Raw genomic sequence first — 115,343 nt, forward strand, 5'->3', positions numbered from 1 at the left:
AGGCTTTGCGATACTATGGGATACGGTGTTCCCTATCCGGGTGCGTCCATGCCCAGGAGCGTAGCCAAGATTGTCCGGACCTTCACCCACGAAGCCCAGGTTCCGGCCAAGTGGCTTGAATGGCATGGACACAATGATTTTCACAAGGCCCTTATCAATGCTACTACAGCCTGGCTGTACGGATGTTCCGGGGTTAATGCGACCCTTTTCGGGTTTGGGGAAAGAACCGGCAACGCTCCTCTGGAAGCTTTGATCATTGAATATATTTCCCTTACCGGCAATGATGACGCTGCTTACACTCCGGCCATAACCGAGCTGGCCAAGTATTTTGAAAAGCATCTTAATGTTGAAATTCCTTCCAATTATCCCTTTGCCGGCCGGGACTTTAACGCCACCAGTGCCGGGATTCACGTTGACGGCCTGCTCAAGAATGAGGAAATTTACAATATTTTCAACACTAAGCACATCCTGCACAGAACTATCCCCATTATTATCACTGATAAGACCGGCAGGGCTGGGGTGGCTTACTGGATCAATCACAACCTGAACCTTTCTGATGAACAGAAAGTGGACAAGCGTCACCCTGCTGTGGGCAAGATTTACGACAAAATCATGCGCTCCTACGCCAAGGGCAGGACAACCAACTATTCCCATGAGGAAATGCAGAAGCTGGTACGCAGGTACCTGCCTGATCTGTTTTCTTCTTCTTTTGATCAGCTCAAGATCCTGGCTCACAAAGTCCTTGCCAATATCATGCGCGACCTGGCTGCCAAGCCTGAGCTGTCAACCATGGACAAGGACAGGATCGATCTGGTCATGGACGATTTTCTGAGGGAATTTCCCTTTATCCAGTACATGTACATTACTGACGTTAATGGATGCCTGTTGACCTGGAACGTCAGCGATATTGGAGATCTGTCCAAGTACCGTCAGGTGCCGGAGCGGGCTGACCTGTCTGATCGGGAATGGTTTCACCGTCCTGTCAAGACTGGAAAACTTCACATAACCGACTTTTATAAATCCTTTTTCACTGGAAAGCTTTGTTTGACAGCCTCCATTCCAATATTTACAAAAGATGATGAAATTGTCGGCATACTTGGTGCTGACATTCGATTTGATGAGTTGGTCAAAATCCAGGAAAGTCTAGCTGATGATCAGGAATTGTTCCTTGATTATTAGGAGGAAAAAATGTTCAGGAAATTTTCAGTATTGATTTTGGTCTTGCTGGTGGCTGGATGTGCCAATATGCGCGGTTCTGGACCTGAGCCCTCAGCAGAGCGCTTTGATCCCCCTCCGGCAGAGGAATCTGTATCCCATAGATATTATGACTTTGACGACATTCCCATTCCCAATGAGATGAAGATCAGTCCCAGAGATTCCATTTTGTTTGAGTCACAGAATATTCGGGCCGGCATGCTTACTTTTACCGGCAGAGTGGACAGTGACTCCCTGTTCAACTACTTCCAGGTAAGCATGCAAAACGAGGGGTGGAGACTTCTGAGCTATATCAAGTACGGGAACTACATTCTTACCTTTGATAAACCTGAAAAGATCTGCATTGTCCGGATTACCGAAAGGCAGTTCAGCTCTGAGCTTCAGATTTGGATTTCACCCAAGATATCCAAAAATTTATAGTCCAGAGCAAAAGTTATGCTTCCTGATCATTACCCGCTATTTAGTCTCTTTTCAGGAAAAAGAGTCCACCTGGGACTGACCGGTAGTATAGCTGCTTACAAGGCTCTGGAGCTCCTGCGCCTGCTGGACAAATCGTCCATTGGTTTCGGTGCAACCCTGACCAGAGCAGGTTCTGAATTCATCAAGCCTTTGAGCCTTTCAGCCCTTGGCGCAGACCCGGTTCACTCTGGTCAGGATCTGGATCATTACGATCCCTTTTCTCACCTTGCTCCTATGATGTCGGCCCATTGTTTTGTAATAGCTCCGGCCACAGCTAATATCCTGGCCAAGGCATCCTGCGGCCTGGCTGACGACCTTTTAAGCACCCAGATCCTGGCCTTTGATAAACCTGTTCTTTTTTGTCCGGCCATGAATCCGGCCATGTGGAGCAACCAGGCTACTGTTGATAATATAACCAGGCTGATCTCCCGGGGCCATGTCATCATCCAGCCTCACCAGGGCGTAGTTGCCTGCAAGAGCACTGGACAGGGCAAACTGGCTCCGGTCCCAGTCCTATACTATCAGATCCTCAAATCCCTGGCTGCCCAGGATCTTGCCGGACACAAGGTCCTGGTAACAGCCGGCCCTACCTGCGAATATTTTGACCGGGTCCGTTTCTTCAGCAACCCGTCAACTGGAAGAATGGGCCTGGCTGTGGCCCTGGCCTGCTGGATCCGGGGGGCAGAGGTTGATTTCATCCACGGCCCCATGCAGCAGGTTTTTGAACTGCCTGGCTTTCGGGTTCACCAGGTTACCACTGCCAGACAGATGCTGGATACATGCACTCCTGTCTGGAAAGACAGCTCCATAGGAATATTCACAGCTGCAGTTTCAGACTTTGCTCCCAGACCCTCTAAAGAGCCAAAATTCAAGAAGCAGGGCCGCAAGACCCTGACCATGGAAATGGAGGCCACCCCCGATGTTCTGGCTTCCCTTTCTGTTCAGAAAACCGGCCGCCAGATCCTGGTTGGTTTTGCGGCTGAGGCTGAGGAGCTATTAGCCAATGCCCGTCAAAAACTGGGTGCTAAAAATCTGGATATCATCGTGGCCAATCAAGTGGGGGCCTTTTCCACGCCTTTTGGCAGCAGCACCAACCAGGTTACTGTGCTTGATTGCCATGGCCGAAACGAGACCTGGCCAGACATGCCAAAGGCCGATGTAGCTTGGAGGTTGGTGGATTGGATCGTCATGATTTAAATCTGCAGCAGTTATTGCTGCACCAGATGGGCATTCACCGCATTCTTGCTCTGAAATCTCCGGACAACGACCAGGTCCGACCTGCTATTGAAGATGCTGCCTGTTCTGATTTTTCCAGTGCAGCTGATGTCCGGAGTACTCCCCAGATCCAGATCCCGCCTCAGCTGTTCAGATTTCGCAAGCCTGCATATTCAGTCTGGTCGTACCATCAGCTCTCTTTGGACATCTGCAGGGGATTTACAAATCCCAGGTCCGAATTAATAAATGAAATGATCAGAGCTTTAAGGTGGGATCCTGGAAAATACACTTTCTGGCCCATGACAAGCATGGACCCAGACTGCTTTGATTCAAATATCGAGCTTTTCAATCTGGGGCTGCAGAGCATTTGCCCTGTGTATGTGTTTATTTTCGGGCCCAAGGCTTTCCAAACCATGTTTCCAGGCCAGGAGTATGTTTACGGCCCTAAAACTTATAAAGATTTCCAGGTCATTGTTCTTCCGGACCTTGATACTCTGCTTCCTGATAATCGCATTTTGAAAAACCTGATCTGGTTCCATTTAAAAAGAGTTTCGCCTACAACATATTAATAGAGCTGAATCGTTATGAAAAAATACTACATTTTTATCCTGCTTTCTTTTTTTATATTAGCTGCCCAGTCCCAGTCTGCTGTGGACAGTGGATCCAGGATTCTTTTTGTTGATATCCAGGGACCCATTACTCCTGCTCAGGAGGAACTGCTGCAGGAGTCTCTGACCGAGGCTGAGCAAGGCAGTTACATCAGCCTGGTTATCAGGCTGGACACCCCGGGAGGACTGGCAGAATCCATGCGCAATATGGTCAAGCTGATGCTTAATGCAGAAGTGCCAGTTACTGTGTGGGTAGCGCCCTCAGGAGCCAGGGCTGCTTCAGCCGGAGTATTTCTGGTGGCAGCTGCTGATCTTGCTGTCATGAGCCCCCAGACCACGATAGGCTCTGCATCACCTGTTGATATATCCGGACAGGATCCTGACGAAACCATTTCCAAAAAAATCGTTAATGAGCTGCTCAGCCTGATCCGTTCAGTTGCTCAGGAAAGAGGTCGCAATGTTGACTGGTACGAAGCAGCTGTTCTTGAAAGTGCCAATCTTGATGCAGAGGAAGCACTCCAGCTTCGGGTGATCGATCTTATTGCTGGATCGCAGGAAGACCTTCTGTCTCAAATGGGCAAGCGGGGACTGACTGTTGACGGTCAGGAGTTTTTTTTCGATCCGGCTGAGATAGAGGTAGTTACTTTTGAGCCTGGACTTAAGTATAAAATTCTTTCCTGGCTGTTGCACCCTCAGATAGCCTACCTGCTCTTTCTGGCTGGCATGGCTGGTTTGTTTTTTGAATTTTCCAATCCAGGGGCTATTTTCCCTGGCGTGGTAGGAGCTTTTTGCCTTATTCTGGGTCTCTATTCCCTGTCAGTGTTGCCCACATCTGTCACTGGAATTTTATTGCTCATTTTGGGCTTTATTTTTATTATAATAGAAATTAACATACCGACATTCGGGCTGCTTACCCTTGCCGCCCTGATTAGTTTTTTCTTTGGATCGCTTTTTTTGTTTGACCCCAGTTACCCATATTTTCAGCTTCAGCCCATGACCATACTTCCAGTAATTACCATACTTACCCTTGTCCTCCTTGCTCTGGCTTTTCTCATAGGCAAGTCCCAGCTGGCTCCCAAGTCTGATGACGCAGGCGTAGTATCCCGGACAGCCAGAATCATTGAGTGGAACGGAACTCATGGCCAGATTAAGGTTCGCGGAGAAATCTGGAACGCAGCAACTGACCAGGAGTATGATATGCAGCCAGGCCAGGAAGTGACCGTTGACAAAGTTGAAGGTATGACTGTTTATATCAAGCCGTAACTTTTTTCAGGAGGTTCTCATGCTTACTTATGCCCTTCCCATTGTCATTCTAGTAGTCCTTTTTTTGATGAACGCCATTCGTATTTTGAACGAGTACGAGCGGGCAGTTGTTTTCCGACTGGGAAGATTTTTAAGTGTCAAAGGTCCCGGACTCATCATTCTGATCCCTGTTCTTGATAAGATGGTCCGCACCCAGCTCAGAATCGTCACCCTTGATGTTCCCCACCAGGAGGTCATTACCCAGGATAACGTAAGCATTAAGGTTAGCGCTGTTGTTTATTACAGAATTGTTGAGCCCAGAAGTTCCATCCTTGAAGTGGAAGACTTTCATTATGCAACTTCTCAGCTGTCTCAGACTACGTTGAGAAGCGTTTGCGGTGCTGCTGAACTTGATGAAATTCTTTCTCAGCGTGACAAGCTGAACGCCAAAATTCAATCTATTATCGACGACCAGACTGATGCCTGGGGTGTTAAGGTAACTTCAGTGGAAATCAAGTACATCGATCTACCTCAGGAAATGCAGAGGGCCATGGCCAGACAGGCTGAGGCAGAAAGGGAAAGAAGGGCCAAGGTAATCGCTGCTGAAGGTGAATACCAGGCTGCTGCCAAGCTGGCTGATGCTGCCAAGATCATCTCAGATTATCCAGCAGCATTACAGCTCAGATATCTTCAGACCATGCTCCAAATGACTTCTCAGGCCAGCAATTCCACTGTGATTCCCATACCCATTGACATGTTTAACTCACTTAAATCAGTTATGACCGCTGCTCCTGCCTATGAAACTCAGGCTGCTGACAGGGAAAGCTGAATCCGGCTAGAGGCCTGCTGATTGTGTTTTCATTTTTTCGGATGGTAATGAAATGGAATTCAAACAACTCAAAGCAGAACTAGAAATCATTTTTGCCAAAATTACATCAGAACTCGACAACAACAACGTACCGGACATTGTCACACTTCAAGAATTTGTCCGCCTGGCCAGAATAATGCCCATGCTGGCGGATGATTCCTGGATTGGTGAGTCAGAGGATTTTTCCCACTTGGCCACTCAGCTGCTGCAGTCTGCCAGAAACAAGGATTTTCGCACTGCAATTCTTCTGGCAGATGCGCTAAATGATGCTCAGCTGTTCTGCCACAAGTCCTTTCGAAATTAAAATATGGCGGCACTAAGGTGCCGCCATATTTCTCATCTCAGACTTCCTTGCTTGTCTTTTTTCCTTTTTTCCCTTAAAAACGACCAACACTTCATGTTTCACGTGAAACATTTCTTGGCAGTGCAGGAGGGAAGATTGGAAAACATCATAGCCATAGCTAACCAGAAGGGTGGGGTGGGCAAGACAACCACAGCTGTAAATCTGGCAGCATCTCTGGCCATCATGGAAAAAAAAGTCCTGCTTATTGATTGTGATCCTCAGGCCAATGCCACCAGCGGGCTGGGGTTTTCAAGAAATGAAGTTGTCCACGGACTCTACGAAGGGATGTGCGGCCAGACAAAGCTGGCTGATCTGATTCACGAGACAGAGCTGAAGTACCTTAAATTAATACCTTCATCCCAGAATCTGGTTGGCGCTGAGATAGAGCTTATCAGCAGAGAGAACAGGGAGTACTTCCTGTACAACCTGCTCAAAAAGAACCTGGACGGATATGACTATGTAGTCCTGGACTGCCCGCCTTCACTTGGGATTGTTACCATCAACGCCCTTTGTGCGGCAAGAAAGCTGCTTATTCCCATGCAGTGCGAATACTACGCTCTGGAGGGTATCGCCCACCTCTATCAGACATATGAACTGGTGAAAAAAAGATTGAACAGCGATCTTGAATTGATGGGTGTTGTTCTGACCATGTTTGATAAAAGAAATAAGCTATGTCATCAGGTGGCAGGAGAGGTTAAAAAGCACTTTCAGAAAAAAGTCCTTAAAACCATCATTCCCAGAAACGTCAGACTTTCCGAAGCCCCAAGCCATGGAAGGCCGGTCATAACCTATGACATCAGGTCCACTGGATCACATGCCTACCTGGCCCTGGCCAGAGAAGTCATCAGGGGAAACGCCTGAACATATTACCTACACTCGGCAGGTAAATGGAGTGCATTCATAAACAACGTGATCTTTAAAATGCTTCTTGGTCACCCGGTATTGACACTCAAGGCACAGAAAGGAGACCATCCCGCCAAGGCTGGCTGCTTTAAGAAGAAATCTCTTGGGATCGTCAGCAGTCCAGTCAGGAGTGGAGCATCCGCAATGATCACACTTGACGCCTTTTTCAACAGGGTAGTTGAAATCCCAAAAAGACAAAAACTGTTTCCAGTCATTGATGGGCTCAGCAGGGATTTCTGGCTGGGACACTGCTTCAGGAAAAAGAATTTTTTCTAGATTGTTTTCATGCTTGAACCAAATTTCCGCCGGAATAAACACGCCCTGAAGCTGACCGGCCTGATTATATAGGGGCTGTACCTGTTTGGTAGTCATAGTTCCTCCTTAAAGTGATCTGTATTATTAAGAACTGGCTGGGAAAAGTCAAAAATAAAAAGGATCCATATTAATGAAAATCAATAATAAAGGCCTGGGAAAAGGTCTGGATGCGCTGATCAAGCCGGACTTCTACGAAGAAAAGGACCAAAAATCCGAAGTAACCAATCTCAGCATCAATAAAATTCATCCGAATCCGCACCAGCCCAGAACTATATTCAATGATGACGGACTCAAGGATCTGAGCGAATCAATAAAGAAACAAGGTGTTCTCCAGCCAATTCTGGTCAGGAAAAATGATCAGGGAGAATACCAGATAATTGCTGGTGAGCGGCGTTGGAGGGCCAGTATTGATGCCGGCCTGAAAACAATACCAGCCCTGATTCGAGACTACAATGACGCAGAAACATTAGCCATTGCCCTAATTGAGAATTTACAGCGCGAAGACCTGAACATCATGGAACAGGCCAGGGCCCTGGATCGACTGAAAAATGAGCTGGCCATCAAACAGGAGGAGCTGGCCGAAAAAATCGGTAAAAGCAGATCACAGCTGGCCAACATCCTCAGGTTGATGAATCTTCCAGAAAAAATTCAGGATATGCTCCAGGATGAGCAGCTGTCTGCAGGACACGCCAGGGCCTTGCTGGGTCTCAAGGACAAGCAGGACATGCTGAGGGCAGCAGCCAAAGTGGCCCAAAAAAATCTATCCGTTCGAGCCACAGAAAACCTTGTCCGTCAGATGGGAAGTGAAAAGAACAAAGCAGACCAGAGACTAGCACCAAATAAAGTCCTGACAGAAAAGGTGGAGCGAATCATTCAGACCGGGCTGGATACCAGAGTAAAAGTAAAAATCAGAGGAAGTATGGAAAAAGGTGAGCTGGTCATAAAATACACTGACAACAACCAGCTGGATAAGGTGCTCAAGGCTTTTTCTCAAAATCAGCTGCAGGATCAGGACCTATGAAGGAAGAACTGAAAAAAAAGCTGAACAGGATAAACAATCAGCCTCTGGTTATCTGGGGGGATGTAATCCTGGATCACTACCAGTGGGGAGAGGTATCCAGGATCTCACCTGAAGCCCCGGTACCTGTGGTTCGGGTTGAAAGTGAAACCTACCGCCTGGGCGGTGCAGCCAATGTAGCTAGAAACATAAAGTCTGTTGGAGGAAAGCCAAGTCTAATCGGACTGATTGGCAGGGACAAGTTCGGTGACCAGGTTCAAGAAATGCTTTCTGGGGAAGGAATCCTGAACAATCTGCACAGCTCCCTTAAGAGAAACACCACCCTGAAAACCAGGGTCATGGGCAACAACCAGCAAATAGTCAGAGTAGACACAGAAAGCAGGACCAGGCCGGACAAGAACGAGATATCCGGTCTGGCCGAAGCTTACAAAAAATCACTCAAATCAGGATATGCTGTTATTTCGGATTATGGCAAAGGGGTGATCAACCCGCAAACCCTGCACCTTGCCTCGGACAAAAAACTGATAATAGATCCCAAGAACAATAATTTCAAAAATTATAAGCAAGCATTCATCATGACTCCCAACAAAAAGGAGGCCCAGGAAGGAAGTGGCATCAGGCTGGATTCAAAAGAGGAAATAATAAAGGCCGGAAAAAAGATCATTGCTGCAAACGAACTGGAAAACCTGCTCATCACCATGGGACCGGATGGAATGGTCCTGTTTCAGAAGAACGGGTCAATAACCCACATTTCAACGAGCGCCAGAAAGGTGTTTGACGTTACCGGGGCAGGTGACACGGTGATCGGAGTGCTGGCAATCTGCCTTGAAGCAGAAATTGACCTTCTGGCTTCATGTATTCTGGCCAATTATGCCGCAGGAATAGTTGTAGGAGAAATTGGAACCGTAGCCACCACCAAGGATGATATCATCAAGTCGATCCAGGAACTGGAAACACCTGCCATCAATCAGTGGGTTTAGGACACTTTGCTGTACAGCATCCGTCGCTCAGGGCGAACATGGCATAAACAACCCTTTTTTCCTTTTCCAGCCTTTCCTCAGGCAAAGTATAGTAAACATCATCCTCAGATAATGATTCCAAATCCTCCCAGGCAGGTATGCAGCGAAATCCTCTGCACAGATCTTTTTTATCCCTGGTTCTGATCAGGGCAGCATCCTTGCTGTCTGTGACCAGAGTATAAGGGACAGGGCCCTGGGGAAAGACCCTGCAAAGACTGACATACTGGGTAATATAGGTTGACACCGCTCCAGGGCAAAAGCCAAGGACAATCAAAGGCTTCTGGTTGTAATATATTACAAAATCAAGAATCACCTGGTATGATTCATTGCCAAGGTCCAGATCAAGGCAGTATTTGGACTCAATTGCTGAAACCGGATAACCTTTTTCCTCCACCAGTATCCTGGCCAGGGCCTGCCGGATATCTTCATATGTGGTCAGGGTTATTTCCTGGCCTGTCAGGTAATCAGTGATAACCTGGTTCAAACTCACTTCATGCATGTCTGCTCCTAATTTTTCAACCGATCCCAATTTATGGGCCAGTCATTGATCATCGATCATAAAAACCGGTAATGAGTTCAAAAGGGCTGTATTGAACATCATAAGGATAAAGCCCGAGTTCTTTCATTTTAATCAGAAAATCATCAGCCAGCAAGTCAAAGGCCTGCTTCTGGCTGTCTGCCACTTGCAGCAGGTACCTGCCTGTATCCGGAAATCTGAGCCTGAATCCAGACAGACATTTCTGCAGCAGAAAGTCTTCAGCCAGACCCAGTTTTATGGTTAAAGCAGAATCCAGGGGTGTATCGTAGGAAAACCGGGTCAACAAGCAGGACCTTGGAAAATAATTTACTGTATCTAGTCCCAGGTCTGCAGCAAGTCCTAAAATGTCTCCTTTGCCCATCCCGGCCAGAGCAAAGGGTGATGCAACACCAAGTTCAGCCAGGGCAGCCATGCCTGGTCGATATGAATCAGCATCACTGGCATTACTTCCGTCTGCGAGATTAAAGCCCGCAGAAAAAAATTGTCCTGCATGGCTGAATATGTTTTTTTTGCAATAATAACATCTTTGGCGGGTGTTCTGGCTGATTAAGGGAAACCGGCGGTAGTCAAAATAAAAAAAAAGGTGATCCAAACTGAAGATCCGCCGAAAATTGATCACCTGGCGTATTTCCGTAAAAGTGACGTGCGGTCCTGTAACAGTGAAAGATTTATGAACAATTTCCTGTTTCTGACAAAAAAGGACCAGGGTCCTGCTGTCCATCCCGCCGGACAGAGCTATTGCCAGGGGCTGCAGAGGTTTAAGTATGGAGATTAATTTATCAGTTTGACTCAATTTTTTCCTGATGCTCTGTAAGCAGAAACTCGCCTTGCTCTATCCATTCTTTAAGCATGTCTGCAATCTCCAGGGACATGGAATAGCTGGTCAGAGGGACAGTAGGTATTTTCTTGTCAAAGAGTTCCACTTCACCTGATTTAAGTTCAGAAAATTTAAGATATTTTAAAATGTTGGACTTGCCTGCCCCATAGTCATGGCCATAATCAATAACAGGCATATCAATGTCCGCATCGGACACCCCGGTATACCAGGCAATATCCTCATTCAAAACAGGTATGGGAATGCCGAGTCCAACAGATATTGAACATCCGTATCCGGCATAACTGATGCCCCGCAAAAACCTTGGGTTCATCTGTTTGAGATCGCCCTTGACCATGAGCGTGCCTGCGGGCATCTTGGGTATTCCCCTCTCATTTCTGGGTGGAGATGGATTGTGCTGAGTTCCCGAGCCCAGGACATAGCCTACCCCACCTCCCAGAAAAATTTTGGTCCCAAGCCCGATGGTCATGAAATAAGGATCATTGAAAAGGGGACTTAGCTCACCTGCAGTGGCGAAGTTAATATTCCCCATATTGGCTCTGAGTGGTCCCATGTACGTGTATTTTATCTTATTAGTAAGATTAATAGCACAATTATAATTCTGATAGGCGTTTCTAGGGTTAAACAGCCAGGCATTTCTGAGCTCGGCCAGGGTAATGTCTTTTTCCAGGGAAGTCCGGGGATAGCAGTCGGTCTGGTAAGCTGTGGCCTTCAACCGGACAGACCTGCCCCTGACCAGATCCTCAATGACATGGCCTCCTCCATATTTAAACTTACCTGGATAGACCTTATTCAAAGGATCGTCTTCGGCAGGCTCGGTGGCTCCAATCAAAGCATCAACTGCAGCCAGTCCTGAATAACAGGGCACACCATTGAGCCATAATTTATGCGTTTTGATCATAGGAGGCTGCTGGCCGATATTGAACAAGGCTGCTGAAGAGCACATGGGGGAAAAAGTACCGGTTGTAACTACATCCACTTCTGAGGCAGCCTTGACCTTACCCCTGGAACGTACTAAATTCGACATTTCCCGGGCATTGAGCACAACTGCCTTCTTGGCCCTGATCCTCTCATTAATCTGATTAATGGTTTTGTTGACTGCATACTTTTTTGACATCAGGCCTCCGTTAACCGATAATGAGCAAGTTATTCGACCATCCGATTCCACTGAATCTGAATTTAAAAGACTAGACCAGTCTAGTCAATCTCAAGGTTTTTACATCATCATGAGCAATAGAACGGAAGATCTAACTGAAATCCTGCTCAACCAGGGGATCGAAACCAAAAAATTCAGCCACATCATCAGTCAAATTCAATTGCGTCAGGAGCATGACCATGTCGAGCTGAACTTTCCCCACAGATATCTCTATGAGTTATACAAAGAAAACTTGCAATGCTTGGTGGAAAAGGCTGTAAATAAAAAAATAAAATATCTGGTCAACGGATCCAAAGCCAAGTTTGAAAAAAAATCAGCCATATGCAATAAATGCATAAATAACCTGGAATATACATTTAAAAATTTCATACCCGGAAAAAAAAATCAGATACCATTAAAAATATGTAAAGAAATATCCCGCCTGACAGAAGTAAAATACAATCCAGTAATCATTTACGGTGAAAGCTCATCAGGAAAAACCCACCTTGCCTGGTCAATTGTTAATTCAAGCTTTAATAAAAGAATATACTTTACTGATGTATTCGAAGTAAATCACCATATTAATGAAAACAAGACTGCTCCTTTTTTTGAAAATATTAAGGATAATGACGTAGCTATTGTTGAAGATGTACATGAGTTAAAAAAAGAAGATAAAACATCAAAATTAATTCAAAGGATGATTGACTATTTTTATGAAAATAAAAAACAGCTCATCCTTACCTACAACGGTAAAAAAATTAATAACAATAAGTTTAGCGAAGAACTTAAAAACAGAATTAATTCAGGACTTATTTTAAAAATAATCAAACCGGATTTAAAAGTCCGAACTATTTATGCTAAGCAGTTCTGCGCTGAAAATAAGATAAAGCTGTCAAGCGATAATATTTTTACAATAGCCAGGAATTGTGATAACATCAGATCAATTAAAGGTGTACTTCTTAAACTAACAACATTTGCCAATAGAGAAGGAAATACTCCAGAAGCTTTGCTGGACAAAATGCTCCTGGAAAACAGGACTACACCAGTCATAGATTTCAATACAATCATCAACGAGGTCTGCTCCTCACTCAATGTTTCTCCAGAAGATATCCAGGATTTTAAAAAGGGCAAAAAAATATGCCAGGCCAGGCAGATATCAATGTACTTCTGCAGATCAGTTCTAAACTGGTCATATCCTAAGATCGGGAGCAGATTCGGAGGAAGAGATCACAGCACAGCCATATACAGTATTAAAAAAATTAAAAAATTAAAGGATGTTGATCCCAATATGAACATATTGCTCTCAGAAATGTTCCAAAGGATCAAAAAAAGCCATTAAGAGAATCTGAAATAAAAAGGCAGCATCCCGATGCTGGAAGGTTCATTGAAGTTCATTTCAAAACATTTCTAATTTCAATATGTTATCCAAATTAGAAACAAAGCTACACCCCATATAACAACAAGGAGATATATATGTATTTAAGAGTATTTAAAGAAGATATATTTGAAGGTGTCATGAAAGCCTCAAGCATTGTATCCCAGAAAACCGGGGCCTCCTATCTGAGAACAGTCTGGCTAAAGGCTGAAGAGGAAACGCTCTCAATCATGAGCACTGACAGCAATATGGAATTTACTGGTGTCTATAAAGCCAGTGTCCTGGAGAACGGAATTGTCGGAGTGGGGGGGAAAAAATTCAATGAACTCATTAAAAAGCTCAAGCCCGGAGAAATAATCTTCAAGGCTGATATGGAGCAGAATGTTTTGATTATTCAGCAGGAAAAGAGAAGGTACAAGGTACCAACCACAGACAGTTCCTGGTTTCCGGAAATGGAGTCCTTTCCAGGTGAGAACAATGTTCTATGGTCCGGAGAAATCATCAAAGAGATTATTGAAAAAAGTTTTTTCTGCATCAGTGACGATGATACCATGGGCGGAATGACCTGCCTGAAGATGGTCCCGGTCAGTGGGGATCAGGTGGAGAACTGCGGTTTCAATGGACACAATATGAGTCTTTACACCTTCAGAAATGACAGTGTGTACGAAATTCTTCCGGCCCAGGGTCTGCTTATTCCCAAAAAGTACCTGGTGGAACTGCGAAAGTGGCTCATCCTTGGGGAGGTTGAACTGAGTGTTTCCCCGGAAAGATTCTTTATCCGGACTGAAGACATGAAAGAATGTATAAGCCTGCCTCTGAGCTTTGATGACTATCCAGATTACCATGAAATAATCGACAAGTACAAGGACAGCCTGAGTTCGGTTCTGAAGATCAACCGAGTGGAGCTGATGGAATCGCTGGAACGGATCCTGATTTTCAGCACTGAGCTCAATAAGTCGGCACTGTTCAGGCTGAGTCCGGAAGAAGTGGAGATGGTCAGCACAGCCGTGGAAGCAGGAGAGGCCAACGAGGTTTTGAACTGCAGCTTTCAGGGAGATTTGGAAGAAATAGTGTTCAACGTGAAAAGCCTTCTGGAAATTCTGGGACACTTCAACTCAAAAGAAGTTGAACTGCATTTTTCAGGTCAGGTAGGTCCCTGCAAAGTCATCGGCCTGGATGATCCAGACTATTTTGTAGTGACTATGCCTGTGGAGATTGAAGAAGATACTTACTATACTGAAGAAGAGGAATAATAGTCCCTATGGAAAATTTAAAACAAAATCAGGATTATACAGCTCAAAACATTCAGGTCCTGGAAGGACTCTCTGCAGTCAGGAAACGTCCTGCCATGTATATCGGGAGTACCGATGTCAGAGGCCTGCATCATCTGGTTTACGAGGTTATTGACAACAGCATAGATGAGGCCATGGCCGGGTACTGCAAACACATCCGGATTACAGTGCACCTGGACAACAGTGTTACTGTTACCGATGATGGCCGCGGGATTCCAGTAGACATCCATCAGAAAGAAAAAAGGCCGGCTCTGGAAGTGGTCATGACAGTCCTTCATGCCGGCGGGAAATTTGATAACGACAGCTACAAGGTATCAGGCGGTTTGCACGGAGTCGGAGTATCTGTGGTCAATGCCCTGGCCGAGTATCTGGAAGTCACGGTCAGGCGGGATGGCAACAAGTATTTTCAGAAATTTGAAAGAGGCATACCTGTCTGTTCCCTTCAGGATCAGGGACCATCTACTGGACGCGGAACAACTATCAAGTTCAAGCCGGATGAGGAAATATTCAGCGAAGTAAACTTTGATTATGAAGTCCTGGCCAAAAGATTTGAAGAGCTTGCTTATCTGAACAGCGGGGTCCAGATAGAGTTTTTTGACGAGAGAAGTCAGAAAAAAGATGTTTTCAAGTACGATGGTGGACTGATTTCATTCATCAAAAACGTGAACAGGGACAACGGACTGCATAAGATTATTTATGGCGAGGGAGAAGTCAGCAACGTCAGCATCCAGTTCGTTCTGCAATACAAGACCGGATACAAGGAAAATGTGTATTCATTCGCCAACAACATAAGGACTGTTGAGGGCGGGACTCATCTGTTCGGATTCAGATCAGCTCTGACCAGGGCCATAAACAACTATATCCAGAATGCTCCGGATCTGCCCAAAAAGCTCAAGCAAAAGCTGACCGGAGATGATGTCCGGGAAGGCCTTACAACCATCCTTAGTGTTAAAGTTCCTAATCCTCAATTTGAGGGACAGACCAAGACCAAGCTTGGGAACAGCGAGATCAGCGGATACGTGTCAGGTGTTGTATATGAAAGACTGATGGTCTTTCTGGGAGAGAACCCAAAAGACGCCAAAATGATTGTGGAAAAGGTGGTTGACGCTGCCAGGGCCAGGGAGGCAGCCAGAAAAGCCAAAGATCTGGTCCGCAGAAAGGGTGCTTTATCGGATTACTCACTGCCTGGAAAACTGGCTGACTGCCAGAGCAAAAATCCTAAGGAATCAGAAGTGTTCATTGTTGAGGGTGATTCAGCCGGAGGGTCGGCAAAACAGGGCAGGAATCCCAAGTACCAGGCCATTTTACCCCTGCGGGGCAAGATCCTGAATGTGGAAAAAACCAGGTTCGACAAGATCCTTGAGAATAACGAAATCAAGGCCCTGATCACAGCCATGGGGGCAGGGGTGGGCCATGACGGTATTGACCTTGAAAAACTAAGGTATCACAAGATAGTTATAATGACCGACGCTGACGTGGATGGAGCACATATCCGGACCCTTTTGCTGACATTTTTCTTCAGACAGTACAAAGAGCTCATTGACAATGGCTATCTTTATATTGCTCAGCCCCCTCTGTACCGGGTCCATAAGGGCAATTTTGAAAAATACATAAGCGATGAACAGGAAATGAATGATTTCCTGCTGTCCAGGATATCCGATGAAATAACCATCAAAACCCAGGATAAGACCGAGTTCTCTGGTCAGGAAATGATTGATCTGATCAGAAAAATGCTCTCAATCCAGGATTACTCCATGGACGCTTCAAACATGGGGATCAACAGGGAACTTTTCCTTTCGATTTTGAAATTCAGGAATAAGCTTCATCCAGTGACTTTCGTGTATGAAGACTATTCAGGGTTTGTGGACTTTGTCCAACAGGCCGGATTTAACATGGAAATGGAAAAAGAGGAAACCGAGGCGGAAAAGCGATATTATCTGACCTTTACAGACCGAAACGAACATTCAGTAAAAATCGGCATAGAGTTTTTCAATTCCAGGATTTATAAGAAGTCTTTTGATTATTATCAGGAGCTTAAATTACAGGAACCTGATCTCAAGTACCAGGTCCATAACAAGGACGAAGTCACAACTGTCCAGGGTGTGTTTGAGCTTCTGGAAAAGGTGTTCGAGGTAGCCCACAAGGGTATCAATATCCAGAGATATAAAGGTCTGGGGGAGATGAACCCGGAACAGCTCTGGTCCACCACCATGGATCCTGACAAAAGAACTCTGCTCCAGGTGCGCATCGAGGATGCAGAAGAAGCGGACGACCTCTTTTCCAGGCTGATGGGGGATAAGGTGGAACCAAGAAGAGAATTTATTGAGAGAAATGCCCTTGAGGTGGCTGAACTGGATATTTAGGTTCCGGCCGGTGGCAGAAATTGATTAAACTAGACAAATAAATAATCGTCGGAGATACCTGCCTGTGAATAATAATATTTCCATTGAACAAGAAATAAAGAAATCATACCTGGAGTATTCCCTGAGCGTGATCATCGGTCGGGCCATACCGGATGTCCGTGACGGACTCAAGCCGGTTCACCGCCGGATACTCTACGCCATGCACGAGCTGGGAAATTCCTATAACCGTCCATACAAAAAATCGGCCAGAGTGGTGGGTGACGTTATTGGTAAATACCACCCTCATGGTGATTCAGCCGTTTATGACGCCCTGGTCCGCATGGCCCAGGACTTTAATATGCGCGATCCCCTTGTGGATGGACAGGGAAACTTCGGCTCAATAGACGGTGACGCACCAGCTGCCATGAGATACACTGAAGCCAGGATGTCCAGGCTGGCAGGTGAATTTCTTGGTGACATTGAAAAAAAGACCGTCAACTTCAGGCCCAACTACGACAACACTCTGTATGAGCCTGAAGTCCTTCCCACCAAGGTTCCAAATATTCTCATCAACGGCAGTTCAGGGATAGCAGTGGGCATGGCCACCAATATTCCGCCTCACAACCTGGGGGAGGTGGTGGACGGTCTTCTGCACCTTTTGGATAAGCCCCAGTCCAGTGTCCAGGATCTGATGTCTCTGATTAAAGCCCCAGATCTTCCCACCGGGGCCTATATCTACAATATGAAGGGAATCAGGGAGGCCTATGAAACCGGGAGAGGGAGTTTCAAGATCAGGTCCAGGGTTGATGTTGAATCCAAAAACAAGAACCAGGATTCCATAATAATATCCGAGATACCCTTTGCCCTGAACAAGTCCAACCTGGTGGAGAAAATAGCCGGGCTGGTCAATGAAAAGAAGATCGAGGGCATTTCAGACCTCAGGGATGAATCCGACCGGACCGGCATAAGGATAGTTATTGACCTGAAAAAGGGATCAATCCCTGATGTAATCATCAATAAGCTTTATAAGCTGACCGCTCTGGAAACAAGCTTCGGCATCAATATGATGGCTGTGGTCAACAACAGACCCCAGCTCCTTAATCTCAAGGATGTTCTTGAACACTTTCTGGAGCACCGCAAAGAGGTCATCATCCGGAGGTCGAGGTATGATCTGGAAAAGGCCGAGCACAGAGCGCATATTCTTGAAGGCCTGCAGATAGCCCTGGACAATATCGATGAAGTGGTCAGACTGATCCGCTCTTCCACTACCCCTGCCCAGGCCAAGGAAAAGCTTATTTCCGCCTTTAAACTCAGCTCTGTCCAGGCCCAGGCCATTCTGGACATGAGACTGCAGAGGCTGACTAACCTGGAACGGGAAAAGCTTTTAGAAGAATACCGGGAGCTGCTCAAAAAGATAGAGTATCTTAAAAGCATTCTGGAAAATATTCAGGTTCTTAAAACCGTTATCAGGGACGAGCTGACTGAACTGAAAAAAGTCTATGCCAGTCCGAGAAAATCCATCATTCTGGAGAAAAATCCCGACGACATCGATATCATGGACATGATTCCTGATCAGGACGTGGTCCTGACCATGTCCAGAAAGGGCTACATCAAGAGAACCCTTTTGGAATTTTATCACCAGCAGAAAAGAGGCGGCAAGGGAATTGCCGGAGCCAACGTCTCAGAGAAGGATTTTATTTCAACTCTGATCACCACCAGCAACCACCAGGATATCTATCTTTTTTCCAACAAAGGCAAGGCCTATAAGCTCAAGGCATACGAAATACCCGAAGGCAGCAGGACCGCCAGGGGAGTGCACATCAATAATCTTCTGCCCCTGTCCGGGGATGAATACATTGCCACCGCCCTTTCTGAACGGACCATGAACAAAGATGATTTTTTCCTGTTTGTCACCAAGAGGGGAATAGTCAAAAAGTCTGCTGTGGAGCTGTATAAAAATCTTAGATCCTTAGGGCTTATTGCTGTCAATCTCAGGGAGGGAGACGAACTCATCGGAGTCAGGGTCATAACCCAGGACGCCAGAATAGTCTTGTCCACCAGGGATGGATTTGCCATTCATTTTGCCTGTAATGAAATAAGATCCATGGGCAGAGTAGCTTCTGGGGTTAAAGGCATTTCTCTGAGAAAATCCGACCAGGTGGTTTCAGTGGTTATTACCAACGGCGAGGACAGAACCGATCTGTTTACCATTTCCGAAAAGGGTTTCGGCAAAAAGACCAGTCTGGACATGTACAGAATTCAGTCCAGAGGGGGCAAAGGCCTGATCAATATGAAGGTCACCTCCAAGACTGGTCCGGTAGTGGGTTCCATGCTTTTGTCGGACAATGATGAACTGATCATATTTACTTCGGCCAATAAGATCATCCGGGTCAGCGCGGCTGACATTAGGCAGGTGGGACGATCCACCCAGGGGGTGAAAATGGTCAACCTTGAAGATGGTCAGAAGGTGATCTGCTTTGATATGATCATCCAGGAAAACCAGCTGGGATCTCCGTCAAGGTCAGAGGCTGAAGAGCACGGATATGATTGATTTTTTCCGCATTAAGCTGACAGATTAATTTCCTGATAAGGGGACAGGACATGATCACAGGCCAGATTATCAAAGCTAAAATGTCCATCCCCTTTGTCCTGGCAGTTCTGATTGTGCCGGCTCTGATTTCCTGTTTCAACGGGCAGGGCCGCAGCGATTACTTTAATCAGGCTGAACATGCCTTTGCCTCGGGCAGGCTGAATGAGGCTGTGCATGGTTACGAACTGTTCCTGGAAAAAGAGCAGAATTCTGAGAAAAGAATCTTGGCCTGGGAAAGGCTTCTTCAGATTCAGCTTGACATTGGAGGAGACCTGGAACGAGGACTCAGTATTCTGAGGTCCATGAGCGTTGAATACCAGGACAATCAGGATAAGTTATGGTCTGTGTTGATCAGGATGGGGGAACTCTATTCCCGTCAGAAAAGATTTGAAGCCAGCGTTGAAGTCCTGGAAAGATCTCTGGAAATAGCAGGAAGCGAAAAAAAGAACCTTATCTCTCACGAACGTCTAGCTGCGGTATACTCTGCCCAGCGGGACTTTAGAAAGGCCAGGGATATTCTTTACCAGGCCAGGGAGACTTTCCTGGATTGCCAGGATGGTGGTTGCGGACTAATAGAATACTATCTTGGCAGATCCTACTTTCACCTTGGTGATCTGAAACAGGCAACCCATTATCTCCAGAATGCCTTTTATTCCGATTCAGAACAGAATCTGCGGGTCAAAGCCGGAATGCTCCTGTATGATTCCCTGCTCATCCTTGAAGATCACCAAAACGCATCAGCAGTGCTTGATAAACTTGAGCTGGTTCATCCCAACCCCATGGTCATCAGAATGAGGGCCCCAGACATTCCCTGAAATCCGCAGCAGTTGTTTTGACTGCTCTTATCTGGAATCCATGAAGTGCTTCCGGGCTGCTTCAATGGACTTGATAACTTCTTCCAGGTAATGACGATCCTGGTCAGTGGAGGCACTTTCCATGAGCTGTGAAAGTCCTGAGGAATACTCTCCAAGCACCAGCAGGGTCAGATAGTTTATGGTCTGTCCAGGAAGGTCATGGAGTTTGGCCAGTTCCTGTTCCTGCTTCTCAGCCTGACTGGCCAGAAGAGACAGCTGTTCTCTGAGTTCAGCATTTTCGCGGTCAAGATCGACAATTCTTTGTTTTGCATCATCTGCCTGGGTGACTGCCTGATCAAAACCATCCTGAAATCCGGCAATTTTCTGATCCACATAAAAATAGAACACTGAGAGTAAAACAAAAATCGCAACTACTCCGGCAAGAGCTGCCTTTCCAGCAGTGTTTCCGGATTTTGGAGGTGGGCTGGAGATTTCTGATGAAACAGGTTCATCCCTGGTCTGTTCAGCTTGAATGTCTTCTTCCTGGTTTTCTTTGGATACTTCTTCCTGAATGTCTTCTTTTTTCTGCATTTCTTTGATCTCCCTGGTCAGATTTCTGATCCTGTCTTTAGACTCTTTGAGTTTAATCCTGGCCTCTCTGTTTCCCGGGCTGAAGGTCATGACCCCGAAAATAATCCCTGCTAACAGACACAGAAAGACAAAGATATAAATGGCTGTTTCAGGGGAAATCAGCCTGACCCATCCCAGATCAAGGAATATTTCAGCCCTGCTTCCCAGGACCTGGCTGTTCTGAACCAGAAAAAGCATGCACAGGGCAAATACAAGGGTCAGAAAGATGACTCGAAAGGCGTTCACCCGGACTCTCCTTGGCTGTTGTTTGCTCTTCCGTAGATGTAGGTAAATCTTTGCAGATATTCTTCTATATCCTGATTCATCAGATCAGGCAACATCCGCCATTCCCAGTTTCCGTCGGCTGTTGAGGGCCTGTTCATCCGGGATTCCGGTCCAAGATCCAGGACATCCTGTATGGGTATGACGCAGAATCTGGCTGGTGAAGCCATGGCTGCCCGGATCATCTCCCTGGATATGTTTTCCAGAGTGATGTCTTTGCCCAGATACTCCTGAAGGCGGGCCAGGGCAGGGTCATCCAGTTCGTTCATGAACCAGCCTTTGACGGTATTGTTGTCATGGGTCCCTGGATAGACCACACAATTATGGACATGATTATGGGGAATATATGGATTGGCAGGCATGTCCGGGCCAAAGGCAAACTGGAGGATCTTCATGCCCGGCAGATTGAAAGAGTCCCTGAGCTCAAGGACATCAGAGGTGATGTGTCCAAGATCCTCGGCAACAAACTGGGCCGGTGAAAAATAGTCCATGATCCTGGACAGAAATTCTGCTCCTGGACCGGTTTTCCATTGGCCGTTGATTGCGGTTTTTTCCTTGGCATCAATGCTCCAATAGGCGGCAAATCCCCGGAAATGATCAAACCGGAGCAGGTCGAACATGACCAGGTTCTGCTCAATTCTTTTCCGCCACCAATGGTAGTCCTGCTCAGCGCAGGCCTCCCAGTCATAAAGGGGGTTTCCCCATAACTGCCCTGTCTTACTGAAATAATCAGGTGGGGCTCCAGCCACTTGGGTGGGCAGGTTGGCTTGATCCAGCATAAACAGGTCAGGATGGGCCCAGATGTCACAGCTGTCCAGGCTGACGTATATGGGTAGATCTCCGAAGATAATGATGCTGGCATTGTTGGCATAGGTCTTTAATCTGGCCCATTGGGAAAAGAAAAGATACTGCCAGTATTTTTTCTTGAGCACCAGTTCTTCAAAATTATTATTGATGAATCTGATCTGATCCTGGTTCTTGAATCTGGCATTTTCCGGCCACGCATACCAGGGAGCACCATTGAACCGTGTTTTCAGAGCACTGAAAACAGCAAAATCATCCAGCCAGAACTGGTTGTTTTGACAGAAAAGAATGAATCCCGGGTCGCTTTCAATGTGCTCCATATTTCGGAAAAATGCTTTGTCCAGAACTTCTTTTTTGTACTTCCAGGCCAGGTCATAGTTTGCCCTTTCTCTGGGAAAGGCGGGTATCTGACCAAGATCGCCGGCAGGAATGACTCCTGTTTCCACCAGAGATAAGGGATCGATGAACAGGGGATTTCCGGCAAAGGCACTGTAGCTGGAATAAGGAGAATTACCCGTGCCTGGTGTTGTAGGATTCAAGGGCAGGATTTGCCAGATTTTTTGTCCGGTCCTGTTCAGAAAGTCGATAAAATTGTATGCCTCGGGCCCAAAATCACCGATGCCGAACCTGGAAGGCAGGGAGGATATATGCAGGAGGATACCGCTGCACCGGCCCATCAGCTGGTCTCCAGGTAGACTATGCTCAGCGGGGGCAGGCACAGACACAGGGAATGGCTGTAACCGTGAAAAGAAATATTTTCAGCTGGAAGCGGATCACTGTTGGCTACTCCAGAACCTCCAAACTCAAGCCAGTCACTGTTCAGGACTTCTTTCCATGGCCCGGGTCCTGGAACCCCAAGCCGGTATTCTGGCCTGGGAACCGGGGTGAAGTTGGCCAGGACCAGAATTGGATTTGCTTTTGAACTATAGCGTAAAAAGGACAAAACACTGTTGTCGGCATCATGGCAGTCAATCCAGGCAAAACCTTCCTGGGAGAAGTCCAGTTCATGAAACTGGGAATTGTTCCGGTAAAAATGGTTGAGCCTCTTCATCCATTGCATCAGCTGCTGATGGGGCTCAATGTCCAGAAGGTGCCAGTCCAGGCTCTGGTCATGATCCCATTCTGACCATTGCCCGAATTCAGTGCCCATGAAGGTGAGTTTTTTGCCGGGATGGGCATACATGTATCCCAGCAGCAGCCGGAGATTGGCGAATTTCTGCCAGCTGTCCCCGGGCATTTTGTTCAGCAGGGATCCTTTGCCGTGAACCACTTCATCATGGGACAGGGGCAGAATAAAGTTTTCCGAGTAGGCGTACCAGATGCTGAAGGTCATCTGGTTATGGTGGAATCTGCGGTGGATGGGGTCATTCTCCATGTAGCTCAACGTATCGTTCATCCAGCCCATGTTCCACTTGTACCCGAAGCCCAGGCCTCCGACATAGGTTGGCTTGGAAACCATGGGCCAGGATGTTGATTCCTCGGCAAAGGTCTGGGTATCGGGAAAATTCCGGTAAACAGCACTGTTCAGGAGCTTGAGAAACTCGATTGCCTCCAGGTTCTCCCTTCCGCTGAATTCATTGGGGATCCATTCCCCGTCTTCCCGGGAATAATCCAGATAAAGCATGGAGGCCACGGCATCCAGCCTGAGCCCGTCGATATGGTATTTGTCCAGCCAGAACAGGGCGCTGCTGATGAGAAAATTGACCACCTCATTCCGGCCGTAATTAAAAATGAAACTTTTCCAGTCAGGATGAAATCCCTTGCGCGGGTCCATATGCTCATAAAGATGGGTCCCGTCAAAATAGCCCAGCCCGTATTCATCTGTGGGAAAGTGGGATGGAACCCAGTCCAGGATGACCCCGATATCGTGCTGATGCAGCCGGTCAATAAGCTGCATAAAGTCCTGGGGTGTGCCGTAACGACTGGATGGAGCAAAAAAACCCAGAGCCTGATAGCCCCAGGAACCGTAAAAGGGATGCTCACAGATGGGCAGAAATTCAACATGGGTATATCCCATTTGACTGAGATAAGCCGGAAGAGTGTCGGCCAGTTCCAGATAGGTCAAAAAGCGGGAGGGGTCGCCCGGGTCCCTTTTCCATGATCCAAGATGCATTTCATAGATGGCCAGGGGTCTGTCCAGCCGGTTTATTTCCCCTCTTTTTTCCATCCACTGATCATCCTTCCAGGTGTAGTCCATCTTCCAGATCTTGGATGCAGTTTTAGGGGATGTTTCCCAGAAAAAGGCAAAGGGATCGCCCTTGTCCACCTGGTAGTTATTGAATCTGGATCTGATGTGGAATTTATAGTTCTGCCCGGGCATGGCCCTGGACACATAGCCTTCCCAGATTCCGGATCCGTCGCTTCTGGGGTTTAGTTCATGGGTTCTGTGGTTCCAGTAGTTGAAGTCCCCCATGACCGCCACGGATTGGGCATTGGGAGCCCAGACTCCGAAATATGTTCCCCGGACTCCGCCGTGAGTTATGACCTGGGCTCCGAGATGACGGTACAGATTGAAATGCCTTCCTTCCTTGAACAGGTAAATATCTTGTTCAGTAAACATCATCTTTCCCCTGACGACATGGTTTTCCACAGGTTTACGGCCAGCCACTCCACTACCAGGTCCGGCCTGACTTTGAAGTTAAGGGACTGTTCAGCCCTTTGCAGTATTCTGGAAATACTGTGCCGTTCAGGAGCAGATAACAGGGAAAAGGGATTATCCCGGTCCTGGTTAAGGGCGCCGGAAATGATTTCCTGTCTGCACCTGGAAAGGATGATGCCGGCCTGGCCAGAGCTGAAGCTGCCTTTGCCCGCAGAACTGCTGATGAACCCCTGCCCGGTTCGAATGAAATGCATCAGTGCCAAAAAGGATTCCTTAGCTTCCTGGTCCAGCCGGACCTGAGGCTGACAACTCAAACTCAAAGTAAAACTCCTGGAGACCAGGGTAGGAAAAAGGCTTTGGCGCTGGGGGGTGAGCAGGACAAAACTGTTGCCAGGACATGGTTCTTCAAGGGACTTCAAAAGAGCGTTGGCTGATTCGGCATTTAAAAGCTGGGCCTCAGCAATGATGATTATCCGCCATTTGATATGTGGCTTCTGGGAAAAAATCGGGCGAAGCTCCCGGATTTGATCAATCCCCAGTTTTTCCTCTGGATCAAGATAAATCAGATCTCTGAAAACTTCCTGCCCGGTCTGAATGCAGGTTTTGCATTCCAGACAGGGTCCATTGACCAGGGAGCAGTTCAGGGACATGGCCCAGTAAAGGGCCAGGTTCTTTCTTTCCAGGGATGATCCGCCTTCCAGGAGCAGACAGCCGGGAGGGGAGGACTTAAGTCTGCCCAGCAAAGAAACGATGCGGGGCTGTTGCTCTATTACCTGACTTGGCTGCATGCACTGGTTAATATACCAAACCCGGGGCTGGGTAAACCTGTTCCTGATCATTTAAATCAGGACGGTCCAATTCTGCCGGACCGGGCCGGAAAAGCTTATTCAATCAGATCAGGCGGATTAACTGATCCGGATGGTCTGATCCCGGTCAGGACCAACAGAAATCAGAGAAACCCTGATATTTAAATGTTTCTCAATGGCCTTGACATAGTTTTTTGCGTTTTCAGGCATATCTTTCCAGGACTTGATGGAGCTGATGTCCGTATCCCATCCTGGCAGGTCTTCATAGACGGGAGTTACCCCAGCCATGGAGTTTTCCTCCTGGGGTGGATAAAGGATGGTCCGATCCTGGTATTTGTATCCGGTGCAGACCCGGATGGTCTTCAGACCGCTTAAGACATCAAGCTTGGTCAGGGCTATTTCAGTGGGACCGCACAGCCTGACCGCCTCCCGGAGGATGACCAGATCCAGCCAGCCGCACCGTCTCCTGCGTCCTGTGGTGGAGCCGAACTCTGCTCCTTTTTCCTGCATATGACTGCCAAATTCATTATCCTGTTCACAGGGGAAAGGGCCCTGTCCCACCCGGGTGGTGTAGGCCTTGACCACACCTATGACCCGGCTCATGCTGTAGAGATATCCTGCTCCGGCTGAAGCATTGCCGGTAACCGTGTTGGAGGAGGTCACAAAAGGGTAGGTACCATGATCAATATCCAGCTGAACCCCCTGGGCTCCTTCAAAGAGCACGGATTTTCCGTTTTCTGCGGCCTGCTGAATTTTTTCGGACACATCAGCCAGAAAAGGGACCAGCCTGGCAGCCAGACCCTGAATGTGTTCAAAAACCTGCTGATGGTCCACGGGTTCTTGTCCGTAAAGGGTCTTTAGAAGAGAATTCTTCTCCACCAGGGCCTTGCTGATCTTTTCCCTTACAAGTTCCAGATCCTGGAGATCCCCGGCCCTGATCCCAATGCGGGCCATTTTGTCCTCATAGCATGGTCCGATCCCCCTGCCTGTGGTGCCGATCTTGTCTTGTCCGGATTTGGCTGCCTCCCTGGCCTGGTCCAGGGCTTTGTGATAAGGCATGATCAGGTGGGTTTTTTTGCTGATGGCCAGCCGTTCAGGGGTGATGGATATACCGGAGGCACCCAGCTTGTCGATTTCCTGACAAAAGACTTCAGGATCCAGGACTACCCCGTTTCCAATGAGACAGATTTTATCTGGATGGAGAATTCCTGAAGGGATCAGGTGCAGGATGAATGTTTTTCCATGGGTGACCAGGGTGTGCCCGGCATTGTTCCCCCCCTGGTATCGGACGATCATGTGCGCGTCTTCTGTAAGAATATCAACTATTTTTCCTTTTCCCTCGTCCCCCCACTGGGTTCCGAAAACAATCATGTTGGACATGAGTTCCTCCAAAAAAGCCGGCTGATTTTTTTGCAAATAGCCTTATTTTCTAAAATACGCCGAATCCAAAGTCAATTAAACAGCCAAATAAAAGTTTGCCATCCAGGGTCAAAGACAATATATATTATGCTGGCTTTTTTTGGTCCGGATCTGTCCGGGCCCTTGAAAAGGCAGTGGCTTCAGGACATCTGATACTGCCAGTGATTGCAAATTATCATGCAGAGATGGCCAGCTTTGGACAATCATCAGAAAAAAGACGGAACCAAGAGACAGAAAAGACTTCTGGCTGTGCTTGTGCTTATCCAGGTGTGTCTGGTCGTTGGGTATTTATATTTCCAGGCCAACTACTGGTCCCGGGATACCCTGTATGTAATTTATCAGGATTCTGACCGGGTCATGGGAAGTCTGAGTCCTTACGGGCCAGGCTTTGAAAAGGAGCTGGTGGCCCGTTTTTGTGCTCAGAACGGATTCAAGGCCAGATGGATCAGGGTGGAGAGCTTTAATGAGGGACTGGGCATGCTCCAGTCAGGCCGGGGACAGCTTTTTATATCCGAAGCCATTAACCAGGATGCCGGATGGGACAGAGTGACCAGGGGGCCGGGATATCTGAGCAACCAGTTCATGGTGACTCATCACCAGTGGCGGTTTCCTTTGAGAAGCATTGCTGATCTGTGTTCAAACCGGGTGGTTATCCCGCCTAAACAGGTTCTCTCCAGTAAAATCAGCAGGCTGGAGAGTGAGCTTGGTTGCGAGATATCCCTGACGCCCTCACCTGGTTCAGGTCAGAATCTTTTTGCCCTCCTGGCAGACCGGGAAAACCGTTTCGGACTGGTGGACAAGCTTAATTTTAAGCTCTGGCATGGTTTTTTCCCTGAAGTACATCGCACCTACTCCTTTGACACGGATTACCATTACGCCTGGCTCTGGAGCGCAAAATACCGGGATCTGGACAAGCTTTTTGTCCGGTTCTGGGAGGACATGGAGGATAATCCGGATTTTCTGGATTTAAAGGACAGGTACTTTGGCTTTTTTCCTTCTGAGCAGGACAGTTATCAGATCCGTCATTTTGTCAGGGCCATTGAAAGCCGCCTTCCCCTTTATGCCGAGACCATACTGGAAGCCTCCAGGATTTATGGCATTGACCCTCTGCTCCTGGTGGCCCTTATTTATCAGGAATCCCACTTTGATCCCGAGGCTGAGAGCAGGACCGGGGTCCGGGGGCTGCTGCAGCTGACCCTGGATACGGCAGATTTTCTGGGTGTTCAGAACAGGCTTGATCCGGAACAGAGCATAATGGGCGGAGCCATGTACCTGGATTTTCTCCTGGAACGGGTTGAAGACATGGGAGTCACATCCTGGGACAAGTGGTTTTTTACCCTGGCTGCCTATAATCAGGGGTTGGGCCATCTTTATGATGCCATGGAACTGGCCAGACGGGAGAATAAAAGCAGCCGGAGCTGGACTGGGCTCAAAGAGGTATATCCCCTGCTGAGCTACCGAAGGTATTTTGAAACTCTGCCCAGGGGATACGCCAGAGGATTTGAAGCGGTTACCTTTGTGGAAAATATCAGGTTTTATTATTATCTGCTTTATGGAATGATTTCAATTTCTCGGCCTGAAGTCGAGCACCTTGGCGGATTTCTTGGTTTTGTCCCGGACAACTGGCCGGACTGATTTTTCTTCCTCAGGCTTTTCCTGTTGAGACTGGCGGGCAAGGCAATGGTTGAAAAGCTGATTTTTCCAGCGGACCGACTGGATAAGTGACAAAACCAGGATGTCTTCTTCCCATTTTTTGCTGGGAGTGAACTTCTGGACCTTTTCATAGTATTTGTCCCAGAGATTGATGAGTGAGGCTTCATCCAGGCTGCCCAGCTGCTCAGCCATTTTTTTGAGAATTTTTTCCATGTGCTCTATTTCCTCTTTTTACAGGCAGGGTTAAAATATGGTCCGGCAGTTCGTTCCTCTCTGGAGCCGGAGTAACTGCCGGGCAGTGCCCAGGCAGTCAGCCCGGAACAGGGGGCAAAGTATTTGCCCCCTGAACGGGCCTGTGTTAAGCCTGATCCCGGGCTGGTGAAGGCGAATTCTTTGAATTTTCATACAATCCATCACAGGAGATCGATAGGTGAAAGATCTGAAAAACATGTACAAGGATATCCATAAAGACTCATTTCCGCAAGAAATGAGTGTCAGGATCGGGGACCAGGAATTGAAATTCAGGAAAAGGACCTGGATCATTGACGGACAGGAAAAAGGACTCAGGTACGGAGAGAACCCTGATCAGCCTGCAGCCCTTTATGAGCCTGTAGAGGGCTCCCTGGAGCTGGGCGGGGTAAGGTTGAGATCCGGAGAGTTCAAGCTTGTTTCATCTCTAAAAGAAGATAATATGATCCAGGCTGGAAAACATCCGGGCAAGACCAATCTGACTGATGTGGATAACGGCCTCAACATTCTTCAATACCTGACCGCCAAGCCGGCTGCAGTGATCCTCAAGCACAACAACCCCTGCGGAGCTGCCTGGTCCGACCAGGGACTGTTCCAGGCAGTTGAAAACGCCTTTTTTTCCGACAGAATTGCCGCCTTTGGCGGGGCCATTGTCATGAACAGACCTGTGGACAAGGATTCAGCCGAATTTATGGCTGGAAACTATCTGGAAGTGGTGGCTGCACCGGACTTTGAGTCCGGTGCCCTGGAAATACTCCAGAAAAAGAAGAATCTGCGGATTTTAAAAATGCCTGGGCTGGGCCGTCTTGAAGAGTTCCTGGGCCGTCCGTTTCTGGATATCAAGTCCCTGACCGATGGGGGAATGATTGTCCAGCTGTCTTTTTCCAACAGGATCCTTGCCCCGGAGGATTTCCTGCCGGCCACAGCAGTGCGGGATGGCCAGGAAGTGACCGCCAGAACTCCTGACCAGCGGGAAATGGAGGACCTTGTTTTTGCCTGGGCAGTTGAAGCCGGAGTAACCTCCAACTCGGTTATTTTTGCCAAAAATGGACGGACCGTGTCCATCGGTACCGGGGAGCAGGACCGGGTTGGCTGCGTTGATCTGACCATCAGCAAGGCCTATACAAAATATTCTGATCTTTTGGCTTTTGAGAAAAACCAGGAGTCAATTTACCAGCTTAGACAAAGGGCTCTGAATGACTCTGCAGCCAAAGATGATCTGGAAGAAATTACAGCCAGTACCAGTCAGGCCAGGGGCGGTCTGCCGGGTTCAGTGCTGGTTTCCGACGGTTTTTTTCCCTTCAGGGACGGGGTGGATCTGGCTGTGGACCAGGGCATCACTGCCATTGCCCAGCCCGGTGGATCCATCAGGGATATTGAGGTGATCCAGGCGGTTAATGAGGCTGTTCCCCAGGTGGCCATGGTCTTTACCGGCCAGAGATCCTTCAGGCATTAAGCGGTTTTCATAAGCCTGTCCTGCATCCGGTCTTCTCGGGCTGAATCAAGCCTGGCACAAGTGGTCCGGATGCCTGCCAGAGGCTGCCTGCTTGCATTACTTGACCAATTACTTCAAAGAAAAGACAGTCAGTGAGTAAAACAGAATCAGTCAGGGAGGAAGTCAGACCAGGTCTGATCATAGAATACCTGCAGAACAATCAGCCCATCCCGGCCTGGATCCTGGAAGTCCAGGGTTCCAGGGTCAGGACCCTGAACATTAATCAGCGCGAGGTCAAACTTCCGGTTTCCAGGATCCTGCCATGGATGGGTCCATGCTATGGGGCCAATATGTCCAGAGAGGACATACTGGGACTGTTAAAAGAGCATAACCGGAAAAGATCAGTTGAGCAGGAAGGGATAGATATTCTTGAGGTCTGGGAAATGGCTCAGGGAGAAATCAGCCAGGCCGGGGTCAGCTGGTTTGCCAGTCTCATCTGGAGTGAACCTGCTTCGGACCAGGTGGCCGCCCTGGGCAGAACCATGCTTCAGACCAGGGCTCATTTCAAGTTCAGTCCGCCGGAATTTGAAATATACCCCCAGGAAGTGGTGCAGGTCCGCCTTGAGCAGGAAAGGATTGCCAGGGAAAAGGAAAGGCTGGTCAGCATTGGCCGGGATTTTTTCAAGTCCCTGTGGGATGCTGGAGTAAAAAAAGGCCCTTTGCCCGGGCTTGATGATCCTGATGCCAGGGACAGCCTGAAAAACCTTATTGTCACCAGGATTAAAAATCCGGATGACTCAGAGACCCAGGAGGTCTGGACCAAGGTGACCACAGGGCTTCCCCAGGATCCGAACCTGGCTTTTCTGCTGGGCAGGATCTGGGGAATTTACTCCCCCCATCATAATTATCTTCTGGATCAGGTCGGCTACACCTGGGACGACTCCTGGGAAAAAGAGCATTCAGAGGCCATAAAGAGGATCAAAACGGACTTTGAAGACCAGGCCCGGGCACCTGCAGTGACTGGTCTGGTCAGCATAGATTCCGGGTCCACCAGGGATATTGACGATGCCTTTCAGCTCTGCCCAGGACAGGATGGATTCAACCTGACCCTGGCCCTGGCCTGTCCGGCCCTGTTTTGGGAGCCAGGTTCAGAACTGGACAGGGCGGTGGCCGGCCGGACCACCAGCCTGTACCTGCCTGAGGGTACCAGCAACATGCTCCCCAGGGTACTGGCTGAAGATCTTTTCAGCCTGGTTCAGGACAAGCCAAGACCTGCCATGATTTTGAAGTTCTGCATTGACCGTGATGGGCAGGTCAGGGATTTTAAGGTGACCATGGACTGGGTCCAAGTGGATTCCAACCTGACCTATGAGCATGTGGAAGAAGAACTTTCCCGGAATTCCGGACAAATGGCTGAGGCCCATGTCCTGGCTGATATCCTGAGGTCCAAAAGGATTGAACATGGAGCTGTCATAATTGAGCAGAATGACCCCGGGATATATCTTGAAAAGGATGGCAGCCGGACCAGGGTCAGGGTGGAGGAAAAACCAGCCTGCCCGGGTGCCCAGCTGATTGTTTCCGAGTTTATGATCCTGGCCAACACCAGGCTGGCGGCCTGGGCTGCAGAAAGGGGTATTCCCCTGTACTACCGGACCCAGGACATAGCCCTGCCCAAAGACTTCTGCGGAGTGTGGTCCAGGCCAGAGGATATCTACCAGATAATCAGGTCCATGGGTGCCACCCTGACCGAAACAGCGCCCAGGCAGCACCGGTCTCTGGGAGCAGCCTGCTATGCACCGGTAACATCTCCCTTGAGAAGGTACACCGACCTGGTCAATCAGCTCCAGCTCCTGGGATATCTGGACAAATCCAGCCCGGTCCTGACCGGGGAGGAAATGAATGCCTCCCTGGCCGGATTCAACGCCAGGATGGCCCAGGTTTCCCAGATTCAGAGGTTCAGGCCCAGATACTGGAAGCTGGTGTATTTCAAGCAGAACTGCAAGACCATGACCTGGCCTGCAGTGGTGGTGGACAACAGCGGCCCTTTTGTTGTTCTTTCCCTGCCCAGGGAACTGATCATGGTCCGGGCTGGCCACGATCTGTTCGGAGGCAAGACCAGAATCGGCCAGACTTTCAGGCTGAGACTGGGCAGGATTGACCCGTTGAATAATGAAATAAGTGTGCTGGAGGCCTGGGAGGAATAAGTGGCCAGGACCTGGACCGAAAAAGCCATAAGTGGATAAATTGAGAAAAAGGAAGAGCAATGTTTGGAATAGTAAAAAAAATTTTTGGCAGCAAGAATGAGAGGTACCTCAAGAAGCTGGAGCCCATGGTGGAGCGGATCAACTCTCTGGAAAGCGAAATCAAGGCCCTGAGCGATGACGAACTGCGCCAGAGAATAGCTGCCTGGAAGGAAGAGGTGGGTAATGGAGCCAAGCTGGATGACCTTCTGCCCCACGTTTTTGCCGTGGTCAGGGAAGGTTCGGTCCGGGCCCTTGGCCTGCGCCATTTTGACGTGCAGCTGATGGGTGGAATTGCTCTGCACGAGGGCCGGATCGCAGAGATGAAGACCGGTGAAGGCAAGACCCTGGTGGCCACCCTGCCGGCGGTGCTCAACGCCCTGTCCGGTAAAGGGGTGCACATTATCACGGTCAATGACTACCTGGCTGGGCGCGATGCCCAGTGGATGGGCAATCTGTACAATTTTCTGGGGCTTGAAGTCGGGGTCATTGTTCATGGTTTAAGTGATGAGGAACGAAGAAAGTCCTACTCAGCAGACGTGACCTACGGAACCAATAATGAGTTCGGATTTGATTATCTCAGGGATAATATGAAGTTCTATTCCCACCAGCTGGTTCAGGGAGAGCTGAACTACGCCATTGTGGATGAAGTGGACTCCATTCTCATTGATGAAGCCAGAACTCCTCTGATCATCTCGGGTCCGGCCGAGGATTCCACATCCCTTTACAACCGGATCAACTCCATAGTTCCCCGACTGAAGAAGGACAGGGATTTTACTGTTGATGAAAAGGCCAAGACCGTGGCCCTGACCGATGAGGGGGTGCAGAAAGTTGAAGAAATCCTGGACATTGAGAATCTCTTTGATCCGGAAAACATCACTTTTCAGCATCATGTGCTCCAGGCCCTCAAGGCCCATAATATCTTTGCCCTGGATGTGGATTATATAGTCAAGGAAGGTCAGGTAATAATCGTTGACGAGTTTACCGGTCGGCTTATGCCGGGCAGGCGTTTCAGCGACGGCCTTCACCAGGCCCTGGAAGCCAAGGAAGGGGTCAAGGTGGCGGCTGAGAACCAGACCCTGGCTTCCATTACCTTTCAGAACTATTTCCGCATGTATGACAAGCTGGCAGGCATGACCGGAACAGCCGATACCGAGGCTGTGGAGTTCAAGGAGATATATGGCCTGGATGTCATAGTGATCCCGCCCCACAAGCCCATGGTCAGAAAAGACTTTCCGGACATGGTTTACAAGACCCAGGAGGAAAAGTTCAGGGCCATTGCCCTTGAGATTCAGCACCTGCATGAAAAAGGTCAGCCGGTGCTGGTGGGTACCACTTCCATTGAACGGTCTGAACTTATTTCCAGGATGCTCAAAAAGGCCCGGGTTCCCCATGATGTGCTCAATGCCAAACACCATGAAAAGGAAGCCGAGATAATCGCTCATGCCGGTGAAAAGGGCCGGGTCACCCTGGCCACCAACATGGCCGGACGTGGAACAGACATCGTCCTTGGTGAGGGAGTGCGCGAACTGGGCGGACTGCATATCCTGGGGACTGAACGGCACGAGAGCAGACGTATTGACAATCAGCTCCGGGGAAGGGCCGGCCGCCAGGGTGATCCTGGTTCATCCAGGTTCTACCTGGCCCTGGACGACACCCTGCTCAGGCTTTTCGGGTCTGAACGTATATCCGGGCTGATGGACAAACTCGGCATGGAGGATGGTCAGGCCATTGAAAACAAGATGATCTCCAGGGCCATTGAAAACGCTCAGACCAGGGTAGAGGCCCATAACTTTGAGATCCGCAAGCAGCTCCTTGATTTTGACAATGTCATGAACCAGCAGCGGGAAGTTATCTATGCCCAGCGCAGGGAGATCATGAGTTCAGAGGATGTCCGCGATCTCATGGATCAGGTGGTGGAAGAGATCATGGAGGACGTTTACACTCCTGTGGGTGAGGGTGCCCCGGTTAATCTCGACCAGGAAACAAAAGACATGCTCAAGGGCAGGCTTGAGGAGGTCTTCAACCTTGCCCGGCTTATGGAGGACGAACACATCCCCACCAGGGAGGAGAGTCTTAAAGCGGTCAATGATCACCTGGACAAGCTGAAAGAGGATGCAGGGGATCATTATCAGGAAGTTTTGCGTTTCTTTCTGCTGGAAAGTCTGGACCGCAACTGGAAAGAGCATCTCTTAAACATGGATCATCTCAAGCAGGGTATTGGTCTCAGGGGGTATGGCCAGCGGGACCCAAAACGGGAATACAAGAGAGAAGGCTTTGAAATGTTTGAGGATCTTCTCTACAGAATCAAAGAGAACACCCTCAAGGCCGTGACCAGGCTGAGGATCCAGAAAGCGGTCAAGGAAGACGAGTTTAAGCATAAAGAGCAGCAGAACCTTAAATTCGGCGGTCCCTCAGATACAGGCAAGGCAGCCAAGCCAGAAACTGTCAAGAGGACCGAGCCCAAAGTCGGTAGAAACGATCCCTGCCCATGCGGGAGCGGAAAAAAACATAAAAAGTGCTGCGGTTGAAATATTCCATTTCAGCTGGGCAAAAGACCTGGGCTCAGCTCCTGACCGCAGCAGAAACTGAACCCGGATGGATCTGGTCTGCTGCAGCTGACCGGCTGGTCGGCAACTGCCGGAACACCGGGCCGGTTTTGCGATGATTGTTTCCAATGGTCTGGTTTTAGCGGCGATAACCATACTCAATTGCTCTTTTCAGGCAAAAGGTTGAATCATGAGTCTTCAAGAAGAACTGCCCAGGGGTTTTTCCCTGGCGACCGCCAGGGCTGGATTCAAGTACCAGGACCGGGACGACCTGGCTTTAATCATGAGTACCCGCCCGGCTGTTTGTGCAGCCCTTTTTACCACCAACAGATTTCAGGCCGCACCGGTGGTGGTGGCCCGAGAGAACCTGGAATCGGTTCACAGGGTCAAAGGAGTGCTCATTAACGCAGGACAGGCCAATGCCTGTACAGGGGACAAGGGGATGGACAACTGCAGAAGAACCCTTGAAATCCTGGCCGGACTGGTGGGAACAGATCCGCAGGAGATCCTTCCGGCCTCTACCGGAGTTATTGGAGATCACCTGAAAATGGATCTGTTTGAAAAGTCCATTCCGGTCCTGGTTCAGAACCTTGGCCTGGCCAGCGGACTGGATGCAGCCGGGGCCATCATGACCACAGATACTTTTCCCAAGACTTCCCGGACCGAGGTCCGGCTTGATCAGGGCATTGTCCGGTTCTGGGGAATGACCAAGGGGGCCGGCATGATCTGCCCCAATATGGCCACAATGCTCGGCTTTATCCTGACGGATCTTGATATTGATCCTGAGTCATGGTCTGAGATTGTTTCAGGGGTTGTGGACCGGACCTTTAACGCCCTGACCATAGACGGGGACACCAGCACCAATGACTGCGTGTTTGCCCTGGCCGGAGGTGAAAGCAATGCAGCCATTTCCGGGCCAGGGGACAGAGATCTGGTGATCAGGGCTCTGGAAAGGGTCTGTCAGGATTTGGCCTATCAGATAGTCAGGGATGCCGAGGGAGGGACCAAGGTCCTGAATATTGAGGTAAGAGGGGCAAAAGACAATGTCCAGGCCAGAATGGCCGCGGAAGCTGTGGGTAATTCCCCCCTGGTCAAGACAGCCATGTACGGCCGTGATCCCAATTGGGGACGGATCGTTGCAGCCCTGGGCCGGAGCAGGGCAGAGTTTGATCCAGGGGATGTCCGGGTAAGTCTGGCCGGGGTGGAGATATTCGCCCGGGGCAGACCAACTGATATTGACCGGGACCGGGTTTTTGAACCCCTGCTAAAGAGTCCTGACATAAAAATCAGCATTGACCTGGGGGCGGGTGAAGGTTGTTTTAACCTTTTGGCTTCGGATCTGACCGAGAAATATGTCCAGATCAATGCCCACTACAGAACCTGAGTAAACGCAAATAGCGCAAACAAAAGAACAGGCTGATGAATACCATGAATATCGAACGCTTAGCCCATTTTCTGCATGAGGTGGGCATGCTCAAAAGAACACCCAGGAGCGGATATCAGTTTTTGGGAACAGGCCAGGAAAATGTTGCAGAGCATTCATTCCGGACTGCTGTTATCGGGTACGTACTGGCCGGGCTGGCTGGGGCGGATCAGGCCAGAACGGTCTTTATGTGTCTTTTTCATGACCTGCATGAATCAAGGGTGGGGGACATGAATTATGTCAATCGGATGTACAACAGCACCGATGACCGCCAAGCTCTGTCTGATGCCCTGCAGGGAACCGGCCTGGAGAAAGAGGTGCTGGGTCTTTTTGATGACCTGGAAGAAGTGGAAAGTCTGGAAGCAGCCCTGGCCCAGGATGCGGATCAGCTGGATCTGATCCTGAACCTCAAGGAGCAGCAGGATCTGGGCAATAAGTACGCCAGCAAGTGGCTGGAATGCGCCAAGGAACGCTTGCGAACCAGCCAGGGCCGTGATCTGGGAGATAAAATCCTTGAGGCCGACCATACGGACTGGTGGTTCAATGGTCCGGATAAGTCATGGTGGGTCAGAAGAAACGGGAAAGAATAAAAGATGGCTAAACCCAGTGTCCAGGGTATAAAGATAATCGCCCAGAACAAAAAGGTCCGAAGATTTTACGAAATCATGGAGACCATTGAAGCCGGGATCTCCCTGACCGGTTCAGAGGTGAAGTCCCTTCGAGCCGGACAGGTGAGCTTTAAGGACGGGTACGTCAAATTTGAAAAGGGTGAGGCGTTTTTGGTGGACGTTCATGTGGCCCCCTATGAAAATGCAGGCTATGCCCAGCATAATCCGGAAAGAATCCGTAAACTTCTGCTCCATAAAAGGGAGATTGCCAGACTGATGGGCAAGGTTGAGCAAAAAGGGCTGACTGTTGTTCCCCTGAAAATGTACTTTAAAAAAGGCATGGTCAAGGTGGAACTGGCCCTGGCCAGGGGGCTCAAGCTGTTTGACCAGAGGGAGGAACTCAAGAGGAGAGCGGTTAAACGGGACATGGACCGGGAAATGGCCAGGCATAAATAGCCCCTGGTCCAGGAGGATGGTCAAGTGTGCTGAAAAGACTTCTTTTGCCGGGGTTAATGCATCTGGCAGTCATCTGTCCGGCTTATTTTTTTCCGGTCCAGGAAGCCGGAGCAGGAGAAGTCCCAGGGGAAACAGCTGGAGCATACTACAGCCTGAGTGTGGAAAATGATCTTTTTGCCAACCGGGACCGCAGATATACCAGCGGGGTGAGGATCTCCACCTTAAGGGCTGAAGAACGCCTGCCAAAAGTGTTCAGCCGGAACCTGGACAAGATTCCCTTTTTCCCGGAGCACGGCAAAAAACGCTTTGGCTTTCAGCTGGGCCAGAGCATGTTCACTTCTGACGACATCACCCAGAGCAGTCCCCCAGAGAATGAACGACCATACGCAGGCTGGCTGTATACCACCATGGAAGTCAGCTCTGATACCGGACAGCAGCTGGACCAGTTCCAGATAACCCTGGGGGTGATCGGAAGACACTCCCTGGCCGAAGAATCTCAGAGAAGGGTCCATAAAATTACTGGATCGCCCGATCCCAAAGGCTGGCATACTCAGCTCAAGTCCGAACCGGGCATTGTATTCTCTTATCAGCGCAAGTGGAAACAGGGCCGGGAGTTTTTGGAGCTGGCCGGGATGGGGCTGGATTTTTCACCCCATGTGGGGGTTGCTGCCGGCAACGTCTTCACCCACCTGGCAGCTGGTGGGATTGTCAGGGCTGGTTTTGACCTTCCAGATGATTACGGACCGCCTCTTATCAGCCCCAGCATGGCTGGCAGCAATTTTTTCGTACCCACCAACCGGTTCGGCTGGTACGTATTTGCCGGATTTGAAGGCAGGGCTGTGGCCAGAAACATCTTTCTGGACGGAAACACATTCAGAAGCAGCCGCAGTGTGGATAAAAAGTATTTTGTGGGTGATATCATGGGTGGTGCTGTCCTGACCTTCAGCCGGATGAGGCTGGCCTACACCCACGTACTCCGAACCAGGGAATTTGACGGTCAGGACGGCAAGGACACTTACGGTGCCCTGACCCTTACGGCCAGGTTTTAAAAATGAACACTGCAAAGGTTTTATCCAGATCCAGCTTGAAAGCCCTGGCTTCAATCTTTCCCGGCGACGCCCTGAGCCTAAGGCCAGAGGAAATGCTCATTTACGGGACTGATGCTGGAAAAAAATTTTCCATGCCCTGGGCAGTTGTCCGTCCGGAAAGAACCGAACAGGTCCAGGAGCTTATGGCCCTGGCTCAGAAAGAAAGGATACCAGTCATTCCCAGGGCCAGGGGAACCAATGTTGTTTCAGCCTGTGTTCCGGATCAGGGAGGGGTTGTCCTTTCCTGCCTCAGGATGAACAAGGTGCTGTCCATTGACCCCAGGAGCTTTACCGCCTGTGTTCAGCCCGGGGTGATCACCCATGATTTGCAGAAAAAAGTCAGATCCCTGGGCCTGTACTATCCTCCTGATCCGGCCAGCATGAAGGTTTCCACCATAGGGGGCAATATAGCCACCAATGCCGGAGGTATGAGTGCGGTCAAGTATGGAGTGACCAGGGACTATGTCCTTGGTCTGGAAGCAGTGCTGCCTGGAGGGGAAATAATCAGGACTGGAGGCCGGGTTCACAAGAATGTGGTTGGGCTGGATCTGACCAGGCTTTTTACAGGTTCTGAGGGAGGATTGGGAATTATTGTCAAGGCCTGGCTGAAACTCCTGCCTGCCCCGGAATATTCCGCCTCAATCCTGGCCTGCTTTGAAGATGAAGTCATGGCCCTAGAGGGTGTATCCCGGATATTTGAGTCTGGAATCCTGCCCTGTGCCATGGAATTTTTGCCGGGGGAGATCATGAAATGCCTGGCCGGTTACGGCCCGGTTCCCTGGCCTGAGGATGCCGGAGCCTGTCTGATCATCCGGGTGGACGGCTCTGTTGATGGAACAAGACATCAAACAGAACGGATCAGGCAATCTTTACAGAACACCCTTTATCTGGATGTGGCCGGCCAGGAGGATGAAGAACGAATCTGGGAAATGAGACGCCTTATTAATCCGGCCTCTTTCAGTCTGGGCCCGGACAAGGTCAGCGACGATGTGGTGGTGCCCAGGGGGGTTGTCCTGGATGCTGTCCAGGGCATCAGAGCGATAGCCCGGAAATACGCTTTGAACATTCTGGCCTTTGGACATATTGGTGACGGCAATATTCATGTCAATTACATGCATGATGCTTCACAGCCTGGATCCGGCCAAAGGGTGGATCAGGCCAGGCAGGAGGTGCTGAGCCTTGTGCTTGAACTGGAAGGAAGCATTTCCGGGGAGCACGGGGTGGGATTGAGCAAAAAGCCTTTTCTGACCCGTCAGGTGGGACCCAGGGAACTGGAGATCATGCGCAGTATCAAAAAGGTGTTTGATCCCTATAACATCCTCAACCCGGGAAAAGGGATCTGACCAGTCATCGCTTCAACACATACACCCCCAGCTTTCCGGTCCTGCCCTCAAGGGACTGATCACCGGAAAACTCAAGATTTGCAGGCAGTGATTCGATCTGTCCGGCGGTTTCCTGGCTGACGGCCAGGCGGGTATTCATGGCCCGGGTCTTGGCTTCCAGCCGGGCTGCAGTATTCACCGCATCCCCCATAATGGTATATTCCATGCGTTCTGGAGAGCCGATGTTGCCGGCCAGGACCTGGCCGGTATGAATGCCGATGCTGTTCTCCAGGCGGAGGTTGTCTCCAAGTCCCAGTTTGCTGTTCAGCTCATCGCACCTGTTGATCATTTCCAGCCCTGCGTTCAGGGCGTTCAGTTGATCCCTGCCGGAAGAGGACGGATGGCCGAAAACAGCCATGATCTTGTCTCCGATGAATTTGTCCACAATGCCGGAATGTTTTTCCACTACTTCCACCATGGCCGTGAAATAGTCGTTTAACAGGCTGACAATTATCTTGGGCGGCAGTTTTTCGCTCATGGCAGTGAATCGCCGCAGGTCGCAGAAAAGGATGGTCACTCTTACGGTTTCTCCGCCAAGCCTGAGATTGTTGGACAGGATACTGGATACAGCCTCTTTGGGGAGCATCTTGCCCAGGGAAGTCTTGAGAATTTGTTTTTCCCTCAACTCCCGGACCATCTGGTTGAACTGTCTGGTCAACTGGGCCAGTTCATCGTTACCTCTGGGCTCCAGGCTGGTTTCCAGATCTCCCCTGGCCACCCGGTCAAACCCCTGCTGGAGTGACTTGACCGGTCTGGTGACGGTCCTGGTCAAAAGCCAGGTAAAGGACCCGGCCATCAGGGCGGCCATGCCCAGGGAGAGAAAGCCCGCCCTTCTGATGGCAGACAGCTTTTCATCAAAGCGGTCAGCACACATGTCGATGCCCAGAAGACCGACGTTTCTGCCCTGGGAGTTTTTAATGGGCGCATATCCGGAAATGGTCCATCCCCACTGGTCCTGGTGGGGGTGGTCATCAGTTGCGGGCCTGACAAAGCCCTGAAGCAGGGAAGATGGAGGATGGGCATAGACGGCTCCAATGGGCTCAGGCATTTCTGCTTCGGATATTGTGCCGTCTCCAGTGTCGTCACTGGGGGGTGAATCAACAACAAAAACTACTTCACCGTCCTGAAGGCGCATGGTGTAGGCAAAGAGAAAGTCCTGGTTGGTCTGGGTGATATGGTGGAGAATCCGCTGAATCTTCAGATACTCCGGGTAGTCCATGTGTTCGGGATGGGTCAGAATCTCCAGATCGTCTCCGGCAATGGTCCCGGAAAAGGCTTTAGCCGCAGTCAGAAGCTGTTCCTGCACGGCCTCAAGCATGGCCTGCCTGGACTGGATATAAAAGTATGATCCCGTGGCCCCTGAAATGGTAAATGCCACAGCAAACATCAGAATGAAGATTCTCAGGCTAAGCTTCATAAAAGCCCCCTTGCCAGTTTTCCAAAGCTGATTTTCTGGCCGGGTACCACCTGGGGATATGAATGGGCCTGAAAAACCGGCTGGTGAGGTGAGAGATGTATTTACCAGCTATCAGATAACCAGGGGCTTTTCAAGAAAGTTTGAAAATATTTTATCTGGAATGTTGACAATATAACCTTTGATCTATAATTAATTTTTCTTCGTTGGATAAACGGGGCTGTAGCTCAGTTGGGAGAGCGCTTGAATGGCATTCAAGAGGTCGGGAGTTCAATTCTCCCCAGCTCCACCAGAAATTTCAAGGGGTTAGGCGTTAAGCTTAACCCCTTTTTTTGTGATTCACAGTGGTTGTGTCCGCTATGTGTCCGCTGGTCATCCAGACCGGTCAACTGTTAAAAGAGGGCCCGGCTTTACCCTTAAGCAGGAAAAGCACAAGGTTTGCCAGGCTGACCAGCAGCCCCCAAGGTCAGGTTATGTAAGGCAAAGTCTGGGAGATTCAGGGCTGAACAGCACTGGCTGGATTTTTCGGATGGTGGAGGTGGTGGGACTTGAACCCACTGCCTCAGCCTTGCGAAGGCTGCGCTCTCCCAGCTGAGCTACACCCCCCCCAGTCTATAGGTATGACATCTGCAGGAAGCGAATCTAAGCAAGCAATCTATCCCCTGTCCCAGCTCATGGCAAGGCTTTGTCATCTGCGGTGCAAGACCCCTTTTGCCTGAAGCAGGGAACAGACATGATTCCACTAGTTATGCTGGCGGTCCTGTCTGAAAAATACCGGCTGTTCTGGTCTGAATCCTGACCGTCCTGGTCTGATTAAGACGATCCTGGTTTGATGCCTGCAATTTTCAATATATCCTGGACCCGGTTTTTATAGGTATGTTTTTCTGTAACCAGTTTGCGGAATTCATTTTTTATTCTGACTTTGAGTTCCGGACTGCTGTCCAGGCGGGCAATCAGGTCAGGTATTTCCTCAGGAGTTGAAAAGCTTGTTTCCCTGACCAGCCAGGAGGGAAATATCTCCAGGCCGCAGGTAAAATCAGTCAGGAGAAAGCCTCCTGCTGCCCAGACGTCAAAATGACGCTGGGTCAGTCCGCAGGGCAAGAGCATGTTGGTCAGGTTCAGTACATATCGGGCAGAAGCATAAATTGAGCCCAGAGGTCCGTAAAAGTCCACTTCCGGGCGCAGCTCAATGCCCTGGGACAGGTGATTCCGCCAGTCCTGATCTCCGTGGATTACCAGAGAACCTTGACGTGCCAAGTGTTCAAGGCACATCTTTTTCCAGACCAAACCGGTTTCATCCGCCCCCAGTCCCGGATCCCTGATCTGATTGCCTGGCCAGTACTGAGGGTCAAGCTGTTTTGTCCACCAGGAAAAGTCGGCCCGGAAACCTTTTTTCAACAGCTCCCTGGCCATGTCCTGGAGCCTGGGATGTCTGCGGGCCGCAGCAAAAAAGGAGTTTTTGCCGGGAAACCCGCTCCGGCCAATAAAGACCACCTTGTCCCTAAGATCAGAATCCGGATTTTGGGGGGCATTGAAAAATCCCGGGGCAGCTGCCAGGGGAAGATGGTGGACGCTACTGGCTCCCAGCTCTTTCAGGGCCGGCCTGAACCAGTGGTCTGTGATCAGGATATGGGTTTTGGTCCAGTATCCGGCCTTGAGCTTGGTCAGGAGCAGAAAGGGATTGTCCACCATCCACAAAGCCACTGGAACATCCATTTCGGCAAAAAGGGCATGGTTTTCCCCCAGGGGATCCAGACCCTGGAGGTTGATGCTCAGGGCCAGGCAGGGACTGTACCTGGCCAGCATGGAGCTGATCTGGTCCGGACCGGCATCAGGGGCGGCCAGGACCGGTTTGAAGCCCAGCCTGTCCAGCTCCCAGCAGATCTCCGGGACAAGCAGAGAGCGTTCAGTTCCGAAGACCATAACCCGGTCTGATTTTTCAAGGCCTGTTCGAACCTTGAGCCTTTTCAGCCGGATTCTGGCCAGGATCCGGGTCCAGAATCCGGGAAAGTACTTGTAACCCGGAAGATAGAGGACTATCCTGAGATCATTAAGGGGCAGAGTGCCTATCTCTTCAGGGTTGATCCTGGTCAGGCTGGAAGGGATTGTTTTTTTCCAGGCAGGACCGAGTTGGTTTTCCAGTTCCGGGCATTCCAGGTAAAAACCTCTGCCAGGAGGAAAGATGCTGGAAACAAGCAGGGGGTCAGGACCCAGACCCAGAAAGAGAGGTATTGATCCGTTCTGAATGGTCCGGAAGTAAGACGCTCCCCGGCCAAGGGTTCCCGTCCGGCAGATCTCGGTTTTTATCTTTACAGCTGAGGGCCTGTCGGGCATAATCCTTTGTCCATGACTCCCGGTTTCAGCCTGTTTCCAGGCGTTCATACAAATATGTCTACATGAAAAAAATCCAGGATCACTATTTTAACAGGGCCAAAAGGGACAACTACCCTGCCAGGTCGGTTTATAAGCTCAAGGAGATGGACAAAAAATTCAAGCTTCTCGGGCCGGGCCGCAAAGTCCTGGATCTGGGGGCAGCACCGGGCTCCTGGAGTCTTTTTGCTGCTCATAAGGTTGGAGACCGGGGTCTGGTCCTGGCAGTTGACCTGAATGAGCCTGGTGTTTCTTTTCCAGAACAGGTCAGTTTTGTCCAGGGGGATATTTTTGAGGACAGTTCCGAGGTGGCCAGGAGGATCAGGGAAAATGCCCCGTATGATCTGGTCATGAGCGATATGGCTCCCAAGACCACAGGGGTCAAGTTTACTGACCAGGCCAGGTCCTTCAGCCTGGCCATGCAGGCTCTGGAAGTGGCCGGCTCCCGGCTGAGGCCCGGAGGTGGTTTTGTTGTTAAAATCCTGGAAGGCCCGGACATCAGGGAGCTGCAGGATAATATGAGGACCATGTTTAAAAGGGTCAAACATTTCAAGCCCAAAAGCTCCAGGGCTGAAAGCAAGGAGATCTTCCTGGTGGGGCTTGATCTGACAGGACCAAAGCAGTCTTGATAACTTCATGAAGGAGAAAATATAATGGCAGGGCACAGTAAATGGCACAATATTCAGCACAGAAAAGGCAGGCAGGATGCCAAAAGAGGTAAAATATTCACCAAGGTCACCAAGGAGATTTTTCTGGCCGCCCGCACCGGCGGAGGTGATCCCAATGTGAACAACCGCCTGAGAAGCGCCATTGATGCGGCCAAGGCAGTCAATCTTCCCAAAGACAAAATTGAAACAGCCATCAGAAAAGGGACAGGAGAACTGGCTGCCGAAAACATTGATGAAGTATTCTACGAAGGATACGGTCCTGGTGGGGCGGCCATGCTCATTGAAGCTGCAACTGACAACAAGAACAGAACTGTGGCCGAAATCAGGCATCTGCTCAGCAAGGGGGGCGGTTCCATGGGTGAGTCCGGCTGCGTGGCCTGGATGTTTGACAACAAAGGGGTCCTGTCCTTTGAAAAAGACAAATATGGGGAGGAAGACATTCTGGAAGCCGGACTGGAGGCCGGGGTGGAGGACATAGTGGATGACGGCGATGTCTGGCAGGTCAGGTGTGCGCCGGAAGACTTCACAGGGGTGAAAAAGGCCTATGAGGACGCCGGGATCAGCTTTGTGGAGGCCGAGATGACCATGGTCCCCAAGAATACCGTGGATGTGGACGCGGAAACCGGACGCAAACTTTTAAAACTTTACGAAAACCTGGATGATCATGACGACGTCCAGAATGTGTATTCAAACTTTGAATTGCCGGAAGAGCTTATCAAGGAGCTCGAAGGCTAGGCTGAAGGATGTGGCCTGCATATACTGAGGATGGATCAGGTTAGCAGACCGGGCATGCTTTTTGTCTGCCATGGACGGTCAAAACAGTAATTCAGGAAGGTCTGGGTGACTTCAACCGGAGAAAGTATAATCCTGGGCATTGATCCAGGCTCGAGATGCACCGGGTATGGGATTGTAAAAGAGGTCTCCGGAAGGCTGTCCCTGGTCAAGGCCGGGACCATAAGGCCCGATCAGACCGGAGACATGAGTGTGCGGCTGGCTGGAATTTTTGCCGGCATTTCCAGCCTTGTCCAGGAGTTCAGACCTGCTGAGGCGGCTGTGGAGGAGGTTTTCACCGCCAGGAATGCTTCATCCGCCCTGAAGCTTGGCCAGGCCAGGGGGGCAGCTGTTGTGGCCTGCTCCCATCTGGGTATTCCGGTTTTTTCCTATGAGCCGACCATGATCAAGAAGTCTGTAGTTGGGGTTGGCCGGGCGGATAAGGACCAGGTTGCCTTTATGGTGGCCAGGCTGCTGGGTGCCAGGGACAGTCTGGCCAGAGACGCCACCGACGCCCTGGCCGTTGCCGTGACCCATCTGAACCATCGTCGGTTAACCAGACTCAAGGGGTGGAAATGATAGCCTTTATCCAGGGGACTGTATTGAGCCTGGCTGAAAAGTCCTGTATCCTGCTGACTGCTTCAGGCCTTGGCTATGAAGTGCATGTTTCAGCCCGGGACCTGCAGGAACTTCCCGGGATCGGGCAGGATGCTCAGCTGTACATCAGCACCGTTGTCCGGGAGGATGCTCTGGACCTGTATGGTTTTTTTTCTCTGGAAGAAAGGGAAACCTTCAATGTCCTGCTGAATACTCCTAAGCTCGGCCCCAAGACAGCTCTGGCTATTCTGGGTATTTTCAGTCCGGAAAAACTGCAGAATATAGTTTCCAGCGAGGATGAAAGAATGCTTTCCCAGGTCCCGGGTATTGGGACTAAATCAGCCAGAAGGATCCTCATTGATCTGAAGGACAGACTAAAAAGCGTTGCACCTGGAAAGCCAGGACCGGCTTCCAGCCGAAAAAAGCCTTCAGTAAGAGAGGATGTGCTGGCTGGCCTGGTCAGCCTGGGCTATGCCCCGGTGGAAGTGGCCCACATCCTTGACAGTCTCCTGGAGAACGAGCCTGATCTGGATGTCAGCTCAGCCATCAGGGCTGTGCTCAAGGAAAAGGCAAAGGAAAAATTATAGCAGGGCATATGTCTTTAACCAGCACTGACGACCACATCAGGCCCCAGAGCCTGGATCAGTTTATCGGACAGGACGATTTGAGGGCCAACCTGCGGGTGTATCTGGAAGCTGCCAAGAGCAGGGGGCAGCACCTGGATCACGCCCTTTTGTACGGAAATCCCGGCCTGGGCAAAACAACCCTGGCTCAGATCATGGCTTCGGAGCTGGGGGTGAATATTGTCTCCACATCCGGACCGGTGCTGGAGAGAAGCGCTGATCTGGCTGCCATCCTGACCAATCTGAGCCGGAACGATCTTCTTTTTATTGACGAGATCCACAGGATGCCTGCCAGTGTGGAGGAGATACTCTATCCGGCCATGGAAGACTTCAGTCTGGACCTGATCATCGGCCAGGGGCCGGGGGCCAGAACAGTCAAGATAGAACTGGAGCCGTTCACCCTGGTGGGAGCCACCACCCGTATCGGTCTTCTGACTTCGCCCTTGCGGGACAGGTTCGGAGTCATCTGCAGGCTGGAGTTTTACGACCCTGATGATCTGGCCAGGATTGTGCTTCGTTCAGCCAGGGTGTTCAAGGTCAATATTTCCAGGGATGGTGCTCTGGAAATAGGAAAAAGGTCCAGGGGAACCCCCCGGATTGCCAACAGACTTCTGCGCAGGGTCCGGGACTTTGCCCAGATGGACGGAAAAAAGACCATAGATGCTAAACTGGCTGCCAGGGCTCTGGACCGGATGGATGTGGACTCCCTGGGGCTGGACCAGATGGACCGGAAAATCCTTGAGTGCATCATCAACCAGTTTTCCGGCGGCCCGGTGGGAGTGAAAACTGTTGCCGTGGCCTGCTCTGAAGAAGTGCGTACCCTGGAAGAGATTTATGAGCCCTATCTCATCCAGTGCGGATTTCTCAAGCGGACTCCCAGGGGCAGGGTAGTCACGGCCCGGGCTTATCAGCACCTCAAGGTGCTCAAGCAGGGCATGCTGCCTTTTTCTTCCCAGGATTAACCAGAACAAAGGATCTCAGATCAGATGCCTGAATCAAAACTCCAGGTCAAACTTCTCACCGGTACTCCCAACCCTGTTTCCCTGATCTATGCTGCATTCAGGCAGTGCTACAGTCCCGGCTTTGCAGGCGATCTGTGGCCCAGGCTGGTCAATGGGGATGTTTCCAGGGATGAGCAGGCCGGGTTCATTGCCAAGGTCCTTGAATCCGGCCATGACAGTCCCATAGAGCATGTCAGTTACAGCTTTGCGGTTCAGGGTGTTTCCAGGGCCCTGACCCACCAGCTGGTCAGGCACAGGATTGCGTCTTATTCCCAGCAGAGTCAGCGCTATGTTGATGAGAGTGGCTTTGAATATGTTCTTCCGCCGGCCATTGCCAGAATTCCCGAGGCCAGGAAAAGGTATGAGGATTTCATGAGCATGACCGGCCAGGCTTACAGGGATCTCAAGGCCATACTCCAGGAACATGGACGGGGAAAAAAAGCCAATGAAGACGCCAGATTTGTACTTCCCCAGGCAGCAGAATCCAAGATTGTCATAACCATGAACTGCCGCAGCCTGATTCATTTTTTTGAACTCCGGTGCTGTGAACGGGCTCAGTGGGAGATAAGGAAAATGGCCTGGAAGATGCTGAAGCTTTTAAGTACAGAGCTGCCGGTTATTTTTCAGCTGGCCGGTCCCAGATGCCGGCGCCTGGGATACTGCCCGGAGGGAGAGAAGTTCACCTGCGGGAAAATGCCCCTACAGCCCTAGTACAGGCTGGGCCAGTCCCTGACAAAGGTCTGAATTAGAGGTTCGTCCGAAGTCATGGCCGCAAATTCCAGATAGGAGACCATCCGGAAGACGAACACAGTCCAGATGATTACCGGACAGATGACAATGGCCGCCTTGTTCCTTAAAGGCTGGGGGCTCCGGACAATCCGCCACAGAACCAGAGAGGAAAGTACCAGGCATCCGGCATAGACTGCCCCGGGCAGGGCGGTATAGGTGTAGTCAAAGCTGAAGGGCATGACCAGGAAAAGCCAGGCACAGGTCAAGGGGGACAGGACCAGGAAGAAAATACCCCACCTGGCTCCAAAGCCCAGGGCAAAACGGTAGTAATCCCGACCGTAATCGTCCCTGTTTCTGCGTACCAGAAGATAGACCAGGCCGAGGGAGGCTCCGGCCCCTGCAGACAGGATAAAAACCTGAGTCAGAATGGGCAGGAAGATGGAGTCAAGGCCGGGAACAACCTCGGGTATGACCAGGAGCTCCCGGAAAACCCCCCAGAACAGCAGGGCCAGAAGCATCTTCATGGCAGACAGCCCCACAAGCCCGATGACAATATGAATGGTCTTGTGTTTTTTGAGCCGATTCCACAGAAAATAGTACAGGCTGAAGAAAAGGGAAGCAATAAAGCTCAGATAGATGCCGGTTTTCCAGAAAATATCGTATGTTACCCAGACTCCGGCACTCTGAAAGTAAGAAGATGACAAGACCCAGAGTCCAACCACGACAAGACTTACCGAATATACGAACACAAGCCCCAGCCTGGCGGCCTGGGCTGCAAACTTGTCCATGAACACCTTTTTGCGGACAATTCCTGTCAGTTCGCTCAAAAGGGCAATGGCTGGAAGTCCTGTTGAGCATCCCATGAGCATGACAGCCAGTCCTGTGGACATGGCATCGTATATCGAGTATTCCAAAACCATAGGTTCCTCCGGAAGTTCTGAGCAGGACAGCCCAGTGATCTTAAGGCCAGAATCTTGCCTTAAAACCATCTGCCAGGCAAGGATATTATGGTTCTGCAAAATCATATTTCTTGAAAATTTTCAAATGATAACTTACATATCCATCAATGAATCCCTATCTTTTGCTAAACCCGGACTGACAATCCACACCCCAGGGAGCCGAGCATGTTCTTAAGAAAAGCAGTTTTAACGGTCTGCCTGGCACTGCTTGCCGGCTGTGCCTATGGCCCACACCCAGGCAGTCTGCAAAGTCAGGAAAGAACCATTGGTGAGCTTGAAAGAAAAATACAGGACCATGAGCGCAGACTGGACCTGATCCGGGCTGATCTTGACCAGACCCGGACAAGTCTCGATCTTCTGCGTCAGGAAACAGCCCAGCGGATTATGGATCTGGAGCTGAACCTGGAGCCGGTCGGGGACGTGGCCGGACCACCCCCGGACACTTTGCAGCCAGAGTCTGGAAAGCAGGTCAGGACTGAGACGGTTCCGGCCCTTCAGGACTCTTTGAGGCAACCCCAGCCAAGGGGCACTCCTGAGCCGGCTCCGGCCCCTGTGCTTCAGGGCCGGTCCGATTATGACCGGGCTTTGGAGATGTACTTTGCTGAAGATGCTGAAGGGGCCAGACAGGGATTCAGGGATTTCATGGAGCGATATCCGGACAGTCCTCTTCTTCCCAATGCCTGGTACTGGCTGGCTGAAACATACTACATGGAAAAGGATTATCCCAGGGCCATTCTGACCTTCAGGCAGGTTCTGGACAGGTTTCCGGAAGATCCCAAGGCGCCCGATGCCCTGCTTAAGATCGGTTATTCATATGAAAGGCTGGGTGATCTCAGAAATGCTCTGTTTTATTTAGACGTCCTGACCAGGGATTACCCCGGGTCAGGCTCTGCAGCCAGGGCTGCGGACAGGAGCAGGGAGATCAGACAGAGACAGTAGTTGATCATGGCTGAGTATTCCAGAGAAGAGCAGCTTTTTGCCGGACTGGCTCTGATCAGATCCAGGGGACTGGGGCCCAGGACCTGGCGGAAAATTCTGAGCAGGTATGGTTCTCCTGCCCGGGCCCTTGACCGGTGCGACCAGTGGAAGGATGAAGGCCTGGTCCGGGTTGATCAACTCCGGTCATTCAAGTCCGGATCCTGGAAAAAGGACGTTGAGCAGGAGCTGGAGGTAATCATCCGGAAAAAAATGCGGGTGGTTATCTGGTCGGACCCGGAGTATCCCCAGGCACTGACCAGGATAAGCGATCCTCCGGTCATGCTTTACTGCCGCGGCGATATTTCCCTGCTCAATAATCCCTGTCTGGCAGTGGTTGGTTCAAGACAAAGCTCAGCTTATGGTCTGGAAATGGCCAGGGATATCTGCGCAGAGCTGGCTTCCTGCGGGGTGACCATTGTATCCGGGTTTGCCTATGGAATCGACAGGCAGGCCCACCTGGCTGCGGTGGACCGGACCGGGGGGACCATTGCCGTCCTGGGAACTGGAATTGATCTGGTTTATCCGGGAGGAAACAAGGATCTGTGGATCAGGCTGGCTGAAAAAGGGTTGATTCTCACGGAGTTCAGTCCTGGAACCAGGCCTGATCCGGGCAATTTTCCATATCGGAACAGGATCATCAGTGGTCTCAGTCTCGGAGTGCTGGTGGTCCAGTCGGCCATGAAGAGCGGAAGCATGATCACAGCCAGACTGGCCCTGGACCAGAACCGGGAAGTCTTTGCCGTGCCCGGAGCTGTGACCATGGAGAATTACGGTGGATGCAACCATCTGATCAAGGAGGGAGCCCACCTTGTCCAGTCGGCTGAGGATATTCTCCAGGTCCTGGCCCCCATTGTGCGGATATCTTCCCCGGCCACCCCGAAGCAGGCTGACCAGGAGCCGGCCCGGAGTCTGCCGGAAGATCTGGATCCAGGGGCAAGGAAGGTGGTCCGCCACTTGCAATCCAACCCCGGAGTGCATATTGATGAATTGTCAGAAAAACTCGGCTGTTCCAGTCAGGAGATAAGCCGATCTCTGGTATCGCTGGAGATCAGGGGGCTGGTCAGAAGGGCGCCGGGCATGTATTATTCCCTGAAGGATCAGACAGGTTGAAACAGACCTTTGTCTGCACCAGGGAGAGCAGCTTCCTGAAGCATTGCAGGAGATAAATTTTGCAGAAAATACCTTTGAATCTGGCCAGACCGGGAATGGTTCTGGAAAAACCAGTGCTCAGAGACAATGGGCTGGTCCTGGTGGCCCAGGGCACCCAGTTGAGTGATGCCCTTCTGGGCAGGCTGGAAAATATGGGAGTCAGTACCATCACTGTGGAGGGTTCCCCCCTTGACCTGGAGGGCGGAGCCAGGTCTGTTTCCTATGAGGAAAGAATTGAATCCCTGGACCATATGTTCCGCAACTTCAGGGATGACCCGTGGATGATCAGGATGAAGGAGTTTATCCGGTCCTATTTTGAACGGAAGATGGCGGCCGGATCTTCGGGCCGGGATGCCGGTACCCAGGATGATTCCAAAGACAGCCATCCCCAGGAGCAGCAGTGATGGAAGATCTGTACACCCAGAATAAGGACAGGATCTTGTCGGTCAGGGATCTTCCCACTCTCCCTTCAGTCCTGGACCAGGTAACCGAGCTTGTCCAGGATCCTTCATCCTCAACCGATCAGGTGGCCAAGGTAATATCCCAGGACCAGGTTCTGTCGGCCAAGGTCCTGAAAATGGTCAACTCGCCCATCTATGGGTTTCCCCGGCGTATCAGCACCATCCAGCACGCCCTGGTCCTGCTGGGGTTCAATGTTGTCCGGGGGCTGATCATCAGCACCTCGGTTTTTGACATCATGGCCAAATCAATGATGGGGCTGTGGGAGCACAGCCTGGGCTGCGCCATGGCCTGCGCCGGCATTGCCAGGCAGGCCGGATTCAAGGATCCGGAGGAGTATTCAGTGGCCGGACTGCTGCACGACCTGGGAAAAGTTGTCTCAGCTGTCCAGCTTCCTGAGGTCAAGGATGAAGTGGATGCAGCGGTCCGGGAAAAGGATCTGAGCTATTATCAGGCTGAAAAGGAAGTAATGGGTTTTTCCCATGACCGGATCAATGCCTGGCTTTCGGATCACTGGAACCTGCCCCTGAGGCTCAGGGAGGGCCTGGTCTGGCATCATCGACCCAAGTCAGCCCAGCACTACCCGGATGTGGCCTGCGTGGTCCATCTCGGGGACTTCATGGCCAGGGTCTTTCAGGTGGGCAGCAGCGGGGATGACCAGATCAGCTATCTGGACGGACATATTTTCAAGGTGCTCAAGCTCAAACAGTCCAACCTGGAAAAAGTAATGGATGAGCTGGACCGGGAATTCGCCGAGCTGAGCGGATTCAGGCCGGACCAGGATTAGGTCCTGGAACAATGATGAAAGCAGAAAAGCACTTTTTTCTCATCTCTGCCAATGCCGGGCTTTACCAGGGATTCAAGGATGTTTATCCAGAAGCCCAGTGGACCGTGTTTGAAAGGGGCAGGGGAGCCATTGAGCTTATTTTCAATAATCCTCCTGACCTGCTTATAGTGGACAGCAGGCTGCCTGACCTGGGAGGCACGGAGCTGATCCGGATATTCAAAAGTGAAAACGTCTACCGCCAGGTCCCTGTGATCATCTGCCTGGACAGGGAGGATATCGGCCCGGATCTGAACCTGACCGAGGTGGAGGTGGACGACTTTGTAATGAAGCCCCTGGACCCGGATCTGACCAGGATAAGGCTGGATCTGGTCATGGCCAGAGCCTCCTGGGAGCTGGATGCCAGTCCCCTGACCAAACTTCCGGGCAATACCTCCATCATCCACAAAATCCAGGACATGATGGACCGGAAAAATGACTTTGCCCTGGCCTATGCCGACCTGGACAACTTCAAGTCTTACAACGACAAGTACGGCTTTTCCAGAGGCGATGAAGTCCTGATGATGACGGCCAGGATTATTGTTAACACCATCAGGGCATTTGCCGGTATAGAGTCCTTTGTAGGGCACATCGGTGGAGATGATTTCGTTTTCATGGTTCCTCCGGACCAGGCAGAAAACGTCTGCCAGATACTGATCCGCAATTTTGACGGCATAGTGCCAAATTTTTATGATCAGGAAGACCGGGATCAGGGATATATCCGTTCCACGGACAGACAGGGCAATATCCTTGATTTTCCCATGATGAGCATTTCCGTAGCTGTTGTATTTAATATTGATGGAGAGCTGACCCATTATGGTCAGGCATCGGAAATAGCCATGAATCTCAAGAAACTTGCCAAACAGAAATCCGGAAGTGCCTATGTCCTGGACCGCAGAAAAACTGCCTGAAGAAATCCAGCATTTTCTGGCCTATCTGGATATTGAAAAAGGGTATTCCCGGGCAACTCTGGCTGCCTATGGCCGGGACCTGAATCAGTTCGAGGTCTTTTTACAGAAAAGGGAAAAATCCTGTGCCAGGCCCGGAGATATAGGCCGGCCCGATATCCATGCCTTCCTGGTCGAGCTGCACAAGGACTCCCTGTCCAAATCCTCCATGTCCAGAAAGCTGTCTTCTCTGCGCTCTTTTTTTGGTTTTCTCCGGAAAAACCGGAGGATTACAGCTGATCCCTGTCAAGGGGTTAAAAATCCCAGGCTGGAGAGAGCTCAGCCCAGGTTTCTGAATGTGGACCAGGCCCTGAACCTTATGGAAGCTTCCCTGGAGCCGTCACCCAGGTCCCTGCGCGACCAGGCCCTGGCTGAGCTGCTTTATGGTTCAGGACTCCGGGTCAGTGAAGCGGTCAGTCTGAACTTGGATGATGTGGATACCGGTCAGCTGGTTGCACGGGTTATGGGCAAAGGGGGTAAGGAGCGCCTGGTTCCCCTGACCAGGGCAGCATCGCAGCGGATCAAAGAGTATATCCTGCAGCGCAAGGCTTTTAAGCCTGATCCCAGGGAGCAGGCTCTTTTTCTCGGGCTTCGGGGGAAGAGGCTGAATCGGCGCGAGGCAGCCAGGATCATTCACAAACTGGCTGGAATCGCTGCCCTGCCTCAGGGCGTTAATCCTCATGCCCTGAGACACAGCTTTGCCTCCCACCTGCTGCAGGGGGGAGCTGATCTTAGAAGCGTCCAGGAACTGCTGGGACACAGCCGCATCTCCACCACCCAGAGATATACCCATCTGAATCTGGAAGAGGTGACCAGGGTCTATGACCGCGCCCACCCCAGGGCAGGCCGGAAAAAATAGGTCTGGTCCGGGCCTGCTCCACCTGCTTAAATCCCTGCTTGCCTAACAGGCTAAAAGTTACTAATCTTAATAAATCTGGAGTCATCAGACCAGGAGAGAAAATTTTTTCACGGGGTATCTTACAATATGCCAGCCATCATCTTTAATGACCGGGAAAAGGAAATTCTGCGCATTGTTCAGGCCGATCTGCCCGATTCCCAGACTCCTTTTGCCGATATTGCCTCCAGAGCAGGGGTTTCTGAAGAGGAAGTGATTGATCTTCTGCGCAAGCTCAAGGATCAGGGTCAAATCCGCAGGTTCGGGGCCACTTTGAGACATCAGCAGGCTGGATATGGATTCAACGCCATGGTGGCCTGGTATGTTGATGCTGAAAAGGATATTGGTGAGGTTGGCAGTATCATGGCTGAGCGCCCGGAAATAACCCACTGCTATGAACGAAGAAATTGCCTGGACTGGCCCTATAATCTGTACACCATGATCCATGGCCGCTCCAGTGATGACTGCAGACGGGTGGTGGAGGAGCTCAGCGCAGAAACAGGGGTTGCCCAGTATGAAATGCTTTTCAGCAACGAAGAGCTGAAAAAGACATCCATGAAGTATTTCTAGGCCGGACATCGCTGGATGGCTGGAATGCACCCGGCCCCAGGCAGGCTGGGCGTTTCAGGATCAAGACGTCTGATGTTCATTGTTCCGGCCTTAATTTATCAAGCAGACCATGAGGAAGGTATGAGCATTTCCAGAGAACTTTTTGAGCAGGCCGTAAAGGTGATACCGGGCGGGGTGAACAGTCCTGTAAGGACCTGTGCCGGAGTGGGGGCTGATCCCCTTTTTATATCCAGGGCCCAGGGTCCGTATATTTACACCGAGGACGGACAGAAGATGGTTGACTATGTCATGTCCTGGGGACCAATGATTCTGGGGCACAACCATGAAGCCGTAAACAGGGCTCTGCATGAGGCCGTGGACAGGGGAACCAGCTACGGAGCACCATGCAGGCCGGAAATTGATCTGGCCGGACTTATTGTTGAGGCCCTGCCCGGAGTGGATATGGTCCGCATGGTAAACTCCGGCACAGAAGCCACCATGAGCGCCCTGCGTCTGGCCCGGGGATACACCGGCAGGCCAAAGGTGCTCAAGTTTACCGGCTGCTATCACGGGCATGTGGATTCATTTCTGGCCAGTGCCGGCTCTGGAGCGGCCACCCTGTGCATTCCCGGGACTCCCGGTGTTCCAGAGGAGGTCGTTGCCCATACCCTGCTGGCCGATTACAATGATTTGGAACAGGTCCAGGCCCTTTTTGCAGAACATGGCCAGGAAATTGCAGCAATATTTGTGGAACCCGTGGCCGGGAATATGGGCCTGGTCCTTCCCAGGGACGGATTCCTGCAGGGTCTGAGGAAGCTGGCTGATGAATACGGCTCCCTTTTGGTCTTTGATGAAGTCATAACCGGCTTCAGGGTGTCCTTTTCCGGAGCCCAGGGCCGTTTCAAGGTTATTCCGGACCTGACCTGCCTGGGCAAGATCATCGGAGGCGGTCTGCCTGTAGGGGCCTACGGCGGCAGAAGAGAGATTATGGAAAAAATAGCCCCCTGCGGAGAGGTCTACCAGGCCGGGACCCTTTCGGGCAATCCCCTGGCCATGACTGCAGGGTACCATACCCTGAAGACCCTCCAGGAAATGGATTATGATCAGCTGGAAGCCAGGACCGGAGAACTGGCAGTCAGCCTGAGGGATATCCTTGCACAAAAAGGGGTCCCAGTTCAACTTAATACCATTGGCTCCATATTTACGCTGTTTTTTTCAGACGCCCCGGTGACTGACTTTGCCTCGGCCAAAAAGGCGGATCAGGATCTGTTCAGGGCCTTTTACAACGGCATGCGTGATCAGGGTATCTATCTTGCTCCGTCAGGTTTTGAATGTGCGTTTAACTCTTTTGCCCACAGCGCCCTGGAGTGGGAAAAGACCCTGGAGGCGGCCCGCAGAGTTTCTTTCAGCCGGTAGACCGGTTAGAACTGTTTCTAATGCCGGATGAGCACCCTGCCAAAGCTCAAAGCAGCCGGTGAAAAACATTGCGCCCACTTGACAGGGTCGAATGTTCTGACCTAGAGAGGACTTAGTTAGATTGTTCATTTTTTTACAAGCGTTTTTTTAAGGAGGTGAAAAACCATGAAGAAGTCCGTGATTGTTGGAGTGATTTTTGTTTTTGTTCTGGGCTTTCTGGTCCTGCCCAAGCTTTACGCCGGTCTGACCACACAGCACAAGCAGCTGGACCAGGACATGTCTTATAAGCATGGTGAATATGCAGACAACTGGCTTTTGTATGCACCTGTGGAATACGGTGAAATGAGGGAAGCCCCGTCTCCATTCTCCCACAGCGTCCACGCTGATTTCGCTTGTGGTGACTGCCATCACGATGAGTTCGGAGAACCAAAGACTGAAGATGACAAGATTATCGGCTGTATGAGTGCCGGCTGTCATGACATGGCTGTTGCCGAGTCTCCCAGGGACAGACGCGATATTCGCTATTTCTACAAAGCCTATCATGATATGTGCATGTCCGGATGTCACCGTGACCTGGCTCAGGCCGGAGAACCCACCGGTCCCACAGCCTGTGTGGACTGCCATCCTAAAGAAGACTAAGCACTGAGTTAACTCCCAGGGGAAGCTTTGCTTCCCCTTTTTTTTGGCCTGCCTGTTTTTCATTCATTTTCAAGGGTTGCCCATCTGCCGGTGCAGCTCCCCCACTTTTATTTTTCCGGTATTATGCCGGTCCTTCCAGGTGCAGTTACTTTACAATGCAGATGTTTTTTTAGTATCGTCTGAACCGCGTTGCTCAGTAACATCAGCGAAACAAGGTGGTGCTTATGGCTTCAGACAGAGAAAAAAACGATCTCACTGATGAGGAAATAATCGACCTGACCGATGTGGTAGAAGAGGGGAAGGTTCCTGAACAGGACAAGGACCAGCAGGACGATTCCTCTGGTGAACGGGATTTTGACGAGGATCTGAACGATCTGTTTGAGAGCCTCAGCTCGGAAAAAGATTCCCAGGATGGACAGGACGAATTTGAAGACCTTTTTCAGGATAAGGAAGGTGAACCGGCCGGGGAAAAAGACTCAGGCCCGGATGATTCAGCCCGGGAGCAGGATCAGGCTGAAGATGATTTTTTAAAGGATTTTCTGGGTGATGAAGATCCTCAGGATCAGCCTGAATCAGCCGGGATAACAGATGAATCAGCTGAACTGGAAGATCTGGTTGCAGACCTGGAAGGGGAAAAGGGCGACCCGGGTCCTGACCTGGAAGAACAGCCCCAGGTCCCTGAGCCGGACCCGGACCTGGAAGAACAGCCCCAGGTCCCTGAGCCGGACCCGGACCTGAGAGTTGAGGGCCAGGCTGAGCCTGAAAAAGAGCCTGACACCAGTGAAGATAAAGAAGTCTCTCCTTCTTCTAAAGAGGACTTGCCCCCAGCTGCTGATCCTGAGCCGGAAAAGCCGGTCAGCGGGATAGAAACTCTGGCTGATCAGCTGGAGACCCTGGCGGATCGACTGGAAGTTCTGGAAGAAAAATTCAGCCAGGAACAGGAACGGCTTGAAACCAGGGCTGTCCAGGCTGTGGAGGAAAAGGGCCTGGACCTGGGATTTATTGAAGAGCTGTCAGCCCGGATCTCGGGCCAGGTCAAGGCCGGACTTGGCGAACTGATTGAGGAGAAGCTGGGAAATATCGAGCTGCTCAAGGGAATGGAAGATGAGTTCAGGGCCGGGGTCATTGAAATCATGGAGCAGAAAGGCCTTGAAACATCTTTTGCCAGGGATCTGTCCCAGAAAATATCTGAGGACACTGAAAAAAGGATTCAGGACCAGGTTGCCGGGCAGCTGGAGACTCTGACCATGTCTGATGAGTCTGAGTTCATCCGGAAGATCGAGGCTCTGGAAAAAAGGCTGGATTCCCTGAATGTTCCGGATCCCTCAGAACTCCAGCAGGGGATTATGAAGGATGTTGAAATTCTTCTCGAGGAAAAACTGTCCGGCCAGGACTCAGGTCCTGATTCCCCGGACCCGGGTCAGGAACTGTCAGACCTGGTGGATCAAAAGATCAGTGAACTGGTGGAGTCATGGCAGGCTGAAAAAAAGGCCCTGGCTGCAGAACTGGAAAATGCCCTCAAGTTCTGGGGGAAGATGCAGGAGAAGTTGACGGTCCTGAGTCAGGACATTGGCGAATTGAGAGATAAAAGCACTGAACTGGACCCGGAACTCCTGGAACGGATTGATTCCATGAGTGAGCTGGCTGTCACCAGGACTGACCTGCGCAACCTGGCATCTCAGCTCAAGGTGGAACTTGAGGAGTATATTGAGAAAAAGGTCCCGGCGGCAGCTGCCCGGGTTATCCGGGAAGAAATCGCAGCCATTCTCAGGGATCAGTCAGAATAAGACCACTCACATGCGGGGCGACCCAGGTTGGTTGCCCCGTCCCCAAACAATACTCGACTCGGATGAAACTTAATGCTAAACCTCAGGTCAAACAGGAGGGGCTGCAAGGTTTCTTTTGTTTTACCGCCCGGAAATGTCTTGTCAGGTCAAGCCGTTTCCCCAACCGGGCGGTTTTTTCAAAATATGAGGAGAGCAGATGGATCAAGCCCAGAAACAGGCCCTGCAGGTGACCAAGGAGATCGTGGTCAAGTTCATTGAGGTGGGCCGGATTTCCCCCAACAATTGCCACGAGTTTTTCTCCCAGATATATCACGAGGTCCTGAGGACCATAGTCAGTGGACAGGAGTCTGAATCCGGCTCCCTTGAAAGTGAAGAGAAATCCGAATGAACCGGACCGGGCACGGCAGAATGGTTGCCGGGTATTTTGCAAGCATTGCCGGCTGGTATGATTTTCTGAATCACTTTTTGAGCTTTGGTCTGGATGTTTACTGGAGGAACAGGCTAGTCAGGCATGTGCGGGCACCTGAAAACGGCCTGGTCCTGGATCTGGCTGCCGGGACCATGGACGTGACCAGCAAGATTCTCAGCAAGTACCCTGGAGTTCAGGTCCTGGCGGCTGACTTCACCCTGCCCATGCTGACCAGGGGGCAGAAAAAAGTGGCCTTCAGAGCCGGGGATGTAATTCCGGTCCAGGCCGACGGCAGGGCTCTGCCTGTACCTGACCGGAGCATTGACACTGTGACCATAGCTTTTGGCATCCGGAATATTGTTCCCAGGCCAGAGGCGTACCAGGAGATACTCCGGGTTCTCAAGCCCGGGGGCAGACTCTGCATTCTGGAGTTCGGCACCGGCAGAAAAAAAATCTGGCAGGGTCTTTACAATTTCTACCTGAACAGGGTCCTTCCCTTTATTGGCAGGGCCATTTCCAGGGACAAAGGAGCTTATTCATACCTGGCTGATACCATAAGACATTTTCCTGACTCATCCCGGCTGGCCCTGGAAATGAAACAGGCAGGATTTTCCAGGGTTTTTTATTATCCGTTGAGTTCCGGGATCGTATATATTCATGTGGGAGAAAAAGGCAGAGACTAGATCAGGCTTCGGCCCAGAAAGATGACCAGTACTCCCAGGATGATGGCTGTAAATCCCATCCGTCTCAGATTGGAAGGGGGCTGTTTGGAAAGGAGTTCCAGGAACCTGGGCATTTTTTCGGCCCAGACAAAATAGGGGATGCCCTCCAGGATGAAAGCCAGCCCAAGGGCGCACAGGAAAAAGGCCAGGTCAAACTGCATAATTAAAACTTTAGCGGGTTTGCCGTTCAAAGTCCAGAACATGGAAATCCGGCAAGGTTTCTGAAGACGGATGATTTTATTTGCTGCTGCCACCCGGAAGGAGATGGATTTTTTTTTAAAAGGGCATCTGGCCCTGGATGTCCTGGATCAGGATCATCCAGTCTGCTCCTTTAAAAACAGGCAGCTGGGCTTTCTGATCTGCGGGGTGGGTCCTCTTAATGCGGCGATTCACCTGGAACGTTTCCTGGCATCAGACAGCAGAGTCCAGGCGGTTTTGAATGTTGGCATTGCCGGAAGCTATGACCTTGATCAGCTGCCTCTGGGTTCGGTGGTGGAGGCGGGAATGGAGATCTGGCCGGAATACGGAGTGTTGACTGACCCTTTTTTTGCAGACCCCAGGCAGCTGGGCTTTCCACTGTCCGGAAGCGGTTCAGACGCGGTCTGGAACCGGATTGAACTGGATCCGGACCACTTCCGGGAAAAAGCGGGCCTGCCTGCTGTTCCCTGTCCATGCCGGGGGATCAGCATAACAGTGGCTGGAGTGAGTTCCAGTCCCGAACGGCCCCAGGCCCTCAAGTCCCGGTTTCAGGCTGATATTGAAAACATGGAGGGGTTTGCCCTGGCCTACTGCTGCCACCTGAGGTCCATTCCCTTTGCCGAGATCAGGACCATATCCAACCTGGCCGGCTCCAGGGATAAGTCTGACTGGGATTTCAGAGCTGCTTTTTCGTCCCTGAACACGATCTGGCCGATGCTCTGGTCCGGGAGTGACTCATGAGCAGCCGGGAAGGGCTGATGACCTTGAGGGCAGCCATATCACCCTGCCCCAATGATACCTTTATATTCGGGGCCTGGATTCTGGGTCTGGTGGGGGACATCCCTGGAGTCAGGACCAGATTTGGCTGGGAGGATGTCCAGACCCTGAATGAAATGGCCGGCCAGGACCAGGCCGACCTGATAAAAGTTTCTGCTGTTACGGCCCTTGGCCTTGAGCACCGCTATGCTCTGCTCAGGGCTGGAGGTGCCTTTGGCCTTGAACATGGTCCCAAGCTGGTTGTTTTGAGGGGAGCCGGCAGCAAGCCGGCCAGAGTGGCTGTTCCCGGCCTGCAGACAACAGCTTATGCCCTGCTCAGGGCAGCTGTGGACCATGACTTTCAGACTGTGCCCATGCCTTTTGACCGGATTCCCGGGGCTGTAAGCAGACAGGAGGTTGATGCCGGGCTGCTCATCCATGAGACCGCCCTGGTCCACAAGGCCCTGGGATTTGAAGTGCTCCTGGACCTGGGAGACTGGTGGCGGGAAAAAACGTCCGGCCTGCCCCTTCCCCTGGGAATGATAGTGATCCGGAAGGATCTTGGCCGGGAAATGAAGACAGAGGCCGAGGAAATCATCAGGCGGAGCATATCTGCGGCCGGAGAAAAAAGGACAGTGGTTGATCCTCTTATCAGGCAGCTGGCCAGGGAGCTGGACCCTCTGGTCATAGAGCAGCATATCCGGGCCTATGTCAACAGGTTCAGCCTGGATACGGGGCAGGAGGGCGGGCTGGCCCTTGCCCGCCTGAGGCAGGTTGCCGGGATTGGATAAGTTATGAACGGGTCCGCCTGCTGGGCTGGAGCCGGTGTGTTTTGTCCGGACTGTAACACTGAGAAGCATGAGATGAAAAAGCTGAAAGATTTTTTTGCCGGAGAACTTCCGGTTGTGAACAAGGTGCTGTATCAGGAAATAAAGGGCCTGAACCCCCTGGTCCGGGAAGTCGGTGAGCACGTGCTCATGGCCGGGGGCAAGAGGCTGCGCCCCATGCTGACCATTCTCACGGCAGCCTGTTTTGGCGGTTCAAAAAAGGATATTCATCCCCTGGCCTGCTCCCTGGAACTGCTGCATTCGGCCACCCTGATCCATGACGATATTCTGGATAACGCCAATGTAAGAAGGGGCAGGGAGTCAGTCCACCTTGTCTTTGGTCTGAAGCGGGCCATACTGGCCGGGGATGCCTTTCTGGCCCTGGCCAATATGATCGTGGCCCGGTATGATGTTCCGGCCATGAACTTCTGTGTGGCCGAAGCCATTCAAAGGACCGTGACCGGGGAGATCCTGGAGATCGACAATCTGCGGAATCCTGAGATGGATGAGCAGGCCTATCTGGAAATTGTCACCGGCAAGACCGCATACCTGATTCAGGCGGCCTGTTCCTGCGGAGCCATGGCCGCTGGAGTGGCACCGGATATTCTGGACAAGGCCTCATCTTTCGGTCTGAACCTGGGGATCGCTTTTCAGCTTGTGGACGATGCCCTGGACTATGCTGCAGATGCTGAACTTCTGGGCAAGCCCCTGGGCGGAGATTTAAAGGAAGGCAAAATTACCCTGCCCTTGATCCTGCACCTGAAAAGTCTGCCCGGAACAGAACGCAATGAGCTCCTGGAAAGAATTTCAGCTGATTCCCTGGATCAGGATGAGATCCAGAATATAATCAAAAGCATTCAGCAGGCCGGGCTGGATCGCCGGGTCAGAGCCAGAGCGGATGAGTATCTGAAGAGTGCCGGGCTGTGCCTGGATGTATTTCCGGCTTCTCCCCAGAAGGAACTGCTGGAGGAAATGCTGGAGCTGGTCAGAACCAGAAGGTTTTAAGATGAAGACCCGGACAAACAGGGAGATAACCAAGCCTTTAAGGGAATGCTTGAATCTGGTTTTTCCTCCAGTTATGCCCATGCTTGTCCGGGAGGCGGCCAAGCCGGCTCCGGATCTGGAGGAGCTGGCCAGGATCGTGGCCCTGGATCCAGGGCTGACAGTCACGATTCTATCTCTGGCCAATTCTTCCTATTACGGTTTGACCCAGAAGGTCAGTGATCTCAAAAGGGCCATGGTGGTCCTGGGCAGCAAGGAGATACTCAAGCTGGCCATTTCCGTTACCCTGAAAAAGAGCCTGTCCCTGAAGCTGGGCAGGTGCAGGCATGTCGAGTTTCAGAACTGGGCAGTGATGCTCTGGGGCGCCCTTGCTTCGGATATGCTGGCCAGAAAGGCGGCTCCCACAGAGGCGGACAACGTATATATCTGCGCTCTGGTCAAGGACCTGTCTCTGCTCCTTCTGTGCTGTTCAGAAGATCCAAAACTAAAAAAGCATGCCTCCCTCTGTCTGGAAGGTGAGCAGGGGATTCTTTGCCTCAGGGAGAATCAGCTGGAGGAGGAGCACAAGGCCTGGGGTATTACTCACGCCCGCCTGACCATGGACCTTCTGGAGTACTGGGGGTTTCCAGAGGGTGGGTGCATGATGCTGGCTGACCATCATGACCTGGAAAATATCCAGGATCATGAACCGGCTGTCCAGACCCTGATCCTGGGGACCTACTGGGCTGAAGTGGAGATGGGCGGGCAGGACATGTCCAGGCTGTTTCAGGTCAGGGGAATGGTCAAAGGCCTTTTCGGTCTTGATGAGAACGAATTTGAACAGATGAGGTCCAGGATATCATCCGGATTCAGGGCCATGTGTCAGAACCTGTCCCTGACCCCGGAAAAGGAAGATGTTGTTTTTTGTGACTTTCCGGTCCACAGGATCCAGGATCTTTATTTCACTGTCCAGGAGGTCCAGGATGTCCAGGGCGGGCTGCAGGATGTGGTCAGGACCCTGGTCAAGCACCTGTACTGGCTGTGGGGGATTGATGCCTTTGAAGTCTGTCTGCTTTCCCCAATTACCCATGAATCAATTCTTTTTTCCTGGACCAGGGACCAGGGGATCATGTCCCAGAAGGAAAGCATGGCCCAGGAGCATACCGGGGCCGGGATCCAGTTTTTTCTGGGAACCTATGGATACCTCCGGATCAAGAAGGTGGTGGACGAGGAAACTCTGTCCGAACTGGACCTTTATGCCGGCTTTTTAACCAGAAATTTTGAGACATACTTTTACCGGACTCTGAAGACAACTTCCAAGGCCAGGCTTATGGATTTCATGCCTGTGGGAGTGGCCAGGCTCTCAAGCCGGGCCAGGGTGCTCCAGGTCAACAGGCGCTTCAGAGAGATATTCAGCCTGAACCAGGATCCCACTGGCCGGGATTTCTGGGAACTGGCCCGGGGCATTGTCCAGCAGGATGAGGATGATTCATGGAAACATTTTGTCAGCGGCAGGACCCAGCGGTTCAGCAAGATTTTCTGCCCCCTGGAGCCGTCAGCCATCAACCCTGACTCCCCCTGCTGGCATATGACCGCTCACCGGGTGACCATGGAGGGAGACCTCCAGATCCTGATCATCCTGGAGGATGTTGCTGAGATATCGACCCTGGAGCAGGACATAGTCAGGCAGGGAGAATATCTGCGCGGGATTATCAACTCCATGCAGGACCTTGTCTTTACCATAGATGAGCAGGGCACAATCCTTTTTACGTCGCCGGGCTGCAGCCGGCAGCTGGTTGGCAAGAATTTCTTCAGGCTGAGCAATCCTTCTTCGGTCCTGGCCGGAACCTGGGGTCCGGGGATTTTGACTGAAAAGACCGGTCCGGTTGAAGTCAGTTTTTTTACCGAAGATTCAGTCAAGTCCCTGGAGCTGATAATCTCCAGACTGAGCGGGCATTCCAGGCCTCAGTACCTGGTGGTAGGCAGGGATCTGACCATGATCAGGCGCCTGGAGGAAAAAATCAAGAAGCAGGCAACCTTTGATCACCTTACAGCCGTGTTCAACAGGCATCAGTTCTCCATATTCCTGGACAGGGAGATCCTGAGGTCCAGGAGAAAGGGCAGCGGACTGGGCATAATTTTTTTCGATCTGGACAGGTTCAAGGAATTCAACGACAGGTACGGTCACCAGGAAGGTGACGCTGCCCTGAAAAATTTTGGAAAGACACTGATCAATAACTCCAGAAAAGGGATGGACTACCCCTGCCGGTTTGGCGGGGACGAGTTCGTGCTCCTGGTTACTGATGCCGACCGGACCGGTCTTGAGGACCTGGTAAATCGACTGGTAGAGTCCTACAGCACAGGACATGACTTTGATCTGACCCTGAGTATCGGAATGGCCATTTTGAATGAAGGTGAAACCAAGGAACAGTTTCTGGACAGGGCTGACAAGGCCCTGTTCAAGGCCAAGGCAATCAGCGGCAACGCCTTTGTCTGGGCTGAAAACAGTTAGGAGCAAAACATAATCATGCTGGTTAAACTAGAACTTGATCTGCTTCCCAGGGTTGAGGATGTCCAGGGCAAAAGGACTGCAGACAAGATTAGAAATCAACTGAACATTCCTGTTGACTCGGTCAGGACCATAGCCTGTTATACTATTTCCGGAATAACCGGGATGCAGCAGCAGGAAGTGCTGGAAAAAGAGGTCCTGTTCGACCCTGTGCTGCACCGTCCCTCCTATACACCGCAGGCCGCGGATTTCGACTGGATCATCGAGGTCGGGTTCAGACCCGGAGTCACCGACAACCAGGGCCGGACCGCGACCCAGACCCTGAGGATGGTCCTGGGGTCCAGCGATAATAAGATCCGGGTGTATACCAGCAGGCAGTTTCTCATCAAAGGCCGCTTGAGCAGGGACCAGGTTACGCATATTGCCAGGGATCTGCTGGCCAATGAACTCATCGAGCGCTTTGAAATCAAGAACAGTCAGGAATGGGCAGAAGAACCGGGATTCAAACTGGTTGAACCCAGGGTGACCGGCCAGGCCAGCGACCTGGTGGAAACCATTGTCCTGGAAGGATTGAAGGATGAGGAACTCATGAACCTGAGCCGGGAAAAGGTACTGGCCCTGAGCCTGGAGGAGATGCAGACCATCAGGGACTATTACCGTGATCCCCGGATCAAAAGGCAGCGGGCAGACCTGGGCCTGCCGGACCAGCCCACCGATGTTGAGCTGGAGTGCCTGGCCCAGACCTGGTCAGAACACTGCAAACATAAGATATTCAATGCCCGGATAAAGTACAGCAATACTGATACCGGGCGGGACACGGTCATTGAAAGCCTTTTCAACACGTATATTGCCGGGAGTACTGCGGACATCCGCCGGGCCAGGGGGGATGGCGACTTCTGCCGGTCAGTGTTCAAGGACAATGCCGGAGTCATCAGCTTTGATCAGGACCTGGATGTCTGCATCAAGGTCGAAACCCATAACAGCCCTTCGGCCCTTGATCCTTATGGAGGGGCCCTGACCGGCATTGTCGGGGTCAACCGGGATCCCATGGGAACCGGCATGGGCGCGGACCTGCTTTGCAACACAGATGTGTTCTGCTTTGCATCACCGTTTCATGATGACCCCCTTCCTCCCAGGCTCCTGCATCCCAGGCGGGTCATGGAAGGGGTCCGGGAAGGGGTTGAGCACGGAGGAAATAAATCCGGAATCCCCACGGTCAACGGAGCTGTGGTCTTTGAGGACAGATATCTGGGCAAGCCCCTGGTATTCTGCGGAACCGTAGGCACCATCCCGGCCAGCATTCACGGCAGACCCGGCCATGAAAAAAAGGCTCTGCCCGGTGACCTCATCGTCATGACTGGAGGGCGCATCGGCAAGGACGGGATTCACGGGGCCACTTTTTCCTCTGAGGAACTGCACGAGGGATCACCAGCCACTGCAGTTCAGATCGGAGACCCCATCACCCAGCGCAAGATGTACGACTTCATCATCCGGGCCAGGAATCTGGGTCTGTACAATGCCATAACCGACAACGGGGCCGGCGGACTGTCCTCATCAGTGGGAGAAATGGCTGAAGACAGCGGCGGGTGCGACCTGGACCTGAGCCTGGCTCCTCTCAAGTATGACGGCCTCAATCCCTGGGAAATACTCCTGTCCGAGGCCCAGGAGCGGATGACCCTTGCTGTTCCGCCGGAAAACAGAGACCGGTTTTTAAGCCTGGCCAGGGAGATGGATGTGGAGGCCACAGTGCTGGGCCGGTTTACTTCAGATAAAATGTTCCGGGTTTTTTACGGTAAAAAACCAGTGGGCTGCCTGGAAATGGACTTTCTGCATAACGGGCTTTCCAGAATGGAACTGGAAGCCGTCTGGACCCGGCCCGAGTTTCCAGATCCTCCGGTGGAGTCAGGAGAGCGGGATGGAGCTGAGCTGCTCAAGACAATGCTGTCCAGGCTCAATATCTGTTCCCGGGAATATATTATCAGGCAGTATGACCATGAGGTCCAGGGCGGAAGCGCTGTCAAGCCCCTGGTGGGTGTGGCCAGCGACGGACCCGGAGATGCGGCTGTTGTCCGTCCGGACCTTGGCAAGGACAGGGGTCTGGTCATATCCAACGGGATATGTCCCAGGTTCAGCGACTTTGACGCCTACTGGATGATGGCCAATGCCATTGATGAGGCTGTCCGGAATAACGTGGCTGCTGGCGGAGATATCAGACACATGGCCGGGGTGGACAATTTCTGCTGGTGCGACCCGGTCCATTCACCCAGAAATCCTGATGGAAGATACAAGCTGGCCCAGCTGGTCCGGGCCAACCAGGCCCTGGCCCACTTCTGCCGGGCCTACGGGGTGCCCTGTATTTCCGGGAAGGACTCCATGAAAAATGACTACGTTTTTGGAGAGATCAAGATCTCCATCCCGCCCACGGTCCTGTATTCTGTGATCAGTGTCATTGAAGATGTCAACAGGTGCGTGACATCGGATTTCAAGTTCCCGGAAGAGGACATCTTTATCCTGGGCCTGACCGGCAGGGAGCTGGGCGGAAGCGAGTATTATTCAGAACTGGGGATCAAGGCCGGAGAGGTGCCCCAGGTGGACGCTGTTTCAGCCCGGAAAAGATATCTTGCCCTGAATCTGGCCATGGAAAAAGGCCTGGTCACAGCCTGCCACGACCTTTCCGACGGCGGCCTGGGGGTTGCCCTGGCTGAAATGGCCATTGGAGGCCGGATCGGGGCAGAGGTTGACCTGTCCAGGGTGCCGGCGGTCCCGGGCATGGCCTGGACAGAGATCCTTTTCAGTGAGTCAGCCAGCCGGCTCCTGGTTACGCTGAGACCGGAATGCCGGCAAGCCTTTGAAGCCCTTTTTCAAGGGGAGCATATGGCCTGGATAGGCAGGACCACTGCCCTGCCTGAACTGGTGATGGCCGAGGACGGCCGGACCCTGTTCAAAGCCCCGGTCACCGACCTGGTCCAGGCCTGGAAAAAGACCCTTGACTGGTAGAGACCCTTTGGATGCGGGCCTTCCGGCCGGGCAGAATCTTGTTCTGCCCGGTAATCTGAAAAATATGCTTGTTATTTTATCTGGTACTGTGTTAGCCAATCTTTAAAAAGCGGGCAGGAGGGCATTCTGCATCCACCAAGAAACCGGAGGTACACAGATGGGTCAGGTCAAGATCGACGCGCAGAGCAAGAGCATTTCCATTCCCCAGTGGCTGTTTTTCAGCAAAAAAATTCCCTTGACCCAGATAAGGGAAAAAACCGAGCGCATTGAATCTTCAGGTGGCGGAAAGGTATTCAGGATGACCCTGAGCGGTGACTTCGGAAGTCAGGAAATCAGCTTTGATAATTATGAGAGCTACGCCACCTTTATTTATGAATATCAGAAGGCCATGCTTGGCGCCTGATAATGCCGTTTATTTCAGCCCGGACGGATATTTTTGAGGAGCATGCTGTTCAGTTCGATCCGGGCCAGGGCTTCTATTTCATCGCACAGAGCCACTGCCTGTTCCAGAGTCGGACCCCAGCAGGTCAGACCGTGGGCGTGCATCAGGATGCATGAGTGGCTTTTTGCTTTCAGTCCTGCTGCCTCAGCCAGCTCCCTGCTTCCCGGGACAAGCCCAGGAATATATGAGAGCTGCTTTCTGATCGCCTCTGCCTCAAACAGTTGAGCATTTTCCAGGGGGATATGTCCAAAAAGTCCGTCGAGACAAAGCAGGTCCGGGGGATGGGTGTGGGCTATGGCCCGGGCCTGGGGCTGCTGCCTGTAAATTTCCAGATGCATCAGGGCCTCGGAAGAGGGCTGGCCATTGCCTGCAACCTGCTGTCCAGTGGACAGGTCCAGGATGCACAGATGGTCAATGGACAGAAACCCTTTGGCGCTGCCGGAACTGGTGATCAGGACCATATCCTGCTTTTTCAGGCTGAGGTTTCCGTTGAGTCCATTGAGAAGACCCTTGGAGCAGGCCCTGGCCGAGGCATTGAGCAGAGATTTTATTTCCTGATCTGAAAAGTATTTCTTCACCGGGTGAAAGTGATCTTTTGATCTCAGAACTGGTTTGATGTCCAGCACCGGGGTCTGGTCCACTACTTCCAGGGGATGGACCAGGAGATTTTTGTCTTCCATCTCCAAAAGCCGGACCTGGTGCAGACCAATGGGATTGGGTCTGTTGGGGCTGCGGGTGGCAAAGACGCCGTGTACAGGCAGTTGAGGATCATTTCTGGGCCTGCATTTCAGGGTTTCCCGGTCAGCCCGGTCCAGCCAGGTCAGGATAATAAGGTCCATGCCCGGGGTCAGCTTTTCAAGACCCTGGGAATAGTCGGGCAGAATCCGGATCCGGACCGGCGGACACTGTTCATCGCCCTGAAATGGGCATTCCTGGATGTTTTTAAAGGACGAGTCTGCATATCCAATGGTTTTAAGGTGGAACTGGTTGATTTTTTTCATTTGATTCCTCATAATTCAATAAGACAGACCATCAGGCCGGGCCGAACAGGTTTCTGGGGCAGAATGATCAGGCTGAAGGCCTGGACGCCCTGAAATCTGACTGGGTCCAGGATGCTCTTTTCCCAGGCTCGTTTATTATTAAGGGGCCAGACAGTTTAACTGCCGTTGAAAAAAAATAAACATATGACCAAGGTGTTGTCATGGCCATGGAAGATGTCCAGGATCAGGCAGTAGGCCGGATTCTGGCTGAAGACATTGTCACTCCCAATGGAAGGCTTATTCTCCCCCAGGGCACAGTTCTTTCAGGAAATCATATCTCTTATCTGAAAAAATGGGGGATATCCAGAATAAATCTGGAGCGACTGCCCGGCCCTAAGGAGTATGGCCACGGGATCAGGGCCATGCTGGAGGAAGCCGCCGAAGGCCTGCTTTCCCCAATGTACGCCTGTAATGACTACCAGAATCCCATGGTCCGGGCAACCTATCATGCCGGTCTGGGGCGCATGGTGGAACGGGCTGTGTCCGGATGGAACATCCCCAGGAAGGGGGTCAGCCTGCCGGTCAATGACGGCCGTTTCCAGGACCTGTTTTTCATGGGCGAATTCACCCTGGATGACGTGATCAGCCATGAAGTGGAGCTGGCTTCTTTTCCGGACATCTATTTCAAGGTCAATGAAGCCATTAATTCTTCAAAAAGTGATGCAGATTACCTGGCCAGGATCATCAGCAGTGATGTGAGCCTTTGCGCCAAGCTGCTCAAGCTGGTTAACAGTCCGTTTTACGGACTCAGCACCAGGGTTGACTCTGTATCAAGAGCCATAGCCCTTCTGGGGGCAGATGAGCTGTCCACCCTGGCCCTGGGCATTTCAGCCATCAGCGCCTTTCAGGACATCCCTGAAGAGCTCATTGACATGAAGAGCTTCTGGACTCATTCGGTGGCAGTGGGCATTCTGGCCCGGCACCTGGGCGGAGAAATCCCGGGGCTGTCCGGGGAAAGGCTGTTTGTGGGCGGCTTGCTGCACGACATGGGCCGGCTGGTGCTTTTCAAGAAGCTGCCGGCTGCATCCACTGAAGCCCTGATTTATTCCCAGACCAACCTGCTGCCCATGGTGGAGGCTGAGCGGGATATTTTTGGTTTTGATCATGCCATGGCCGGCCTGATGCTGGCCAGGGCCTGGAATCTGCCGGAATTTCTCCAGGACCAGATCGGTGGACATCATGATTCAGGGGACCTGACTTCTCTGGAAGCAGCCATTACCCACCTGGCTGACTTTCTGGCCATCGGGCTGGTCTTTGCAGACAAAGGCTCGCTGATCCTGCCTCCTCTGAATGACTCGGCTCTTAAGCTGACCGGGCTCACTCCGGAAGGTCTGGAAAAAATCCTGCCTGACGTGGAAAGGGAATTTAACGAGATTGTTGGAATTTTTTTCGGATAAAAGGCCCCATCCGGAAGAAATCCGGACAGGGCCTGGAGATTAATGGGCGCTGAGGCGGCGGGTCCGTTTCTTGAGACTGTGAATTTTTTTGCGCAGGGCCTGCCGGGCTGATTTTTCCTCCTGGGGCAGTTCAAGTTTTTTGGCCTGAAGTTCTTTGATCTTTTTCTTCAGGCTGCTGATCTGTTCCTGGTAGGCTTTTTTGGCTGAACCTTCTTCATCAGTGATTCCCAGAACCTCCTTGATGGCAGCCACAAGGGATTCCTTGTCCATTCCGGATGCGCCGGTGATCTGGGGGATCTTGTCCATGGCCAGCTGACGCAGTTCCTTGGCGGTCATCCTGTCCAAGGGCTTTTTCAGTTCAAGGTTGATTTCATCACTCATTGTATCCTCCTTAAAAAAATCAATTTTGAATCATTTTTCTTCAGTCTGGTCAGGTCCTTCCGGCTTGAAAAACCGGACATACCTGGCATAGCACCTGGCTACAGGAGATTCCGGGTCCATCTTTTCTCCGAGGCTGCCCAGGCGTTGAGGGGTCCTGACCTGCAATGCACCTTCTGGTCTGGAAATGAGCTTTCGGTCCAGAGGGGTCCTGCCCTTTAACAGTTCCACGCGTACCTTGTCAAAAAAATCAGATCCACAAAATGAATTGACCAGCTGGACAATGTGGTCGGACTGAAAGGTTATCTCCTGGATGACAATACTGTCCTGTGCGCCCAGGATCAAGGTCCTGTCCTTGCGCCCGATGGGCTTGACCAGACTGGCTGCTTCAGGTCCGACTATTTTTTCCCAGCTCCGGCAGATGCCGGTGAACAGATATCTGGAACCGTCCGGGTCCAGCCTGTCCAGCCATGTGCCTAGGGCTTTGTGCACGGGCTTCATGAACAGCAGTCTAAATCAGGGCCGGACGTCTGACAAGATGTTTCAGGGATGAGAATCCTGTTCTGTTCAGATTCCCAGGATACTGATTTCAATCTTCCTGGTCCTGGGCTTGACATCGTGATTAATGGCCACCACCTGCTGCCAGGTACCGAGCACGCATTTTCTGCTGCGGATCTGGATGGAAACTGACGGACCCAGAAGGGCTGCCTGGACATGGCTGTGACCGTTGCCGTCGTGCCAGGCTTTTTCATGTTCGTATTCCCTGTCCGGTAAAGCCAGTTCGTTTACGGCCCGGGTCAGGTCTGCAATGACCCCGGGTTCGTACTCAATGCAGGTCAAAGAGCCGGTGGAACCTGTGCAGGTGGCATGCAGAACGCCTGAGACAATGTCTGATTTCCGGACAAGGTCCTGAAGCTGGCCGGTGATGTCAGTAATGTCCACACCGGTTCTGGAGGAGACCTGGATCTGGCCGGTGATGTCAGTAATGTCCACACCGGTTCTGGAGGAGACCTGGATCTGGCCGGTGAAAAGTCTTAGGGCTGACATATCAAACCTCTTTTTGGCTCAGAATACCCCGGGAAGCCGGAAATGTCCAAGTCAGTTCCAGGCAGGACGGTTTTGAGGAAAAGGCCTGGCCGGTGCAGTATTCAGAGTGTGATGGCTGTGTCTGCTGCGCAGATTTCAGACTTTCTGAAAATGTATTATCAAGGTGGTTTCAAAAAACAAGCTTGATCTAAATTGTTTTTTCTGTTCAATATTCACATGAATCAAAAAAACTATATCTGCACGGGTCCTGTCTGACATTTTGAAGCCTGGGACCGGCTGAGCATTTGATTTGGCTGACAGCAATGAGGCTCGGGCCTGCTGTTTCCGGAGACAATCTTGTTGACGGTTTCAGGCCCAGGATCAGGAATAATTGAGCGTTTACCCACGGTTCATGGAGGAGCTAATGTTTTTCTATATTAAGCTTTACCTCATGGCAGTGCCTGTTTTCTTCCTGGTGGACATGGTCTGGCTGGGGGTAATCGCCAGAAATTTCTACCAAAAAAATCTAGGTTTTATCTTGAGCCCGGAAGTAAACTGGACTGCAGCAGTTGTCTTTTATCTAATTTACATAGTCGGGATTATCTTTTTTGCGGTGGTCCCGGCCCTGGAAAAGGACTCCCTGGCCAGGGCCATTGTCTGGGGCGGCCTTTTCGGTTTCTTTACCTATGCCACTTATGAACTGACCAGCATGTCCCTGATAAAGGGCTGGCCCTTGAAGGTCGTGATTGTTGATGTGGCCTGGGGTTTTTTTCTGTGCGCTACGGTCGCAGGTCTGACCTTCAAAGCGGCTAAGTGGATAAGCTAGCCTTGCTGACCGGACTTCCAAGGTCACTTGTCTTCAGAGCTGAATCGACAACTTCCTGCCCCTGCTCAGGGACCAGCCCCCTTGCCATGAGCCCCAGGATATCCATTGTCGTAGAAATAATAAGAAAAATACGATAGTTATCATCAAGGGTCGAGACATTGATGGAATCATGAAAAATGTCACCGTCAGTCGCAGAGGTAAGCACTGGTATATTTCTGTTCAGGTGGAACAGGAAATCCCAGATCCAATACCAACACAAAAGCCAAGTGTGGGTATTGATATGGGCGTAGCCAGATTTTGCACTCTGTCAGACGGTTCATTCTACACACCCCTTAATTCATTTAAAAGGCTGTCCAAGAAACTTGCCAGATTGCAGAGGGGCTTAGCTCGAAAAGTCAAATTTTCAGAGAACTGGAAGAAAACCAAAGCCAGAATAACGAAGTTGCATGAGAAAATTGCTGATGTTCGCAGGGACTATCTGCACAAGCTGTCACGACTGATAGCCGACAAGTATGGGCTGGTGGTAGTTGAGGATTTGAGAGTCAGCAATATGAGTGCTTCATCCAGGGGTACACTTGAGAGACCTGGTAGAAATGTCAAAGCCAAGTCAGGTCTTAACAGGTCTATTCTGGATCAGGGCTGGAGTGAGTTTTTCAGACATCTTGAGTACAAGCTTTCATGGCTTGGTGGCTGGCTGGAAAAAGTGAATCCGAGGAACACTTCAAGAACCTGCCCTGTATGCGGTCATACAGACAAGGAGAACCGCAGGAGTCAGAGCAGATTCAGGTGTGTAAAGTGTCTGTTTGAAGGCAATGCTGACTACGTGGCAGCCATAAACATTCATACCGCAGGGCATGCGGGAATCAACGCCTGTGGAGATGGACGGCCATCGTTGAAGCAGGAACTACCGGGAAATAGTGATACAGTACCGACCTTTTTTCCTGTCACGCCAACGGCGTGATTAAAAGGGAATCCTCTTCCTTCAGGGAGAGGAGGATGTCAATAACTTGTTGTCTTAGCTTAACAATAAAGCCATGGAAAATCCGGCCATGGGGGTCAGGCTGAAGCCGACACATAAGGCCACAAAGATCAGCAGGCCACGGCTGCCGGGCTTGCTGTCCAGGAAAGGGATGCCTGAAGCCCACAATACAGCGCATGCCGCAAAGATATACAGGTTTTCCGGTCCCCTGGTCTGTGCTGCCGGTACCAGCACAATCAGGGCCAGGGCCAAACCGTTAAGGACCAGGATCAGTCTCTGATTGATGCGGTTTCCGAAAATGACTGAGCTGCTTTTTTTGCCGCTCATCCTGTCTGATGGCTGGTCCGGGAGTGAAGTGCTCATGGCACAGGTGAGGGACAGCAAAAGCATCAGGACTATTAGCGGCCAGGATATGCAGCTGAGGTTTCCTTGCTGGGCCAGATAACCTGTAACCGGGAGCAACCCTCCAACTCCCAGCATCTGCAAAAACTCCCCACCGCCTCTGTAAGAAAGCTGAAAGGGTCTGAAGCTGTAAGCCCAGACCAGAACATGGCCGGAAAGAATCAGTAGAAGAGGGCCCCAGTTATTCCAGAGCCATCCAAGGACCAAGCCAACGGCTATGCAAAGCAGGCCGAAGATAAGGGCTGCCATGGTCAGGCTTTTCCTGGACAGGGATCTGTCCACCAGAACCCTGGACCCGCCGGAAAATATGTTGTGGGTCCTGTTCAGGGTATCTGTTTCTACGTCAGCAATATCATTGGCAAAAACAATGAAAAGCTGAACAGCCAAGCCATAAAAATGACAAAGGGCGAAAATTTCCCAGGAAAAATTACCTTGAGCATGGGCCATGGACTGGCCCAGAAGCAGGGGCAGAAAAATATACAGCTGGGAAGGCATTCTGGATGCCTGGAACCAGGCCCCTGGACTTGCAGAAAAAAGACGACCAGGTTGTCTCAGGCCTTTTAACCGGCTTTTTCCGGAATATATCTCGGATTTCATCAGGCTCATGTTTTACAGGATAAAAGATACGGCAATTTTTCAATGCTAGTGTTCAGGTTCTGTTTTGTCCATGGGATGCGCAGAAAAAACTTTGCTGCTGCCCAGGCTTTCCAGGACAGGCTTGTTTCCTTGACAACCATTGCTTGTTGCTACATATTTTTAGGATCGTATAAAATAGTATCCTTTTTGAAGGAAGTCCATTTTCTTTATGTCGTTACCTGGTGTCCTTCTGATCGCACTCGGGGCTGTCCTGCTCCTTATGCTGGGAGCCTGGCTTCTGGCCTTGGTCCGCAAAAAGGCCTGTGTGGCAGATTCGTTCTGGGGTCTGGGCTTTGTGCTGATTGCCTGGCTGTCCTGGTCAATGGGACCGGAAACTCCCAGAAGCTGCCTGGTGGCGGTCCTGATAAGCATCTGGGGACTGCGTCTTTTTTTACATATTACCATGCGCAACTGGGGGCAGCCCGAAGACCGGCGTTACAGGGCCATGCGGGAGCATTACGGTCGATCTTTCTGGTGGATCAGTCTTTTTCTGGTCTTTCTTCTCCAGGGGACCCTGCTCTGGATCATCTCTCTGGCCCCGCTGCTGGCCCAGCTGTCTCCTGTCCCGGCCAGGCTGACCTGGCTTGACTGGATGGGCTTATTTGTCTTTGCCGCAGGTCTCATATTTGAGGCTGTCAGCGATTACCAGATGAAGCGTTTCCGAAGTAGTCCAGCTAGTAAGGGCAAGGTTATGGATAAAGGATTGTGGGCTTATTCCCGGCATCCTAATTATTTTGGGGAAAGCCTTATCTGGTGGGGCATATTCATCATCGCCCTGGCTACCCCTTACGGGTGGTGGGCAGTAATCAGTCCATTACTGATCACCTTTCTGCTGCTCAAGGTTTCGGGAGTGGTCATGCTGGAAAAGGATATCAGCCAGCGTCGCCCTGAGTATGAAAAGTATAAGCGTGAAGTCAGTGCCTTTATTCCTTGGTTCCGGACCGGAGAATAAAATCTTTATGTACAACCAGAAAAAACAGCGGCAAAAAACCGGCCTGCGAATCGCTGTGGTCGGCGGCGGAGCAGCTGGGATGGCTGCCTCGTACTATCTTGGCCAGAAACATGAGGTTGACCTTTTTGAAGTGTCTCCAAAACTTGGAGGACATGTTCAGACAGTCATGGCTGATGACGGGGACAACCGGAAAATTCCTGTTGATATGGGATTTATCGTATTCAACAACAGGACTTATCCAAAATTCTGTCGATTTCTGGATGATCTTGGAGTAAAATCAGCTCCCACTGACATGTCTTTTTCCTACAGTGAGCCCCAGACAGGGTTTGCCTATGCCGGCACAGGCCTTTCCGGTCTCTTCGCCCATCGGATCAACATTATTAACCCGGGTTTCTGGAAAATGATCCTGGCGGTTCTAAAGTTCTGCAGGCATATTTCCAGGGACCTGGAACAGGGACGCCTCAAAGATGGTACCCTGGGAGGTTATATCCGGGCAAACAACTATCCGGGTATCCTCATGGACCGCTATTTGGAGCCCATGGTCAGGGCAATCTGGTCTGCCGAGGAACACGAGCCAGAAAATTTTCCTCTGGAGCGCTTTGCCAGGTTTTTTTCCAATCACGGCCTGCTAAGCATCAGGGGTGGTCCGACCTGGCTGTACATACCGGGTGGAAGCCATACTTATGTCAAGGCCTTTGAACAAAGATTTTCCGGAACCATCAGGACCGGGTGCCCTGTAAAGGGAGTATCCAGGAGTAAAGACGCAGTCACCATCCACCTGGAAGACCAGGTCCTAAAGTACGACGCTGTCGTTCTTGCCTGCCATGCGGACATGGCCCTGGAACTGCTTAGAGATCCTGGCAACGAAGAAATCAGGCTACTCATTCCCTGGCAATATGTTGGCAACGAGGTGGTCATGCATACTGATCCGTCCTTTCTTCCTCCAAATCCCAGGGCATGGGCCTGCTGGAACGTTATTGCCCAGTCAGGGGATAAGGAAAAAAGGGTCCATGTGCATTACTGGATGAATCTTTTGCAGCGTTTTTCCGCCAGTAAGAACCACGTTGTAACCCTCAATCCGCGCCGCACGGTTCCTGGTAAGGCTGTATCCCGCCGCCTGGAGATGTTCCATCCAGTGTTCAATGCTTCTTCACTCTCAGCTCAGGCAGATCTTGCCTCTCTGCAGGGAGTAAGAAATACTTTTTTCTGTGGCAGCTATCACGGCAACGGGTTCCATGAAGACGCAGCTGCTTCGGGGGTGCGGGTTGCCGAGCTTCTGGGTGCTGGTCAATGAATTCCAGAGTAATCCCGGTCTATGTTTCTCATGAGCGGCATCTCAAAATAAGTCACCGCTTCCAGTACAGATTCATGCTTCTACTTCTGGACCTGGACGAGTTGGTCCATCTGGACCGGTCCTCAAGGCTGTTTGGTTTGAACAGGTTCAGGCCAGTCTCTATTTTTGATCAGGATTTTCTGAGTCCAGGAAAGGGCAGCATAAAGAATAAACTGGAAAATCTTCTCAAGTCCAGGGCCTCCATTGAATTTTCAAAAGATTCGACCATCCTGCTTTTGACTGCGGGCAGGGTTTTAGGCCATGTATTCAACCCGGTCAGTTTCTATTTCATCTACAACCCGGAAAATGAGCTTATTTGTGTTGTGGCCGAGGTGAACAATACCTTTGGAGACAAACACGTGTACGTGCTTGACAGCCCGGAAAACTCAAAGGGGTTTCCAGCCAGGTACAGTGCAAACAAGGCCTTTCATGTTTCCCCTTTCTTTGACATGACCGGGCATTATGCCTTCAGGTTCAGCGACGTGCAAAAAGAAATGGATATCTCCATAAGTCTGATCAAGGAGGGTAAAACAGCCCTTGAGGCCAGATTGTGGCAGAATGGTCCGGCCAGAATGTTCAGTGACGCTAACCTGTTAAAGACATGGCTGGCTCATCCGCTGGCTCCCAGCCTGACCTACATGCGTATCCTGCGTCAGGCCCTGAGCCTCTATCTGGTCAAGAAACTGCCTGTCTTCACCAGGCCTGATCCTGAAAGTCCCATGACCATCAGGACAATGAAAGGAAAAACAGGCCTTGTGGACAAGGCCGCCCAGAGCCTGGTCATGGGCAACCTGAAAAAAATCTGGAAGGGCCGCCTGGAGCTGGAACTGCCGGACAAAACAGTCCGCGTGTTTCAGGGAGAAGAGCCTGGACCCACGTGCCGGATGCGAATACTGGACAGTCATTTTTTTAGAAAAATCGTGAAAAAAGAGGATGTGGGACTGGGCCAGGCCTACACCACGGGCATGTGGGCCACTGATGACCTGACAGGACTCATGGAGCTTCTGATCATGAACATGGACCGGATGTCATACAAGGAAAACCTCGGTTTTGCCGGCAGAAGCCTGCACAAGGCCATGGTTCTTGGCAGAAGAATGATCCCTGACAATGATCCCTCAGGGAGCAGGAAAAATATCCAGGCCCATTATGACCTGTCCAATGAATTTTTTGCCAGGTTCCTCGGCCCTGACATGACCTATTCATGTGCGGTTTTTGAAAACCTGGCTGAATTGAAATCGTTGGGCAAGAGCATCACTGCCAGGGAACTCCAGATGGCTCAGCATCACAAGTATGCTCTTATTGCCGGGGCTGCAGGAATAAAGCCTGGAGACCATGTGCTTGAAATAGGCTGCGGATGGGGAGGCTTTGCAGTTTTTGCGGCTGAAAAACTTGGGTGCCGGGTCCATGCGGTTACCATTTCAGACAAACAGCACAGCCATGTTCAGGAGTTGATCAAGTCTAGGGGACTTGAGAAGAAAGTTACTGCCGTCCTTGCTGATTACCGCAGCCTCAAAGGACAGTATGACGCCCTGGTGTCCATTGAGATGCTTGAGGCTGTGGGGCACAGATATCATCCTGATTTTTTCCGGGCAATGGACAGGCTTCTCAAACCCGGAGGATTGGCCTGTATCCAGACCATTACCATAATTGATCAGCGTTATGAAACTTATCGCAAAACCCGGGACTGGATCAGCACATATATATTTCCGGGCGGCCTGCTGCCCTCCCTTGAAAGGATTACCCGGGTCCTGGCCGGTCACACCTCCCTGTCCATAGCCGGAATCCGGGACATCGGACTTCATTACGTTCCCACACTGGAAGCCTGGAAGAAACGTTTCCTGGATAACAGACAGGATATTATGGCCATGGGTTTTGATGAAGAATTCTTCAAGACCTGGGAATACTATTTCAGCATCTGCCAGGCAGGCTTTAAGCAGCGCCACATCAGAGACCTGCAGATAGTCCTGGACCGTCCAGAATACATGAACAAAGGCGATCAAGGATAGTATTATGCCGGTTTACCGACTTGAATATACCCAGATCCTGCCTGTTGAAATCAGCCGGGCCTGGGATTTTTTTTCCAGTCCTGAAAATCTGTGTCAAATTACCCCTGACTGGCTTTGCTTTGAGATTAAAAACCTGGAGTCTGACGCAATATATCCGGGAATGATAATCCAGTACACAATCAGGGCGGTTGCCGGAATTCCCATGTCCTGGACAACGGAAATCACCCAGGTCAGAAAACCTGTGTTTTTCGTAGATGAGCAGCGCTTGGGTCCTTACAGGTTCTGGCATCACCAGCACATTTTTCAGGAGACTGACCTGGGTACCCAGGTGATTGACCTAGTCCATTACGCCCTTTACCTGGGATGGCCCGCCGCCTTGCTGAACCATCTGCTGGTCAGGCCCAGGCTGGAAAAAATATTTGCCTACCGCAAAAAAGCACTGGAAGATATTTTCAGGCCAGGGGTACAGATGACTTAAGGTCTTCCAGGAGGATCATTTCCTGGCTTTCCAGGTCCTGTTCCTGGCGGTCCTGTCTTGTTCTGTGTCCAGGTCCGTCTCATTTCGGGGGGGAAATATTCTTTTTCTTGTTATGAAAGTCCGCTTAAGCTGGAAGTGCCAGAAATAAGGTTTGTGGAGATTTCAGGAAAGAAGTTTGTCAGCTGTTTGCAGCTTTATCAGACTGATTCCCCAGCCGGCCTTATGAGCAGCCGATTCCACCATGCCCACGCCCAAGACTACTTCAACCAGACCATTGAGGTAGATCCATCCTCATTTCTTTTGCCCCGAGTAAAACACTTTATGCCTGGATCAACAGTTCTGGATGTAGGCTGCGGCTCAGGCCGGGATATGCTCTGGCTTACAGAGCGCGGTCCCCACTGCACCGGTCTGGATCGCTCCACTGAGATGGCCGCCCTGGCCAGGGAGCATACCGGCCTGCCGTTAATTGAAGCTATTTTTGAGTCCTATGACTTCAGCCGGATGAACATGGACGGACTCCTGCTCATCGGCGTCCTGGTCCGCTTCTACCAAACCCATGCCCTCATCACTATGAAACAAAACAGTGGCAGGGCATAGATCAAATGAAAGATGGCACTTTAAGTTTTTTTAAATGATTGACGACCTGCACGAATTTGCAATATTTGTATGTCAGGAGAAAAAATATGTTAGCTATCAGCCTGCCTGAAGACATCGAAAAAAGACTCGTTGATCTGGCTGAAAAAACGGGAAGAACAAAGACTTATTATGCCCGTGAAGCAATCATTGAGCACCTGGAAGATCTGGAAGACTATTACCTTGCGGTACACAGGTTAGAGAACCCGCCTGAAAGGACCTGGTCCTTAGAAGAGCTGGAGCAGGAAGTTGATCTGGAAGATTGAATTTGACGATCGGGCCAGAAAAGAACTGCGCAGGCTGGACCGACAGGCCCAGGTCAATATCCTTGCTTACCTGAGGAGCCGGATTGCCACAGCAGATCAGAAAATGATTTTATGACAGGTAGCCTGCATCAGGAAGTTAATGCAAGGCCCGATATATTTTCACTTATGTCCGGAGAGTAATTATGACAACACTTAATATTGAAAAATTAAGCGTGGCTGAGCGAATTCAGGTCATGGAGATCATCTGGGATTCTCTGGCTCACCATCAGACTGAGATTGAGTCTCCACAATGGCATTATGATATTCTTAAGCAGAGAAAACAAGAAATTGATAATGGTGCTGCCCGGTTTATTTCTTTTGAAGAGCTTGCGGCAAGGCGCAAATGAGAAAGATCAGAGAAGTGGTCATCCTGTCTGATGTGGCTCATGACCTTAATAATGGCAAAGAATTCTATAACCGTAGTGAGCCGGGAGTTGGTGACTATTTCTGGGACAGTCTGGTTGCTGATATGAAGTCCCTGATTATCTATGGTGGTGTTCATATAGTAAAAAATGGCTATTACCGTATGTCAGCCAAACGTTTTCCTTACTCCATCTACTATACCATTGAAAAGCAAGTTGCTTATGTAATTGCAGTTCTGCCAATGCGAAAAGATCCACTGTGGATAGAAGATCAGTTGAGGGTAAGGGAGTGATAATAAATATCTGACCAGTTTGCAGCTTTATCAGACTGACCTCAGCCCGTCCTTATGAGCAGCCGATTCTACCAAACCCATGCCCAAGACTACTTCAACCAGACCATAGAGGTTGATCCTTCCTCATTTCTCCTGCCCCTTGTAGAACACCTTACACCTGGTTCAAAAGTTCTGGATATCGGATGCGGCTCAGGCCGGGATATGCTCTGGCTTTCAGAGCGCGGTTTTCATTGCAAAGGCCTGGAACGCTCCCCTGACTTGGCTGCGCTGGCCAGGGACCATACCGGCCTGCCGGTAATTGAAGCTGACTTTGAATCATATGATCTCAGCCGGATGAATATGGACGCTGTCCTGCTCATCGGCGCCCTGGTCCACCTGCCTTACGAGCGCTTTTCGCCTGTGCTTACAAATATTCTCAAGGCTTTAAAGCCCGGCGGCCACGCCCTGATCACCATGAAGCAGGGACAGGGGAGACAGGAGGCTGATGATGGCAGGATATTTTATTTATGGGACAGGGAAGATTTGAGCAGGGTTTTCAAAGTTAATGGCTTGATTTGTGTTGATTCTTCTGTTCAAACTTCACAGGTGAGAGAAACTGATATCTGGTTGAGTTTTGTTCTGCAGACATGAAGTTTAACCATCCCCAACCATGACAGATAACTCAGAAAATAATCCCATATACTATCAGAAGCTGGTCCGCGATAAAATTCCTGCAATTATTAAAAAAAACCACCATCATCCTTTTGTCAGAACCGTATCAGGTCTTGAATTTGTAAGTGTTGCCAGGCAAAAGCTTATTGAGGAAGTCTATGAACTTTATTCAGAGGTTAAGCCAGGTAATGAAACTGCAATCCTTAAGGAATCAGCCGATGTATTAGAAATTGTCCTGGCAATTTTAAAAGAAAACAATCTGGATCTAAACGATTTGATTTCTGCGCTTCACAAGAGAAAAGCAGAAAAAGGTGGATTTGATAAAGGTTTTCTGCTTGAAAGTGTTGACGGAGATTTCCAGGGGCTGATGGATGATCATCCAGGTTTTATCTTCAGTCATCTGGATGCTGATCAGCTGATTCATCGTTTTCGGTCGGAGCTTGAGAAAAGTGATGAAGCCTGGATTGCTACGGCTTTTTGTACACCAGGAATCACAAATATTTTAACAAGCGACTTTGAGCGATTTATCCAGAGAGGTGGATCTTTAAAAGTCATCTTGTCAACCATGGGATGTGTAATCAGACCAGAATACCTTTCGCATATGAGGGATTTTGTGCCCGGACTGGACTTAAAAGTCTTTCATCCGCATGACCATCCCTATGACAAAGAGCCGGACAGAAATTTTCATGTCAAAGCATATATATTCAGACACAGAAATGGAAAAGGTTCAGTGATAATCGGTTCTTCAAATCTTACTACAGCAGGTTTTTCAAACAATATTGAATGGAATTACTATAGCTCCGGGGAAATTAACATCCCAGGCAGAACTGACGGTAAAAGTCCCTGGCAGACGGCAGTTCAGGAATTTGATAGTCTCTGGAGTGATTGTTGTGTGCCGGTTTCTGACGAGTTCCTTTATGGTTATCAGCAGAGGTATAATCACGTCCCAAAATCCAGGCAGGATTTATTTCAAGTACCTGATGAGTATGGAAAGAAAAAAACATCTCTATCATATCAACCAGGTCTGCCTTTCGATACAGACAGAAAGATTGAAGCACCTGGATACGCTGTTGGATTGAAGCCTAATGTTGCTCAAGCCGAAGCTTTGGAGGGCCTTGAGGAACTCAGAAATAAAAAAGCAAAAGCTGGAGCAGTTATCGCAGCCACCGGAGTTGGCAAAACTTATCTGGCTGCTTTTGATTTTCAGAAAAGCGGCAAAGACAAGGTTCTATATATCGCCCACAGAGAAAACATCCTTGGCAAGGCCAGAGAGAGCTTTGCTGATGTTATCGGTGCTGACGGGCTTGATATTTTCAGCGGCCAGAATAAAAATGTATCATTTGGGGCCAGAGGCGTATTTGCCATGGTTCAGACCATGTCCAGAAAGGCCAATCTGGAAAAGTTTCATCCCAGGGAATTTGACTATATTGTTTTGGATGAATTCCACCACGCCATGGCTCAGACATACAGAAAGATCATTGAATACTTCCAGCCTGATTTTCTCCTTGGCTTGACTGCTACTCCTGAACGGATGGATGGAAAAGATGTTCTGAGCATATGCGATTATAATATAGCCTATGAACTCAGACTTTTTGAAGCTATCGACAGAAATCTGCTTTGCCCGTTTCATTACTTTGCGGTCCACGACCCGACTGACTACAGCAAAATAGCCTGGAAACGAACTGATTATGATCCTGAAGAACTGACAAGGATATTAAAGGACGATACCAGAACAAAGCTGATTGCCAACAATCTGAAAAAATTTATGCCCTACCAGGGCAAGATTAAGGCCCTGGCCTTTTGCAGCTCCATTGATCACGCCCGGTATACCGCCTACAAGTTGAAAAACGATCACAATATTGATGCCATTGCCTTGACAGGAGAATCTCCTGAACCCGAGAGAAGATCGGCAATCGCCAGAATTGAAGATGAAAATGACACGCTGTCAGTTGTTACCTGTGTTGATATCTTCAATGAGGGCGTAGATATACCAAGGCTTAGTCATGTTCTCATGCTCAGGCCGACTCAATCGTTCACCGTATTTTTTCAGCAGCTTGGAAGGGGTCTAAGAAAAATCAATAATAAGGAGAGTCTTGTAGTTATTGACTTTGTGGGCAATTTTCGAACTGCTCATGTGGCTCCCATTGCCATGGCAGGGTATAATTCAATCCAGGAATACATCGATGGCAATAATGGTAAACGTTCTTCATCTTCCCCGGAAATGTCTCTGCCAAAAGGCTGTTTTATTTCACCTGATATTGAAGTCAAAAGGATATGGGAAAACAGGTTAAGAGAAATAGTTCCCATGCCCATGAGGGAACGCCTGAAAGCTCTTTATGATGAGATTATTCAGGATCTTGGTCTGAGGTCTCCAGGGCTCAGCGAGTTCTTTTCAGATCCTCAAAAATCAGATCCTCATGGCTTTATTAATTTTTTTGGCAGCTGGATAAAGACGAAAGACATTTTCAATGACTTATCCCCTGAAGAAAAAAAGATTATCGGGACTTCAAAAGAGCAGTTTCTTGAATATCTGGAAAAGGACCTGAATCCAGTTAAGTCATACAAAATGGTCGTCCTGCAGACGATCATCAGCCTTAAGGGCACATCATGGAAGGTTGAAGATATTGCCCGGGGGTTCTTGGAATATTACATAAATCACCCAGAACACCTTCATGACTATGAAGATCTCGCAAAACAGGCAAATCCTCATGATTATCGTATTTCCAGTGTTGTTTCCCACATCAAAAACATGCCCTTGAAATTTTTGAGCAACAAAGAGAGTGACTGGTTTATATTAGATCGTGAAAATGATGTTTTTTCCCTCAAGCCGGAATTGACTCCACACTGGGATGATTCTTTTTTCAAAACTCTGATCAAAGACCGGCTTGACTACGCCCTTCGCAGATATTTTTATCGGAAAACCCGCTGGCTGAATATATATTTTGACAAGCAAAGCTTTGAAAATAGAAACATTGCTTTAAGCCGTTTGTTTGTCTCATCAACCCTGGCTGAGAAAGCACCTGCACCTGGAAAGAAGTTAAGCATCAGTTTAGTGTGTCAGGATGAGAAGCATAAGGCACAAATTGTCCGAATCCCTGGAAATAAGCATTATATTCTGGATTACTCTCAAAACAATGAGCTTGCCGGGATTATGGATAGTCAAATTACCGTGAAAGCCAAAAGAGGACAGAAAGTCTTGAGGTTGTCTTATGCTGGTCAGAATGTTTTCAACATCAATCTTTTGATGTGATTTTGAGATGCCGGTTAAACTTGTGAGACATCATTAGCAATGGCCCCAAATGGTTCCTTGTCAGCTGTGTCATTGGAGCTTTGACCGGGGATTCATGAGCGTGGGCAAAGAGTATGAAGTTCTGATCTCCCCGTTATCCAGAGGAGAGCAGAACAATTCCGGCCCAATCATGACCCTTGATCACAGGCCGATTTTCAGGCCTTCGGATGAGAGACACATCCCGGATCAGAAGTGTCTGGGGTGGCACAGAAAAGAGGTTTTTAGGAAGTGAGCCTATAACAATTGGCAACTAACCATGAAACACATCCACGTAACCTGCGCAATCATTGAACGAAACGGTTTGGTTCTGGCAGCCCGACGGAGCGCTGATATGAAGTTACCCCTGAAATGGGAATTTCCCGGGGGCAAGATCAGGGCTGGGGAAGATCCCGGAGACTGCCTAAAAAGGGAGATTCTTGAAGAACTAGATCTTGAGGTTGATATTGCTGATAAACTATCTCCGTCAACACATACTTACCGCGACTTTATTGTTACGCTTTATCCATTCATCTGTAAGGCAGAGACATCTAGATATAACCTTACGGAGCATGCTGAAGCAGTCTGGTTGCGCCCTGATGAACTTTTCAGCTTAGATTGGGCCGAGGCTGACCTACCGGTCCTTGACGCTTACCTTGGCTGGCTTGAGAGAAGGAGCTGATGACAAACAAGCTTGCTTACGGCATTTACGATGCCTTGCTGGACAACCACCTTCAGGCAATTCTCGACCAATTTCCTGAACTGCGGACCGTTCTGGGCAAAATAGATGCAGAGGAGCAGCCTGCAAAGTATGCAGATTTTGTGGCTAAAGTTGTCAGGCAGGTTCTGCGTGAAGAGACGGATTCAGACAGAAGACTCCTGATCTGCAATGCTATCCTTGCTCAACTGTATGATGGCACTGAACAGCAAGTAAACATAAGACAACTGGTTGCGGGTAAAAAGCCAGTTCTCTTGGAGATAACCCCTCCCAATTATGCAAGGTCAGGCATTCCCAGACCCCACACGCCAATATTTGAAAGCAGTCTTTTCACGGGCTCTCCCCGAGACCCTCAATTAGTTCATGAGTTATTAGCCGAGATGAAGTCCGCAGATGCAGTTGATATTTTGATTTCCTTTATCAAGTGGTCAGGGCTGCGCTTGCTCATGCCTGCTTTTGAAGATCTGCGGGACCGTAGAGTGCCTGTGCGGCTCATTACTACTTCTTACATGGGTGCGTCTGATGCCCCTGCTGTTGAATGGCTGGCCCGCATGCCCAATGTGCAGGCCCGTGTTTCTTACGATACGCAGCGGACCCGGCTGCATGCAAAGGCTTATTTCTTCAAGCGTGATTCCGGTTTTTCCACGGCCTACATCGGATCGGCCAACATGTCCCACGCAGCTATGACCAGCGGCCTGGAATGGAATCTCAAGGTCACTGAACAGGACATGTTGCATATCCTGGAAAAATTTACTGCTGAGTTTGAAACCTACTGGAACAGCCGTGAGTTTATACCCTTTGATCCGGATGATCCCGGGCAGTTGCGCGAAGCGATCAGCAGGGCAAGAACCTCTAAGGCCCGGGCTCAGGTATTTTTTGACCTGCGGCCACACCCTTTTCAGGAGCGTATACTGGAAGAACTGGAGCAGGACAGAAGGGTCAATAATCAACACCATAACCTTGTTGTAGCTGCTACTGGAACTGGAAAGACTGTAATCGCAGCCTTTGATTTTCAACGCTTCTTTCAGAAAAAGCAAAAGCAGGCCAGACTCTTGTTTGTGGCCCATCGCCAGGAAATTTTAGAACAGGCCCTGGATACTTTTAGAAATGTTCTCAAAGATCACAACTTTGGCGATCTTCTTGTGGGCCAGCACCAAACTGAACAGGTAAATCATCTTTTCTGCTCGGTGGGCATGCTCACCAGCAGAAGGCTGTGGGAACAGGTGAGCAGGGATTTTTATGACTTTATCATTATTGATGAGGCCCATCACGGCACTGCAGCCAGCTACAGGCCAATATTCGACAACTTTGAACCTCAGGTTCTCCTGGGCCTGACCGCAACACCGGAACGCATGGACGGAGAAAACGTTCTGGCTGACTTCGGCAACCGCATTACTTCAGAAATCCGGCTGCCTGAAGCCCTGGAAGAAAAGCTGCTTTGTCCCTTTCACTACTTTGGCGTGGCTGATCCCATCTCTCTTAATGAGGATCGTTTCTGGAAAAGAGGCAAATATGACCTGGCTGAGCTGGACAGAATTTACACCGGCGCCCATGTTCTGGCCAGGAAGCGCCTGTATGTTGTGCTGGATGCCTTGAAGCGATACGAACCTGACCTGGATCAGGTCAAAGGCGTTGGTTTTTGTGTATCCATCAACCATGCACACTTCATGGCTAATATATTCAGCCAGCAAGACATACCTTCAGCTGCCCTGGTCTCTGGGGTTGACAACAACCAATGCCACAGCCTGCTTGAGCAGCTAAAATCCGGAGAGCTTACTTTTCTCTTCACAGTGGATAAGTTGAGCGAAGGTGTAGATGTTCCGGACTTAAACGTGGTCCTTTTTCTAAGACCCACTGAGAGCCTGACTGTATTCATGCAGCAGCTGGGACGTGGCCTGCGCCATGCACCGGCGAAGGATTGTCTGACCGTGCTGGACTTTGTGGGCCAGGCTCATAGAAAATATCGCATTGATACAAAATTGAAAGCGTTGTTGCCCAGACATCGCTTTTCCATTGACCATGAAGTGGAAATGGATTTCCCCCATCTGCCGCCTGGCTGTAGCATCCAGCTGGACCGAGTCTCCCGAAAGTATGTGTTGGAAAATATACGGGAAAACCTGCGCAACCTGGCAGTGCAGATCCCGGAGAGACTGCAGAACTTTGAAAATGAAACCGGAAAGCAGCTAACCTTTGGTAATTTTATCACCCACCATGATTACGAGCCGGAGCGCTTGCTGGTCAAAGAGACCTGGAGCGGCTGGAAGTCAAAAGTGCAATTATCAGAAATACCCAATGATCCTGATCTGAACCGCTTGAAAAAAGCATTGATCAGAATTGCCCAGATAAATGGTCCCTGGGAAATCGGCAGGCTGAGAAAAATCCTAAATAACTTGCAGGAAAAGGACATTGCCCAGGCCCTGGCAGCTGCCGGGGATTCAGCCATTGCAATGCACTACAGGATCTGGGCAGACAAGACTGACAACCTGGACATGTTCTCTCTGGAGGATTCATTTACCCGGCTTTCCAGGAATCCCACTATCCTTGCTGATATGGACGAAATACTTGCTTGGGCTGCCACCACTTCAAAGATCGGAGGCAAATCATTGGATCTCCCTTTTGAGAACTACCTGGAGCTTCATGCTAAGTATACCAGTCGGGATATCAACGCTGCCTTGGGCCTGGCAAATCTAGATTCAACAGGTCCGACAGGCATTGGCATACTGCATGCCAAACAAAATAAGACCTATGCCCTGCTGATCACATTTCAAAAAACAGAGCACGAGTTCTCCCCAACCACAATGTATGCTGACTATCCCATCAGCAGACAGCGCATTCACTGGGAGTCCCAATCCACCAATACCCAACAGGGCCAGACCGGCCAGAACCTCATCCATCACCGGGAAAAAGGTTACACTGTTCTTTTCTTTGTCCGGGAACAAAAGAAAAGCCTTGGCGTTACCATGCCATTTACTTTTCTGGGACCTGGGGAGATGGTAAGCTATGAAGGGGAACGCCCCATCAAGATGGTTTGGGATCTGCACCATCCCATGCCGGTAGAAATGTTTGAGAATAATAGACTTGGAGGATAGTCGTGCTGATTAAAGACAGAATTCCACGAACAAAGGAAATTCAAGAGCTAAAAAAATTATTACAACTCCCATTGACATCACAACAACGCTTTTTGTTAAAACGAGAGCTATGTTTTATGATTTCAGGGGAGAAGGGTGAGCAGGATTCTGAGTACTTTATCAATTTTTACTACAAGCCGTCTAATAATTGGGTTGTACTGCACGATCTTAGGCTTGAACACAGTGGACAAAGTGCTCAAATAGATCATTTATTAATCAATAGGTTGATGGACTTTTATGTTCTTGAAACAAAAAATTTTTGCTATCATTTGAGAATTACAGAGCATGGTGATTTTTTGGTATCTGACGGAAAGGAAGAGCATGCCATTGAATCACCCATTGAGCAGAATAAGAGGCATATTCATCTTTTGCAGAAAGTAATCGAAAATAATGATATTATGCCAAAGAGGTTTGGTATTCCGATTATTCCGAGATTTAGAAGCTATGTTTTGATTTCTCCAAAATCAAAGGTAATTTGGCCAGATCGTTCTAAATTTGATACTAGTCACATTATTAAGGCCGATACGATGGAAAGTACAATTATGGATAATGCTGAGCGTGACTCAAAAAAGATTTTGGGTTCAATTAAGTCGATATCAAAGCTTTCCTCTTTGGACTCTATTACAAAGATTGCAAATAGATTAGTTCAGCTGCACAAGCCCTGCTCAATTGACTATAGAAAAAAATTCGGAATATTTGAGCAGCATAAAAGTAACGATAAGAATAAGTTGTCTAAGGTTAAGCAGAACGAGGCAGACTCTATTCAAGGCGAGTACTATTGCTACGAATGTCAGAAAGCAATCAGTCTAAAGGCAGCAAAATTTTGTTGGGCGGATAAAAGTCGGTTTAGCGGAAGGGCCTATTGTTTCTATTGCCAGCAAAATTTTTGATACGTGAGTAAAAAAGGTCCTTCGAGGTTTGAAGTGGAATTCGATTTTGATTAGTCGACCCTGAAAAATTGATATTTAAGCCTGTAAGGGCTGCCTGATTCTGTTTGCAAGGTTGAATATGGATAACCTGAGATGCCAGAAATAAGGGAAAAAACGGTCCCATTTCCGGAGCAGTTTCCTGAAACTAAACGCAGCGCCGGACATGAAGGCATTGGCGGCGTTACTGGTTGTCCTTTTGAGATGATTTTGTCCATTCGAAAATCATTTTTGACATGTCCTCTTCTCACCGGTCCTATGGCCACCCTTCGCCTTAAGCTCTGCATCATCTTCCTTTTATGATAGGGGCTGCCAGAGCTTTGCTGCGTTCAGGGTATCTTTTATGATACAACAATAGTCCGTCTAGACGTGAGCTGCTACGGATTCTAATGACAATAAGCGCAACCGGTGGAGGATGACCTGACACTTCCTGTGGAAAAGAGGGAGGCGCCGGCACCACTGCCAAAACCCATCTTATGCCGCCCTCTCACCCAGTGCGGGCAGTCGAAATCCCGCATATCCTGCATGAGACAAGCCGATCTGGCGATTGCGCATCCATCCAGGCAATCCATGTCGCCCGGAGGACAGAGGGCATCACACTGATCCCGCCTGTCATCGCAATGTCTCAGGATAACTCTGAAAGACTCATTGCAGCAGTTGTAGCAGGCTGGCAGATCCGGGCAGCCATGAATACAGTCAATGTAGGTGCCTGTTTGACCATGGGCAACCGGCACTACCATGAAAATCAGAACCAATGCAAAAAGAGCGCTCAGCAGCATTGCTTTAACTTTTTTCATGTTTTCTCTCCTTGGCATTTATGGATAGTGTACCTGAATACCGAATAAGCCTAAAACAGGATGGAGCCTTAAAAAGTGATTGCCTCCCTGCGGATTATTGCAGGGCGGCTTTATAAATTGCATACTTTATGCCAGATAGCAAACTCCTGGGTTCATGGCACTTGCAAAACTAGGCCTGCTTCCATGAAAGGTCTGTTTGCGCCAACCCTACTGGCACTGCCAACTTCAGGCCCATACAGGACAAGCCTATCAAGACCAGGGGGCTTTTCATGCAGAGACATCTTCAATTTCTGGCATCTGAACCATGGCTGAGTTTTTTTAATGCTTTATTGTTGCTGTAGAGACCAGACACTGAAAAACATGTTTTGGCTGACCGGGCATGACTTCCACTACACCGGCCTTGAATAGTTCCCCTGCTTTGACTGCCCTGGCTGGCCAGGCAGGCAGGATCTTGAAGATGGAAGGGTGCTTCATTTACTGAAAAAACGAGATTTTTTCAGTATGTCTCAAAAAACAGGCTTGATCTGGACTGATTTTTCTGCTCAAAGTTCACAGGTAGGAAAAACTGATACATGGATGAGTTTTTTCATAAAATACAGGGCTGTTTTATTCTTCATGAATACTGATTTTCTAAGCAGGCTTACCCGGCTGCGTACGGATGCAAACCGCAGCCTCTGGACAGAGGTTACTTTCTTCCGCGCCCCGCACAAGCCATTTCTGCTTTTATCGGTCATGGATATTGCCGCTCAGGGCCAGCTGACCTCGTCCTTTGTTGAACCCTCCTTTGATCTCATTGAACGCTTTGCCCGCTACTGGGATCTGGTCCAGCCGCCAGGCGGCCAAGATCGAATCACTCAAGACCCACAAGCGCGGCCTGATGCAGCAACTTTTCCCTGCGCTGGAGGCATCTTGACATCATGAACAACCTGATTCTTTACACCACTGAAGATGGCCTAAGCCGGATTGAGTTGCGGGCGGACCAGAACTCGGTCTGGCTGACACAGTCGGAGATGGCGGAGCTTTTCGATGCCACCAAGCAGAATATCTCTCTGCATTTGAAGAATATCTTCGAGGATGGGGAGTTGGATTCTGATTCAGTTGTCAAGGAATCCTTGACAACTGCCGCCGATGGAAAGCGGTACAAGACATTACTCTACAATCTGAACGCCATACTGGCCGTGGGATACAGGGTGCGTTCTCCGCGAGGAATGCAGTTCCGGCGCTGGGCTTCGGCCGTCCTCAAGGAGTATCTGCTCAAGGGATTCGTGATGGACGACGAACGGCTCAAGAATCCGGACGGCCGCCCGGACTACTTCGACGAAATGCTTGAACGCATCCGCGAGATTCGGGCCTCTGAGAAGCGTTTTTATCAGAAGGTACGGGATCTTTTCGCCCTCAGCAGCGATTACGACAAGACGGACCAGGCCACCCAGCAATTCTTCGCCACGGTCCAGAACCTCCTCATATACGCTGTTACGCGGCAAACCGCGGCCGAGCTCATCATGGAGCGGGCCGACAAAAATGATCCGCACTTCGGTCTTCTGCACTGGCAGGGCGAGAAGGTGCGCAAGCAGGACATTCTGATCGCCAAGAACTATCTGACCGAAGACGAGCTCGACACGCTGAACCGCCTTGTGGTGATCTTTCTGGAAACAGCGGAATTGCGCGCCAAAAACCGCCAGGAGACTCGGATGAGCTTTTGGAAGCAGAACGTGGATCAGATTATTACGTCCAACGGATTTCCCCTGCTCAACTACGCAGAGTCGGTCAGCCATGAGCAAATGAAGAAACACGCCTCAGCGCTGTACCTGGAATATGACCAGCAACGTAAAATAGAAGAAGCGAAAGAGGCCGACCTGCAAGACGATGCCGAGCTGAAAGCTCTTGAAGCAAAGATCAGGAAACGAAAGCAGTGATCCGGGCACTGAGTCAAGTCCTTGACTAGGCTTTCAGACTTAACCACGAGTTTTCTCCGAATAGTTCGTAATATCAATCTCCACTTTCAGACTTAACAGTAAATTTTGTGAAAAGATCAATTGATAACAGCATTATACTGCTGAAAGGCCTGTAGTACCCCACTTTATATTCTGCAGACGAGAGCATTCAGGATCTCGGCCTGGTCAGGAAAAGACTCCTCCTGAATTACAGCCAGCCAGGTCAGTGGCTGACACTTCCCTGCCCATTTTATTTTCTTTTCAGGCAGCCCTGTTCCAGGGCGAAGGCTAATGTTCCAGATGAGAACCCAGGATCAGAACCGGGTTTTTTGATATCTGGACTGATGTCTTATTCAGAACTATATTTTCTGTTACGTGAACACGCCGGGCATCAGCATGTCCGGCAGCTGTCCCGACTATTTTAAGGCATGGTTCAGGCATCTTTGCAGGTCATGCAGGCATGAAAAAAACAGAGGATAATGATGATAAGAATACTGGCTCTGGGCGACAGCCTGACCGCTGGCTACGGCCTGGCCCCGGAAGATTCCTTTGCATCCAGGCTGGAGCAGGCCCTTGACAATGAAGGCTGGGACATCCTGGTCATCAATGGCGGGGTGTCCGGAGATACGGCCCGGGATGGTCTGAGACGCCTTCCAGGACTTATGAAGCATGAGCCGGATCTGGTCATTGTCCAGTTCGGAGCCAATGACCTGTATGCCGGGCTGGCTGCAGCAGAGGTCAGGTCCAGTCTGGAGAGGATCATGGATATCTGCCTGGATTCCGGGGCCAGTGTTCTTCTGGCGGGCATCAAAGGCCTGCTGAACCAGGATGATGACTGGAGCCGGCAGTTTCAGCAGGTTTATGAACAGGTTGCCAGGTCAAGAAACATTCCGCTTGTCCCGGATTTTATGCCCGGCATACCAGGCAATCCTGATCTGACCCTGGCCGACGGTCTGCACCCAGGTCCGGCCGGGGTGGACATAATGGTGGCTAATATCCTGCCTTTGGTCCGGTCAATGCTCAAGAACCTCAGGCCAGGGTCTGTTGAAAAGAAGGAGGAAAATTGAGTCCAGACAGTCGGACCGGGCAGATGAATGATGCCTCGGTCCTGATCAGGCAGGGACAGTACGACCAGTCCCTGGACCGGCTGGTGGAAGAAATATTCACCCTGTTTCCCGGTCCAAGAAACACCAGCAAGGTGCTGGTCAAACCCAATATGCTTGGTCCCCATCCTCCGGAAAAGGGGGTGACCACTCATCCGGCCCTGGTGGGGGCAGTGATCCGGGTGCTCCGGGATCAGGGAGCCAGGGTGATGGTCGGGGATAATCCGGGCATGAGCGGATATGGCCGTTCCCGGAAAGCAGCCAGGGAGTGCGGACTCCTGGAGTGTGCCGGCCAGCATTATGAAAACCTGAGTCTAAGTCCGGTCCGGATAAAAACGGATTCAGCCCATTTTCAGGAAATCAGCATTTCCAGGCAGGTTCTGGAGGCGGACGAAGTTATCAACCTTCCCAAGCTCAAGACCCACTGCCTGACAGTGCTGACCGGAGCTGTAAAAAACACCTTTGGCTACGTGGTGGGTGCGGACAAGATGCGCATTCATGCTGCCTGCCCCACCCCGGCCCGGTTTGCAGAGGGCCTGGTGGATATTTACTGCATCCGTCCCCCTGAGCTGAATATAATGGACGGGATACTGGCCATGGAAGGAAACGGCCCGTCCAATGGAAAACCGGTATTTCTGGGTAGGGTCCTGGCTTCGACCAATGGTGTTACTCTGGATGCGGCAGCAGTCCATATGCTTGGTCAGCGGCCTGGTGCTGTTCCCCACCTGGATGTGGCAGGCAGGCGGGGACTGGGCGAAACTGATCCAGCCAGGATCAAAATCCTGGGCGAACAGAGTCCGGTCAGAGGCTTTGGCTTTCCCAGGACCTTTGTGCCCGGCCTGGTCGGAATTGTACTCAACAGATACCTGTCCAGGTGGACTGTCACCTTGCCGGAAATCGTGGCTGAACGCTGTACAGGCTGCGGAATCTGCGTTTCCCACTGTCCGGTGGAGGCCATGGTCCTGACCCCCGGAGGACCCGGCCTGGACAGGGGAAAATGTATCAGCTGCTACTGCTGCCAGGAAATGTGTCCGGAGAATGCGGTCAGGCTGTCAGGAAGATTCCTGAACCTTGTCCAGGGGAGATCCAGAAAGTGCAGATAACCGATGACATTCATATCAGTGAATCAGAGCTGGACTTTCAGGCTGTCCGGGCCAGGGGACCTGGCGGGCAGAATGTGAACAAGGTTTCCTCGGCTGTCCATCTTTTTTTTGACATCCAGGCCTCTTCTCTGCCCGAGCCTTGCAAGCAGAGACTGCTTGGACTCAGAGACCGGCGGATAAACTCCAGAGGGGTTGTGGTCATCAAGGCGGGCAGGAGCAGATCCAGAGAGAAAAACATTCAGGAAGCCCGGGAAAGGCTCAAGGAACTCATCCTGAAGGCAGTCAGAAAAAACAAGCCCCGCAGACCAACCAGGCCGACCAGGGTCTCCCGGCAGAAACGCCTGGACCAGAAGACCGGCAGGAGCCGGATTAAACAGATGAGGCAAAGGGTTGAACCTGAATAGAAACATCCGGATGATCCAGGATCAGTCAGGTTTCCGGATCATCCGGCAGCAGCGGCCAGGGAGGCAGTTATGAAGACCAGCCGGATCAAAAGGATTTTTCCAGAGGATCTCAAACAATTCACCACTGAGCATAAAGAAAAGGAGTATGTGCTGGTGGATGTGCGTCTGCCCGGGGAATACGAGCAGGAGCATATTCCCGGGGCCAGACTGATTCCTCTGCACGAACTGGAGACCAGACTGACCGAGATTGACCAGTCCGGAGCACCTCTATTTTACTGCAGCAGCGGAAAAAGATCCATGGCTGCAGCCACTCTGGCCCGGGACAGCGGCCTTTTTTCCGGGGAGGTATTCAGCCTGGAGGGCGGAATCAGTGCTTATGCAGGCAAGGTCCTGCCGGATTATCCCCGGGTGGACCTGTTTCAGGGTCTGGACAGCAGCCAGGACGCCCTGAAAAGGGCCATTGCCCTGGAAAAGGGAGCATACAGGCTATATCTGGGCTTCATGGACAGGGTCCAGGATGAAGCCATCAGAACCCAGCTCAGCAGGCTGGCCAGCCTGGAGGTTTCCCATGCCAGGATGATTTACTCCCGGGCAGGCGGGGTGTTTGACCAGGACTTTGAGGCTCTTTTTGACCAGGCTGATCAGGACCGGATTGAAGGGGGACTGGACCCAGACTCCTGGCTCCAGCAGCTGGATAAGGTCCAGCCCGGGGACATGTGTTTTTTTCTGCTGGAGCTGGCCCTGGAGATGGAGAGCATGGCCTATGACATGTACCGCAGTCTGGCAGAAGAGGACCTGCCAGGAGAACTCAAAGAGTGTTTTTTCAGGCTGTCGGAGCAGGAGAAATCCCATATGCGGCTGATCAGCAGGATCTTCAGGGATTGTCCGGGGCAGACTGACCAGGCAGATTATTTTGGATCCGGTCCAGGGGCCGGACCGGTCTGATCCCCATTTTTCGGGCTGTTTCAGGGTCCGGCCAGGCAGACATGACCTGAATGATCCGGCCGAGCTTTTCCCGGCCGGCGGTCTCTGGAAGGCAGGCCAGCATCTTCAGGGACCTGACCAGGTAGGACCGGTAGAGCAGGGAAACATTTTTTAAAACACCTGTGCCCAGGAGCAGATCATACAGGAAATGTTCTTCCTGAGCAGTGGGTTTATGGCCGTTCATTATCTTTAAGAGCTTTTCTCTGCTGACCGGGTCTGCTTTTTTCAGGGACCAGATAAGGTAGATATTGGGCTTGTTATTGATGAGGTCGGTAAATCTGCCTTTGAGGGAGGATGATTCACAGGAAAAAATATCCTTGGAATCATCCAGGATCTGAAAGGCAATTCCCAGACTCCGGCCAAACAGGGCCGCCTGCCTGCGGAACTTCTTTTTACCGGCCACAATGGCTCCTCCTTCACACGGTCCTTCAATGAGGGAGGCGGTCTTTCCAGCCACCATCTGCAGATAGTCCCTGATGGTAAAGGTTTCCGGGGCCAGCCCCATGACTCCGTCCATGAGCTGCCCCCGGCAGGCCTTGAGGCCCATGCGGGCAGTGCAGGAGATGAGGGCCATGAGATCTTCCCTGGACAGATCGGTTTCTCTGTACTCCTCAATCATCTGAAAGGCCCGGATGAGCAGGGCGTCTCCGGATACAATGGCCGCATCCAGGCCGAAGCGCCGGAATGCCGGCTCCCGGCCCCTGCGCAGGCCTGCGTTGTCCATGATATCATCATGGACCAGGGATGCAGTATGGGCCATTTCATAAGCCAGGGAGCCGGGCAGGGCTTTTCCCGGGTCTCCACCCAGGGCTTCGACCACCAGGAGGTGCAGGATGGCCCGGAGCCGTTTGCCAGGGGCTTTGAGGGAATACCCGGCCACCCGGTCCAGCAGGCTGTCATCCTGGAACAGCAGATTCAGGCGCTCATCGCACTTTTTCTGATAGGGCCGGATAACATCCTGGATGTCTTCCTGCATCCGGTGAAAAACGTGTTCAAACATGTCTAACTCCAGAACCATCTGGCCAGCCGGTATTTCCATGCAGACCAGGGAGGGTACCTGAACCCGGGGTCGGGCCGGGCGGGTTTGAAAAGAATGCTTTTGTAGTTGGAAAACTCCCTGAAACCGGCCTGACCGTGATAGCGGCCCATGCCGCTGGACCCGACTCCGCCAAAAGGCAGGTCTGATCCTGCGGCGTGCATGATCACGTCGTTGACCGCACCTCCTCCGAAACTGACCTGGTTCATGATCCGGCGGGCGGTCCGGGTTGAAGAGGTGAACAGGTAAAAAGCCAGGGGCCGGGGCAGGGAACTGATAATTTCCAGGGTCCGGTCCTGGTCCTGATAAGGAATCACCGGCAGGACCGGGCCGAAAATCTCTTCCTGCATGCAGGGGTCGTCAAAACTGGACGGATAAAGAATGGTGGGAGAGAAGAAAAGCCTGTCCCGGTCCCGGATGCTGCCGTAAGCCACCTTTGCCGGGTCCACCAGCCTGTCCAGCCGGTCAAAATGGGCAGCATTGATTATCCGTGGCAGGAAATCAGCATGACCGGGCCGGATATATCTGTCAAATTCCAGGGAGAGCAGTTTGATCAGCTCCCTGGCCCTGGATTCATGGACCAGGACGTGGTCCGGGGCAATGCAGGTCTGACCGGAATTGATGACCTTGCCCCAGGCAATGCGCCGGGCAGCAGCATCCAGGTCAGCATCGGACAGGATCAGGACCGGGCTTTTTCCCCCCAGTTCCAGGGTCGCTGGAGTCAGGTTCCTGGCTGCCCTGGCCATGACCATCCTGCCCACCCGGGTGCTGCCGGTGAAAAAAATCTTGTCAAAGGGCATGTCCACCAGGTCTGAAGCCAGGTCGGCCCCTCCCTCAAGGACATGGACATATTCAGGTTCAAAGCATGAATTGATCAGCCGGGCAATAATGCCGGAAGTACGGGAAGCGGTTTCACCAGGCTTGATCACAGCAGTATTCCCGGCGGCCAGGGCCGGTATCAGGGGGGCCAGGGTCAGCTGAAAGGGGTAGTTCCAGGCCCCCAGAATCAGGACCGTGCCATAGGGTTCGGGTATGATCCGGCTTTTCCCCGGCCAGTTGATAAGGCTGGTTCTGACCCGGACCGGGGAAGACCATTTCCGGGTTTTTTTAAGGGCCAGCTTCAGCTCCTGGTACACAACACCCAGCTCAGTGCAGAAGGCCTCAAAACTGGACTTGCCCAGATCCAGGCGGATGGCCTCCAGAATATCTTTTTCCAGAGCCCTGATACCTGCTTCAAGCTTCTTAAGCTGCCTGATCCTGAAGTCAGTGTCTCTGGTCCGGCCCTGGAGGAAGAATCTTTTCTGGGCACTGAAGACCTGTTCAGGAGGGATCATTTTTTCCTCCCGGCCCTGGGATGAATCTGTCCAGGCCCATGACCCTGCCGGTGATGAATTCAAAGATCCTGGATGGAATCAGGGATCCGGCAAGAGCCCCCAGACGGACCAGTACGGGCATGGTCAGGGTTGTCCGGTTTTTCCGGACAGCTTTGACAATCCGGGAAGCCACCTGATCCGGATTCATACAGGGCATCCAGACAGGCTTTCGCACTTTTTGAAACATTGCTGTATCCATGTAGCCAGGGTTGACCAGGGTGACCCTGACCCCGGTCCGGGCCAGGTCAAGCTCTCTGGCCAGAGCCATGCTCCAGCCGGAAAGGGCGCATTTGGAGGCGGAGTAAACTGCCAGGCCTGGAATGGGCAGCAGGGCTGCTGCTGAAGAGATATTGACAATATGACCCTGTCCTTTTTCAATCATGCCCGGCAGCCAGGCCAGGGTGCAGTGCATGGGGCCGGCAGCATTGGTTTGCAGGATGGTGGTGATGGTATCATGATCGTGGGATGCGAACCAGCCCTTGGCAGCTGTGCCGGCATTGTTGACCAGGATGTCTACAGTGATTCCGCTTTTACTTAGCTTTGAAGCGCAGTGCCGGACCTGGTCAGGGTCGCTGATGTCCAGGACCTGTCCGGCTGCCTGGTGCCCACGCCCCTGGAACCGGGTCAGGGCTGAGTCGAGGTCGGTCCGGTTTGAATCCCAGATGATCAGGCGGGAGGCTCCCCAGCGGAGAAAGAGTCTGGCCAGGGATTTTCCCAGCCCGGAGGCTCCTCCGGTGATGAGGACGGTGGAATCAGTTATCCGGCTCATGTACATGGTCCAGGGATTGGGGCAGCTGAAAAAAGCAATAGACCAGGACGGACAGGGATTGTCAATTCAGAGACCGCTAAAAATGAAGTAAGATCAGGCCGGAACCGGACCTGTTCTGTGGGGGGGCTTAAGGCCCTGCCGGACAGGTCCGGTTCCGGCAGGGCTCAAGAAGCTATCTGTTTTCCACAGAAAGCTTCCGGCAGATCTTTTCCACTTCCCGAAAGTTAACCTTGCCCGATCCCATGACCGGAATATCAGGAACCACAAAGAATTCTCTGGGAACAGCAATGGCTGGAAGCTCTCTGGCCATCTGCTTGATGATCTTTCTCTGGTCAAGGTCCCCGGAAGTAACTGCAGCCACGACGTCGGCCCCTTTGGTGGGATTGGGCAGCCCCACTACGCAACAGATGACATCTTCGGGAATGTGCTGATTGAGAACCTCTTCCACCCGGACCAGGGAGACCATTTCCCCGCCAACCTTGACAAACCTTTTCAGTCTCCCCTTGTGCCAGAGATAGCCGTCTTCATCCATCTGACCCATGTCTCCGGTATCGTACCATCCGTTATGGATGCGCATGGTTGTTTCCTCCAGGTCCCCAAGGTAGCCTTTCATGACCATATCCCCTTTGACCAGGACTTTTCCGGTTTTGCCCGGCGGCAGGATCTGATCTGTGTCTACGTCCATTATCTTGACCTCTACTCCGGGGATGGGCCTGCCCACACTCCCTTTGCGACTGGCCTTGGGAGTGTTGATGGAAATGGCCGGGCTGGTCTCTGTGGCACCATAGGCGTCCAGGATGGTCAGGTCGTGTTTTTCCAGGAATCCTTCATAGATCTGGGGAGCCAGGGTGTCAGCCCCGGACAGGGCCACCCGGACCGAGGCAAAATCACCGGGCTGGGATTTTCGCAGATATCCATGGTAAAAAGATGGAGTCCCGGTCATAATGGTCACCTTGTATTGACGGATGAGTCCGCAGATGACCTTGAACTCAAGGGGATTGGGATAGGAAACAATGGTGGTTCCCGTGGTCAGGGGGAGCCAGAAGTTGGCGGTCAGCCCGAACACGTGAAACAGAGGCAGACTGGCCAGAAACACATCCTGATGATCAACATGGACCACTTTGGGGATGCTGTCCAGATTGTGTCCGATGTTTTTATGGGACAGCTGAACACTTTTGGGTTCTTTTTCACTGCCGCTGGTGAAAAGGATCACTGCGGTTTCATCATCGTCACCGCCATGGACGGATTTTAAGATCATCTTTTCCGGAAGTTTGGATTTGATAAGGGCGGGAAGTTTTTCAGTGATCTTGACTGAAGCCACAATGTCTTCAAGGAATATCATCCCGTCCACAGGTTCAAGTTCCAGTTTTTCCAGGAGTTTTTTGCTGGTAATGATGGTCTTGAAGCTGCACCTGTCCTGGGCGTAAATGGAGTTTTCCCTTGCTCCGGTGGCATAGTTGATCATGACCGGAATCTTGCCGGCCATGAGCAGACCCAGGTTGGAGAGCATGCAGCCAGCAGAAGTGGGAACCATGACTCCAACATATCTGGTTTTGATTTTCCTGAACCGGCTGGCAAGGATGAGACTGACAATGAGCATCCGTCCATAGGTAAGATCGCGCTCAGCAGCTACGTCATGGACAGCAATCTTGTCTGGAAATTTTTTGGCTGTCTTGATAAATCTGTGGTGGAGTTGCATTGTTATGGATTCTCCGTAAAAATGATTGTTGACAATAGGGAAAAGCTGGAATGCCTTCCAGCAGGCCTGGCAAAACGCTTCCTTATTATAGTATCGCTTAAAAAAAAGCAACAAGAAATTTGACCCTGAAAACAATTCAAAGGCATGGTTCAGGGTCCATCCCTGGTTTTGTCCAGAACAGGGAAAAGGGCAGCAGGAGGAAATTGTGAAGATGACCGACAGGTTCAGGGGGTGTCTGGCAGGTCTGGCAGCAGGAGATGCAGTGGGCACTGCTGCAGAGTCTCAGCCCAGGGGAAGCTTTGTCCCCTTGACCGGTATGACCGGTGGAGGGCCTTACAGGCTGCAGCCCGGCCAGTGGACCGATGATACTTCCATGGCCCTGTGTCTGGGGATCAGCCTGGTAAAGAAGGGCGGGTTCCACGCCCTGGACCAGATGGAAAGGTATGCAAGGTGGGCAAAGACCGGGTACTTGAGCAGTACCGGGACCTGTTTCGGCATGGGGGGGACGGTCCGGGCTTCCCTGGACAGGTTCACCAGGACCAGAGATCCCTTTTCCGGTCCAAAAGATCCCTGGACAGCCGGAAACGGCTCCATCATGCGCTTGGCTCCGATACCCATATTTTATTACCCTGACCTGGAAAAAGCCGGATCAATGGCTGAAAAGAGTTCCAGGACCACCCACGGCACCCGCGAGTGTCTTGATGCCTGCCGGCTTATGGCCCGGATAATTGTCCGGATCTTTAAGGGCAGGTCCCGACAGGAAGCGGTTCTGGGCGATAACAGGGACTTTTCCGGAAGCCCCGGCATGGCAGCTATTGCCCAAGGGGAGTATCTGGACAAAACCAGGGATCAGATCCGGGGTACTGCTTATGTGGTGGACAGTCTGGAAGCGGCATTGTGGTGTTTCATGCGGACCGGCTCATTTGAGCAGGCCATTCTGGAAGCGGCAAATCTGGGGGACGATGCCGACACCACGGCTGCTGTCTGCGGACAGATTGCCGGGGCATATTACGGCTTGTCCGGAATCCCTGGAACCTGGATTGAAAAGCTGACCATGGGCCCGGAGATAATTGACCTGGCCGATGCCCTGGCCAGGGGATGACCAGCCCCATACTCCCCGGCTGCACTCTGCTGCCAGTCCGGACCAGTGCTGCCCAGGCCAGGAAAAGGTTTACACTGGCAGAAAGGATGGATATGTTCCAGGTTTATTCGACTTTGAACTGGAACTGAATTTTTGAAACCGTGTCTGCCGGTCTGAATCCCGGACCAGGCAGTAACAGGAGGAAGATATGTTTCTGGAACTTGATCCCAAACTGGACCACAAGGTCGCAGATATGTCCCTGGCTGACTGGGGCCTGATGGAGATGCAGCTTTCCGAGAACGAGATGCCCGGACTCATGGCCCTGCAGGAAGAGTATGGCCAGGAAAAGCCCCTGAAAGGTCTGAAGATCATGGGCAGCCTGCACATGACCATCCAGACGGCCATGCTGATCCAGACCCTGCATAAGCTTGGGGCGGACTTGCGCTGGGCCTCGTGCAATATATTCTCTACCCAGGACCATTCAGCTGCGGCTGTGGTCAAGGCAGGTCTGGCCAAGGTTTTTGCCTGGAAGGGCGAAACCCTGGAAGAGTACTGGTGGTGCACGGAACAGGCCCTGACCTGGCCTGATGGAACCGGCCCGGACCTGATTGTGGATGACGGCGGCGATGCCACCCTGATGATCCATCAGGGAGTCAAGGTTGAAAAGGACCCGTCCATTCTGGATCAGAAAGTGGAGAACAAAGAGTTTCAAATTGTCATGGAACGCCTGCGGCACAGCCTGAAAAAAGATCCCGGCAAATGGACCAGGATGGCTGAAAAGATCAGAGGGGTCTCGGAAGAGACAACCACAGGCGTGCACCGGCTTTACCAGATGGAGAAAAAAGGGGAGCTTCTTTTCCCGGCCATTAATGTCAACGATTCAGTTACCAAGTCCAAGTTCGATAACCTGTACGGATGCCGGGAATCCCTGGCTGACGGCATCAAGCGGGCCACTGATGTCATGGTGGCCGGCAAGGTGGTGGTAGTCTGCGGTTACGGAGATGTGGGCAAGGGCTGCGCCCAGTCCATGCGCGGATTCGGGGCCAGGGTCATTGTCACTGAGATCGACCCCATCTGCGCCCTGCAGGCCGCCATGGAAGGCTATGAAGTAACCACCATGGACCAGGCGGTCCAGGTCGGGGATATCTTTGTTACGGCCACAGGGTGCTGCGATGTGATCCGGGGCGAGCACATGGAGAAGATGAAGGATGAGGCCATCATCTGCAATGTCGGCCACTTTGATTCAGAGATAGAAATGGTCTACCTGGAGAACAATCCGGACTGCAAAAGGCTGGTCATCAAGCCCCAGGTGGACAAGTGGACCCTCAAGTCCGGCCGGTCAGTCATTGTCCTGGCCGAAGGCAGGCTGGTCAACCTGGGCTGCGCAACCGGACATCCCAGTTTTGTCATGAGCAACAGCTTCACCAACCAGGTTCTGGCCCAGATTGACCTGGCCAGAAACGATTACGATCCCAGGGTCAGGGTGCTGTCCAAAAAACTGGATGAGGAAGTGGCCAGACTGCACCTGGGCAGGCTGGGTGTTAAGCTGGAAAAGCTGACCCCGGAACAGGCCGAATATCTGGGTATTTCCCTGGAAGGACCGTTCAAGCCTGATCATTACCGGTATTAGGCAGATAGTTATACTGGCGGGCCAGGACCGGAAGCTGGAGATTCCGGTCCTGGATCAGATGAAGATGGCCGGTTCCATCTCGTCCAGCTGCTTTTTCCGGTCCGGATCTGTTTTGGCGGCTGCCTGAAAATAAGGGTTCCGGGGTTCCAGGTGCAGTTCAAAGGTATTGGTGAACAGGTCCTGGAAAAGTTCCCTGGCCTTGGGGCTGGTGGAGCCGAAATAGACTGTGCCGGCCGAAGTGTCCCAGATTACATCAAAGACCGCAGGGATGGGCAGAATCCGGGCAAAGAGCTTCAGCTGGACATTTTCCCGGATCTCTTTTTTCTGGTCCCGGGAAACAAACTTCTGACCTTTGGATTCCAGCTCCATTCTGGCCTGATCAAGGGCCAGTCGAAGATGTTTTTTCATCACTGCCGGAGGAATTCTCCTGGTATCCAGGCGCAGGGCAAAGGCCAGATAGTGGCCCTTATGGGGTGAAGCCAGGGACCAGTTGGTGTCCAGCATATCGTCAAAGGATGTCCAGCCAAAGCTTCGTTCGTCAGCGGTCTGGTCAATGTCCTTGAATTTATGTTTTTTCAGGCGGTCCGGGATTTCAGCCCAGAAATCATCCGGGATTTTCTGAAATACCCTGTACCTGGTCAGGCTCAGACTCGAGCTGAGTATTCCCATGAACATATCTCCAGTTTAAGGTTTGATGGTGGTTTGGCCCGGAAGGCTGGACTCAGGCTGCCATGCCCCAGGATTGAATAGTTGATTTTGCCTTGTCCAGGCCGGTTTGGCAATATTTTAAATTGTCCGGATAAAACCGGGCTTGACCGGAGAAAGTTGAATGTCCTCCAAATTATGCATCCATGGCCATTTTTATCAGCCGCCAAGATTTGATCCCTGGCTGGAAGAAGTCCTGCCCGAAGCCAGTGCAGCCCCGTTTTCCAACTGGAACCAGAGGATAAGCAGAGAATGCTATACTCCCCTGGCCTTTGCCCGCCGGGTGGATGACAATGGTTTTATATTCAACATGATCAATTGTTACGAGTACATCAGCTATAATTTTGGCCCCACCATCCTGGCCTGGATGGAAGAGCACAGTCCTGAAACCTATGCCAGAGTCATTGAAGGGGATAAAAAAGGCCTGGCCCGTTTTGGACAGGGAAACGCCATGGCCCAGGTCTATCACCATGTGATCATGCCTCTGTCCACTGATCAGGACCGGGATATTGAAATCCACTGGTCCATCCTTGACTTTGAACATCGGTACGGACGAAAGCCTGACGGGATGTGGCTGGCTGAAACCGCGGTGTGCACCGATACCCTGGAGGCCCTGGCCAGGGCAGGGATAAAGTATACCGTACTTGCGCCCAGACAGGCAGATGCAGTTTCCGGTCTTGATCAGGAAAACTGGATCAGTATTGAGGAAAATGGCCTTGATACCACCAGGCCATACCTGGTCAGGCTGCCGTCTGGAAAGGAAATCAGTCTGTTTTTTTATGACGGCTCACTGTCCCAGGCTGTAGCCTTTGAAGAGCTGCTTCGAGACGGCAGGGGTTTTCTGGACAGGATCCTGAGCCGGAAAGATGCCCCCCTGCTGAGCCTGGCCACGGACGGGGAATCTTATGGTCATCATTTCAAATTTGGAGAAATGGCCCTGGCTTATGTCCTGGAAGAGCTGCACAAAGATGACAGCCCCATGGGTCTGACCAATTACGCCTCCTACCTGGAGCAGCATCCGCCTGAATACCAGGTACGGATCAGGGAAAAGACCTCCTGGAGCTGTATTCACGGGGTTGAGAGGTGGAGGGAAGACTGCGGGTGCAAGGATGGAGGTCATCCCCATTGGAACCAGAGATGGAGGAAGCCCCTGCGCCGGGCTTTGAATCTGCTTAAATACTATATTGACGCCCACTACCGGAGAGCCGGCAGGGAAGTCTTCAGGGATGAAAACCTGGCCCTCAGGCATTATGGCAGCTGTCTGTGTAACGCCCTGGACAGGGACACTTTCCTGGATGAGCACCAGAAGGGCAAACTCACGGCCAGAGACAGGACAAGGGCCCTGAAGCTCCTGGAAATGCAGCGTATGGGCCTGGCCAGCTTTTCCAGCTGTGCCTGGTTCTTTGATGATATTGGACGGATAGAGCCCCTGAATGGACTCGGCCATGCTCTGAAAGGGCTGGATCTTTTAAGAGATCTGGGTGGGCCGGATGTTGAAGGGGAGTTTCTGGAGGTCCTGGAGGAGGCCTACTCCAATGAGGAAAAGGTTGGTGACGGCAGAAAGCTCTGGTCTGAGCTGGTTCGGCCCAGGCGGATGACCCCTGGCAAAATGGCTCTGACTGCAGCTGCCCTGAGGGAAGACGACTCAATATCCTTTCCAGGCCTTGAGTTCAGGCTGTCTGAACAGAAGGACGAACTCCAGCTTGATTACCAGTGGAAAAGTACCCTGGAGCAGGGCCGGGTCAGCTTTAAACAGCCCAGAAGCAGCAAGGGGTATGACTACCCTGAAATTGATGACGGACAGGGCAGCATCATAAGCATGGCTGACCTGGATAAGAGGCTCAGGGATTTCATCCTGTGCAGGTTTGAGCACCGGCTGGAGAGGTCTTTATGGGAGCTGGAACTGGAGCTGCCGGGTTTTATCAGGGATCAGCTCATGTGTCCTTTTGAGCAGGGTCAAAAGGCCCCCCTGGCTGGTGCCGGAGTCCAGTCGGCCGGGACAGTGTTTCAGTATCTGCTGTCCGGAGGACGGTGTGCTGATTTTGAAGACTTCTGGAGCCGGGTGGTCAGGGACAATCCTTTTTTCAGACAGATCATGGAAAAAAGGATTACTGATGAACTGGACAGCCTGACCACCGGATCTGATCCAGACTGGGACAGGGCAGGTCAGCTGATGCACGGATCAAGAAACATGGGACTGTTTCCGGATATCTTTTATCTGCAGAACAGACTCTGGGAGGACGGTAAAGGGGATGTCCAGAAAGAGATCCTGGAAAAATTCTATATCAGAAAGGCCGGGGAAGATGAATAAAGCCAGTTTTTTTTCAATCCGCTTCCTGCTGCACGGGGTGCTGCTCCTGGCCATTGCTGGTCTGGGCCTTGACCTGTACCTGCGGATTTCAAGCGGGGCCAGTCTATGCCCCACCCAGGCCTGCGCCATTGTTGGCGATTATGTGCGCCTGGGTGAAACAGCCCTGGTCTCCCTGGGTCTGGCCTTTTTTGCCCTGCTCTGGGGGGTTTATTTTTTTGCTTCCAGGTATGAGTCAAAGTGGCTGTGGGTCATTGCAACCCTTCTGCTTCTGGGTGCCCTGGCTTTTGACGGCGGCCTTCTTGGCTTTCAGTTTTTTTCCATCCAGGAGAACTGCCTTTTATGCATTGCAGTGGGCGCTGGTCTGATCCTGGCTCTGATCCTTGTGGCCCTGGTCCGGAAAAAGCTGTCGGTTTTGATTCTGGGTCTGGCTGTCTGGGCTGGAGGGGGGCTGGCCGGAGCCATGATAACCATCCCTGACCGGGCCCCTTTCCTGGAACAGCTGAGCAGCATAACCTGGTCCGGACCCGAGGCCGGGGAATGGCCCAGATTTCATTATTTCTTCAGTCTGCACTGCCCCCACTGCACTGAAGTGCTCCTTAATCTGGCTGTGAACGAGCCCAGGGAGTATGTCTGGAATCTTTATCCTCTGGATACTGCAGATCCGGATCTGAAAAAGATCTCCTGGGTCATGGATCAGGACCTGGAGCAGGTGAATCTTTTCCTGGAAATTGTTCGCCTGGAACAGTCCGGGACAGTTCCGGATACGCAAATCCGGGATGGTCTGGAACACAAGGTAGAGCAGGCCAGGGCCTTTTTCAGAGGGAGCGGGTTCCGGGGTGTACCCCTGATGATCGTGGATGAAGGTCCAGGAAAAAGGGTGGTGCTGACCGGTGGATCAGGGATTATCAACTACCTTCTGGAGCAGGGTGTTCTGGCTGGAGGAGAATCCAGTCAATAACGGCCCTTTGCCGGGACGACAGCCGGTTTCTGATGAACCAGGTCTGTCTGGCCGGTCAGCTGCCTGGCCAGAATGGAGATCAGGCCCGCAGTCTGCTGACCAGTCGGCCCATCAGAGTCTAAAGCAAACAATTGGAGATAAGAATGGAATTACTTTCAAAACAGGTGCAAGGTTACCTGGAAAAGGCATCCTGGATAAGAAAAATGTTTGAGGCAGGCAGTGAACTCAAGCAGAAGTTCGGTGCGGAAAATGTGTTTGACTTCAGCCTGGGAAACCCTGACCTTCCTCCTCCCCCGGAGATCGGGTCTGCTTTGAGGGAGCTGGCTGACCGAGCTGATCAGCCTTTTGCCCTGGGCTACATGCCCAATGCCGGCCTGCCGGAAGCGCGCAAGTCTCTGGCCGGGTTTCTGGCAGCTGAACAGCAGGTGGATATTGCTCCTGAAGATATTGTTCTGACCTGCGGAGCAGCCGGCGGGATCAACGCATTTTTCCGGGCTGTGCTGGAACCCGGTGACCAGGTGGTTTGCCCGGCTCCCTATTTTGTTGAATACGGATTTTATGCTGAGAATTTTCAGGGCAGACTGGTCCCGGTCAAGACCAGGCCTCTGACTTTTGACCTGGACCTGGAAGCTCTGGAAGGGTCTGTAACGGCCAGGACCAGGGCAGTGCTCATAAATTCGCCCAACAACCCGTCAGGCCGGGTGTATACCCAGGAAGAGATTTCTGGTCTGGCCAGAATCCTGGAAGCCAAGAGCAGGGAGGCGGGCAGGCCCATTTTTCTGATCTCTGACGAGCCCTACCGGTTTCTGACTTATGACCAGGCAGAGGTACCTTCAGTCCTGGCTGCCTACCGGTACAGCATGGTGGTGAGTTCTTTTTCCAAGAGCCTGTCCATGGCCGGGGAAAGGGTGGGCTATATTGCAGTCAATCCCGGGATCCCGGAAAAATCAGAACTTTTAAACGGCCTGACCCTGACCAACCGTATCCTGGGGTTTGTCAATGCCCCGGTCATTGGCCAGATCCTCATGCAAAAGGCTCTGCAGGTCACAGTGGACAGGGGCATTTATGAAAAAAGAAGGCAGGCCATGGCCGGTGTTCTGTCAGAAGCAGGACTTGAGTTTTCCATGCCCGGAGGGGGGTTCTACTTTTTCCCCAAAGCCCCGGGCGGAGATGATCAGGCCTTTGTTCAGAACCTGTTCAAGGAAAACGTCCTGGCGGTGCCCGGGACCGGTTTTGGATATCCAGGCTATGTCAGATTCGCCTTTTGCGTACCAGACCAGGTGATCACCAGCGCCGGACCGGCCCTGAAAAGGGCGTCCAGTCAGCCGGTCCGGGACATGAAAACCCCTGGATAACAATCCTTGACTTGGAATTCGGTTCAGGATAGTCATATCAACTTTTCTTTTTTTTGACCGGGGACACCTATAAACAATGTTTGACAGTTTATCCGACAGACTCAATTCAGTATTTAAGAAGCTCAAAGGCCACGGCCGGCTGGATGAAAAGAACATCCAGGACGGCATGCGGGAAGTCCGTCTGGCCCTGCTGGAAGCCGATGTAAACTACAAGGTTGTCAAGGACTTTACCGAGCGGATCAGGGAGCGGGCCCTGGGCCAGGACGTGCTCAAGAGCCTGACCCCCGGGCAGCAGGTCATCAAGATTGTCAACGATGAACTTGTGGAGCTTTTGGGCGGTGAGCAGCAGGGGCTCAATCTCAAGGTCAAGCCGCCGGTGGTCATCATGCTGGTGGGGCTTCAGGGGTCGGGTAAAACCACCTCCACAGCCAAGCTGGCCCTGCACCTGCGCCGCCTGAAATATGATCCCTATCTGGTCCCGGCCGATGTTTACCGTCCAGCCGCCATAGATCAGCTGACCAGACTGGCTCAGGAACTGGAAATGCCGGTTCATCCTTCAGTCTCAGGGGATGACCCGGTGGATATCTGCTCCCAGGCCATGGATGTGGCCAGGCAGAAGGCATATACAGCTGTTATTCTGGATACTGCCGGCCGGCTGCATGTTGATGACAAGCTCATGAACGAGCTGGTCCGGATAAAGGAAAAGTGCTCACCCCATGAGATCCTGTTCGTGGCTGACGCCATGACCGGGCAGGATGCAGTGAATGTAGCCCAGAAGTTCAACGAGCTTCTGGACATAAGCGGGATCATCCTGACCAAGATGGAAGGCGATGCCAGGGGCGGAGCAGCCTTGTCCGTCAAGTCAGTGACCCATAAGCCCATCAAGTTCATTGGAACAGGGGAAAAGCTCAGCGATCTGGAGGTGTTTCATCCGGACCGGGTGGCTTCCAGGATTCTGGGCATGGGAGATGTGCTGACCCTGATAGAAAAGGCCCAGTCCGGCATAGATGAGGCTGAGGCCAGGGACATGGAGGAAAAGTTTAAAAAGGCCCAGTTCGATCTGGAGGATTTTCGCAAGCAGATGCGGCGTCTGAAAAAACTGGGCTCCATTGAAGGTCTTTTGAAGATGATTCCAGGGATGGGCAAGGTCAAGGAGAAGCTCAAGGATGTCAAAGTCCCGGAAAAGGAGATGGTCCGGCTGGAGGCCATCATCAATTCCATGACCCCTGAGGAAAGGCGCAGCCCCAAGATATTCAACGCTTCCCGGAAAAAGCGGATAGCTGCAGGCAGTGGGACCACGGTTCAGGACGTGAATCAGCTCCTGAACAATTTTGAACAGATGCAGAGAATGATGCAGAAGATGGTCGGCGGTAAAGGGGGAGGCAAGCAGGGGGCCGGAATGCCCGGCCTTCCAGGAATGTCCGGTGCTGTTCCTGCCCAGGCCAGGGCCAAAGCCAAGGCCAAAAGGAAGAAGCTCAAGCGCAGGAAAAAGAAAAAATAATCTTCTGGACAAAAGTTCAGCCAGATATATAGAACACAGTAAAATTATTTGACTATAACCTGTCCGGGTGGTCAGCGTCGCCAGAAACAGGCGCCTGCAGGCCGGACAGGACGCTTTTTCAGGGGAATCATTGATTTTTCGAACATGATCAGCTAACAGGAAATATATTACTATAAACGGGGGATAACTCACATGGCACTCAAAATCAGACTGACAAGAATGGGCTCCAAAAAGAAGCCCTTTTACCGCGTTGTTGCCTTGAACAGCGAAACCAGACGCGATGGACGGGCTCTGGAATACCTGGGATACTACAATCCCATGAAGAGCCCGGCAGAAATCAGCATTGATCTGGACAAGGTCAAGGCCTGGATGGACAAGGGGGCAAAGCCCACTGATACTGTCCGTTCACTGCTCAAAAAAGCCGCTTCCTGATCAGCCTGTTTGCTGCTTTCCTTGCCCGGGATCCAGACAGCTCTCTTGAATCGCACTTAAATCGGAGGTGATTATGTTGAAGGATTTGATCGAATACATTGCCAAATCATTGGTTGACAACCCGGATCAAGTGTCGGTTTCTGAAATTGAAGGTGAACAGACTTCTGTAATTGAGCTTAAGGTCGCCAAGGAGGATCTTGGAAAGGTAATAGGCAAGCAGGGCCGGACAGCAAGAGCCATGCGGACAATTCTGGGCGCGGCCTCAACCAAGGCCAGGAAAAGAGCGGTCCTGGAAATCATCGAATAGACCTGCCTAGGGCCCCGGCCATGATCATGACCGGATCCGGAGAAGAGGGGCGGTTTCTGGAAAGCCTTTTTATTTAACCACAACCAACAGCTGAATGGCTTCCACCAAGCTTATCCATTGCGGCCGGGTTCTGAAGCCACACGGACTTAAAGGGGAGCTTTGCATATTATGGTTTGCAGGCTCCCCTTCGTTTTTGCCTGACCTGTCCAGGCTTTACCTGTCCGCGTCCGGATCAAGGCCCAAGGCGTTTAATATCCAGTCCCTGAGGCGCCATAAGGGTCGGGTCCTGGTCGTTCTGGAAGGCGTTTCCGGCCGTGATCTGGCTGAACAGTGGCGCGGGGCAGACGTCCTGGTGCCCCGTAAAAATCTTCAGGACTCGGACCAGGACGGAACTTATGTGTTTGAACTGCTGGGCAGCAGGGTCTTTCTGAAACAAGGTGTCCTGCTGGGTACTCTGGACCGGATTTTCGACAACAAGGGCTCTGAAGTCTGGAGGATCGTGACCAGGGACGAACAGGAGGTTCTTTTCCCCTACAACAGCCAGTTTGTCCTGGAGGTGGATGCGGACAGCAAGAAAATAGTGATTGATCCGCCTGAAGGACTTCTGGAGATTTACGGAGTTGATACTCAGACCCTTAGCCGGGGCTGACCTAAAGATATTTCTGATGCATTTTCATCTGATCAGCATTCTTCCGGAATTTTTCCAGTCACCATTGTCCTGCGGACTTCTGGGTAAGGCCGTTGAAAAGGGGATAGTCCGGACTTCCATTATCTTTCCCCGGGACTTTGCCCATGACCGGCACAGCACTGTTGACGACCGGCCCTATGGCGGGGGTCCGGGAATGGTGATGATGGTTGATCCTCTGTTTCAGGCTCTGGGCACATTGCCTGAAAACTGCAGAAAGATCCTGCTCACTCCCAAGGGAAGGCCCTTTGACCATGAAACCGCCATGAGGCTTGCCAGGGAAGAAAATATCGCCCTGATCTGCGGGAGATACGAAGGGATCGACGCCCGCCTGGAAGAGCTTGTAGAGCTGGAACACCTTTCTGCCGGGGATTTTGTTCTCAATGGAGGGGAGGCTGCAGCCCTGTGCATCATGGAGTCGGTTTCCAGGTTTCTGCCCGGTTTCATGGGTAAGCTGGAGTCGACTGGTGAGGAAAGTTTCTCCCGGGGTCTGCTTGAGTACCCCCACTACACCAGGCCGGAGGTCTATCAGGGTCTCAGAGTCCCGGAGGTTCTCCTGTCCGGTCATCACGGCCGGATTGCCAGATGGAAGAGGGAGCGCTCCCTGGAGAACACTTTGCACAGCAGGCCCGGCCTGCTGGATAATGCCCTGCTTGATCAGGATGACGCCTCCTTTCTCCGAAGCCTGGAAAGGGCTCGGCCGGCCCGGAATCTTTATCTGGCCCTTGTCCATTCCCCGGTCATGAATAAAACCGGCGAAGAGGCAACAACTTCTTTGACAAACCTGGATATTCACGATATAGGACGCGTTTCCGAAACGTACGGTCTGGGTGGTTATTATATATGTACTCCTCTGGAAGATCAGCAGCAGCTGGCCCAGAGGCTTATCAGCCACTGGACCTCAGGCCCCGGGGGCAGGGCCAATCCGGACCGGGCTGCAGCCCTGTCCAATATCCAGGTGTGCGGCTTTTTAGAGGACGCTGTTGCCCTGATTGAAGAAAGGTCTGGTCAAAGACCGGGCATTGTTGCCACCAGTGCCCGCGGAACAGGGGATACGACCTTTGGCCGGGTCCGCAGAATGCTGGATTCGGGACCGGTCCTGGTTGTGCTGGGTACCGGCTACGGCCTGAGCCCCGGAATACTGGAAAAAGCCGACGCACTGCTGAGGCCGGTGTGTTATCTGAGCCGCTTCAACCACCTGTCCGTCAGATCGGCAGCCTCGATCATGGTTGACCGTATTGTTGGAGATTACTAATAATTCAGGAGATATGAAAATGAACATGCTGCAGAAGATCGAAAGAGAACAGATTAGAATGGATATTCCCTGGTTCAAGGCCGGGGACACTGTTAAAGTGCACGTCCGGATAATTGAGGGTGAAAAAGAAAGGATCCAGGTTTTCCAGGGTACAGTCCTCAGGGTGAAGCGTGGAACCACCAACTCCACCTTTGTGGTCAGGAAGATATCCGACGGCATTGGAGTGGAAAGGGTTTTTCCCATGAACTCCCCGTTTATCGAACGAATTGAAGTGGTCAGTGAAGGCAAGGTCAGACAGGGCCGGATTTTCTACCTGCGAAAGCTCAGGGGCAAGGCCAGCCGCATCAAGACCAAAACCAACTGGGATCGGCCCAATTAGTTCCGGCAGCAGGACAGGAACCAGGATTCTCAGCCTGGTCTCCATGTATGTTTAAGTGGATGCTGGTCGCTTTTATTTAAGCAAACTTGACTCAGCAGCAGGCGTAGACGAGGCCGGCCGGGGTTGCCTGGCCGGACCTGTTGTGGCTGCTGCAGTGATCCTTCCTTTTCCCTGCCCTGTTTCAGGGCTGGACGATTCCAAGAAACTTTCTTCGGGCAAAAGAAGCCTGCTGGCTGACCAGGTCAAGAGACAGGCAAGGGCGTGGTCCATAGGACTGTCCTGGCCTTCTGAAATTGATCAGATCAATATCCTTCAGGCTACTCTGAAGGCCATGGCCAGGGCAGTAAAAGGCCTGAAAATCATTCCCGATCAGATCCTGGTGGACGGGAATCAGAAAATTCCTTTAGAAATACCTCAGAAAACAATTCCCGGCGGAGACAGCCTTGTGCCGTCCATCTCAGCGGCTTCAATACTTGCCAAGACCTTCAGGGATGGATTAATGGTCAGTCTTGAAAAGAAGTATCCGGGCTATGGATTTGCCGGACACAAGGGCTATGGAACCAGGGAGCATCTCCGGGCCATCAAAAGCCTTGGGCCCAGCCCTGTGCACCGGATGACCTTCAAGGGTGTCAGGGTGGTCACCCGGGAGAAGATGCTGTGGCTGACCAAAGGATAAGTCTGGGCAGGTTCGGGGAAGAGGTGGCTGGTTCGTATCTTTCAGAAAAAGGATACCAGGTCCTGGAGCGGAACTGGCGCTGCCGGCAGGGTGAGCTGGATATCATCTGTACCCGGGGAAAAACGATTATTTTTGTTGAGGTCAAGACCAGGTCCCAGGACAGCCCGGGACACGCAGACGAGGCCCTGGGCTACAGTCAGAGATTGAAGCTTCTGCGAACCGCCAGCCACTACCTGTGCAGTACCGGCCAGTGGGCAAAGCAGTGCAGGTTTGATTTTATTTCTGTGACCGCAGGATCTGAAATCAGAATAAATCATGTCAAAAACGCCATTGAATTCAGCCTTATGGGTGGTGGCAACACCCCTTGGCAACCTTGGTGACATCTCATCCAGAGCAGTGTCTGTCCTGAAGAAGGCTGAAGTTATTCTGGCGGAAGACACCAGAAGGGCCGGTCGCCTGCTTCAGGGGCTGGACATTTCCGGAAAACGTCTCTTAAGTCTGCACGAACATAACGAGGATCAGCGGATCAGCCAGGTGGTCAAAAACGTGGACCAGGGAATGGACTGCTGTCTGATCAGCGACGCAGGGACTCCGTTGATGGCTGATCCGGGCTACAGGCTGGTCAGGGCTTTCAGGAAAAAGGGCCTGCCGGTGATTCCTGTGCCGGGTCCCTGTGCCCCTGTGACAGCCCTGATGGCCTCTGGAATCGCCCCTTATCCATTCAGCTTTCTTGGTTTTGTGCCCAGGAAAAAGGGAGAGCTGGAGGCCCTGTTCACCAGATGGAAGGA

110 protein-coding genes and 2 tRNA genes (2 of these 112 cut by a window edge) are annotated in these 115,343 nt (G+C 51.2%); 86 read left to right on the plus strand and 26 right to left on the minus strand.

The genetic code is table 11. The annotated features are described in order from the left end of the window. The 8 genes from P771_RS0101435 to P771_RS0101470 all read left to right on the plus strand — a co-directional run. Window positions 1–1,179 carry the 3' portion of a triose-phosphate isomerase gene (locus P771_RS0101435; RefSeq protein WP_028573731.1) on the plus strand. It extends 657 nt beyond the left edge of the window, so the window shows 1,179 of its 1,836 coding nt (coding positions 658–1,836); its start codon lies beyond the left edge, outside the window; its stop codon occupies window positions 1,177–1,179. Window positions 1,180–1,188: 9 nt separating this feature from the next. After that, window positions 1,189–1,635, plus strand: coding sequence for a YdgH/BhsA/McbA family protein (locus tag P771_RS0101440; protein ID WP_028573732.1), 447 nt, complete (start codon window positions 1,189–1,191; stop codon window positions 1,633–1,635). Window positions 1,636–1,650: 15 nt separating this feature from the next. Beyond that, window positions 1,651–2,871 (plus strand): bifunctional phosphopantothenoylcysteine decarboxylase/phosphopantothenate--cysteine ligase CoaBC, encoded by a 1,221-nt coding sequence (coaBC, locus tag P771_RS0101445; RefSeq protein ID WP_028573733.1) that lies wholly within the window; start codon window positions 1,651–1,653, stop codon window positions 2,869–2,871. Next, window positions 2,853–3,458 carry a hypothetical protein gene (locus P771_RS0101450; RefSeq protein WP_150112107.1) on the plus strand — a complete coding sequence of 202 codons (606 nt, stop codon included), beginning with the start codon at window positions 2,853–2,855 and terminating at the stop codon, window positions 3,456–3,458. The genes coaBC and P771_RS0101450 overlap by 19 nt, the downstream gene beginning before the upstream one ends. Window positions 3,459–3,473: 15 nt before the next feature. After that, complete coding sequence (locus tag P771_RS0101455) at window positions 3,474–4,760, plus strand: NfeD family protein (RefSeq protein ID WP_028573735.1); 1,287 nt, start codon at window positions 3,474–3,476, stop codon at window positions 4,758–4,760. 19 nt (window positions 4,761–4,779) lie between these two features. Further along, entirely contained in the window at window positions 4,780–5,568 is a 789-nt protein-coding gene (locus P771_RS0101460) for a slipin family protein (protein WP_028573736.1), read from the plus strand. A 52-nt stretch (window positions 5,569–5,620) separates the two neighbouring features. Further along, window positions 5,621–5,911 (plus strand): GAK system XXXCH domain-containing protein, encoded by a 291-nt coding sequence (locus tag P771_RS0101465; protein ID WP_028573737.1) that lies wholly within the window; start codon window positions 5,621–5,623, stop codon window positions 5,909–5,911. Window positions 5,912–6,046: 135 nt separating this feature from the next. After that, window positions 6,047–6,811 (plus strand): ParA family protein, encoded by a 765-nt coding sequence (locus P771_RS0101470; protein ID WP_028573738.1) that lies wholly within the window; start codon window positions 6,047–6,049, stop codon window positions 6,809–6,811. A gap of 9 nt (window positions 6,812–6,820) precedes the next feature. On the opposite strand, the gene P771_RS0101475 is transcribed toward P771_RS0101470, so the two are convergent. Next, window positions 6,821–7,225 carry a hypothetical protein gene (locus P771_RS0101475; protein ID WP_028573739.1) on the minus strand — a complete coding sequence of 135 codons (405 nt, stop codon included), beginning with the start codon at window positions 7,223–7,225 and terminating at the stop codon, window positions 6,821–6,823. Between the two features lie 73 nt (window positions 7,226–7,298). Here P771_RS0101475 and P771_RS16065 point away from each other — a divergent pair, with 73 nt between their 5' ends. Beyond that, window positions 7,299–8,189, plus strand: coding sequence for a ParB/RepB/Spo0J family partition protein (locus P771_RS16065; protein WP_035243773.1), 891 nt, complete (start codon window positions 7,299–7,301; stop codon window positions 8,187–8,189). Next, window positions 8,186–9,166, plus strand: coding sequence for a bifunctional heptose 7-phosphate kinase/heptose 1-phosphate adenyltransferase (locus P771_RS0101485; RefSeq protein ID WP_028573740.1), 981 nt, complete (start codon window positions 8,186–8,188; stop codon window positions 9,164–9,166). Before P771_RS16065 ends, P771_RS0101485 begins: the two co-directional genes overlap by 4 nt. Here the strand turns inward: P771_RS0101485 and P771_RS16070 are convergent. Genes P771_RS16070 through P771_RS0101500 form a run of 3 tightly spaced genes read right to left on the minus strand, consistent with a single transcriptional unit; the run spans window position 9,150 to window position 11,695 of the window. Then, on the minus strand, window positions 9,150–9,704 hold the full coding sequence (locus P771_RS16070; RefSeq protein ID WP_051617032.1) for a type I restriction enzyme HsdR N-terminal domain-containing protein: 555 nt from the start codon (window positions 9,702–9,704) through the stop codon (window positions 9,150–9,152). The genes P771_RS0101485 and P771_RS16070 overlap by 17 nt on opposite strands. Before the next feature lie 49 nt (window positions 9,705–9,753). Next, window positions 9,754–10,536 carry an adenine nucleotide alpha-hydrolase family protein gene (locus P771_RS0101495; protein WP_028573741.1) on the minus strand — a complete coding sequence of 261 codons (783 nt, stop codon included), beginning with the start codon at window positions 10,534–10,536 and terminating at the stop codon, window positions 9,754–9,756. Further along, on the minus strand, window positions 10,523–11,695 hold the full coding sequence (locus P771_RS0101500; protein ID WP_028573742.1) for a homocysteine biosynthesis protein: 1,173 nt from the start codon (window positions 11,693–11,695) through the stop codon (window positions 10,523–10,525). The genes P771_RS0101495 and P771_RS0101500 overlap by 14 nt, the downstream gene beginning before the upstream one ends. 283 nt (window positions 11,696–11,978) lie before the next feature. Between P771_RS0101500 and P771_RS0101505 the strand changes: the two genes are divergently transcribed. The 5 genes from P771_RS0101505 to P771_RS0101525 all read left to right on the plus strand — a co-directional run bounded on the left by P771_RS0101505 (window position 11,979) and on the right by P771_RS0101525 (window position 20,127). After that, window positions 11,979–13,052 (plus strand): DnaA/Hda family protein, encoded by a 1,074-nt coding sequence (locus tag P771_RS0101505; RefSeq protein ID WP_161635931.1) that lies wholly within the window; start codon window positions 11,979–11,981, stop codon window positions 13,050–13,052. 134 nt (window positions 13,053–13,186) lie between these two features. Beyond that, a complete protein-coding gene (gene dnaN / locus P771_RS0101510; RefSeq protein WP_028573744.1) occupies window positions 13,187–14,341 on the plus strand; it encodes a DNA polymerase III subunit beta in 1,155 nt (384 codons plus the stop codon). Between the two features lie 8 nt (window positions 14,342–14,349). Beyond that, window positions 14,350–16,743: a DNA topoisomerase (ATP-hydrolyzing) subunit B gene (gene gyrB / locus P771_RS0101515; RefSeq protein WP_028573745.1), complete on the plus strand. Its 2,394-nt coding sequence runs from the start codon at window positions 14,350–14,352 to the stop codon at window positions 16,741–16,743. Window positions 16,744–16,807: 64 nt separating this feature from the next. Next, window positions 16,808–19,273, plus strand: coding sequence for a DNA gyrase subunit A (gene gyrA, locus P771_RS16075; protein ID WP_035243775.1), 2,466 nt, complete (start codon window positions 16,808–16,810; stop codon window positions 19,271–19,273). A 50-nt stretch (window positions 19,274–19,323) separates the two neighbouring features. Beyond that, window positions 19,324–20,127 (plus strand): tetratricopeptide repeat protein, encoded by an 804-nt coding sequence (locus P771_RS0101525; protein ID WP_028573746.1) that lies wholly within the window; start codon window positions 19,324–19,326, stop codon window positions 20,125–20,127. Between the two features lie 27 nt (window positions 20,128–20,154). Here the strand turns inward: P771_RS0101525 and P771_RS0101530 are convergent, their stop codons facing one another. The 5 genes from P771_RS0101530 to P771_RS0101550 form a co-directional block, all read right to left on the minus strand. Next, window positions 20,155–20,982: a hypothetical protein gene (locus tag P771_RS0101530; protein ID WP_028573747.1), complete on the minus strand. Its 828-nt coding sequence runs from the start codon at window positions 20,980–20,982 to the stop codon at window positions 20,155–20,157. After that, window positions 20,979–22,499 (minus strand): 4-alpha-glucanotransferase, encoded by a 1,521-nt coding sequence (gene malQ, locus P771_RS0101535; protein ID WP_028573748.1) that lies wholly within the window; start codon window positions 22,497–22,499, stop codon window positions 20,979–20,981. Before malQ ends, P771_RS0101530 begins: the two co-directional genes overlap by 4 nt. Beyond that, the gene (gene glgB / locus P771_RS0101540; RefSeq protein ID WP_028573749.1) at window positions 22,499–24,382 is read right to left on the minus strand and encodes a 1,4-alpha-glucan branching protein GlgB; all 1,884 of its coding nucleotides are present in this window, start codon (window positions 24,380–24,382) and stop codon (window positions 22,499–22,501) included. Before glgB ends, malQ begins: the two co-directional genes overlap by 1 nt. Continuing rightward, window positions 24,382–25,209, minus strand: a complete 828-nt coding sequence (locus P771_RS16080; RefSeq protein WP_161635932.1) for a DNA polymerase III delta subunit-related protein — start codon at window positions 25,207–25,209, stop codon at window positions 24,382–24,384. The genes glgB and P771_RS16080 overlap by 1 nt, the downstream gene beginning before the upstream one ends. Before the next feature lie 117 nt (window positions 25,210–25,326). Next, window positions 25,327–26,607: an adenylosuccinate synthase gene (locus P771_RS0101550; protein WP_028573750.1), complete on the minus strand. Its 1,281-nt coding sequence runs from the start codon at window positions 26,605–26,607 to the stop codon at window positions 25,327–25,329. A 216-nt stretch (window positions 26,608–26,823) separates the two neighbouring features. Here P771_RS0101550 and P771_RS18080 point away from each other — a divergent pair, with 216 nt between their 5' ends. Next, on the plus strand, window positions 26,824–28,281 hold the full coding sequence (locus tag P771_RS18080; RefSeq protein ID WP_051617034.1) for an MltF family protein: 1,458 nt from the start codon (window positions 26,824–26,826) through the stop codon (window positions 28,279–28,281). Here P771_RS18080 and P771_RS0101560 read toward each other — a convergent pair. Further along, window positions 28,210–28,512: a hypothetical protein gene (locus tag P771_RS0101560; RefSeq protein ID WP_028573751.1), complete on the minus strand. Its 303-nt coding sequence runs from the start codon at window positions 28,510–28,512 to the stop codon at window positions 28,210–28,212. The genes P771_RS18080 and P771_RS0101560 overlap by 72 nt on opposite strands. Before the next feature lie 217 nt (window positions 28,513–28,729). Between P771_RS0101560 and P771_RS0101565 the strand changes: the two genes are divergently transcribed. From P771_RS0101565 to P771_RS0101605, 8 genes are all read left to right on the plus strand, one after another. Then, window positions 28,730–30,004, plus strand: a complete 1,275-nt coding sequence (locus P771_RS0101565; protein ID WP_028573752.1) for an IMP cyclohydrolase — start codon at window positions 28,730–28,732, stop codon at window positions 30,002–30,004. 131 nt (window positions 30,005–30,135) lie between these two features. Next, on the plus strand, window positions 30,136–32,187 hold the full coding sequence (locus tag P771_RS0101570; RefSeq protein WP_028573753.1) for a ribonuclease catalytic domain-containing protein: 2,052 nt from the start codon (window positions 30,136–30,138) through the stop codon (window positions 32,185–32,187). Between the two features lie 59 nt (window positions 32,188–32,246). After that, entirely contained in the window at window positions 32,247–34,754 is a 2,508-nt protein-coding gene (gene secA / locus P771_RS0101575; protein WP_028573754.1) for a preprotein translocase subunit SecA, read from the plus strand. 208 nt (window positions 34,755–34,962) lie between these two features. Further along, the gene (gene argJ / locus P771_RS0101585) at window positions 34,963–36,156 is read left to right on the plus strand and encodes a bifunctional glutamate N-acetyltransferase/amino-acid acetyltransferase ArgJ (protein WP_035243779.1); all 1,194 of its coding nucleotides are present in this window, start codon (window positions 34,963–34,965) and stop codon (window positions 36,154–36,156) included. A gap of 35 nt (window positions 36,157–36,191) precedes the next feature. Further along, window positions 36,192–36,785, plus strand: coding sequence for an HD domain-containing protein (locus tag P771_RS0101590; RefSeq protein WP_028573756.1), 594 nt, complete (start codon window positions 36,192–36,194; stop codon window positions 36,783–36,785). 3 nt (window positions 36,786–36,788) lie between these two features. After that, window positions 36,789–37,259: an SsrA-binding protein SmpB gene (gene smpB, locus P771_RS0101595; protein ID WP_028573757.1), complete on the plus strand. Its 471-nt coding sequence runs from the start codon at window positions 36,789–36,791 to the stop codon at window positions 37,257–37,259. Between the two features lie 26 nt (window positions 37,260–37,285). Then, entirely contained in the window at window positions 37,286–38,308 is a 1,023-nt protein-coding gene (locus P771_RS16090) for a lipid A deacylase LpxR family protein (protein WP_208595932.1), read from the plus strand. A 2-nt stretch (window positions 38,309–38,310) separates the two neighbouring features. Then, window positions 38,311–39,690: an FAD-binding oxidoreductase gene (locus tag P771_RS0101605; RefSeq protein ID WP_028573758.1), complete on the plus strand. Its 1,380-nt coding sequence runs from the start codon at window positions 38,311–38,313 to the stop codon at window positions 39,688–39,690. Between the two features lie 4 nt (window positions 39,691–39,694). On the opposite strand, the gene P771_RS18085 is transcribed toward P771_RS0101605, so the two are convergent. Next, a complete protein-coding gene (locus P771_RS18085; RefSeq protein WP_051617035.1) occupies window positions 39,695–41,146 on the minus strand; it encodes an adenylate/guanylate cyclase domain-containing protein in 1,452 nt (483 codons plus the stop codon). 213 nt (window positions 41,147–41,359) lie between these two features. Between P771_RS18085 and P771_RS0101620 the strand changes: the two genes are divergently transcribed. Beyond that, a tRNA-Ala gene (locus P771_RS0101620) sits at window positions 41,360–41,435 on the plus strand. A 238-nt stretch (window positions 41,436–41,673) separates the two neighbouring features. Here the strand turns inward: P771_RS0101620 and P771_RS0101625 are convergent. Both P771_RS0101625 and P771_RS0101630 read right to left on the minus strand, forming a co-directional pair. Then, window positions 41,674–41,749, minus strand: a tRNA-Ala gene (locus tag P771_RS0101625). A 207-nt stretch (window positions 41,750–41,956) separates the two neighbouring features. Next, window positions 41,957–43,525, minus strand: a complete 1,569-nt coding sequence (locus P771_RS0101630; protein ID WP_051617036.1) for a glycosyltransferase family protein — start codon at window positions 43,523–43,525, stop codon at window positions 41,957–41,959. Between the two features lie 14 nt (window positions 43,526–43,539). Here P771_RS0101630 and P771_RS0101635 point away from each other — a divergent pair, with 14 nt between their 5' ends. From P771_RS0101635 to thyX, 6 genes are all read left to right on the plus strand, one after another. Further along, window positions 43,540–44,142, plus strand: a complete 603-nt coding sequence (locus P771_RS0101635; protein ID WP_028573760.1) for an RlmE family RNA methyltransferase — start codon at window positions 43,540–43,542, stop codon at window positions 44,140–44,142. 24 nt (window positions 44,143–44,166) lie between these two features. Beyond that, window positions 44,167–44,916: a YebC/PmpR family DNA-binding transcriptional regulator gene (locus P771_RS0101640; protein WP_028573761.1), complete on the plus strand. Its 750-nt coding sequence runs from the start codon at window positions 44,167–44,169 to the stop codon at window positions 44,914–44,916. A gap of 105 nt (window positions 44,917–45,021) precedes the next feature. Then, window positions 45,022–45,531: a crossover junction endodeoxyribonuclease RuvC gene (ruvC, locus tag P771_RS0101645; protein ID WP_028573762.1), complete on the plus strand. Its 510-nt coding sequence runs from the start codon at window positions 45,022–45,024 to the stop codon at window positions 45,529–45,531. Next, a complete protein-coding gene (gene ruvA / locus P771_RS0101650) occupies window positions 45,528–46,136 on the plus strand; it encodes a Holliday junction branch migration protein RuvA (protein ID WP_028573763.1) in 609 nt (202 codons plus the stop codon). Before ruvC ends, ruvA begins: the two co-directional genes overlap by 4 nt. A gap of 8 nt (window positions 46,137–46,144) precedes the next feature. Continuing rightward, a complete protein-coding gene (gene ruvB / locus P771_RS16100) occupies window positions 46,145–47,134 on the plus strand; it encodes a Holliday junction branch migration DNA helicase RuvB (protein ID WP_051617037.1) in 990 nt (329 codons plus the stop codon). Between the two features lie 24 nt (window positions 47,135–47,158). Continuing rightward, window positions 47,159–47,884 (plus strand): FAD-dependent thymidylate synthase, encoded by a 726-nt coding sequence (thyX, locus tag P771_RS0101660; RefSeq protein ID WP_028573764.1) that lies wholly within the window; start codon window positions 47,159–47,161, stop codon window positions 47,882–47,884. Here thyX and P771_RS0101665 read toward each other — a convergent pair. Then, window positions 47,881–48,822: a hypothetical protein gene (locus tag P771_RS0101665; protein ID WP_150112109.1), complete on the minus strand. Its 942-nt coding sequence runs from the start codon at window positions 48,820–48,822 to the stop codon at window positions 47,881–47,883. The genes thyX and P771_RS0101665 overlap by 4 nt on opposite strands. A 204-nt stretch (window positions 48,823–49,026) precedes the next feature. On the opposite strand from P771_RS0101665, the gene ybgF reads away from it, so the two are divergent. From ybgF to P771_RS0101730, 12 genes are all read left to right on the plus strand, one after another. Next, on the plus strand, window positions 49,027–49,800 hold the full coding sequence (gene ybgF, locus P771_RS18090; RefSeq protein WP_051617038.1) for a tol-pal system protein YbgF: 774 nt from the start codon (window positions 49,027–49,029) through the stop codon (window positions 49,798–49,800). A 6-nt stretch (window positions 49,801–49,806) separates the two neighbouring features. After that, window positions 49,807–50,949, plus strand: a complete 1,143-nt coding sequence (dprA, locus tag P771_RS16110) for a DNA-processing protein DprA (RefSeq protein WP_035243893.1) — start codon at window positions 49,807–49,809, stop codon at window positions 50,947–50,949. A gap of 59 nt (window positions 50,950–51,008) precedes the next feature. Then, window positions 51,009–51,392: a hypothetical protein gene (locus tag P771_RS0101680; RefSeq protein WP_028573766.1), complete on the plus strand. Its 384-nt coding sequence runs from the start codon at window positions 51,009–51,011 to the stop codon at window positions 51,390–51,392. Beyond that, entirely contained in the window at window positions 51,392–52,234 is an 843-nt protein-coding gene (locus P771_RS0101685; protein WP_150112127.1) for an HDOD domain-containing protein, read from the plus strand. Before P771_RS0101680 ends, P771_RS0101685 begins: the two co-directional genes overlap by 1 nt. 11 nt (window positions 52,235–52,245) lie before the next feature. Continuing rightward, entirely contained in the window at window positions 52,246–53,181 is a 936-nt protein-coding gene (locus P771_RS0101690) for a GGDEF domain-containing protein (protein WP_028573768.1), read from the plus strand. After that, window positions 53,153–54,076: a tyrosine recombinase XerC gene (locus P771_RS0101695; RefSeq protein WP_028573769.1), complete on the plus strand. Its 924-nt coding sequence runs from the start codon at window positions 53,153–53,155 to the stop codon at window positions 54,074–54,076. Before P771_RS0101690 ends, P771_RS0101695 begins: the two co-directional genes overlap by 29 nt. Window positions 54,077–54,202: 126 nt before the next feature. After that, a complete protein-coding gene (ahbB, locus tag P771_RS0101700) occupies window positions 54,203–54,682 on the plus strand; it encodes a siroheme decarboxylase subunit beta (RefSeq protein ID WP_028573770.1) in 480 nt (159 codons plus the stop codon). A 120-nt stretch (window positions 54,683–54,802) separates the two neighbouring features. After that, a complete protein-coding gene (hemL, locus tag P771_RS0101705) occupies window positions 54,803–56,077 on the plus strand; it encodes a glutamate-1-semialdehyde 2,1-aminomutase (RefSeq protein ID WP_028573771.1) in 1,275 nt (424 codons plus the stop codon). Window positions 56,078–56,242: 165 nt separating this feature from the next. Next, window positions 56,243–56,716, plus strand: a complete 474-nt coding sequence (locus P771_RS0101710; protein ID WP_051617040.1) for a cytochrome c3 family protein — start codon at window positions 56,243–56,245, stop codon at window positions 56,714–56,716. 224 nt (window positions 56,717–56,940) lie between these two features. Further along, window positions 56,941–58,503, plus strand: a complete 1,563-nt coding sequence (locus P771_RS0101720) for a hypothetical protein (RefSeq protein ID WP_028573773.1) — start codon at window positions 56,941–56,943, stop codon at window positions 58,501–58,503. Between the two features lie 196 nt (window positions 58,504–58,699). Next, on the plus strand, window positions 58,700–58,891 hold the full coding sequence (locus tag P771_RS0101725) for a hypothetical protein (protein WP_028573774.1): 192 nt from the start codon (window positions 58,700–58,702) through the stop codon (window positions 58,889–58,891). Further along, window positions 58,888–59,595: a ubiquinone/menaquinone biosynthesis methyltransferase gene (locus P771_RS0101730; protein WP_028573775.1), complete on the plus strand. Its 708-nt coding sequence runs from the start codon at window positions 58,888–58,890 to the stop codon at window positions 59,593–59,595. Before P771_RS0101725 ends, P771_RS0101730 begins: the two co-directional genes overlap by 4 nt. On the opposite strand, the gene P771_RS0101735 is transcribed toward P771_RS0101730, so the two are convergent. After that, a complete protein-coding gene (locus tag P771_RS0101735; protein ID WP_028573776.1) occupies window positions 59,592–59,795 on the minus strand; it encodes a DUF2065 domain-containing protein in 204 nt (67 codons plus the stop codon). The two genes, P771_RS0101730 and P771_RS0101735, sit on opposite strands and share 4 nt — an antisense overlap. 70 nt (window positions 59,796–59,865) lie before the next feature. Here P771_RS0101735 and mqnB point away from each other — a divergent pair, with 70 nt between their 5' ends. The 6 genes from mqnB to P771_RS0101765 all read left to right on the plus strand — a co-directional run bounded on the left by mqnB (window position 59,866) and on the right by P771_RS0101765 (window position 68,305). Then, window positions 59,866–60,573, plus strand: a complete 708-nt coding sequence (gene mqnB, locus P771_RS16115) for a futalosine hydrolase (RefSeq protein WP_035243782.1) — start codon at window positions 59,866–59,868, stop codon at window positions 60,571–60,573. Further along, window positions 60,570–61,379: a 1,4-dihydroxy-6-naphtoate synthase gene (locus P771_RS0101745; protein ID WP_244147277.1), complete on the plus strand. Its 810-nt coding sequence runs from the start codon at window positions 60,570–60,572 to the stop codon at window positions 61,377–61,379. The genes mqnB and P771_RS0101745 overlap by 4 nt, the downstream gene beginning before the upstream one ends. 72 nt (window positions 61,380–61,451) lie before the next feature. Beyond that, window positions 61,452–62,420 carry a polyprenyl synthetase family protein gene (locus P771_RS0101750; RefSeq protein WP_028573778.1) on the plus strand — a complete coding sequence of 323 codons (969 nt, stop codon included), beginning with the start codon at window positions 61,452–61,454 and terminating at the stop codon, window positions 62,418–62,420. 1 nt (window position 62,421) lies between these two features. Beyond that, a complete protein-coding gene (locus tag P771_RS0101755) occupies window positions 62,422–64,908 on the plus strand; it encodes a GGDEF domain-containing response regulator (RefSeq protein WP_028573779.1) in 2,487 nt (828 codons plus the stop codon). A gap of 15 nt (window positions 64,909–64,923) precedes the next feature. Further along, the gene (locus tag P771_RS0101760; protein WP_028573780.1) at window positions 64,924–67,902 is read left to right on the plus strand and encodes a phosphoribosylformylglycinamidine synthase subunit PurS; all 2,979 of its coding nucleotides are present in this window, start codon (window positions 64,924–64,926) and stop codon (window positions 67,900–67,902) included. A gap of 157 nt (window positions 67,903–68,059) precedes the next feature. Beyond that, window positions 68,060–68,305, plus strand: a complete 246-nt coding sequence (locus tag P771_RS0101765) for a hypothetical protein (protein ID WP_028573781.1) — start codon at window positions 68,060–68,062, stop codon at window positions 68,303–68,305. 14 nt (window positions 68,306–68,319) lie between these two features. Here P771_RS0101765 and tsaA read toward each other — a convergent pair whose 3' ends face one another. Beyond that, the gene (gene tsaA, locus P771_RS18615) at window positions 68,320–69,345 is read right to left on the minus strand and encodes a tRNA (N6-threonylcarbamoyladenosine(37)-N6)-methyltransferase TrmO (RefSeq protein ID WP_028573782.1); all 1,026 of its coding nucleotides are present in this window, start codon (window positions 69,343–69,345) and stop codon (window positions 68,320–68,322) included. A 200-nt stretch (window positions 69,346–69,545) separates the two neighbouring features. Between tsaA and P771_RS0101780 the strand changes: the two genes are divergently transcribed. Continuing rightward, complete coding sequence (locus P771_RS0101780; RefSeq protein WP_028573783.1) at window positions 69,546–70,781, plus strand: HDOD domain-containing protein; 1,236 nt, start codon at window positions 69,546–69,548, stop codon at window positions 70,779–70,781. 39 nt (window positions 70,782–70,820) lie between these two features. On the opposite strand, the gene P771_RS0101785 is transcribed toward P771_RS0101780, so the two are convergent. The 3 genes from P771_RS0101785 to P771_RS0101795 form a co-directional block, all read right to left on the minus strand. Then, the gene (locus P771_RS0101785; protein ID WP_028573784.1) at window positions 70,821–71,162 is read right to left on the minus strand and encodes a hypothetical protein; all 342 of its coding nucleotides are present in this window, start codon (window positions 71,160–71,162) and stop codon (window positions 70,821–70,823) included. 30 nt (window positions 71,163–71,192) lie between these two features. Then, a complete protein-coding gene (locus tag P771_RS16120; protein ID WP_051617041.1) occupies window positions 71,193–71,651 on the minus strand; it encodes a DciA family protein in 459 nt (152 codons plus the stop codon). Window positions 71,652–71,726: 75 nt separating this feature from the next. Further along, on the minus strand, window positions 71,727–72,206 hold the full coding sequence (locus P771_RS0101795) for a secondary thiamine-phosphate synthase enzyme YjbQ (protein WP_084301583.1): 480 nt from the start codon (window positions 72,204–72,206) through the stop codon (window positions 71,727–71,729). Window positions 72,207–72,609: 403 nt separating this feature from the next. Here P771_RS0101795 and P771_RS0101805 point away from each other — a divergent pair, with 403 nt between their 5' ends. Together P771_RS0101805 and P771_RS16125 are read left to right on the plus strand one after the other, a co-directional pair. Further along, window positions 72,610–73,011 carry a DUF2177 family protein gene (locus P771_RS0101805; RefSeq protein WP_208595933.1) on the plus strand — a complete coding sequence of 134 codons (402 nt, stop codon included), beginning with the start codon at window positions 72,610–72,612 and terminating at the stop codon, window positions 73,009–73,011. A gap of 139 nt (window positions 73,012–73,150) precedes the next feature. After that, window positions 73,151–73,972, plus strand: coding sequence for an RNA-guided endonuclease InsQ/TnpB family protein (locus P771_RS16125; RefSeq protein WP_279614508.1), 822 nt, complete (start codon window positions 73,151–73,153; stop codon window positions 73,970–73,972). Window positions 73,973–74,026: 54 nt separating this feature from the next. On the opposite strand, the gene P771_RS0101815 is transcribed toward P771_RS16125, so the two are convergent. Next, window positions 74,027–74,887, minus strand: coding sequence for a prenyltransferase (locus tag P771_RS0101815; RefSeq protein ID WP_161635933.1), 861 nt, complete (start codon window positions 74,885–74,887; stop codon window positions 74,027–74,029). Window positions 74,888–75,197: 310 nt separating this feature from the next. On the opposite strand from P771_RS0101815, the gene P771_RS0101820 reads away from it, so the two are divergent. From P771_RS0101820 to P771_RS0101890, 14 genes are all read left to right on the plus strand, one after another. After that, window positions 75,198–75,980: a DUF1295 domain-containing protein gene (locus P771_RS0101820; protein WP_028573788.1), complete on the plus strand. Its 783-nt coding sequence runs from the start codon at window positions 75,198–75,200 to the stop codon at window positions 75,978–75,980. A gap of 7 nt (window positions 75,981–75,987) precedes the next feature. Beyond that, window positions 75,988–77,274, plus strand: a complete 1,287-nt coding sequence (locus tag P771_RS0101825; protein WP_051617045.1) for an NAD(P)/FAD-dependent oxidoreductase — start codon at window positions 75,988–75,990, stop codon at window positions 77,272–77,274. Further along, the gene (locus P771_RS0101830; protein ID WP_028573790.1) at window positions 77,271–79,319 is read left to right on the plus strand and encodes a DUF1365 family protein; all 2,049 of its coding nucleotides are present in this window, start codon (window positions 77,271–77,273) and stop codon (window positions 79,317–79,319) included. The genes P771_RS0101825 and P771_RS0101830 overlap by 4 nt, the downstream gene beginning before the upstream one ends. 4 nt (window positions 79,320–79,323) lie before the next feature. Beyond that, window positions 79,324–79,797 (plus strand): SRPBCC family protein, encoded by a 474-nt coding sequence (locus P771_RS0101835; RefSeq protein ID WP_035243784.1) that lies wholly within the window; start codon window positions 79,324–79,326, stop codon window positions 79,795–79,797. A gap of 222 nt (window positions 79,798–80,019) precedes the next feature. After that, the gene (locus tag P771_RS18105; RefSeq protein ID WP_084301678.1) at window positions 80,020–80,394 is read left to right on the plus strand and encodes a class I SAM-dependent methyltransferase; all 375 of its coding nucleotides are present in this window, start codon (window positions 80,020–80,022) and stop codon (window positions 80,392–80,394) included. Window positions 80,395–80,480: 86 nt separating this feature from the next. Beyond that, window positions 80,481–80,696, plus strand: a complete 216-nt coding sequence (relB, locus tag P771_RS0101845; protein WP_028573792.1) for a type II toxin-antitoxin system RelB family antitoxin — start codon at window positions 80,481–80,483, stop codon at window positions 80,694–80,696. Continuing rightward, window positions 80,680–80,811: a type II toxin-antitoxin system RelE family toxin gene (locus tag P771_RS19150; RefSeq protein ID WP_279614506.1), complete on the plus strand. Its 132-nt coding sequence runs from the start codon at window positions 80,680–80,682 to the stop codon at window positions 80,809–80,811. The genes relB and P771_RS19150 overlap by 17 nt, the downstream gene beginning before the upstream one ends. A gap of 67 nt (window positions 80,812–80,878) precedes the next feature. Further along, window positions 80,879–81,082 (plus strand): addiction module protein, encoded by a 204-nt coding sequence (locus P771_RS0101855; RefSeq protein WP_028573793.1) that lies wholly within the window; start codon window positions 80,879–80,881, stop codon window positions 81,080–81,082. Next, on the plus strand, window positions 81,079–81,390 hold the full coding sequence (locus tag P771_RS0101860; RefSeq protein WP_028573794.1) for a hypothetical protein: 312 nt from the start codon (window positions 81,079–81,081) through the stop codon (window positions 81,388–81,390). The genes P771_RS0101855 and P771_RS0101860 overlap by 4 nt, the downstream gene beginning before the upstream one ends. Window positions 81,391–81,444: 54 nt before the next feature. After that, window positions 81,445–82,020 carry a class I SAM-dependent methyltransferase gene (locus tag P771_RS0101865; protein ID WP_028573795.1) on the plus strand — a complete coding sequence of 192 codons (576 nt, stop codon included), beginning with the start codon at window positions 81,445–81,447 and terminating at the stop codon, window positions 82,018–82,020. A gap of 19 nt (window positions 82,021–82,039) precedes the next feature. Continuing rightward, complete coding sequence (locus P771_RS16140; protein WP_084301587.1) at window positions 82,040–85,291, plus strand: DEAD/DEAH box helicase family protein; 3,252 nt, start codon at window positions 82,040–82,042, stop codon at window positions 85,289–85,291. Between the two features lie 295 nt (window positions 85,292–85,586). Further along, window positions 85,587–85,988 carry a (deoxy)nucleoside triphosphate pyrophosphohydrolase gene (locus P771_RS0101880; protein ID WP_028573796.1) on the plus strand — a complete coding sequence of 134 codons (402 nt, stop codon included), beginning with the start codon at window positions 85,587–85,589 and terminating at the stop codon, window positions 85,986–85,988. Next, window positions 85,988–89,113: a DEAD/DEAH box helicase gene (locus P771_RS0101885; RefSeq protein WP_028573797.1), complete on the plus strand. Its 3,126-nt coding sequence runs from the start codon at window positions 85,988–85,990 to the stop codon at window positions 89,111–89,113. The genes P771_RS0101880 and P771_RS0101885 overlap by 1 nt, the downstream gene beginning before the upstream one ends. Before the next feature lie 2 nt (window positions 89,114–89,115). Beyond that, entirely contained in the window at window positions 89,116–90,042 is a 927-nt protein-coding gene (locus tag P771_RS0101890; RefSeq protein ID WP_028573798.1) for a nuclease-related domain-containing protein, read from the plus strand. Window positions 90,043–90,464: 422 nt separating this feature from the next. On the opposite strand, the gene P771_RS0101900 is transcribed toward P771_RS0101890, so the two are convergent. Further along, window positions 90,465–90,875 (minus strand): hypothetical protein, encoded by a 411-nt coding sequence (locus P771_RS0101900; RefSeq protein ID WP_028573800.1) that lies wholly within the window; start codon window positions 90,873–90,875, stop codon window positions 90,465–90,467. 576 nt (window positions 90,876–91,451) lie between these two features. On the opposite strand from P771_RS0101900, the gene P771_RS0101910 reads away from it, so the two are divergent. The 6 genes from P771_RS0101910 to P771_RS0101945 all read left to right on the plus strand — a co-directional run bounded on the left by P771_RS0101910 (window position 91,452) and on the right by P771_RS0101945 (window position 96,364). After that, window positions 91,452–91,796, plus strand: a complete 345-nt coding sequence (locus tag P771_RS0101910) for a hypothetical protein (protein ID WP_150112110.1) — start codon at window positions 91,452–91,454, stop codon at window positions 91,794–91,796. After that, window positions 91,793–92,791 carry a virulence RhuM family protein gene (locus P771_RS0101915; RefSeq protein ID WP_028573802.1) on the plus strand — a complete coding sequence of 333 codons (999 nt, stop codon included), beginning with the start codon at window positions 91,793–91,795 and terminating at the stop codon, window positions 92,789–92,791. The genes P771_RS0101910 and P771_RS0101915 overlap by 4 nt, the downstream gene beginning before the upstream one ends. A gap of 497 nt (window positions 92,792–93,288) precedes the next feature. Then, entirely contained in the window at window positions 93,289–93,876 is a 588-nt protein-coding gene (locus P771_RS16145; RefSeq protein WP_035243786.1) for an arylesterase, read from the plus strand. Beyond that, on the plus strand, window positions 93,873–95,015 hold the full coding sequence (locus tag P771_RS0101930; RefSeq protein WP_244147278.1) for a DUF362 domain-containing protein: 1,143 nt from the start codon (window positions 93,873–93,875) through the stop codon (window positions 95,013–95,015). Before P771_RS16145 ends, P771_RS0101930 begins: the two co-directional genes overlap by 4 nt. Further along, window positions 95,006–95,419 carry an alternative ribosome rescue aminoacyl-tRNA hydrolase ArfB gene (arfB, locus tag P771_RS0101935; protein WP_028573804.1) on the plus strand — a complete coding sequence of 138 codons (414 nt, stop codon included), beginning with the start codon at window positions 95,006–95,008 and terminating at the stop codon, window positions 95,417–95,419. Before P771_RS0101930 ends, arfB begins: the two co-directional genes overlap by 10 nt. A gap of 69 nt (window positions 95,420–95,488) precedes the next feature. After that, window positions 95,489–96,364, plus strand: coding sequence for a rhodanese-like domain-containing protein (locus tag P771_RS0101945; RefSeq protein ID WP_028573805.1), 876 nt, complete (start codon window positions 95,489–95,491; stop codon window positions 96,362–96,364). Here the strand turns inward: P771_RS0101945 and P771_RS0101950 are convergent. The 4 genes from P771_RS0101950 to P771_RS0101970 form a co-directional block, all read right to left on the minus strand. Next, entirely contained in the window at window positions 96,294–97,403 is a 1,110-nt protein-coding gene (locus P771_RS0101950) for a polyprenyl synthetase family protein (RefSeq protein ID WP_028573806.1), read from the minus strand. The genes P771_RS0101945 and P771_RS0101950 overlap by 71 nt on opposite strands. Window positions 97,404–97,405: 2 nt before the next feature. Then, a complete protein-coding gene (locus P771_RS16150; RefSeq protein WP_035243788.1) occupies window positions 97,406–98,773 on the minus strand; it encodes an aldehyde dehydrogenase family protein in 1,368 nt (455 codons plus the stop codon). Continuing rightward, a complete protein-coding gene (locus P771_RS0101960) occupies window positions 98,760–99,581 on the minus strand; it encodes an SDR family NAD(P)-dependent oxidoreductase (RefSeq protein ID WP_028573807.1) in 822 nt (273 codons plus the stop codon). The genes P771_RS16150 and P771_RS0101960 overlap by 14 nt, the downstream gene beginning before the upstream one ends. Window positions 99,582–99,753: 172 nt before the next feature. Beyond that, window positions 99,754–101,280 (minus strand): AMP-binding protein, encoded by a 1,527-nt coding sequence (locus P771_RS0101970; protein ID WP_084301682.1) that lies wholly within the window; start codon window positions 101,278–101,280, stop codon window positions 99,754–99,756. A 211-nt stretch (window positions 101,281–101,491) separates the two neighbouring features. On the opposite strand from P771_RS0101970, the gene P771_RS0101980 reads away from it, so the two are divergent. Continuing rightward, the gene (locus P771_RS0101980; protein WP_208595940.1) at window positions 101,492–102,382 is read left to right on the plus strand and encodes an ADP-ribosylglycohydrolase family protein; all 891 of its coding nucleotides are present in this window, start codon (window positions 101,492–101,494) and stop codon (window positions 102,380–102,382) included. Window positions 102,383–102,569: 187 nt separating this feature from the next. Further along, on the plus strand, window positions 102,570–103,991 hold the full coding sequence (gene ahcY / locus P771_RS0101990) for an adenosylhomocysteinase (RefSeq protein ID WP_028573810.1): 1,422 nt from the start codon (window positions 102,570–102,572) through the stop codon (window positions 103,989–103,991). A 54-nt stretch (window positions 103,992–104,045) separates the two neighbouring features. Here ahcY and rdgC read toward each other — a convergent pair whose 3' ends face one another. Then, a complete protein-coding gene (rdgC, locus tag P771_RS0101995; protein ID WP_028573811.1) occupies window positions 104,046–104,660 on the minus strand; it encodes a recombination-associated protein RdgC in 615 nt (204 codons plus the stop codon). A 160-nt stretch (window positions 104,661–104,820) separates the two neighbouring features. Between rdgC and P771_RS16155 the strand changes: the two genes are divergently transcribed. The 12 genes from P771_RS16155 to rsmI form a co-directional block, all read left to right on the plus strand. Then, window positions 104,821–107,007, plus strand: coding sequence for a DUF3536 domain-containing protein (locus P771_RS16155; protein ID WP_051617048.1), 2,187 nt, complete (start codon window positions 104,821–104,823; stop codon window positions 107,005–107,007). Further along, complete coding sequence (locus tag P771_RS0102005; RefSeq protein ID WP_028573812.1) at window positions 107,000–107,965, plus strand: hypothetical protein; 966 nt, start codon at window positions 107,000–107,002, stop codon at window positions 107,963–107,965. Before P771_RS16155 ends, P771_RS0102005 begins: the two co-directional genes overlap by 8 nt. 143 nt (window positions 107,966–108,108) lie before the next feature. Continuing rightward, on the plus strand, window positions 108,109–109,320 hold the full coding sequence (locus P771_RS0102015) for a pyridoxal phosphate-dependent aminotransferase (protein ID WP_028573813.1): 1,212 nt from the start codon (window positions 108,109–108,111) through the stop codon (window positions 109,318–109,320). A 76-nt stretch (window positions 109,321–109,396) separates the two neighbouring features. After that, window positions 109,397–110,821 carry a signal recognition particle protein gene (gene ffh / locus P771_RS0102020; protein WP_028573814.1) on the plus strand — a complete coding sequence of 475 codons (1,425 nt, stop codon included), beginning with the start codon at window positions 109,397–109,399 and terminating at the stop codon, window positions 110,819–110,821. Window positions 110,822–111,013: 192 nt separating this feature from the next. Further along, entirely contained in the window at window positions 111,014–111,253 is a 240-nt protein-coding gene (gene rpsP, locus P771_RS0102025; RefSeq protein WP_028573815.1) for a 30S ribosomal protein S16, read from the plus strand. A gap of 73 nt (window positions 111,254–111,326) precedes the next feature. Beyond that, window positions 111,327–111,560, plus strand: a complete 234-nt coding sequence (locus tag P771_RS0102030) for a KH domain-containing protein (protein ID WP_028573816.1) — start codon at window positions 111,327–111,329, stop codon at window positions 111,558–111,560. Between the two features lie 94 nt (window positions 111,561–111,654). Continuing rightward, window positions 111,655–112,209 carry a ribosome maturation factor RimM gene (gene rimM, locus P771_RS0102035; protein ID WP_028573817.1) on the plus strand — a complete coding sequence of 185 codons (555 nt, stop codon included), beginning with the start codon at window positions 111,655–111,657 and terminating at the stop codon, window positions 112,207–112,209. Between the two features lie 16 nt (window positions 112,210–112,225). Then, window positions 112,226–113,500 carry a tRNA (guanosine(37)-N1)-methyltransferase TrmD gene (gene trmD, locus P771_RS0102040; protein WP_028573818.1) on the plus strand — a complete coding sequence of 425 codons (1,275 nt, stop codon included), beginning with the start codon at window positions 112,226–112,228 and terminating at the stop codon, window positions 113,498–113,500. A gap of 19 nt (window positions 113,501–113,519) precedes the next feature. Then, window positions 113,520–113,879 (plus strand): 50S ribosomal protein L19, encoded by a 360-nt coding sequence (gene rplS, locus P771_RS0102045; RefSeq protein WP_028573819.1) that lies wholly within the window; start codon window positions 113,520–113,522, stop codon window positions 113,877–113,879. A 55-nt stretch (window positions 113,880–113,934) separates the two neighbouring features. Then, window positions 113,935–114,555, plus strand: coding sequence for a ribonuclease HII (rnhB, locus tag P771_RS0102050; protein WP_028573820.1), 621 nt, complete (start codon window positions 113,935–113,937; stop codon window positions 114,553–114,555). After that, window positions 114,537–114,935 carry a YraN family protein gene (locus P771_RS0102055; protein WP_028573821.1) on the plus strand — a complete coding sequence of 133 codons (399 nt, stop codon included), beginning with the start codon at window positions 114,537–114,539 and terminating at the stop codon, window positions 114,933–114,935. Before rnhB ends, P771_RS0102055 begins: the two co-directional genes overlap by 19 nt. After that, window positions 114,871–115,343: the 5' portion of a 16S rRNA (cytidine(1402)-2'-O)-methyltransferase gene (rsmI, locus tag P771_RS0102060; protein WP_028573822.1), read on the plus strand. 373 nt of this gene lie beyond the right edge of the window; 473 of the gene's 846 nt are visible here — the first part of the coding sequence; it begins with the start codon at window positions 114,871–114,873; the stop codon falls past the right edge of the window. The genes P771_RS0102055 and rsmI overlap by 65 nt, the downstream gene beginning before the upstream one ends.

The organism is Desulfonatronovibrio hydrogenovorans DSM 9292 (assembly GCF_000686525.1).
Lineage (GTDB): Bacteria > Desulfobacterota > Desulfovibrionia > Desulfovibrionales > Desulfonatronovibrionaceae > Desulfonatronovibrio > Desulfonatronovibrio hydrogenovorans.

Coding starts and splice junctions, on each gene's coding strand:
- P771_RS0101460 (WP_028573736.1), top strand. CDS start 4,780: ATGCTTACTTATGCCCTTCCCATTGTCATTCTAGTAGTCCTTTTTTTG.
- P771_RS16070 (WP_051617032.1), bottom strand. CDS start 9,704: ATGCATGAAGTGAGTTTGAACCAGGTTATCACTGATTACCTGACAGGC.
- P771_RS0101785 (WP_028573784.1), bottom strand. CDS start 71,162: ATGAGTGATGAAATCAACCTTGAACTGAAAAAGCCCTTGGACAGGATG.
- P771_RS0101735 (WP_028573776.1), bottom strand. CDS start 59,795: ATGCAGTTTGACCTGGCCTTTTTCCTGTGCGCCCTTGGGCTGGCTTTC.
- P771_RS0101485 (WP_028573740.1), top strand. CDS start 8,186: ATGAAGGAAGAACTGAAAAAAAAGCTGAACAGGATAAACAATCAGCCT.
- P771_RS0101685 (WP_150112127.1), top strand. CDS start 51,392: ATGGAAGATCTGTACACCCAGAATAAGGACAGGATCTTGTCGGTCAGG.
- P771_RS0101695 (WP_028573769.1), top strand. CDS start 53,153: ATGTCCTGGACCGCAGAAAAACTGCCTGAAGAAATCCAGCATTTTCTG.
- P771_RS16145 (WP_035243786.1), top strand. CDS start 93,289: ATGATGATAAGAATACTGGCTCTGGGCGACAGCCTGACCGCTGGCTAC.
- P771_RS0101960 (WP_028573807.1), bottom strand. CDS start 99,581: ATGAGCCGGATAACTGATTCCACCGTCCTCATCACCGGAGGAGCCTCC.
- P771_RS0101710 (WP_051617040.1), top strand. CDS start 56,243: ATGAAGAAGTCCGTGATTGTTGGAGTGATTTTTGTTTTTGTTCTGGGC.
- P771_RS0101560 (WP_028573751.1), bottom strand. CDS start 28,512: ATGGAAAAAATTCTCAAAAAAATGGCTGAGCAGCTGGGCAGCCTGGAT.
- P771_RS0101550 (WP_028573750.1), bottom strand. CDS start 26,607: ATGTCCAACATGATTGTTTTCGGAACCCAGTGGGGGGACGAGGGAAAA.
- P771_RS0101855 (WP_028573793.1), top strand. CDS start 80,879: ATGACAACACTTAATATTGAAAAATTAAGCGTGGCTGAGCGAATTCAG.
- P771_RS0101830 (WP_028573790.1), top strand. CDS start 77,271: ATGAATTCCAGAGTAATCCCGGTCTATGTTTCTCATGAGCGGCATCTC.
- P771_RS0102030 (WP_028573816.1), top strand. CDS start 111,327: ATGTTGAAGGATTTGATCGAATACATTGCCAAATCATTGGTTGACAAC.
- P771_RS0101945 (WP_028573805.1), top strand. CDS start 95,489: ATGAAGACCAGCCGGATCAAAAGGATTTTTCCAGAGGATCTCAAACAA.
- P771_RS0101725 (WP_028573774.1), top strand. CDS start 58,700: ATGGATCAAGCCCAGAAACAGGCCCTGCAGGTGACCAAGGAGATCGTG.
- P771_RS16155 (WP_051617048.1), top strand. CDS start 104,821: ATGTCCTCCAAATTATGCATCCATGGCCATTTTTATCAGCCGCCAAGA.
- P771_RS0101755 (WP_028573779.1), top strand. CDS start 62,422: ATGAAGACCCGGACAAACAGGGAGATAACCAAGCCTTTAAGGGAATGC.
- P771_RS0101825 (WP_051617045.1), top strand. CDS start 75,988: ATGTACAACCAGAAAAAACAGCGGCAAAAAACCGGCCTGCGAATCGCT.
- P771_RS0101640 (WP_028573761.1), top strand. CDS start 44,167: ATGGCAGGGCACAGTAAATGGCACAATATTCAGCACAGAAAAGGCAGG.
- P771_RS0101815 (WP_161635933.1), bottom strand. CDS start 74,887: ATGCCTTCCCAGCTGTATATTTTTCTGCCCCTGCTTCTGGGCCAGTCC.
- tsaA (WP_028573782.1), bottom strand. CDS start 69,345: ATGAAAAAAATCAACCAGTTCCACCTTAAAACCATTGGATATGCAGAC.
- rpsP (WP_028573815.1), top strand. CDS start 111,014: ATGGCACTCAAAATCAGACTGACAAGAATGGGCTCCAAAAAGAAGCCC.
- thyX (WP_028573764.1), top strand. CDS start 47,159: ATGCCTGAATCAAAACTCCAGGTCAAACTTCTCACCGGTACTCCCAAC.
- P771_RS0101745 (WP_244147277.1), top strand. CDS start 60,570: ATGAGCAGCCGGGAAGGGCTGATGACCTTGAGGGCAGCCATATCACCC.
- P771_RS0101765 (WP_028573781.1), top strand. CDS start 68,060: ATGGGTCAGGTCAAGATCGACGCGCAGAGCAAGAGCATTTCCATTCCC.
- P771_RS0101465 (WP_028573737.1), top strand. CDS start 5,621: ATGGAATTCAAACAACTCAAAGCAGAACTAGAAATCATTTTTGCCAAA.
- P771_RS16150 (WP_035243788.1), bottom strand. CDS start 98,773: ATGATCCCTCCTGAACAGGTCTTCAGTGCCCAGAAAAGATTCTTCCTC.
- P771_RS0101860 (WP_028573794.1), top strand. CDS start 81,079: ATGAGAAAGATCAGAGAAGTGGTCATCCTGTCTGATGTGGCTCATGAC.
- hemL (WP_028573771.1), top strand. CDS start 54,803: ATGAGCATTTCCAGAGAACTTTTTGAGCAGGCCGTAAAGGTGATACCG.
- P771_RS0101885 (WP_028573797.1), top strand. CDS start 85,988: ATGACAAACAAGCTTGCTTACGGCATTTACGATGCCTTGCTGGACAAC.
- P771_RS0101590 (WP_028573756.1), top strand. CDS start 36,192: ATGAATACCATGAATATCGAACGCTTAGCCCATTTTCTGCATGAGGTG.
- P771_RS0102005 (WP_028573812.1), top strand. CDS start 107,000: ATGAATAAAGCCAGTTTTTTTTCAATCCGCTTCCTGCTGCACGGGGTG.
- gyrB (WP_028573745.1), top strand. CDS start 14,350: ATGGAAAATTTAAAACAAAATCAGGATTATACAGCTCAAAACATTCAG.
- P771_RS0102015 (WP_028573813.1), top strand. CDS start 108,109: ATGGAATTACTTTCAAAACAGGTGCAAGGTTACCTGGAAAAGGCATCC.
- glgB (WP_028573749.1), bottom strand. CDS start 24,382: ATGTTTACTGAACAAGATATTTACCTGTTCAAGGAAGGAAGGCATTTC.
- P771_RS0101690 (WP_028573768.1), top strand. CDS start 52,246: ATGATGAAAGCAGAAAAGCACTTTTTTCTCATCTCTGCCAATGCCGGG.
- P771_RS0101635 (WP_028573760.1), top strand. CDS start 43,540: ATGAAAAAAATCCAGGATCACTATTTTAACAGGGCCAAAAGGGACAAC.
- P771_RS0101730 (WP_028573775.1), top strand. CDS start 58,888: ATGAACCGGACCGGGCACGGCAGAATGGTTGCCGGGTATTTTGCAAGC.
- ruvB (WP_051617037.1), top strand. CDS start 46,145: ATGTCTTTAACCAGCACTGACGACCACATCAGGCCCCAGAGCCTGGAT.
- P771_RS0101915 (WP_028573802.1), top strand. CDS start 91,793: ATGAACAACCTGATTCTTTACACCACTGAAGATGGCCTAAGCCGGATT.
- P771_RS0101980 (WP_208595940.1), top strand. CDS start 101,492: ATGACCGACAGGTTCAGGGGGTGTCTGGCAGGTCTGGCAGCAGGAGAT.
- dnaN (WP_028573744.1), top strand. CDS start 13,187: ATGTATTTAAGAGTATTTAAAGAAGATATATTTGAAGGTGTCATGAAA.
- mqnB (WP_035243782.1), top strand. CDS start 59,866: ATGATTTTATTTGCTGCTGCCACCCGGAAGGAGATGGATTTTTTTTTA.
- P771_RS18080 (WP_051617034.1), top strand. CDS start 26,824: ATGCAGAGATGGCCAGCTTTGGACAATCATCAGAAAAAAGACGGAACC.
- secA (WP_028573754.1), top strand. CDS start 32,247: ATGTTTGGAATAGTAAAAAAAATTTTTGGCAGCAAGAATGAGAGGTAC.
- P771_RS16080 (WP_161635932.1), bottom strand. CDS start 25,209: ATGCAGCCAAGTCAGGTAATAGAGCAACAGCCCCGCATCGTTTCTTTG.
- P771_RS0101500 (WP_028573742.1), bottom strand. CDS start 11,695: ATGTCAAAAAAGTATGCAGTCAACAAAACCATTAATCAGATTAATGAG.
- P771_RS0101835 (WP_035243784.1), top strand. CDS start 79,324: ATGCCGGTTTACCGACTTGAATATACCCAGATCCTGCCTGTTGAAATC.
- P771_RS0101805 (WP_208595933.1), top strand. CDS start 72,610: ATGTTTTTCTATATTAAGCTTTACCTCATGGCAGTGCCTGTTTTCTTC.
- P771_RS0101750 (WP_028573778.1), top strand. CDS start 61,452: ATGAAAAAGCTGAAAGATTTTTTTGCCGGAGAACTTCCGGTTGTGAAC.
- P771_RS0101820 (WP_028573788.1), top strand. CDS start 75,198: ATGTCGTTACCTGGTGTCCTTCTGATCGCACTCGGGGCTGTCCTGCTC.
- rplS (WP_028573819.1), top strand. CDS start 113,520: ATGAACATGCTGCAGAAGATCGAAAGAGAACAGATTAGAATGGATATT.
- P771_RS0101780 (WP_028573783.1), top strand. CDS start 69,546: ATGGCCATGGAAGATGTCCAGGATCAGGCAGTAGGCCGGATTCTGGCT.
- P771_RS16140 (WP_084301587.1), top strand. CDS start 82,040: ATGACAGATAACTCAGAAAATAATCCCATATACTATCAGAAGCTGGTC.
- P771_RS0101795 (WP_084301583.1), bottom strand. CDS start 72,206: ATGTCAGCCCTAAGACTTTTCACCGGCCAGATCCAGGTCTCCTCCAGA.
- ybgF (WP_051617038.1), top strand. CDS start 49,027: ATGTTCTTAAGAAAAGCAGTTTTAACGGTCTGCCTGGCACTGCTTGCC.
- P771_RS0101910 (WP_150112110.1), top strand. CDS start 91,452: ATGAGTTTTTTCATAAAATACAGGGCTGTTTTATTCTTCATGAATACT.
- P771_RS18085 (WP_051617035.1), bottom strand. CDS start 41,146: ATGAAGCTTAGCCTGAGAATCTTCATTCTGATGTTTGCTGTGGCATTT.
- P771_RS18105 (WP_084301678.1), top strand. CDS start 80,020: ATGAGCAGCCGATTCCACCATGCCCACGCCCAAGACTACTTCAACCAG.
- P771_RS16065 (WP_035243773.1), top strand. CDS start 7,299: ATGAAAATCAATAATAAAGGCCTGGGAAAAGGTCTGGATGCGCTGATC.
- rimM (WP_028573817.1), top strand. CDS start 111,655: ATGGCTTCCACCAAGCTTATCCATTGCGGCCGGGTTCTGAAGCCACAC.
- P771_RS0101525 (WP_028573746.1), top strand. CDS start 19,324: ATGATCACAGGCCAGATTATCAAAGCTAAAATGTCCATCCCCTTTGTC.
- ffh (WP_028573814.1), top strand. CDS start 109,397: ATGTTTGACAGTTTATCCGACAGACTCAATTCAGTATTTAAGAAGCTC.
- ruvA (WP_028573763.1), top strand. CDS start 45,528: ATGATAGCCTTTATCCAGGGGACTGTATTGAGCCTGGCTGAAAAGTCC.
- coaBC (WP_028573733.1), top strand. CDS start 1,651: ATGCTTCCTGATCATTACCCGCTATTTAGTCTCTTTTCAGGAAAAAGA.
- P771_RS0101865 (WP_028573795.1), top strand. CDS start 81,445: ATGAGCAGCCGATTCTACCAAACCCATGCCCAAGACTACTTCAACCAG.
- P771_RS0101950 (WP_028573806.1), bottom strand. CDS start 97,403: ATGTTTGAACACGTTTTTCACCGGATGCAGGAAGACATCCAGGATGTT.
- P771_RS0101455 (WP_028573735.1), top strand. CDS start 3,474: ATGAAAAAATACTACATTTTTATCCTGCTTTCTTTTTTTATATTAGCT.
- P771_RS0101605 (WP_028573758.1), top strand. CDS start 38,311: ATGAACACTGCAAAGGTTTTATCCAGATCCAGCTTGAAAGCCCTGGCT.
- P771_RS0101475 (WP_028573739.1), bottom strand. CDS start 7,225: ATGACTACCAAACAGGTACAGCCCCTATATAATCAGGCCGGTCAGCTT.
- P771_RS0101630 (WP_051617036.1), bottom strand. CDS start 43,525: ATGAACGCCTGGAAACAGGCTGAAACCGGGAGTCATGGACAAAGGATT.
- smpB (WP_028573757.1), top strand. CDS start 36,789: ATGGCTAAACCCAGTGTCCAGGGTATAAAGATAATCGCCCAGAACAAA.
- malQ (WP_028573748.1), bottom strand. CDS start 22,499: ATGGGCCGGTGCAGCGGTATCCTCCTGCATATATCCTCCCTGCCTTCC.
- ahbB (WP_028573770.1), top strand. CDS start 54,203: ATGCCAGCCATCATCTTTAATGACCGGGAAAAGGAAATTCTGCGCATT.
- trmD (WP_028573818.1), top strand. CDS start 112,226: ATGCATTTTCATCTGATCAGCATTCTTCCGGAATTTTTCCAGTCACCA.
- P771_RS0101665 (WP_150112109.1), bottom strand. CDS start 48,822: ATGGTTTTGGAATACTCGATATACGATGCCATGTCCACAGGACTGGCT.
- P771_RS0101970 (WP_084301682.1), bottom strand. CDS start 101,280: ATGCAACTCCACCACAGATTTATCAAGACAGCCAAAAAATTTCCAGAC.
- P771_RS0101440 (WP_028573732.1), top strand. CDS start 1,189: ATGTTCAGGAAATTTTCAGTATTGATTTTGGTCTTGCTGGTGGCTGGA.
- P771_RS0101760 (WP_028573780.1), top strand. CDS start 64,924: ATGCTGGTTAAACTAGAACTTGATCTGCTTCCCAGGGTTGAGGATGTC.
- P771_RS0101720 (WP_028573773.1), top strand. CDS start 56,941: ATGGCTTCAGACAGAGAAAAAAACGATCTCACTGATGAGGAAATAATC.
- relB (WP_028573792.1), top strand. CDS start 80,481: ATGTTAGCTATCAGCCTGCCTGAAGACATCGAAAAAAGACTCGTTGAT.
- P771_RS0101900 (WP_028573800.1), bottom strand. CDS start 90,875: ATGAAAAAAGTTAAAGCAATGCTGCTGAGCGCTCTTTTTGCATTGGTT.
- P771_RS0101880 (WP_028573796.1), top strand. CDS start 85,587: ATGAAACACATCCACGTAACCTGCGCAATCATTGAACGAAACGGTTTG.
- rdgC (WP_028573811.1), bottom strand. CDS start 104,660: ATGGGAATACTCAGCTCGAGTCTGAGCCTGACCAGGTACAGGGTATTT.
- ahcY (WP_028573810.1), top strand. CDS start 102,570: ATGTTTCTGGAACTTGATCCCAAACTGGACCACAAGGTCGCAGATATG.
- argJ (WP_035243779.1), top strand. CDS start 34,963: ATGAGTCTTCAAGAAGAACTGCCCAGGGGTTTTTCCCTGGCGACCGCC.
- dprA (WP_035243893.1), top strand. CDS start 49,807: ATGGCTGAGTATTCCAGAGAAGAGCAGCTTTTTGCCGGACTGGCTCTG.